This window comes from Paenibacillus sp. MAHUQ-63 (assembly GCF_028765165.1).
Lineage (GTDB): Bacteria > Bacillota > Bacilli > Paenibacillales > NBRC-103111 > Paenibacillus_E.
On record NZ_JARADB010000003.1, the window covers coordinates 825239 to 940581 of the forward strand.

Genomic DNA, 115343 nt, shown 5'->3' on the forward strand with positions numbered 1-115343 from the left:
AAGGCTGCCACTCTATGTTCTAGCGGCAGCCTTGTTAGAAGTCTATGTAACTATCGTGTCCCGTTAGTTCAATAACGCTGAGAAGAATGTTGTTTATTTGAGATATTCGGAAGCTATGGTGGAAAAGGCTACGAAACTCCGTTTCTCCTACTTTTCAATCAAAATGGAAATATCCAGATGAATTTCTTCTATGCATTTATGAGGCAAACTCCTTCTTTGTTTTCGCTTCCCTTGCTAAAATACCGCTGAAAATAAAAGATAACAACGAACCGGCAAAGCAAATAGCCGCAAAAATGCCTACTGCAGAAAAACCGTTAAAAGCCGCGTAAATCAGGCCTGCAATCCAAGAACCGAACGTTGTCGCAGCGTACATGATCGAATTTGCTAAGCTGGAGATCGTGCCGCGGATGGCTGGATTTAATGAATTCAGCAAGCCCAATATTAATGGAAAAGTGATCCCCATGTTCACGAATATGAAAAAGTAAACACTTTCGAAAGCCGTAACCGATGGCAAGTGAGGCAAAACAATAAAACATATGATTGAGACAAAAAAGCCCACAACCAGTGTATTAAAACGGTTTAGCGCTTTGATGACGTAGGCACCGCCTATGCTGCCAACTATATTCCCGAGACCAAGAAAAAACATCACGTACCCCGCTTGATCAATGGAAAGATGAAAGCGATCTGCCACCCATTTTCCAATGAACGAAAAGGCTGCAAAGAATCCGCATTGAAATAAGAAATGTGCGAGGAAAGCCCTTCTAGCAGTTCGACTATTCAATAGTGGGAGGTATCTGCTGAAAATCGAAGTTTTGGCCTTTGGATCTTGATTCGGTTTCATTTCAGGCAAAGCATAGAAGATGAATACCGCCACCAATAACGCACATATCCCGATTGTAAAAAAAGGATAAGACCAATGGGTTGAGGCAAGCAGACTCCCGATAGGGATACCGAACGCTTGGGAGGCAGCCAAGCCTGCCATGACGATTCCTGATACTTTGGCGATTTTTTGTACTGGGAACAGAGCAGGGATCATGGCCCAAACTTGAGGCGCTGTGAATGCAGCGCTAACACCGGCTAAAAAGCGGAATAAGAACATCGACCAAAAACCTGTGGCTAAGCCGCACAACATAGTTGAAACCGAGAAACAAACCATGCCGAAAAGCATGACCTTTTTGCGGTCCCGACCATCGGAAAGCGGTCCGGCAATTAGCGCAAATAGGGCATAACCTAAAGCATAAGATCCTACCATCCAACCCGAATACTCGGTCGGAATATGAAATAAAGATTGTAGCGTGGGGATAAGCGGAGAAATCAAAAACGTATCTGTACCGATTACAAACATGATGAGGAAAAACAAGGTTGTTAATTTAAACATGATTAATCACCTTTCGCCCTTCTCATTTAGTTCTATAGTTCAAATATTATTGAACAAATGAAGAAAAAAGAAATTTCCTTCTACAACGTATCCAGAAATCCAGGTAGGTATGTTTGAAATGTCTCTAATTCGATACTCATATACTTCGCTTGAGCTTCTTTTCGTACTTTTATCAATTTCGCCTCCTTTAAAGTACGTAAGTGGTACGAAGTATTCGATTTCGAAGTATCGCGAATGTCTCCTACTTCTCCACAATTCATCTCCTTCTTACTGGCGTATAAAGCTCGTATGATGTCTAATCTGGTTTCATCAGCTAATGCTTTAAATATTTTGACTCTGAGCTCGTCATGCATAGTATTTTGAGTAGTCATAAAACTATTGTACTAAGATTTCTCTACAAATCAAGTCTTTAAAAATAACTCCACCTTCTCGGAATTATCATGCAATCTTAAAAGTTAAAATCACACACAAGTCAACATCAACAACAAGTATTATTTCCCTCTTATTGAACTCTCTGCCTGCTTTCCGCGGGAATGAGATAAAGTTCTTGTCACCCGACTCCTTCGGTGAGAAGGTTGTCTTTTTTCATTAAAAATAGCAGCTAAATAAGTTATTAATTTAGAATGAACTAACTCTATTTTTATCTTCTGACACGGGAAGATAGCTACCACATCAGGCTCCATTCTGGAATCATTTTCAAATCAAGAGATTGTTCGTTTTGCTTGGGCTCGGGAACCTGTCCATACACTAGATAATATGACAATAACTAGCCCTATCCTGCACGTCTGAATGAACCGCTTCACATCTTCATCTCCCCCGACAAAACTTACAACTTTGAACATTGCCATTAACATTCAGATCACCTTTCCTTCTTTTACCTAGTAAACATTAGTAGAACAAAAAATACCCCCCTGTTCAACGTAACCAGGAGGCGGTTATTAAAGGTCATATACAAGGGTTCGTGCGGGCTCCGTTTCCGCTGCGATGCGGCCGTGACTGACCACATACCGGCTCAGCGGCTGCTCGCGCACCAAATCGAAGGCATCGCGCCCGGGCAGCAGCACGAAGGAGGCCGGCAGGCCGGGCGCCAGCCCGTAATCCCGGAGCTGCAGCACCTTCGCTGCGCCGGACGTGACCATGCGCACGAGCGCGGCCACTTCTTCGCGCCCGGTCATATGCGCGAGATGAGCCGCCATATGGGCGGCAGAGAGCAGGTTGCCCGTGCCCAGCGGATAGAAAGGTGTCTGTATGTCGTCATGCGCCAGACTGACATTCACGCCGGCCGCCCGCAATTCTTTGATCCTGGCGATGCCTCGGCCTCGCGGGTACGCGTCGTACCGCCCCTGCATCGCACTGTTAATGAGCGGGCAGCATACGATATGGATACCGGAGCGAGCCGTCAGAGCCAGCACCTTCTGAAAGTAGGCCTCACCGTAATAGGCCGTAGCGTTCGCATGCGCTGCGGTTACACGCTCGCGCAGGCCGTAACGTATGGCGAGATGGGCCGTGCTTTCCAGGAAGGTGGAGCCGGCATCGTCCGTTTCATCGCAGAAAATATGAACGAAACCGCCATGCTTCTCCGCCAGCTGGAACACGATATCGAGCGAAGCCAGCCCTTCCTCGCGCGTAGGCTCAAGATGGGGCACAGCGCCGACGCCGTCCGCGCCGAGCGCCAGCGCCTGCTCCAGCCTGCGCTCATTATCCGGGCAAGCCCGGATGCCATCTTGCGGGAACGCGATAACCTGCACATGCATGTGCGGCTTCATCCGTTCGCGCAAATCGAGCAGCGCCCGCAGCGCCGTCAGGTGCGGATCGGATATGTCCGTCTGCGTGCGGACATGAAGAACGCCAGCGGCCATGAGCTGCCGAAGCACCTGCTCCGCTCGCCGCAGAACGTCCTCGTGCGTGAGCATCGCTTTGCGCTTCTGCCACAGCCTGATGCCCTCGAACAAAGTGCCGCTTTCGTTCCATGCCGGTTCCCCGGCCGTGAGGACGGTGTCCAAATGGATGTGCGACTCCACGAAAGGCGGAAGCAGTACATGCCCGCTGGCATCGATCTCCCTCTCCGCCTGATCGTCCACCTGTCCGATGACAGCAATCCGGCCGTCTTTCACACCGACATCGACAACGCCCCGGTTCTCCGGATCATCGAGGATCCGAGCCTTACGAACAATCATATCCAGCATCGGCTTCACCTTCTTCCCACGTTGTTTCGATTAGCCTTCCTTTTTCATCTCGGATTCATGCCAGGAGCTTAACACCCATTTGGCGAAGGCATTGACCAAGAGAAAGAAGAAAATGCCGAGAGCGGATGCGGAGAGCCCGCAAGCGAACAAATAAGCGGTCTTCAACCTGGCGGCGGCATACGTAATCGCATAGCCCAGCCCGCCATGGCCCCCGCCGATCCCGGCGATATATTCGCCGACAATGGCTCCGACGACGGACAGCGTGCAGGAAATTTTCAGTCCGGCAATCATGTACGGCAGCGCAGCGGGAATGCGCAGCCGCCACATCGTTTGAAACGCATTGGCATTGTAGAGATAAAACAAATTGCTCATATTTTGATCCGTCGAGTTCAGTCCGATCAAGGTGTTCGACAGCATCGGGAAAAAGCCGATCAGGAATGTGATGATGACGATGGCATTCATACCTGCATCGAACCAGATGACGATCAACGGTGCAACGGCAACGATCGGAATCGTCTGCAAAATAATGGCGTACGGATACACGCTTTTCTCAATCCATTTGGAGCTGGCCAGCAGAATCGCCCCCGCTACGCCCATAATAATGCTGAGAAAGAAGCCAAGCACAGCTTCCATCGTCGTCGTTCGGACGGATACCCATAACGAATGCTCGTTTTCGATGGCTGCCGCCACGATATCGGAAGGTTTCGGCACCAGATAGACCGGCGCCTTGACCAGATAGGCGATAAGCTCCCAGCCGCCGATGAATACGACGAAGGCGACTAGCGGAGGCAGCAGGTGTTTGAACAAAAACAGGAAGCGTTCCCCAGGGGAGACGCCGCCGTCCATCCGGTTCGCCCAAGCCGCCCGCTCACGGGCAGGAAATATTTCGTCGGGCAGCATTTGCACATATTTTGAATCTACAGCCATGATCGTATCTCCCTTCTAGTTAAGGTTCAGGCTCATCCTTAATTTCCCCGGATTCAGCAGCCCCCTGGGATCGTTCTCGCGCTTCCTGCGCTCCATGCCGCCGACTTCACCTCGTCCGCCTTGCTCGAGCACCCAGGTATGAGGATCGAAGATGCGGACGCCGATGGATTCGCAGTATGCAATCATTTCGTACAAACGCTCCTCGCTATGGAATCGCACGACAGGAAGCGCATTAGGCGTAATCTCGCCCCCGCTGCGCACCCACTCGAAATGCAAGTACATCTCATCGCCGAACTTCGCTTTTAAGAGCTCTATTTGTTCGAGATAACGGTCCAATTCGAAGCCGGCTTGCAAATAGGTCATGGACGCATCGGTCTTCATGGCCCACAAGGTCGTGTGATTCCATGTGAAATCCGATACACCGATCGTTTTACGGTACTGCTCCGCTGCGATGTAATGTCCGATGTGTCCGCCATATTGGCCGGCCAAAGCTTCAACTGCCGCCCTGCTGTCCTCCGCAAACTCCAGCATTACTGCGGCCATGCCGGGCCGGATCACTTTGGCGAAGGGAACGAAATAAGAGGGAATCGGCCATTCCATCGGCGCAATCAAACGCTTGGGAACCGACTCCTCTCTCGCCAGAGCCTCTCCGAACCGCATCGACTGCTGCAGCGTAGCGAACTGTACGATCGCTTGCGCCCACTCCGTACGCGGAGAGAGCGGAATCGTCACCTCCGTCAGAATGCCGGTCGTACCATAATTGTGAATGTAATTGAACAATTCCCGGCCTTGAACGACCAGACGCCGAGGCTGCTCCTCCATGGTGTAGATAACGGCTTCCAGCACATTGCCGTCCCACAAATTGCCATGCGTGATCGAGCCGATTCCGCCGGAGCCGCCGCTGACGAAGCCGCCAACGGTCGCTTTCACGTAGGTACTCGGATAAATGCGGATCTCCTGACCGGCTTCTCGCGTTTTTTTGTCGATCACGCCTAACCGGACGCCGCACTGCAGCCTGGCATAGCCGGGGCCGATCTCGATAATTTCGTCCAAGCGGCTTAGATCAAGCACGATGCCTCCCTGCAGCGGAACCGCCTGACCGTAGTTACCCGTACCCGCTCCGCGAACCGTTACCGGAATATTGTGGCGGTAGCCGAAGGCCACAATGTCCGCCACTTCCGCTTCACTGCGAGGTATGGCCACGGCATCGGCCCTAGGTATATGCTGTAATTGCCGGTTAAGCACAGGGGAATACCAGTAATAATCCTTCGAGAGCTTCTCTCGCGTTTCCCCGTCCACATGCACGATGTCTTCTCCCAGAAGCTCCTGCATCGTTCGCTGCCATTCGATTTGCATCGCCATCTCCCTCACCTCCGGTTTTAATGATCCAGCGCCGCCGATACCTCCCGTACCAGATCGCTGAATTGCGACGTCGTGCGGAAGCTTTCATCTCTCGGAAAAGGGACCGGAATATCGATCCGGGCCGATATTTTCCCGGGACGCGGTGTCATAACGACGACACTCGTCGACAGGAACACCGATTCGAATACATTGTGCGTAACGAACAGCACCGTCATCGATTTATCCTGCCGCCAAATGTTAAGCAGCTCCATTTGCAGCGTTTGGCGTGTGATTTCGTCCAATGCGCCGAACGGCTCATCCATGAGCAGCAGCTTCGGCCTGGAGATCAGCGCCCGGGCAATGGAGACGCGCATCTTCATACCGCCGGACAGCTGTCTGGGCAGCACCTTCATATAGTCCTTCAAGCCGACGAGCTCAAGCACGCGCTGCGTCTCTTCCTTCTGCGTCTTCTTGTCGACGCCACGCAACTCCAGAGGCAATCGCACGTTTGCCTCCACCGTCGACCACGGCAGCAGCGTGTGATCCTGGAAAACAAAAGCGATATCGCTTTGCTTGCGCGCTTCCTTCGGCGTCGTTCCGAACACATCCAGCTTCCCGCTGCTCGGTTTGGCCAGCCCAGTAATCATTTTGAATATCGTTGATTTGCCGCAGCCGGATGGACCGACGAAGCAGAGAAATTCCCCTTCCTGGATGCTTAGATTCACATCTTGGAGCGCAATCGTCCCGTTCGGATAGGTTTTGGACAAGCCTTCCATGCTGACAAAAGCCCGTTTGACTCCGAGGCTGCTTGGATTATGAATGAGCGGGGAATTCATGACCATATCAATCATCTCCTACTATTGGTTTTGGACAAGAGCCTGCTTCAACGACTTCATATCAAACGCTTGAAATTCAAGCAAAGCTTCGGCGATCATTTCTCCGTAAGCCGCCGTCATGGCATAACCTTTCTCACAGGAGGCTTGTGTCGCATCTCCGGAAATACCGGAATGGGACAGATCGTCCATCACCCAGGCGAAGGCTTTCTGCCGGAGCATCAGGTACCGGGAGCCGGGATAATTCGGATATTCGGCCGGTGCCGCTTCCATATGCACCCAGTGCGGAATCGCCGACATCACCAGCGACGTCTCCATGTCACCGGCATGAATCCCGGCCTGCTTCTCCAGCGGCGTAATCCACTCGTCGGCTCCTCCAAGACCGCCCGGATCCAGCCTGAATACAGCCAGGCCGGTCTCCATGCGGATCTCCCTGCTCATCATATTGAGCAGATCGGCGTTGCCTCCGTGCGTGTTCACGAGCGCAAGCTTCTGAAAGCCGCTGACGGCAAGGCTCTTGGCGATATCGAGCACGACGGCCATCAACGTCGTTGCGGACAAGGTGATCGTCCCCGGAGCCCCAAGATGCTCCGTGCTCTTCCCGTATGGAATGGCCGGCAGCAGCCAAATGTTCGCGTCCATGGGGAGCTGCTCAAACGCGCTGGTCAGCAACACTTCCGAAATTAACGTGTCGGTAAACACCGGCATGTGCGGACCGTGCTGCTCGACAGCCCCCACCGGCAAGACGAGCAAGGCGTCGTCTTTGGGCAGCCCGGCAACCTCCACTCTGCTTAACCGGGGGAAAAAATGCCGGTCCCACGCTTTGCCTGTATAACGTTGAAATGACAACCCAAGCACCTCCCTTACATGTATGAAAAAGATCCAGTCTCGGGCTGCAAGAACGGATCTTCATGGTCAACCTTCCTCCGTTTTACCGGAAATTCCGCTCTCCCGAAACAGCCGCAAAGCCTCGGCTACGTCCGCAACCCGCTCTCCCAGACGAGCTGCCATGACCAGCTCCCTCGGGTCAGGCGTCAGCGAGCTGTCGGGTCCCGCGAGTGTGGAGGCTCCATAGGGCGAGCAGCCGATAGCGTCCGCCGTCAAATATTCCGGATTCTCGGAATACGGGAGCCCGACGAAAATCATGCCGAAATGAAATAAAGGCACCATGGACGTTAAAATAGCCGCTTCATGCCCCGTATGAATCGAAGCCGTAGAATTGAAAATGCCTGCGGGCTTCCCTTCTAAGGCGCCTTCCACACACAGCTCGCCCGCCAGCTCCAGAAACAGCTTCACTTGCGCCGGCATCGAGCCGTAGTACGTGGGAAAGCCCCAGAGAATCCCGTCCGCCCAGCGCAGATCGTCATTCGTTGCATAAGGGATATGCTGCTGCAGCGATTGTGCAGCTTCATATTTGGTATACCGGTCAGTCAAACGGAATTGGCGGGACAATACCGCCGAATTGGCCGGTTCGTCCTTTTCCCGCCGAATGACCCGGTTCGCCGGGGATGCCATTTCGAGAATGCGGACGATCCGGACGCGATGCGCGCCTGACCGTCCGGCACCGTCGGCTGCAGCATGCGCCATCTGCCAGACATGACCGAAAGCACTGTAATAAATAACGAGCAGGTTAGCCATGGGAGTTTGCTTCACCCTTTCACAAATTCATGTTGGTGGAAGGATACTTTCTCGGCGGCCTCTTGCCAATATCGGGCTAGCTGACTGTCCTGCCACTCCGCTTTGGCTGCGGCTATGCGCACCCAACGCCCCCGGCTGTACACCCACCTGCGCTCCGGCAGCATCGTAAAGATCTCTTCCGGCGTACTTCCGTCCAGAATGACGAAGCTTGCTTCATGGCCTGCCTGTATGCCGGTGCCGGTCAATCCCAGCACCTGGGCGGGAACGTCGGTGATCATCCGCAGCAGCGTTCGCAGGTCGTCCGGCCTCCCCATATGTGCGGCATAGGAGCCGATTAAGGCGATTTGCAGCAGATCCCCTCTTCCGAACGGATGAAACGGATCATGTATATTGTCGGAAGCGACGGCTATCGGAATCCCCGCCTCCCATATTTCCTTCAGCCTCGTTACACCACGCCGCACCGGGAAGCTGTCATGCCGGCCCTGCAAATACAAATTGACGGCCGGCAGGGAAACAGCCTTCAGACGGGCATCGGCCATCCGGTTGATAATGCCGTGAGCGTCGGCATCCGTCATAGAAGCCAGCGCGCATAAATGGTCGACGGTGACCCGTCCTTCGTACCCTTGCGACTTCGTCCTCTCCGCGATATGCAGAACGGTGCGCATCGCCGGATTATCCGTCTCATCGCAGTGAAGATCGACCGGCACGTCATATTTCTCCGCCAATTTGAACACGTAATCGATATCTTCCTTCGGTGTGATCGACAAATGCGGCGCTCCGCCGATGCCGTCCACGCCCATTCTCAAAGCTTCTTCAATCGCCTCCGCATCCAAGCTCATGAAGTTGTAGGGACACATCGGAAACAACTGAATCGTCACATAGGAAGCGAGAGCTTCCTTCGCTTCCAGCGCAGCCTCAATGGTTCGCAAGGCAACTTCCCGGGATACGCGCAGGTTGAAATCGAGATGCGTACGAATATGCGTAGTTCCGAAGGATAAGGCCTGCATCGCCGAACGCATGATTCTGGCTTTGATGTCCTGCTTCGTGAAAGCAGGCGATGCCTGCGAATAATTGAGCACCGCTTCTTCCAGCGTGCCGCTGCGATTCCCCACCGAAGCGAGCGAGAACGCTTTGTCCAGATGCATGTGAGCGTCGACGAAGCCGGGAAGCAGCATTTTGCCTTCAAGGTCGATGACCTCAAACATCCCCGCCTTTCCCTGGAACTGCTTCATATTGTCTAGCGAGACGGCTTCGGGAGGGGATGCGGCTCCATCCTGCCGAATGATCTGCGTCCATACCCCGTCTCGTATCGACAGGCGATACAGCTGCCTCTCATCCTCCATGGGCAATCGAACATTCACGAAATCCACATTCGCTACAGCTGTCAACGGCGTCCCCTCCCTGGCTTTTCTTATTTTTTAGGTAAAAATTGTGTCGTAAACACCTTGTCAATGCTTTCTGCCGATTTCAAAACGCCTACATCGACTAATTGCTTTTGAACCTCTTCCCATCGCTCCTTGGTCATGATGCCCGTACCTTTGGCCACCGCATCGCCTCCGAAGACGAAATCCATTTCTTTGGCAGCGCTGAATTTCATCATATCAAGGCCCATATCCGGGTTCTTCTCCTGGATGCTCGGGTTGATCTCATCGGAGTGATCCTTGTAGTAATCCCAGCCTTTGACTGTCGCCTCGACAAAGGCTTTCACCTGGTCCGGATGCTCGGCGATCATTTTCTCCGTTGTGAAGTAGACGCCCGCATAGATGTTGTACCCGGAATCGGCATTGAGCAGCGTGCCGTATTCAACCTTTTGCTGCTCCAGCGTAAACGGTTCGCTCGTTACGTATCCTTGGGTGAGCGCTGTTTTATCGCTAACGAAATTCACTAATTGACCTGTATATTTCATTTCCTGGGCGGTGTCCAGCTTGTATTTCTTCTTCATGAACTGCCAGAAGCTCGCTGTAGAGGCCACATATACTTTGCGCCCGTTCAGATCGGCGAAATCCTTCACGCCCGAATCTTTGTGGTAGAACAACGCTTGCGGACTCTTCTGCATGGAGGTTGCAATCGCGACGATCGGAATGCCTTCCTGTCTGGCAACCAGAATGTCATCTCCGTTGGCCATCCCGAACTGCGCTTTGCCTGAAGCTACGATTTGTGTCGAAGACACCTGCGGTCCGCCCGGCATCAGCGTCATATCGAAGCCCGCTTCCTTGTAATATCCTTTGGCCAGCGCCGCAAAATTCCCGCCGTGTTCCGGCTCGGCGAACCAATTGAGCACGAGCGTTGCAGGCACAGCCGCCTTAGGCGCCGTGGATGGGGCGGCCGATGCTGCCGATGCCGTGACCGGTGCTGCGGTCGGCGCTGCGGCCGGCGATGAAACTGGGGCGCTTCCGCTTCCGCAGGCTGCGAGCAGACTGGAAATCAGGATGAAGCTGACGGACAGGAATACCGGGCGCTTGGCGGCTGACGGATTCGAAACTTTCAATAATTTCATATGAACATCCCCTCCATATTGGTTATTTCTGCAAAGTCCTTGCGTCTTTAGTCAACTATAGAATCGAACGCCGGCGACCGTCAACGAAGATGCTAACGTTTTGTGTTTAATCACAATAAAAGTACGTCTTCTTATTACTTTTTCAAGATTTATATGTAAATAACGCATTATATATGATATAAACACGAACATTAATCGTTTTCTAAATAATTCCCACTTTAACCCCCAACTCGCGCAGCCAACGGCGGTATGCAATGGAGAAACGGTCTACTCTGTGGTTGAGCTCCACTTGAAGATCCAACGGAAGCAGCTCGGGCTTCTGCGTTTCGATGACCTTGGCATCCTGATCGAACACCGTATCCTGGAATCGAATGAAATTGGCGTCATCCACATCGAACGCATAGTTGCGGGATACGATCATATGAACGATGCATGCTTCCGCCGCAACGGGCAGCACGGTCAGCATGATCCAGAGCGTCTGGCCGTTGCTCGGGTCCGCCTTGGACAAACGCGCCGATAACGGACGGTAAACTTCTTTCATATACACATAAGTCGTTCCTTCGCTTTTATCCGAACCTGAGTGGGCGACAGGCTGGAAGATCGGAATGTTCTCGATATATATCCGTTCCTTCTCCTTCACCACCTGGAAATCAGGCAGCTCCGCATAATCGGGGTGTCCGAGCAAATTTTGATGAACGAACATTAAATGGGCGAAATCCGTGAAATTTTCGATGACCCTCGTTCCCGCTGCCGCCACCTTGTAGGGACCGCATGGCAGAGGACGGTAATCCGGGTTGGCGAACTCCTCAAAATGAGGCAATGGCGCCGCGGGCTCGCCGATACACACCCAGATGAAGCCGTACTTTTCCTGACAGTGGTACAGCTGCGCTTTCGCTCTTGGCGGAATTTTCTCGCCCCTCGGCTGCGCCGGAATGCATACGCATTGACCGGATGAATCGTACTGCCACCCATGGTAAGGGCATACGAGCACATCATTTTGCACCCAACCCTTGGAAAGCATAGCTCCCCGGTGAATGCACAGATCCTGTATGGCGTGGACGCCTTGGCTGGAGCGGTAGATGGCGACTCTTTCGCCTAAAATAATAACCCCCACCGGCTGATCCTTCAGCTCGGAGGCCAGGTGTACCGCGTGCCAATCATTTTCAAGTACCGGATCATGCAGACGTTGTAAGACCATAACAAATCATCCTCCTCTATTAGTAAGAAATTAATCGATCAGCGCGAAAATCGGATACGATCCCGCCAGCTTGGCGCGCAGCGTATCGACTCTTGCCTGCGCTCTCTGCAAAATCTCCCTTTCATCGACCTGCGTGCAGCGCCCATGCTCGACAACCACCTGACCGCCGACGATAACGAGATCGACGTCGTTGCCGTTCGCATTGTACACAAGCGCCGAAGAGGCCCGGTGTACTGGACTAATGTGCGCCTTCATCATATCGACGGTCACGACATCCGCCTTCTTGCCAGGCTCGAGGCTGCCCAGGTCCGCGCTTCGGCCCACCGCTTTGGAGCCGTTAACCGTGGCCATGCGCAGCACGTCCATCGGCGGCAGCAGCGTCGCGTCCAGCTCATTCACTTTGTGCAGGCAAGCGGTAAATTTCAGCACCTCCAGATTGTCCTGACAGTTGTTGCTGCCGGGGCCGTCCGTCCCTAGGGCGACATTAATGCCCATGCGCTGCATGGCGGGAACTCGGGCTACACCGGAAGCTAAATACATGTTGGACACCGGACAATGGATGACGGAAGCGCCCTTGTCCCGGATCAGCTCCAGCTCGCCGTCATCGAGCCATACCCCGTGCACGACCTGGGTTTGGCTGCCGAGAAGTCCGACTTCGTTCAGCAGCTCCAGATTGCGCAATCCGTACCGGGCCATCGTGTTCTCGATCTGCTCGCTCGTTTCCGCTACGTGCACGTGGGTAATGAGCTTGCGGTCCCGGCTGAACACCGCCGCCCGCTCCAAATAGCCACGGGAGCAGCCATAGAGATTGAGCGGGCCTAGCGCAATGCTGATTCTGCCGGAAGCGGCTCCTTCCCATTCGTCCAGCAAGCGGTCCGTGCCGCCGAATATTTGCTCCTCGGTCTCCCGCAGCCGAACCTCACCGGACATATCGGAGCCGCCTCTGGCCAGATGCCCGCGAATGCCGGAGTCCGCCATCGCCCGCAGCACGCCGGCATCATTTTCCGGAAACGTATGAATGTAGTGATGATCCATGATGTAGGTGGCGCCTGACTTCAGATTCTCTATACAGCCGATTAATGCGGCCAAATAAAAATCCTCCGGCTCCATCGCCAGACTCATCGGCCAGATGATCTCTTTCAGCCACTGGGCTAGCGGGGAATGGTCGGACACGCCTCTCATGAACGTTTGGAACAGATGGGTATGACCATTGACGATGCCCGGAATGACAACTTTGCCTGCAGCGTCATATCGGTAGTCGGCTTGCGATTTCAAGCGGTCGAGACGGTCGTCCGGAGACCAGGCTCCCACCTCGACAATCACATCGTGTTCGATATACACATAGCCCTTCTGAAAAATTTGATTAGCCGCATTCATCGTCAAAATCGTGCCATTGTAAATCAGTTTGGCGCTCATCCGTTTACCACCGTCTTTCCATATGTTATTTTTTATTACATTGTTCAAAAATTTATTCTTATGTGTTATGTTAATTAACATGATTATAGAAGCGACAATCCATCGCCGTCAAACCGGTTTGTAAATGAAAACAATACAAGTCGTAACGTTTATGGCACTTTTACAGAATAATTGATTAACAGTTTCGAGAATTCTTACCAACCGCCGCTCAAATTTCATTGTTTTCACGGTTTTGTAACCAAGTGTATATATTTTCTATGTAAGGAGTTGTTACATCGTGGACCTACCTCACCTCGATCAAGTCGATCAGGAAATCATTAAACTGCTGCATGAAAACGGCCGGCTCTCCTATGCCAAAATCGGTAAAATGCTCAATCTCTCACGCGTTGCCATTCAGAAAAGAGTCGAGAATCTCATCGACAACGAGGTCATCGAGAACTTCACGATTCGTCTGAATGCGACGAAGCTGGGCAAAGTGGTCAGCGCCTTTTTCGAAGTCGAGGTGGAGCCGCGCTTTGCCGAAGAGGTAGGGAACGCGCTTGCGGAGGACGCCAACGTCATCTCGATTTATCAGATGACCGGAACCAGCTCCCTGCACATGCATGCTCTGCTGAAGGACGATGCGGCGCTGGAGGATTTTCTGTACCGGCATATTTACAAGCTGAACGGGGTCGTTCGCGTGAATACGCAGGTTGTGATCAAGCGCTTCAAGCAGGGGACGGGGTTGGAGTTGTAGCTTGCACCAGAGCATAAAAAAAGCCGCCAGGCTCTCCTGGCGGCTTCCAACTATAAGTTCAAACGATACATTGCCTTATTTTCCAATCCGCGAATCATCGACGTCCAAGCATCCGTCTCCGGCGTTACCTGCAACACATCCTCAACCATCTGCACTTCGCATCCATCGAGTCGATATAAGCAGGGCGACGGCCTCCGGAATCTGCGGCGGCACCGGGCTCCCCCACTCCGGCAAGTTGTGATGGGACAGCATGATGTGCTGCAGTCCGATCACCACGTCGGACTGCAGATCCAGCCCATGGTGCAGAGCCGCTTCCGTGATCCAGTTCGACGCCATCGAGATATGGCCAAGCAGCTTGCCCTGCACGCTGTATTCCGCGACGATGCCCAACTGGGCGATCATCTCTTCCGGCTTAGCGATATCGTGCAGAATGATGCCCGCTTTAATCAGATTCGGATCAGGAACGAACGCTGCTTGCAAATGAACTCGCCGATTTCCAGCATGCGCACAATGTGATACTCAAGACCTGCGAAATACGCATGATGATGCGTTTTGGCGGCCGGATAATGGCTCAGCTTCTCCCCTGCCTTGTTCATACAGAAAGAGACGATCGATTTCACCGCCTCATTCGTAATGCTTGCCATAACGCCATTTATCGTATGAATGAGATCCATCGGACTAACCGGTGCCGCACGGATGAACTCCGTCATCTGGACGCCGTCCTCCGGCAGCACCTTACGGATTCTCACGACTTTGACCTGCAGTTTAGGCTGCCGTGGTATCTCTATTCAGCTATCGTTCCCCGTCCCTCGGTTTTAAGGGTTTATCTCACATATACTCACTCATTCGCAGGACTTCATCACCTTTGATCTGATCAATCTTAGGGTAGAGCACAGTTGAACCCGGTTGAGGTGGCGGGCTGGGCATGCGGAAATAGAGGACTATCAGGAAATATTCCCCAATTATCTTCTACTGCACGCATACTCCACTAATCCCTTGGCGTTCACCCTCCCATGACTCTACGGGTCACTACCCTTACAATCCTTCGCTATACTTGTCCAAGGTGTGGAGACCGATCGCGTTTAGCGGATGGGTCTTAGCCCTTAAGGGGAACGAATTCGGTCCTCCGTGCTTCCTTTGTGAAATCCCGGGAATGTCGGAATTGTATTGTCCGGTATACGTAATTATGCTCCAAACCTGCACAATGAGTTGAAAGAAAAAGGTGTATTTGTCGGTCATCTCTCCATCGGAACCATGACTCAACCCGGAACTCCTGGAGACCCAGAGCTCATTGCAGATACTTGGTATAACCTATACGAGAAAAAAGATCACTTTGAAGAAATATTCCCTCAAGGTTTTGACCCGTCTAAACTCCCTATTTAATTGCAAAGAAGAGAGATAAAATGGTACCCATACACTGGACACTTAGAAAAAAGTGTTTGGTGTATGGGTATCTTTTTGCAAACCATATAATAGCTCTGAATTAAACATAATTCATTAACGTAATCTGACCGTTAGCGTAGTGACGTCAGTCAACGATAATACACGATTGGATCCATTACCGCACTAAGATCAGTGTGCGAACGTCGTGCAAATAAGTTAGTAATAACTTTTATCCGGTTACTTAAAGGTGAATGAAGTTTAATCAAATCGCCATAAAAAACGGCGCCTGCCTTAGGCAAGCGCCGTTCAACTTACTCATCACCGATAGGCTCACATTGGACCTCTGTAAACAAATTCAGCGGAAACAACGTGGACACACTGCCGCGTGACTGTATTAACTCTACGAAGTTGCGACCGACTTGCACAAGCTGCCCTCCGATTTCGCCCAGATCCTCAGCCCTCGCATTCACATTGAACGGCAGGAGTGGCCTCCCCCGCACCGGCAGCAAGATATAGAATGATGTTGCAAACGGCACCCGCAAGGACCCCACTGTGAAACCACTCGCTGAGTTGTTTGATAACACTCCTGTTGTCCGGATTAAACCGGGAGTAACGACTGTAACGATCTTGCCGACAAACGGGGCAAGTCGAGCCGCCAGAGTTATCGGTTTTGGGAGTGGGCAGCCGGAAATGTTTCTGCGCATAGCCATCTCATCCTTTCGGTTATTTTTCCTATAAAGGATATGCGGCCGCTCCCCCACCCGATTGGACGTTCTGTTGTTGAATCTGCCTATTACTTCAACAGGCTATCCTCAGTGACAGCTGCCAGATGAGATGAAGCTATCGTGTCCCGTTAGATTCCTGTAGATGGATAAATTTCAGCTTTGTAAAAAAACGAGCGCCTCGGTACGATGGGGTTACGCAAAAGGTTATTCAATGATCCCAGTTTGATGTCGCTATACATTACTTTGTTGGTATTAAGACCACCGATCCATTTCATTATTCGATCATACCATCCTCCCCCGTCACAGACTAGCAAAAGAGAAGCCGCCGGGTAGACGAACTTCTCTTTTGTACTGCTATTCTATTCCTACTACGGGTTTACCAAAACGTCCGGGCGGTACCCTTGGGAGGATTAGCATGCATAGCGGCGAAGGCATGAACGGCGGCATTGGCCACTTCCATGTCTTGCGCCATGGTACCCCCGGCGACGCCGATGCCGCCAACGATCATACCTTCACGGACGAGTGGGATGCCGCCTCCTAAGATGGTGACCCTTCCTTGGTTCGTCGTGTTGACCCCATAGTGTTGACCGCCGGGGAGCGCCGACTGAGCTAAGTTAGCCGTGGGCATTTGCATGGCTACACTCGTCCAGGCCTTCCCCTTGGAGATTTCGATCCCGGCGATCCGGGCATGATCCATCCGGTGGAAGGCGACCAAGTTAGCCCCGGCGTCGACGATTGCAATATCGAAGGCGAGTCCCATTTGACGGGCTTTCTGTTCCGCAACCGCGAGCAGTTGTTTGGCAATTTCCAATGTAAGCAAATCATTCACTCCTTGGGTTTCGATGCTACCCTATTTTATGGGTCATCACCCAAATTGGGAACATGTAACAGCGATAATAAATTAATTCAGTATTCTCAACGAAAAGTGGAAATATCAATAATGATCCGCCGCAGTTAAAGGTACTATTTTACTGTCAAAAACGGATAAAGGGAATAGTTTACTGTCACGTTTGAATGACATTAAACTAATCCCATAATGTTCAAAAACCCCCTGATATATCTACGAATGCAATGATCCCAGTATAATGTCAAACAATTCAATTCTCAATTCACCTCTATAATCTAAAACTATGTTGTCCCATTTATGTTCCAGAGTCTAACAAATCCACCCGTTAATGGGCAAAGTGCTGCCACGCGGCAGCACTTCATTGTTTAACTATCGTGTCCCATTAGTTGAATGTCAATTCCTCAATAAGGGCTTCTAACTTAATAATTGTATATTTCTCTATTTGCTTTAATAACATCTTGAATTGAAACCGCACCTTGAGAAGTTGACAGCTTTTCCATCACCTTATCACGCAGAAATGGAGCTTTTTCTTTATTCGCTTTATTTAATGCTATGGCTAATTCCTCTTTTGTAAGTTCTGTGCAGTACGCAGGGGTTCCTGGCTGTTGTCTCCACGAATCGCTTAAAGAACCACTATCTACGGCGTCGAAGCCTAGATCATTTGCGACACCCATGATTATTTGTTTATGGGACAGGTTATCACCAGCAATCGCTATAGCAATGCGTCCATGAGTTCCTTCGGGAGTTCCATGATGTTCTAACGTATAGGCTAGAAAATTGTTGAAAGCTTTAATGATAGGTCTACCTAAATGATTGGATACCCAAACACTTTCTACCATTCCGTTCTCAATTTCCTCAATTTTACCGCTCAATTGAGGATAATAATTTGAAGTGTCGACAACAACAACTTCCTCCCCAACTTTATCTACAACGTTACGAATGCTTGGCAGTGCGTGGAAAGGGATAGATGTTATAAGAACATCAATATTTTTAATTACATCTTCTACGATCACAGGTGTTCCTGTGAGTTTTTTTCCTTCCAAGCGTTCAATTCCACGAGCATCTGCAATCTTGACATCATGTCCATTCTCAACCAATTTGTTCGCAATATTAGATCCAATTGGTCCTGCACCTATAATTCCAAATCTCATTTTCATTCCTCCTATTTCCATTAAAATTGACCCGATTGAGTAATTTGTATACATGCACTACTATATATACGTTACTCAGTTTTTTGAAGAGGGCAATAAATAATGACATAGTACTTATTTTTGTACCTAACAGCAGAATGAGGTGGTAACGAGTGTCTAGAATAAACAAAGATGGATTTAATGAAGAATGTAAGAAGGATCACAGAGAAATATATGGCATTGCCTATACCCAAAACCTGCTTTCAGGACGTTGGAAGTATCTGATTCTTTGGTTTTTAAAGTTTAAACCGCATCGATACAATGAAATCAAGACTCTTTTATGGGGAATTTCGCAAGGGTCTCTAACAAAACAACTTCGAGAATTAGAAGCGGATGGCTTAATTAATCGCAAAGTTTATCCCGAGGTGCCACCGCGTGTTGAGTATTCATTAACATCAAAAGGGGAGCAATTGATTCCAATTATTGATCTAATGGAGGAATTCGGAAAGAAGTTTGGAGATAAATTAGATTAATCATAATGGGTATTTTTAAATTAATCTGCCCTTTAGCTTAATGACAGAAGGAGCAGTTGCCGCGGCGGCAAACTGCTCCTGGATCGCTGAACTATCGTTCCCAGTTAGCTTAACTGGCTACCCGCATGAAAGCAACTGTTCCTAAACAAACGCTCAGGCATCCAAATGCCGGAGGAATTCGAGTACACGCTGCAACAGCAGCGTTGTCGCGTCAATGTCAAATGACGGCAAACTGCTATCTGCGAACAAGTGTTGATTTCCCGGGTACAAAAAGAGTTCGGCGTGATCGACCGTCGTCACGAGCTCGCGTGCCGCCTCAATGTCGCCCTCATCAACGAAATTGGGATCTGCGTCCATGCCGTGAATCTGCACTGGCAGTTCCGCCGGCCAGGGAGATCCGAACATCGAGGTCGGAACGCAAGAGTAAAACAACAATGCACCACGAGCGCCTTCACGAGTCTGAGCGAGCTTCTGGGCCGCAACCACACCGAGCGAAAACCCCGCGTAGACGATCTCACGTGGAAACTCACTAGCCACACGTATACCTCGCTCGGTTATCTCTTCGAAGCCGATCTCCTTGACATAGGCCATGCCATCCTCGATAGTGGTAAACAAATGACCGCTGAAAAGGTCAGGAACATGAACAGTGTGACCCGCCCCTCTGAGCTTGTCGGCGAAAGCTTTAATACCCTTTGTCAGTCCCAATGCGTGGTGCAATAAAAGAATCTCTGCCATTTCTCTTCTCCTTCTAAGACCCAAAAATGATGGAAATTTTACTCATCATAGATATCGCTTTCTTACTGTCGTTATCCTGCCCGCTAGCTTAAAGACAGAAGGAGCAGTTGCGCAGGCAGCATTCTGCTCTAGATCGTTGAACTAACGTGTCCCGTTAGTTTAGTCTTCGAGTTTTTTTATATAATTCTTTTGATCCTTTGTAAACATATAGCCTCGTCTCTCATAGAACCTGTGAGCATGAATTCGACTTGGGTGGGATAACAGTTTTATTCCAGAATATCCACTGTCCTTCCCCCACTGTTCCAGGCGATCAATCAAGATACTGCCTATACCCTGATTCCTGTAACTTTCTTTAACAACAAAACCCAGAACGTTTAATAAAGAGTCGGAAAAAAGTAACTCATACGGGCTTCCATGAATATATCCTATTACCTCAGTGTCTTGTTCGTAAACAAAGATGATATCTTTAGTTTTCTTTGTAATGATTTCAATCTTCGCTCTTACTCTCTCTTCCGTAAATACACGTAGATTCGGGTTAAAGTCTTGATTTAGCAAATAAATATCATGATAATCAGTTTCTCGAATTTCCCTGACATTGTTTTCTTTCACGTTTAAACGCCTCAATTCTTTGAATCATTACAATATCTAAAATAAAATTTACAGGTGATTGTATATCTTGGCCATGGCAAGTCACTTTGTATGAACTTAACTCTAATTACTCCAACGGGTAACAGCAGCCAATCGTTGCCGGTGCCTGTGATTCCCATAATTGAACTATCGTTCTCCGTTAGCGCAATCATTCGTTCAGCTATGTATTTGAACAAAAGAAATTACTCATCATCGCTTTTACTTCATCTGGATTTCTTAGCTCTATGAGATTACCGTCTTCATCAAAAGTATAATGACCCTTAAATGCTTCTGGCATCTCATTATTCTGTTTCTCCTCTTGTTTAAGAGCTTATTCAAAACAAGAATATCCGTAATTTTTTATTAAATACGGGAGTCCACAGGAAGAACGGATAAATTCATATTCTTGATAGTTGTAAGGTGTATTCTCTGGTCGTTTCATTAACAGCTTCAAGAAGTGTTCCATGATTTGCTCAACTTCAGTTTCTGTTGCGTAATTCGCTAAGCCACGAACTGCTTTCAACTTCATATCCAAGTATCGTTCTTTTTTATATGCCTCCAAAAAAATTGCTTTAGTCCAATCTCATTAAGCATTAAAACTCCAAGTATTTTATTTCGTAAGGTAATGTCCATTAATTTAAAATAATTATCTTTTAAAACTTGAACATCATTGGCCTTTATAAAATGATAATCCAAATTATTTATTGCTTCTCTACATTGTGAATTTCTTTCGGAAAAAATAGCTATCTTCAGATGCTCAATGGCTGCCTCATGACGGGTTTGTTTCACAAACAATCCTCCATTTTCACTTAGAACGGTCCAATTCATTTTAACTTAATTTGAGGATTACTGCTCGTTAGGTGAACGAAAGGCTGCCATTTGCGCCGGCATCCTCATAATGTATGGGTTATTGGGTTATCGTTCTCCGTTAGCCAAGTTATCAAAGAAAAGAAGCCACTTTTGACAAGAGTGGCTTCGCCGCGTGTATAATCTTTGACCTGTCTTAGGATTACTTTTTTAAGTAAAAGGACGCCGAATAACTTTAATAATGCGTGCCCCTTTACTTATTAGTTTCTGTGCCTGAGCCACGTTGATTCTTACAAGCACCGCTTCATCGGTAGAATTTTCAATATCAAATACAGAAAATATTTGCCCATTCGCAAATAAAACACCCTTCAGCTCAACTTCTTTACCTCGAGTCGGTCTCGGAGTAGTATTTTGAATTTTACAGCGCATTACACCAGCACGTATGAGACGGCGCGCTTGTTGTGCAGTCGATCTAATAGCAAATAACGGGTCAATCTCAACACCTGGTACTTTAGCTTCAATTTCTGCTATTAAAAAAAATTGATTTCCTATTTTAGCGAGACAATTGGAACCAATGAAAACTGGATTTGCCATCTTTCATCACCCCCTCAACACAAGGTATGGGGGATAAGAACAATTAGAAACGGACAATCGTGTAGAAATGATTGATTGGATTCTGCCATCGTACTTAAGGTAAAGCATCTTCTATATTATTCATTCTCTCTAATTTGAACTATTAGCTGAGAAAACGGCAACCGATTATGAACAGCCCCCCGTCAAGTAGACAGTACAAATAATAAAAACAGTTAGGCGGCCCTGTTCCTGAATTCCATCGAACTAAGGCCGTTTAATTTTGCTTGTAGCGCTCAATTTCGTACTCCATCTGCTTCATCTTGAGTTTCTGTTGCTCAGCCTCCGTTAACTCTTCAGGGGCTTTCTTTCTGCCCCGGCCATCCTTTAACGCATCCTGGCCACCATCGGCAAACTTCTTTACCCATTGATACACTTGTTGGTAGGAGACTTGGAATTGTCCCGCTGTTTTTTGATAGTCATGCTGATTGGTCAGGCAATACTGAACAATCTCTATCCGTTCCGCCACGTTGTAGTACGACCCTTTGTCATAGCTTTTGCTTCCCCTTTATAGGCTTTTAAGCTGCTATGACCATTATACTTCTTAATCTAGTCGGAAAGTTGTCTCGTACTAGCTATCTTGTATTTCTCAATGATCTGGTACTGAGATAATTCTCCTTCAAGATAATCCTTCACCGCTTGGAGTTTTAAGTTCAGCGCTGTAACTTTGGTTATGTGTACGGCTCTTCAGACCTTCAGATCCATACAGCTTGTAGCGGCGCTGCCATTTCATCAAAGTTGTTTTGTTAATCTCATATTTCTTAGCAGCAGCTAGAGAGCCAATCTCTCCCCTTGACACTTCCTCAAGTATATTGAGTTTCTCTAGCGCGTTATATTTTCCTCTAGCCATGAAAAAGCTCCCCTTACAACAAACAGGTTTTATTTTTTCACCTGTCTACCGTAAGGGGAGCATATCATTATCTAGCTGGCTGCCGTCATGTCTTGATTGATATAGTTCTCCGCCTGCATATGCAACAACGCAAATTGCAAATATTTTCGTAAACAATGGTACTCGTGGGTCACGATATGCCAAAAGTCACAAAAATAAAAAAAGCCAAGGTATGCATCCCCTGACCTGATTCCATGCTTTTTTAAAGCCAGGGCGTCTGTTCCACGACTCCCGTTAAGCATAACACTTTATTCAGGATTTACTACTGGGAAATCAAGGAATTCCTGTGACTTAGCGTAATGACGTTCCAGGCATTCTTACTATCTGTCTATGCTTAACTCCCATGTATGAATACGTTATTTTCACACTTTCGGGGTTATTTATCGATTCATTCATAATTTTTGCGAGATATTCAATATTTACACCCTGGCTGTTGGTAGACCAATCACCATTACTCATATAATATCTGTGACTGGGTATTAATTGGGGTATGAATGGTTCTCCGTCAATTGTGAGATTGTTTAACGTGATGCCTACAAAGCCCTGTAATTCGATATTTAAGAGTTTTATTTTTTTATCACTTACGTTGACTAGCCTAAATCCATACTTTTGTTCGGTACTAACTAACTCAGTAGCTGCCGATTCCCTCATTTCATGTGAGGAATCAATGGTAAACGCATCTTTGGCTTGAGTGAAGATGTAATAGAACGATATCCCCATAATGGTCGCTAATAAAAGAATTATTATAATAATTTTTTTCAATTAAGATGTCCTCCAGTGCTTGTTATTCACCATTTATAATACCGCATATTGGAATTATTCTGCCCTTTACTTCAACAAAAGCTGCAGCAGATCCTCAGATCCGGCTGCAGCTTTATTAATTGAACTAAAGTTCCCCGTCGTTTAATGAAAAAAAGAGCATCGCCGCGGCGGCCTAAGCCTACTCCCTGTTCCTAAAGGCGAAGATACACTGGCGACAGTGCTTCCCTTCTGCTTGTTGTTTAATGGCGCATTCCTTCTCTTCGCTAAGCGACGAGACTGATTAAATTGTTATCGGGGTCCTTTATGATCGCATATCGCTCTCCCCACGGTGTATCTCGCGGCTCGAGGAAGCCGTCATACCCAAGCGTCGTCAACTGACGGTACACGTCGTCCAGCGCTTCGTTGCTGGAGAACTGAAAGGCGAGCTCTGTCCGGTAGCCGACAGGATCTTCCCAGCCTTCAAAAACACGCTTTACCGATTCCACCATATCGAATGCAAACACAATTCCTTCTTGCTCCACGTCTACGTGATGCGCTTCGTCGGCGCCGTCTGGAATAGTCAGTCCCAACACGCGATAAAAATCCAACGCCCTCTTCATCTCTTCTACATAAATCGCGACTCGTTTCAACTTTACCTTCATGCTCTGCTGCTCCCCTCGCCTTGCTTGATTTTCACTCCCATTATAGTAATTGTCCCTCATTGCAAAATAGTAAAAAACGGACTTCCTCACTCCTGCTTGGTCAGCCGTTTGAGTGGAAGTCCGTAATATCGCTTAAAAACGCCAGCGAAGTGCGACTGATCGTAGTACCCGTGTTGAAGCGCCAAATCCGTCATGTTGAAATAGTCTCCGTTGTACAATTCCTCCAGCACGCTTTGAAAGCGGACGATGCCGAGCATCTCCTTCGGGCTGAGGCCAAGCTCCAGTTCAAAGACCCTTCGCAGATGCCTCTCACTGAAGTTCACTTTATCCGCCAAATCCGTTACGGAAAGATTACCTTTGACCTCGTATATATACTGCATGCTCTGGTAGATCAAAGTGGGAGCAGGTGCCTCGTTCGCAGCCAGTATTCGGCCCAATTGCTGCTCTACGACCTCGATCCTGTCTGGTAACGATTGGGCAGTCAGTAGCTTTTCGACCCAATCCAGAGCCTCTTGTCCCCAGAGATCCTCCAAAAACACACGATTTGCCGTTAATGTCGATATAGGAGACTTCAGGATCGTGCGGGCCGACTCCGAATACAGCCGGATGCCCCATACCGAGCGTGCTTTAGCAAATTGCAAAACTTCGACTTGTGTCGTTAGCCCTACGACATAAGCAGCCTGCCTGCTTGATGAAGCCAACAGGTCCACTATAATATCGACGCAGCCATCGGGAATGACTCGATGTCCCGGATTTCCCGGTACCGGCAGGAAATCCACTGTCCAATAGGCTGCTACATGCGACGCCAGGCGACGGCTCGGCGCAAACTCCCGGAAGTTGTGCGAGAGGATATGCAACTGCGGCTGCAATTGGGGAGCATGCAAGGGTCGGTAAGGATGGGTCATCTGCGCTTCTTCCCCCTATTACGTAAAAATTTTGACACCTTGGCGGCTTTCAAGGCTAACTTGGCTCGCCGAGGACTGTATTCCACCTCATGAATGTATTGTAACAAATAACTGATAAGCAGACATATGTCCTTTTCAATTCAATAATGCAGTGTCGAAGTTTATCTTTTCCGGAAAAGGAGAATGAGATTATGAATGTTTATATAGGAAAGACAGCTTTGATCAACAGTGCTTCTACTAGTAACGGTTTGGTTAACTTTAAGTATCGAATGTTCCATCCTAAATCGATTAAGCGCCACAATTCATCATTTTCATTATTGTAACTAGCCTGCCCTTTAGCTCAAAAAAGGAACAGCTGCCGGCCGCGACAATCTGCTCCCTTATTTTGAACTAACGTTTCCGTTAGCCGAGTTAGCCATTTGATCCGATTTGGAATATGGAAGCCAGACTTCGCTATGCCTACTCACTTTGGCAGACTCATTCAATTAATACCGGTGCTTGGCCAGCAATGTGTCGACGTTACGCAACAAGTGATTGTATTAAAATTACGCTTGCCTTAAAGTGTACTTTAAGTCTTCTTAAGCTTATTGCTTGATGGTTAAGCCATAATCTGGTTGGCCACGGTCAGGTCCATATTTAGCTGTAAAATCCCTCTGACCTCGTCGCTTCGGCAATCGTATAGCTATGCCGAAGCGCTACAGACGATTGACAAACAGCCAAATCAAATTTTTACTTTACACCGCAGTCAATAGGTGGTAATATCATTTCTATAATTCCATAAATATAGAAATGATTGCGGAAAGGAGAATTTAATGGCTGATGTCGATCACGATCTGGTGCAAGCTGTCAAAGTATACAAGGCTCTAGGTGAGCCTACACGACTAAAAATTGCCTTAATGCTAATAAAGCAAAAGAATCAATGCGTTACCGCGATCGGTGAACAGCTTGGACACGTAGCCGGTTCAACGTTATCCCATCATCTCAAGCAGCTGACGGAATCGGGTTTAATCCAGTCGCAAAAGAACGGTTCGTTTATTCACTACAGCGTTGATCAAGAAGTGGCAATGAAGTTTGCGCCATATTTACTGGCGTAAATTTTTTGAGCATCGATTCTATATATTTAGAATTATAGAAAAGATAAGGGGGAAACCATTTTGGAAAATCGCGTGCCATTGGAACTTGGAATCTCTACATTTCTTCACACGAACCCCAAAGGAGGGGGCGTTCTGCCAGGCGAACGACTGCGACAAGCGATGGAAGAAATTCAGCTGGCTGATCAGGCCGGTCTTGATGTCTATGCGATCGGTGAACATCATCGCATGGACTACACAAGCTCATCGCCGGCAATCATTTTGGCCTCGGCTGCAGCTACTACAAACCATATTCGGTTGTCCAGTGCCGTTACGGTATTGTCTTCGTCGGATCCAGTCCGTGTTTATCAGGATTTCGCCACCCTGGATAACTTAACAAATGGGCGGGCCGAGATCATGGCCGGACGCGGTTCTTTTGTCGAATCTTTTCCGCTCTTCGGATATAACCTGCAAAATTATGAGGAATTATTCGATGAGAAATTGGAGCTTTTACTCAAAATACGATCTTCAGAGAACGTAACATGGAGTGGCAAGCACCGTGCACCGCTGCACAATATGGGCGTATACCCGCGAGCGCAACAATTCCCGCTTCCTGTATGGATTGCTACTGGCGGCAGTCCGGGGTCGGCCATTCGTGCCGGTCAGCTTGGTCTTCCTGTCATTTTCTCCATTATAGGCGGCTTGCCGGAGCGTTTCGCTCCCTTAGTGCAGTTATATCTTAAAGCAGCCCAACAAGCAGGGCACGATCCTAATCAATTGCAAATCGCCTGTCATTCGCATGGTTTTATTGCCAACTCGTTTGCAGCAGCCAGAGAAAAGTATTATCCCATTATGGCCGAACAAATGAATCAAATTGGAAGGGAACGCGGTTGGGCGACTTATACACGAAGTGTATATGAGGAAGCACTGAGCCCTCGCGGCGCTCTTTATGTTGGAGATTCAGAATATGTAGCAGAAAAGATCGTGCGTGTAACCAAACAACTGGGCTTGACTCGTTTTCTTTTGTACGTTGACTTTAGTACGCTTCCGCATCGTGATTTGTTAAGAACGATCGAACGATTTGGAACGGATGTCGCCCCCCTTGTTCGCAAGGAGCTAGCTAGGCATTAAAGAAAGTAAGATGTTAAGAAATTGCAATCCTTCATCGTTATCATTTCTGTATATTTAGATATATAGAATTATAAAGGAGAATAATCAAATGATTAAATCGTGGAAAGTTTATATTTTAGCGATTATAAGTTTTTTAGTGGGAACTTCGGAATTTGTAATTGCCGGGATATTGGATCTGGTTTCCAAAGATGTAGGAGTAACCATTGCTGCTGCCGGCCAACTCATTTCGGTTTATTCCATATCTTACGCGGTGGGTACTCCGATTCTTATTGCGGCTACCTCTAAACTAAGCCGGAGAACACTTATGCTGGCTGCTCTGGCGCTCTTTTTTATAGGGAATTTAATTACGGTGGTCTCGACGGGCTATCCGATGCTTGTTGGTGCGAGAGTGATCTTAGCTCTTAGTACAGGTGTCTTTACCGTGGTTGCCTTAACTGTTTCTGCTCAAATTGCCGGACCTGGAAAACAAGGCACCGCCATAGCAACTATCATGATGGGATTTAATCTATCGCTTATTTTAGGCGTTCCTGTGGGAAGAGTCATTGCCAGCACCTACGACTGGAAAATGATTTTTTATGGAATCGGCCTTCTTAGTTTTATCGCGATGCTGGTCATTTTAATGGCGTTGCCAAAGTCGCAAGGAGAGGCAAATGTGCCTCTTAAAGAACAACTCGCCCTGTTGAAAAGGCCGCAGCTATTATTAACCTTGTCGATTAGCTTCTTTTGGATGGTCGGTTATACGATCATTTACACGTTTATTACACCATTTCTGATGAACATTACGGGTATGAGCAATGGGATGGTGAGCATCGCGCTATTTTCATTCGGTATAGCAAGTTTGCTGGGCGCCCAGGCTGGAGGTTATGGTGCGGATAAATTAGGTATTCCGCGTACGCTGAATGGAAGCTTAATGATCCACGCTGCTATTTTGATCCTTATGTCCCTCTTTGCCCATACATCAATAGCTGTCTTTCCGTTGCTGCTGTTATGGTCGTTTTTTGCTTGGTCTACGGGTCCCATTCAACAAGTTTATATGATTAGCTTGGCACCAAGCGCAGCGGGAATCCTTCTTAGCTTGAATACATCCTTCATCCAGTTGGGAATTGCTGTCGGAGCTGCCATTGGCGGTATTGTGGTGGAAAGCTTCTCCTTACAGTCAATCGGCGTGGCTGGCGCAATTGGTGTTGCAATCGCACTCCTTCCGGCTATATTATCGTTCTCGATTCGAAGTCAGTCTGCGAATGGCATACAATCCGTCACAAGCAAAGAATGAAACTATGGCGTACAATTACACGAACAAGCAACGGTATGCTACTGCTTGTTCATGTTTTCTATTTCCATTTCCACTTCCTCCATCCAATGGACGCTTTGTTGAGGAAACGACTTCCCGTCTGTTGCGAAAACCAAATTGCATAGCTTTATAGCGGTTCGCTTGAGCGTATTGAATTGAGAGCCGAATGTCACTTATAACCGCAACCAGACAGACCGGTTATACAAGAGTACGAATAACATCGACCCTAGCCCTATGTTCTGCTCCGATCTCAAAATGAACCTGAACTTCGCCCTACTTATGATACGGTTCAGCGCGATTAATCTTAAACAATCCTGCCCTTTAGCTTAATACCATCAACACTTATTGTTAATCAAATACCTTATTATGGAATTTCTATGGTAATCTTAAATTTGGTATTGGAAAAATTCCATGAATCAGGTGATCTGCTATGATTTATTTTATTTTGGGGCTCATTTTTATTATCTTGGTAATAGTAAATTTAAAATACGAGATGCAAAAATCAACACACGTTACAATTACAATGATTACATTATTAATAATTGTTATCTTATCTAGTTCTTATGTATTTTACAAAAAACATAATTTATCTTTTTGGGACTACTGGGACTACAAGAAACAAGCAATGAATTATTCAAAGCATTATGACCCTGATCATACATATGTATTTAGTAATCTCGAAAATCAAGGGTGTGAGTGGATGGTAGGTTGCTCTGTTATAGTTAAGTTAGATTCTACCTCTAGTTCGGATCAGCTAAAAATATTATTTAATAAAGGTAGACTTGTTCCAATAGCACGTCCAAGAGAAGAACTCAATTAATCTGCCCGTTAACGGGGCGAAGGGCTGCCACGCGGCTGCCCTTTAGTGTTTAACTATCGTCTCCCGTTAGCTTAATCAACCAATCACTATAGATGTCTTAACTTTTCCGGATTTGCGACAGTATAAATCGCTTCGATCTTATGATCTCGATAAGCAAAAGAATAAACATATTGAATCCCTTCATCCAAACGAATACGGATTCCGGGGAGCCCATTCACCATGAGGAACGAGTACGCAAATTTACCCGCATGCATGTTGATCACATGTTGATGAAGCTTCATCACTTGCTCAAACCCGACAACAGGCACTTGTGCCGCGCTTACTTTGCCTCCGCCGTCCGAGTAGAGAACAACATTCTCACTAACCAGTTCAAGAAGCTTCGTCGTATTTCCTTGCAACAGCGAATTCACAAACTCTTTTATCCTATCCTCCGCAATGGAAACCGACGGTTGTTGGTCCGGGTCGAAATGGATGCTTTTTTTGGCGCGGTGGAAAATTTGCCGGCAATTCGCACTGCTTTTCCCGACGATATCGGCAATCTCTTCAAACGAATAATGAAAAATCTCCCGAAGAAGAAAAACCGCCCTTTCCGTTGCACTCAATTGCTGCAGAAGCAGAAGATAAGCCGTGGAAATCGATTCCGACCGCAAATATCTATAAGATGGATCGTTGTCCGAAGCCCCTTTTTCGATCAGGGGCTCCGGAAGCCATGGACCGACGTACATTTCCCGTTTTTTGGCTGACGAGCGTAGAAGATCAAGACAACGATTCGTTACGATTTTGTATAGAAATGCCCTTTCGTTACGGATTGTCCCGGCGTCGTATATCCCGTCATAACTCAAAAAAGCATCTTGTACGATATCTTCCGCATCCATGACGCTGCCGAGCATTCGATAGGCTAACGAAAATAGCTCCGTTTTATGACGTTTATATAATTCCTCTGTGCTCATTAAAGGAATTCCTCTCCTTACTCTCAAGTGAGAGCATCTGTTGTATGGCTCTTTTGGCGCTTGCCGTTGCAGCATCAACCAATACTTCACCGTGCGATGCCCATTCTCCTGCAACATATAATCCTTGTACTTCCGGGACAGCGGGTCCGGGATTCTCACGTCGTTTCATATGCATAAAATCGTGACAAACCGTCATTTTAGGAAGGTATTGCTTGACAATCAATTCTTCCCGCCATCCCGGCTGCATCAAATCCAGCACACCCTCCAGTTCTTGCAAATCTTTATCCGGGTCCGGTTCTTTCCCTTGATACTTAATGAGCGATATGACTTGCGCACTATCGTCGCTTAGGTAAGCCGCACGCGAATAATTGCTAAGAAGTATGGTTTGATCTATCCCGTAAGCAAATTGTTGCTTAGGCTTGGGAAGTCGTTTCAAGGCCACATCCAGGCAAGCCGCTGTGACCTCAATCGCTTGTTCTTTCCATGTATGAATGGCGGTTTTTTCTGCAAAGGGCACCAACTCATTGGCAATAGTAGGCGATGTGGCAAGGATAACATGGTGCGTATCGATTTTCGTCCCGTCTTCAAAGAGAACCTGCCGCACGATCCCACCGCGGGTATCGATGGACGAGACTTTGGTGTTTATTAATAACTGAACTCCAAGGTCGGATGCCTTTTTCCGCATTTCCTCGATCAATTCGCCCCAGCCACGATCCAGGTACAACGCGCCTTTAAGGGCATTCTGCAGCTGTTTCAATACAGGACCCGCGGCTGGCAAATCCGGCCCGACCACATAACTGGCGGCACGAAGTAACGAATAAAAGATATTGCGTACCATGGGATCTCGCAAATTCCCTTCTACCCATTCACGGATACTGATCCGGTCAAATTGACGAGTATCCGCTTTTTTAACTTTCATAAGACAGGAAGCAAACTCCATCTTTCCTTTCCAGGACAACAACGGGGTCGTAAACAAGGATTTCAAATCCGAAGGCAAGGTGTTCAATTTCCCTTTCCAAACGCCATAAGCGAACGATGAAGGCCGCTTTCCTTGCAACGCCAGTCCCAATTCCTGGAAAGTGTCGTACGCATCTCCCTTATACAAGGAATGCGCACCTAAATTGAAGTAAGCTCCTTTTTTCTTATTGGAGATGGCTCGGCCGCCTAAGCGATTCTGTTTTTCAATGAGCACCGTTTGTTTCCCGGCTATGGCTGCGTAAATTGCTGCGGTTAAACCCGCAATCCCTCCACCAACCACGACCACATCAACCTTTTGCATCGCTCATCATCCCTTTCAAATTTTACCTGTATGACGGGCAAGGGATGTAAAGTGTGACAGAAAAGCAAAAAGAAAATGAATGCCACGGTCTTTGATTAAGTACTATTTGCGGCGCGCAGAATAGACTAAGCTTTGCATCATCTCCACACATATTCTGTGAATACAATTGTATTGAAGTTATTCATTAATGATAGTAAGGTTTGCATATCCCCGCTAAGGATGTTATTATTTTTATATCGACAAATTTGCAGGTCTATACAAGGAGGTTCTCGCACTTATGTGTCCCCGTACCAAAGAACAAAATGAGCTTATTCGCATGCAGCGCAGTGAACAGATCCTAGACGCCGCCGCGCGCACCTACTTCCGTACAGGCGGGAGCTTTGATATTCGCGATGTCGCCCGCGAGGCTGAGCTCGGTTACGGGACTGTATACCATTACTACCCCAACCGACATTTATTAATAGATGATTTGCTGGGCAGCGGCTTCGAACGATGCGAGCAAGCCTTGGCAGAATGGGCAAACATCTGCGGCGGCAAATCGGATGACAGGCAGCTGTTGACATACTGCAAGACACTGCTCGGACTGTGGCGGTTGGACGCCCGCACATATCTCGTCTACAAGATGGCGTCGGAGCATTTTGCAGGCTTGCCTGAGAAGGATCGGTCCGCCACCAAGAGACGATTCATGGAAAAGCTGTATGTACCGCTCCAATCGATCGCCCAACGCGAAGACGACAGTGTCGACCATATGCTTGCCGTGCTGGTTGGCTGTTGTGGGCTGCACTACTATGCAGGCACTTCCGAGCTGGACGTTGATCGAATTGCCCTGCTCGCAATGCAAGCCATTACAAAGGAGCCCTGATACGAACATGGTCATCTTAAAAAGCAAGCATGAAATCGAAGCCATCCGGAAGGCATGTCAAGTGGTAGCCGAATGCCATCGCACAATTGCCCCGCTCATCCAACCGGGCATCACGACGAACGAGATTGAGCGCATCTTCGAGGATATTATCTTGAAGCACGGCGCCAAGCCTTACACGAAGGGCTATAAGGGATATCCTTATGCGACCTGTGCCTCCGTCAACGATGTGATCGCACATGGCTTTCCTAGCGATAAGCCACTTGAGGAAGGTGATATCGTGACGATCGACACGGTCGCAGAACTCGACGGCTGGCTCGGCGATTCGGCCTGGAGCTATGCGGTCGGGAAGATCTCACCGACGGCCGAGAAGCTAATGCGCGTCACGAAGGAGTGCCTTGACCTCGGCATCGTGCAGGCGCAGCCCGGCAATCGGCTAGGCGACGTAACGAGCGTGATCCAGCGGCATGCCGAATCGAACGGCTTCGGCGTCGTGCGCGACCTTCTCGCGCATGGTATCGGACGGGACCTGCACGAGGATCCGAACTATATGCATGTCGGCAAGCCCGGCAAGGGCCTTCGCATGAAGGAAGGTATGGTTTTCACGATCGAGCCTATGATCACCGAAGGAACCTACTATATGACAATCGATGCAGATGGCTGGACTGCGCGGACGCTGGACCGCAAGCTCGCCGCCCAATACGAGCATACGATCGCTATCACCGCTGAAGGTCCCCAGATCCTGACCGCACAATAATACAAGTAGTAGTCGACCAACGAGATGGTCGACTTGTTTTTATGTATGCGGCATAGCATATTTCTTCATCCTATAAATGCGTTTTACCAATCTCTCATAGAGCACAGAGCTCTTCGGCAAATTGAAAGGACTGACGTCCGGTTAACTATCGTTCTGCGTTAATCATCCTCGATGAAAACATGGACCAGCTGCGCGGCAGACTGCTACCTGTTCTGGTTCAACTATAGTCTCCCGTTTCGGGAATGTCATAATGTTCTTGTCTAAATCGGGAATGACCTCAAGTTCTTGTCATCTAATTTTGACAAAAACTTGAGGTCATTCAATGAAAAAGCCACAGTACATGCAACTTAGGCGCCCCAATTAATGCAATTATGAGAGAGCATCACAATCCTCATTCAAATCCGATTCCACTTCGACTTAACAACCTATACCTATATCCCATATTTTATGCATTGGCTTCTAACATTCTTATAATTTCGTTATTCAATTGTAAAATGATTTACCGCTTGCTCTCTGCCTCCAGCCTTGTAAGTTTCCAAGGCATCCTTCCCGTCAGCCGTAAACGTAATATTAAGGGGCGACTTGAGTTGCACAAAATAGTCCCCCGGGGCAACTTGTTTACCGTCCGCATCCTTCTGGTTCCATGGCTGGAACGTAATTTCCTCAGCCCCCCATTTCCCAGGAATAACACCGGATAATGGTGGAATCTGACCACTCCAAACCAGTTGCTTCCCATCAACGGTTAGACGGTATATCTCTATTTCAGATGTCAATGGGCTTTTTAGGGTGAGTGAAGAATCGCTAAGATTGATTAACATTAGCCGGAGCTTTATTGGTGTACCTAGTTTAAACCCGTTGTCAATCGTATTCTGTCCATCAATATAGATATAAGGGTCAATTGGATAATTATTTACCCGTGTCCCTGGATCAAGCTGATGAAATTCCCATTCACCCTCCAATTGAACAGAGGGAAAGAAGGTCGGTGGCATATATGTTTGAGGATCTACATCTGGATAAATCCAGCCATCCCCAACCCAAGTCGTGTGGATATGATACCATCCGTCCACCTGTTCGAAGGCCGTAATATCTTGCGGAGCAAGCATTCCCAGCATTTTGGTCTCATGGCTAGGATACTTATAGATTCGGGCAGCAGCGGTTAAGGAAATGCTTTTATTGCTTTCTACTTTGTTGATGGGCAATGAGATTCTCGGGTTTACCCATTGGGTGCCCAACCAGGTATTGACGTGATACCAGTTATCGGCTCTCTCAAAATAAACCAGCTGCTGTGGAGACAACTCGCCGACGACATTACTGTCGGATTTCGGAAGCGCAAAAATTGGGGTGATCCCGTTCATATCAAGAATCCCTGTATTCGGATGTACATCGTATTTAACCATATGCTTAGGATTAATCCACTTATCGCCTAACCACGATTTAATTTTCAACCAAGGACCCAAGATAGATATGGCATCAACCGTCTGGGGGGAGATCGTCCCCCCATTTCTGTACCCGGACAGCGGATAATCGTATAAGTCTTCATCCCCCGTGAGCGCTATTTCCTTGTTTAACGGTAATTCTTCTCCGGGATAGCCGAGATTAGGCTGGATCCACTCAACCCCCAGCCAGGTATTGATCATAAACCAAGGATTATCTTTCATTATCCACCCGGGTTCTGTTCCGATTACCTGTACCGTTTGTGGAGAAAGCGTTGCGATAGGATCTGAATGAGCATCCGGAGAACGATAGAGCTTTGTATTTTCAAATAGTGTTATTTTTTGGGGTGACGAATCGTGTGAATTAGCATTTGCAGTTCCCCAGCACAACATGGAAGACATAAGAATTGTAGCGGTTAACAAGACAGATACCTTTCTCAGGTCTACACCTCCAATTCGCTTTCCTATTATAGTCGCGGAAGAAAAACACTTTCCACACAACATCTTATACGGATAAAACTGGAAAAAATTCTTTGGGAAATAGTGCATTCGTATGAAATTCGAGACCTTTTTTGATTCCATATAGTCTCCTCAGCATAAAGTTCCCCGTTAGTTTGTAGTAATAAGTTTTCTTTTTTTAATTTCGTTATTATTCATTTCTCCTTGGATAAAACTGGGTTACATTCAAAAACGAACATTCGTTCGTTTTTCTGCAAAAAAAACGTATGCATGACAGACACAGCCTTGTTCGTCCTCTGCCCTTTAGAATAAATTTGGAACTTTTAAATAAATTCCCGAGTGTTTTTATAGAAAGTGTATATCTTTTCAACAATCGAATACGTGCTAGCAAGTCAATACATAAAAATCTTCACTTTTCTAAAAAAAAATTACATTCTGAAATGATTGCGTTTAAGTTAAACTGAACACAGTAATTATCACAACACAGTAATTTTGGTAATTACAAATGACTGAAAGGGGTGTAAACAAAACATGATACGGCGGTAAGAGCGAATCAGCCGTTATCATACATAGGATTTTGAACAATAGTTTAAAGACGGCGGCATCCGGAGACTGATTAGTGCTGCCTTGTCCTGAAGAAAGGTTTTTGCTGTGGAGGATCATTCAATGTATGAACCGCCAAATCTTCACTGAAATTTCATTTCATTATTTGATAAAAATCTATAAATGACTTTAGCATCTCGTGCTCTCGTCGCATTTCCCTTTGGTTCGAAGTACCCCTGTTACTCCCTCCATTAGCTTTGACTGTTTTGCAGCCCGTACGGCATCCTTGGCGTATGCCGAGATTAGATCCTGATCAAGGATTGCACCATTTGCCTGTACAGTTGTAGAACTAATAATCTTTAAAGCCCGTTAAATAATCATCACCATATCTTCGCGACTGATTTGCTCGTTTACACCGATGCTGCCGTCTTGCCTTGCACGTTGCCGAGCTTCTGTGCAGCAATGGAACTTTACGAACTCTGCTCTTGTTACCTCCCAGCCGGAATAAAATGGTCCTCACTTCTACCGTTCACTACTTTCTCCAATTTTCCACCTTCTGCCGTATAGCAAATGACTACCTGATAAGGATTTTCATTAGACGTTTTATAAGGTATTTCTACTATGACACTGATCAAGAACAATTCGATTAAGGGAAACCGTAGAAGTTCCTTCTCAACCCTTACCGTCTTTGATCTATGTTTTGAAAGCGCAAACAGTTTTGTAGTATTCAGCCTAAACTTATTTTATCTAAATACCATGGAGGTTGAAAAAACATGAGAAGAGCTTGGCTGATTGTTACACTTTTAATTATGGTCAGCATGTATTTCTTTACTCCAAGTATTCCAGCAGAAGCTTCAGAGAATGGTCTTGCTAAGACACCACCAATGGGATGGAACACCTGGAACAAATTTGGTTGCAATGTTAGTGAAAGCTTGGTTAAAGAAATGGCTGACGCTATGGTTTCAAGTGGTATGAAGGATGCCGGATATCAATATGTGAATATCGACGATTGTTGGCAAACTTCTAGAGATGCAACAACGGGTAAAATTGTGGTTGACCCCGTACGGTTCCCAAATGGAATGAAAGCTCTTGCTGATTATATCCACTCGAAAGGTTTAAAACTTGGACTGTATACGGATGTTGGTTATAAGACTTGTGCAGGGCGTCCGGGCAGTCGAGGTTACTACGATATAGATGCGCAAACGTATGCTGAATGGGGGGTTGACTATGTCAAAGTGGATTGGTGTTATGTTGATCCAGATGCGAAATTATTAAACTCCGGTCCGAAACCTAATGCGGCAACTTGGTACGGTGAATTCGGGAAAGCACTAAACAATTCCGGAAGAGGAATTGTTTATAGTATTTGCAACTGGGGGGAGCAATCACCATGGGAGTGGGGACCGCAAATCGGTAATTTGTGGCGCACTGGCCAGGATATTGGGGATGCATGGGAAAAAGGGACTAATTGGTATAACGGGATCATTAATGCTTATGATACAGCTGTCACTCATAATACCAGCGCAGGACCTGGCGGCTGGAATGACCCGGATATGCTTGAAATAGGTAATGGTGGTGCGACTACAGAAGAATACCGTTCACAGTTCAGCTTGTGGAGCATGCTAGCGTCGCCACTTATTGCCGGGAATGATCTCAGAAGTATGTCACAAGCCACTAAAGATATTTTAATGAATAAAGAAGTAATTGCTGTAAATCAGGACCCGCTTGGAGTTCAAGCTGCTAAAATTATTGACAATGGAGATACCGAAGTGCTTGTGAAACCACTTGCGAATGGTGACAAAGCAGTCGCATTGTTAAATAGAGGGGCACAAGCAACGAAAATTCGTTTAACAGCTGCCGATATAGGACTTCCCTCTTCAGAAGGATACCTAGTTAGAGACTTATGGTCGCATCAGAGCAAGGGATCTTTTGGAACAATCAGCGCTGATGTACCTTCTCACGGTACTGCAATGTTCAGAATAACGCCGGCAGCATTAGCTGATGTGCCTGCTTCACTGGATATTACACCTGCGGCTTCAAATGCTAATTTAGAGGCGGGTAAAACTGTTAGTTACTCAATTACTATTTACAATAGTGGTGTCAAGAATATTCAAGACGCATCTGTAAGTTTACAAGTTCCTAATGGTTGGACAGTAGCGCCAACATCCGCCAACAGATTTAATAACATTGCAATTGGAGAATCGGTAACGGCTAGCTGGAATATTGCTGCTCCTTCTACTTCAGTAGGGTCACAAGATATTGGTATCACATTGAACTACTTAGACGGGAGTATTACAAGGCAGCAGCAAGAAAGTTTAAAAGTTGTAGTAAATTTTTCTGACGGCAGTGCGTATTTAAGTGACTTAGCATGGGTCTCATCAACAAATGGATGGGGACCGGTAGAGAAGGATATGTCGGTTGGAAACAATGGTACAAATGACGGAAAAAAAATAACCCTTAATGGTGTCCAGTATAACAAAGGCTTGGGTACAAATTCACGAAGTGAAATCACTTACAATTTAAACGGTAAATATGAATCTTTTATTTCTGATGTAGGAATTGATGATGAGGTCAACCAGGGCAGTGTTACGTTTCAGGTTTTTGGAGATGGGGTAAAGCTGTGGGAAAGCGGACTCATGACAGCAACTAGCCCTACTGTAACTGCGAATATAAATATAAAAGGAGCACAGATTCTCAAACTGGTCGTAACCGATGGTGGGGATGGGAACGCATATGATCATGGTGATTGGGCAGGTGCCAGAGTGATTGCAGCGAAAGTACCCACTACTGCACTCTCAGGAGACAGCAGTGTGAACCCTGGAAGCAGCTTTACAGTAGGAGTTAGCCTGAACAACGTAACACAAAGTGTTTATGCCCAGGACATTACCATGTCTTATGATTCCAACGTATTTGATTATGTGAGTGCGGCAAGCGCAAACAACAACATTCAGATCGTGATAGAGGATAAAGCCACTGCCGGGAAAGTTAGACTCATTACCGCCAATACCGGAGGGGGAATATCCGGAGACACTACGCCGGTTCTAAATCTAACCTTCAAAGTAAAAGCTGGTGTTCAGAATACAAACGGAACGATTGCAGCTACTCTGACAAAGCTTGGTGTGGCTCCAGAGGGAACCGTAATTCAGGCGGCACTTGGCAGTAAGAGCATTTCAGTAAGCAGTATTGAAGTGGTTGTAGATAAGACAGCTTTGACATCAGCCATTACGAATGCACAGAGCTTGTATGACGCAGCAGTCGTTGGTACAGCCGCTGGTCAATACTCACAGGCAGCCAAGGATGCATTCGGTGCAGCCCTCACTGCAGCAAAAGCTGTAAAAGACAATCAGAGTGCAACACAGTCCCAGGTTGACAATGCCGTAACAGCACTGAACAGTGCAGTTGATGCCTTCAAAGCAGCAGTTATGAAGTCTGCAGACCTCAACAAGGATGGAAGCATCAATGTAGGCGATCTTGCGATGGTTGCTTACTATTACGGTAAGGATTCCACTAGCACAGACTGGGCGGCAGCCAGGATTGCTGATATGAACAACGATAATAAGATCGATATTAGTGATCTTGCGTATGTTGCATCCAAAATCCAATAAGTTATTGCAGCATTATGTCTCCTAGATGATGTTTGCCAGCTGCCGGAACCAAAACGGACCAAGGATACACTCTATTTAGCTTCAGTGGCGGCCGATATGAAAAGCTAATCTGATATCGGCCGCCTAATAAAGACATAACTGCATTCTGATACGCAACTAAAACGTTTTCTGATATTCCAGATTTGTATATCAGCGTAATAACTCTAATTCTTGAAGAACTTCCTTTACATCACAGTCGGGATTCAAGATATTGATCATCTCTTCCGTAATCGGGAAATCATCGTAAATTTTTGCAACAACATCTAATGATGGTGATAATTCAAAATAACCCATAGCAAACTCTACAAAATCCTCTGGTGTATGGCATATACAGCCCAATAAAAAATCAGAACCATCGCTCTCACCTTGTGAAATCTCAACTTTTCCCTTGTGCCAGTTAGTGTCGTTGTTTTTACGCCAAATACAAAAAGTCACATCGTCTTTTTCAATTGCATCGTCTTCAAGTAAAGATAATAATTCCTTTGGAACGTCATCATAAATCCCTTGCATTACTTTATGTTCATCTTGTGCATATGGACTTAATTCAGATTCATGGTCGAAACCTTTCATTATGGAGCCTTCAGGGGAAAACAACATAATTAGATGATCACCTGCTCCATTATTTATTTTCGCCATACAAACACCCTCATCCCAATCTTGAACAAAGCTATGGTAACGAAGCCATTCATCTTGACAAAGAATAATATTTAATGTTGCTTAGCTTTTTTAAGTTTACCGGATTTGGTAAACGCTCTAACACATTTACTTCCATGAATCCTCATCCTTTCATAATCCTTTATTGAATTATTCTTGAAACTATTCGGCTATCCTCCCGTTAGCCGAAAAAAACGGCAGCCGTTCGTTGGCCGGCAAGCCGCAGTATCGTCATTGAGCTAGAGTATCCAGTTAACTTAGAACGTGCGGATTACCCAACTGTGATCCTCAGCCAATGAGATTTTCCTTCCTTAATCTCGCAAACTCCGTCGTATAATACGCCATGGCGATGGCCGGTAAGGCGATTCCGATCAGCAGTGCCGCCTCCCAGCCCCCCGCTGCGTAAGCCCATCCCCCTGCCGCTGAGCCGATAGCGCCCCCTAAAAAGAAAATAGCCATATATAAACCGTTAAGCCTGCTGCGGAATTCCGCTCCTAAAGAGAAAATCACCCGCTGCCCGAGAACCATGTTGGCGGAAACCCCCATGTCTAGCAAAATCGCCGCAACTACGAGAATGGGAACTGCAAATGCAGAACTTGATGGAACCAGCAAGGGAAGCAGCCCGGAAATGATGACGATCGCTAATGCCCATCCCGTAGCCGGGCGAACCCATCCGCGGTCTGCCATTCGGCCCGCCGCAGGCGCCACAATTGCCCCCGTTACCCCGACTAATGCGAACAGAGCGACCTCCTTCTGGGTGAAATGGAACGGCGGACTTGTCAATACCAATGGAACTGTAGTCCAAAACAAACTGAACGTTCCGAATACACAAGCATGATAAATTGCCCTCCGGCGTAATGCCGGTGTCGCCTTCAGCAGATACAGCATGGAGTGCAGCAGCGCCGGGTAAGTTGTAGCAGTCGAAGGCCTCCTTGCGGGTAGTGACTTTGCCAATACAAGTGCCAGCGCGAAGATCAATGCTGCAGAGATGAAATAGATGGCGCGCCAGCCCATATACTCCGCCACCAAGCTTGAAACGGGACGCGCGAGCATAATCCACAGAAGCAACCCGCTCATGACGTTGCCCACATTGCGACCGCGCACGGCTTCAGGCGAAAGATGAGCCGCATACGGCACAAGAATTTGGGCCGCTACGGAACCTACTCCGATCACGAGTGAAGCGGTGAGGAACAGGATGGCGCTTTTGATTACAGCGGCAATTATCAAAACGGCGGCTGTAAGGAGCAATGATGAAAGGATCAACTTACGATTTTCCAGGATGTCTCCCAACGGTACGATAAATAACAAGCCGATCCCGTAGCCGAATTGAGTCAACGTAACGATGAGTGCGGCATTCCCGGAGGAGAGCCCGATGGTCGAACCGATCGAGCCTATCAATGGTTGAGCATAATAAAGATTTGCCGCTATAATGCCGCAAGCGGCTGCCAGGATAAAAATCAGCGATGGCGAAACCAATTTTTCCGTTGGAATGGAAGCTGAATGCATAGAAAGTCCCCTTTGCTCACCAGAAATTTTTCCGGAACATTCGTTCCGAAATGGGCAAAAAAAAAATGTTTTATAGCATTTCCATCACCATGTCTACCATCTGCTGCATCTTGCTGCGGTCCCCCTGCACCTTCGCAACGATATTTATACTGTGATTCAGGTTTGAGAGCAGATAAGATAAAGTATTGATATCTTTCTCAGGCATAATTTCCCCCGTCTCCTGACCTTTGCGCAGCAGCTCGTAGAAGGATTGCTCCAACTCGTCAAACCGCTCCCTGATCAACGCATTCAGGGGCTCATCTGGCGAATCCATGCCGACTGCTGCATTAGTAATGAGACAGCCCTTCGGCGACTCGCCGTCCAAGGCGGAATCGATATGTATCTCGAAGTACTGCCGGATTCCCGATTTTGCGGATGTCGCATTGACGAGGATGTCCCGCTTGGCTTGCTTCCACTTCTTGTACCAGTTGATCGCCTCGATATAAAGCGATTGTTTGTCCCCGAACGTTTCGTACAGACTTGATCTGCTAAGATCCATAGCTTCCAGCAAATCGGGAATGCTTGCCGCTTCGTAGCCCTTCTTCCAAAAAACGAGCATCGCTTTATGAAGCACCGCTTCTTTATCAAACTCTTTGTGGCGTCCCATGGTACTCCCTCCGTTTCCGTAGGTACAGTATATACTTTTCCGGAACGGTAAGTCCAGTATTTCCTGCGGATATGAAGTTAGCTCAGGCTGGGATAAGAGTTACCGTTCATTGGCATCGATATGATGGAGGATTTCGTCAACGACGTGCGCGATCGGTGGGGTGGCGTCGATTAGAATCCCGTTCTGGGGAACGCCTTCTCTCGTTTGATGCAAGCGCCGACTGATTTCCCGTTCCTCTGGTCTGCCACCCCAGTCGGTTGGGTCCAGTGCCACTCGCTCATCAATCCGCCGGAGACAGGTCTCCAGGTCGACCTCAAGGATAAACACGCTGTCGAAGAGATCAATGAATTTGGGAAAATTCCGCGAGCCGCCACAGAAAAATGTTGCCGCCTCATCTTGATTGGCGACCAAAGCTTCTACTTTATCTACACGCCAAATGTGGTGTTCGGGTTTAAAGCCATCCGTCGGGGTGCCAGTTTCCGGGTCGCCTTGATAGGCCAATTCACGGTCACCATGAATAGCATGGTAGCCGCGCCGCTGCAATTCGTTGCAGACCGTAGTTTTGCCGGCGCCGGAAACGCCTTCAATCAGATAATTCCTAATGCCCATGTTAGACCCTCCACGAAGAATAAAATGACAAATAAAGTTTTGAAATGGATTTTAAGGTGAATTGTTTGAATAACAAATTAGTTTTGAAGTACTTCTGACAAATTAAATAGAATTACAAATCATAAGACTTGTTGAACTAACGTCACCCGTTAGCTTAGCCCATTTCTGGTTGACGACGGATTAGTGTTGCCTGCTCAAAACTATAGGCGATGCTGATTAGCGTGGGCTCACTTAAAGCCCTCCCGGAAAAGACAACACCAAATGGCCCCTGCGTCGAATCGCCATCAGCATCAATTGTTCCTTTTGCTGAATAACCGGCGGGCACCGTAATAAGGGGATACCCTAACCGGGCAGCAATGTACATGCCATCAACGTCACCGGGTAACATTAAAGCATCTAAGCCGTGTTGATCGAGTACATAGTCAATCCCTTGCGTTACAGCCGGATGGTTATATTCTTGTCGTTTAAGTTGATATGTTGTTTCGTTTAGCGTATTTTGTTCCGAACGAATCAGATTATCTTGGCCAAACTTCAATGCGGATGCAGCGTGTTTCTGATTATAAGCTATCAGATCTTGAAGAGAATGTACGGGCAGATCCGAGTTCAACTTTGATAAATAGCGATTCAGGCCTGTTTTGAATTCGTAGCAGATAACATCATTGTTCCATGGATGCTGTTCCAAATGGAGGTCCACAGGATCGATAACTGTAGCACCTTGCTCACGCAGAACATTAATGGCGGATTCCATGATGGAAAGTCTTTCTTCATCCAACGACCGATAGTAATGTCTAGGAATCCCAATTCGAGTTTTACACAGAAAGTCTCGGTCTAGATAAGTTGTGTAGTCATGAAAAGTACGATGTGTGCTAGTCCAAGTTGCCTTATCGTTTTCGTCAATCCCGACGATTGCCCCAAGTAGAATCGCTGCATCAGTGACTGTCTTTGAAATCGGTCCTGGCGTATCCTGACTTATAGAGATTGGGATAATTCCGCTGCGGCTCGCAAGCCCTACAGTAGGTTTTATTCCGACGAGAAATTGTTGGCTGGCCGGCCCAATAATCGAACCTGCGGTTTCTGTTCCGATCGCTGCTGCTGTCAGGTTCGCCGCTACGGCTGCAGCCGATCCTGAACTTGATCCGCTGACGAAGAGCTTGCCAGGTCCATATGGATTCAACACATATCCTCCTCTGGAACTGTATCCAGCTGGCATACGATAGGACATAAAGTTCGACCACTCGGTCATATTGGCCTTACCTAGAAGAACAGCGCCAGCAGCCCGGAGCTTTGCGGCTACGAACGCATCTTCAGGAGCAAACGACTCAGCCAATGCGATTGAACCAGCGCTCGTATGCATCCGGTCGTACGTATCGATGTTATCCTTTAGCAGGATTGGAATTCCGTGCAGCGGCCCCCTACTACCTGTTGTATTTCGCTCAAGGTCAAGATTCCTTGCTATTACAAGAGCATCTGGATTGATCTCTAATACGGCATTGATCAGAGGATTATACCTATGAATGCGTTCGATATATGCAAGGACGAGGGCTTCGGATGTACATTCACCCGAAGACATTGCCTTTTGCATGCTCACCAAATCGGCTTCCTGAATCCAATCTTGTAAGTTAATGCTCATATATTAAAATACCCCCGGTACTGGTGAATTTTCGGACAACAGTAATATGGTAACATGCTGCCTTGCCAAGGGTATAGGTAAAGTTTTGATTAGATAAGAATGTATCGGTTGGGCATCGCAGTAGAGCTTGTGTTTTCCCGAAGGTTAATGTTGTAACTAAAGTAATCTGCCCGTTACTTCAATGAAGTTAAATTTCGAGACTTTTACGTTAGAAATACGATTAAGTTACAAATTGCTTAGCATGTTATTGTTAAAATGTGCTAATATTGTTAATAAGGCGGTGGTAAATAAAAATGCAACAAATCTCTGATTATCTTTTTATGGGTTCTATAATTCTGCTTATATTAACCTTGCTTTTTAAAGGAGTAGGCTCTAAAGGTTCTTCTAATCCTATGGGAAACATCGATTTAGCCATGCATGAGAACCATGGTAATGATTTGAAAAGTCAGGACTCGATTATCAAAAGTATATATAAATCAGTTTTCATATGGATATCAATTTTAGGAATACTTGTATCAATACTCTTGTCGAAATTATAAATTCCTACCAGAAATATTGAAAAAAAAAAGGCGCTGAAATAAGCGTCTTCTTTGTTAGCCTCTAAGCAGCCAGGGGGAGATGATCAGCTGGGAATAATACGCCGCTCCGCTTTTCACTAACGTTCTCCGTTAGCGCAATGATCAATTTTTGAAAAAATGATCAATTAAAGCATATTACAATATTTAGCCGGTTGCGCCTTTTGTTTCAACCGGATACGGTATCTTTGCGACCGGCCCATCTCGTTCGCTTCATCAGCTCGGGAAACGCCACCGCAAGCAGTACCAACAAGACCCCAGCCCATTGGAGCAAGCTTACGTGCTCGTGTAGAACGATGGATGACAGCATAACCGCGACAGGCAACTCGGCGGCACCGAGGATGCCTGTCAAACCTTCTCCAATTTTCGGAACCCCTACCGCGAACAATACTGGAGGCAAGAACGCGCCAAACAAGCCGAGCAGTACCCCGAACGGAAGCAATCCCTCCAATAGCGCGTGGTTGAACAGGAAGCTGGGTGGGAACAAGAGAAATACAAATAACATCCCGCCTGTAACCATCCAGGCGCTTCGGTATATCGGATGCATGGAAGGCACAGCTTTGCCACTGAACAGAATAAACAACGAGTAGCTTATCGCGGACATAAAGCCAAATATGACTCCCTTCCAGTTAAACTCAGACAAGCCTTGATCAAGTATGCCGGCCGCTAGCCATGTGCCTCCAAACAGGACGATCAGCGTGATCAACACGATGCCGTTCGGACGCCTCCTCTGTTCGACTGAATTGATTAAAACCCCCATCCATGTGAATTGGAATAGCAACAGAATGGCTAGCGAATTGGGAATATATCGCAGGGATTGGTAATACAACAAACCTGTTACTGCTGTTGGCACACCAGCGACCATCAGGATGACTCGATGCCTCCACGAAAACTTCGTGGCAGTCGTCGTGGATGAAGACGTCGTCTTAACGTTTCCGCTCCATCTTCCCTTCCATTTTATGAATAGAACAAGAGTCCAAGCCAATACGAACCCCGTCAACAATTGACTTCCCACGATTTCTCCGAGCGTATAACCTTTTGCGTATGCCTTTGTAACGATTGTCGATAGAATGCCGTAACAGACCGCGCCTAACAAAACCAATAATCTGTATTTCATCGTTATGATTCCTTCCTTGGGTTCCTCTACTAATATATTGGAAACAAAAAAACTTCCTTACTATCGAATATAGAATCGTTGAAACTCGATTCGATATTCGTAGCAAGGAAGTTAAGGCTTCCTGTAGAGACCCCCACCCTGTATTTCATGGGGTTATACGAATGTATTGTTGATTCCTCAAACTAAAGCAAAACAACATAACAAATAATAAGGCGCTCGCTCGCATTTGTCAACTGATGCCGGCTGCCATGGTGTCTTTATTAAGCTATAGTTCCCCGTTAGCTTAATCCATCTAAATAACTTTTAGGACGAAATAATAAAAAGCATCACCACGAGATTGGTTCTCTACATGTTCATCCATCCACCATACTCCGTATGAATAAAAATAAGTTCCTTTTTGTGTAGGTGCATGAAAACTACTTTCTTTCACCACAACTTCTGTAAGTTTACCTTCATTGATTTGCTCGACATGGTATTTGTTCGGTTGCGGCTCATAATTCATAACGAACTTAATAACTTCACCAGGCTGTACTGAAACTGGATTCTCGCCTTTTAAGAGTTCAACTGGACCAATTGTATCCACACATCTTCCTTGATTTTTTGATTGCCAGCAATATGTGCCGAGTTTTGTCTCATACATTCGGTTACCAATCTGAATCTCAGCCTTAGGCGGTTGCTCTCCCTCAAGTTCCTTGCCTATTGGCTGTTTTGAACCATTTGACTGAGCACCAGAACAACCAACTGAGCCCATGAGCACTAGAGCCATCAAGAAAAACAATAGAAATCTCTTCAAATCCAACCCTCCAGTCTTTATAACGACGTTTATTGTTTAAACGAAAGAACAAGTAGTTAGGTTGCAATCAAAAATACAGGGAATTAGTGAGCAACATTTATGGTTCACTTTTTTCATAATTCCCATAACTTCATTGAACATAACTGCCCGTTAGCGGGGAAAAGGCCGCCGATCGTCATGACCGGCCGCCGCGATGTCTTTACTAAGCTATAGTTCCTCGTTACTTCAATGAAACAAGGGTTTGTTACCTATCGCGGCAATCTGTCCCTTGTAAATGCACTATCGTTCCTGCATTAGTTGAATAATCAGCCGCGTTGTCTAAAGTCATCCCAATAATTTTTGCAAATTGTTTTTAAATCTTCAAGTGAAATCGAATTACGCTCAGGGTCATAAATATTAATTTCACTTGCCTTAACGTTAAGATACCCGAAGGACTGCCCTCCGCTTAGACTGCAAAATACCTTTACCTTATCCTCACTAATATCTGTCTTCAAGATTTCAATATCGATTTTGTTTAGTTCATTAAAGTCTTTAATTATAACATTAGTGTCAACGTCTTCTAAGTACAACTCAGCAGGATTAATAAGTTTTACGATAAAGCCTCTAAACTGAGGCTTTATTCGTTCGGCGAGATACATTATATCAACGGTAAATTCAATCCCATCGAAGGTATCCCTAATCTCTTCTATACCACCATCGTGGAAAATACTGAAAAGCATTTCCTGATTCTCTAAGTTCAAATGCATTTCCTCCACTAATTCGACTAATTACAAAACCACGCTATCGTTCCCCGTTAGCTCAATGAGCTAACTCTTCTTTATGATTGGTTACCTTGACGGTCATGAAAATTGAGAAAGGGATTGTTCGTGGCTGCATTGGGACAGTAACCCCGGCCCCTTCCGCTGATAGTCAAGCGTAAGGGGCTTTCCCTTTTGGCGGGAATGCGAGGTCAATCGTCCGAGGAATGAGGATGCCGGCTTGCTCCTTCATTGTAAAGCTCTCCCCATTCTTTCATCAGCAAAATAATTGGGTTCAAGGTTTTACCAAATTCGGTTAGCGAGTATTCTACCTTTGGCGGCACCTGATTGTACGTTTTGCGCTCTATGATTCCTTCACGTTCGAGTTCCCGCAGTTGTAAGGTAAGAATATGATGCGTGACCTGAGGGTAAATTCTGCGAAGCTCACCGAACCGCTTCGTTCCGCTCATTAAGTGATAAAGAATCACCCCTTTCCACTTCCCACCAATAACATCAATCGTCGTTTCGACTGGACACTTTTTTTCTGGAGCATTTGCCATCCCGTTATCCCTCTGCATAGTATTATTTTTGTTACTTGGTATTATTAATTTGCGTACTTTAAGTATATTACTAACTTAAATATAATGAAATAGCCGACGGCATCCAATATGTGAAGGGAATGATTGCAATGGGGAAAGCGGAAGACATAAAGAGATTTGAGGGCCAGACAGCGATTGTCACTGGAGGCGGCACCGGGATGGGCCGTGCTGCAGCGCTAAGGCTCGGCAGGGAAGGCGCCAATGTCGTCATAGCGGGTCGACGAACGAAAGAGCTTCAAGAAGTTTATGAAGAAATTGTCTCTCAGGGAGGTAGGGCCCTCGCTGTTCAGACTGATGTTGCCGATCCTCGTCAGGTCGAAGCGCTTGTAAACAAGACGCTGGATGTGTTTGGAAGTCTGGATATGGCTTGGAACAACGCCGGCATTCTTGGTGCTTTCTCACCTGTACACAAACTATCCTTTGAAGATTTCGATACTCTGATGTCGGTCAATCTGCGTGGTGTGTTCGCCTGTCTAAAATACGAGATCGAAGCAATGCTCGACCGTGGATTCCGGGGCTCGATCGTTAACACTTCTTCGTGGACGGCGCATGGGGCAATGCCGGGTACTTCAGGCTACGCAGCCTCCAAGGGAGCACTCGATGCAATGATGAGAACCGTGGCGTTGGAGGTTGGTCCTAGCAACATTCGGGTTAACAATGTCAGTCCTGGAATGATTGCAACCCCGATGTCGCAGGAGGTTCTAAGCGACGAGACTACGGCGCGTCCCTTCGTCAAGCAAACTCCCTTACAGCGGGTGGGCCAATCCGAAGACGTGGCGGATGTCGTGGTCTGGCTTCTCTCCGACGACGCTCGTTTTGTTACTGGTCAGAGCATACTCGTAGATGGCGGTTACACTATCGGCGGATTACGCCCGTGACTGAACGAAGCGATATATTGAAGCCAAACGGCAGCCGAATGATTAATTCCCGGCTGCCGTTTGGTCGTTTATATATCAATATACATCGTGGCTGTTGTACAAGTAGTCGACGGACTGTGTAGTTTTCTTACAAACAGTACTAACTGAATTGTGATGCCCGATGAATCAACTTCTAGTCTCTAACATCTAAACCTTCTTGTTCTCTAAAACCTAAACTACAATTAAGAACAACTGAAGAAAACTGCCCTTTAGCACAACGTGGTCACCGTTCAATCCGGCAGTAGCGTCATATTAAGCTATATTGTCCGTTAGTTAAAAATCTTGCCCCCTCATAGATGATGCAAGAAACACTCAGAGCTTATTTTTTATTATCAATGGCTTTTTTGCGTCTATAATAATGGAAACCATTCCAAGTCCTTCGATAGAATTCCTTGTATCAAACCGAAAGGATCTTCCTATCTTTCCATCCACTTCATTCCAGTAAGTTTAATGAAAATCTCCCTCTTCATCACAATATTCCAGTAATGATACTTCAAACCCCGCTTTTTCAAATACTTCTACGAATGTTTTCGCGTCATAAACTATTTTGTGAGTTGCCGCTGGATGGTCCACCGGACCAGGACCACCGACTTGAACAGCGGCGGACCAAGACTTGAAAATAAAGTCTTTTAGACTGCCGCTGTATTTGTTCAACTAAGTCTCAAACTGTCGCTGTCCCACTTAACTATCGTTCTTCGTTAGCTTAAAGAATGATTGATTACTAACACCGTGCTTGAGCACTCCTATTTTACGTATTCATAATCCCATTCTACCTTACAAACTCTTGTATTATATCCCCGATACCATTCTGCTGCACCTTTCCTTTTGGCGACTAAATGCCGTTCGTTCTATTTCCAGTTTAGGATGGCCTCAACGGATTTTTGTAAAGGTGGCGATTTGTAGCATAAACTACCTATCGGTTGTCAAATAGGTTATCCGCTGTTAGTTGGATGTGTGCTCTAAAGAGCTCGACGGCACGATCGCTGTCGCGGCTAAGAACGGCATCCGCTAAAGCCTTATGCTCGTCGCGGCCATCGCGAGTCGGCTGCTGTTGGAACGACCAATGTCGATAAAATTCGCTCAAATCCCAAAGGCGTTTGCAGATATCCAATAGAACCGGATTTGGACATGCGGCGATAAGTTCGTAATGAAATTGACGGTGGATGTCAGACCACTCTTCGCGAACGGCAAGCTTTTGATTCACTTCCTTGTACTCGGCCGTTTGCGATAATTTGTGGTGAACGGCGATGACATTGGATTCCCATGTGAGATCGCCATGGGCGATGGACAGGCGTAATGCTGCGGATTCATTGATCGACCGCGCTTCTATGATGCTATTCAGTTCTTCTTCCGACACCGTCTTCACTGAAAATCCGTGATTCGGGTTTTGCAAGACAAGGCCTTGGCTTGCCAACCGGGTCAATGCTTCCCGAACGACAGCAACCGAGACATCGAAACCTTTGGCTAATTCCGAAACGGTTAATGGAGAGCCCGGTTCATATTGTCCGGACAGAATATCAGACTGCAGTTTTTTCGTGACATTTTCGCTTAATGTGGACGAACCATTTCTTTTGGCCATGAAGCCGGCACCATCCTTCATGCACATCGGGATTAAACACGTTTAAATAGTTTACACCTAAATCAATAAAAAGCAAAGATTAAATTCGACAATGGGAACATTAAACGATTATCATTTACAAAATCGATTCTTTTGAATATAATCGATTTTGTATTAAAAAAAGGAGGTAGTTTACTGTGAGCAACAACCCATTTGCCAAATTACCGGAAGTCGCAGTCTTTCAGGTGACGAGTAACGACATTGCGGAGGGCCTTCCTCTACCGCCACAGCAATTCTCGGGGATGTCAGGGGTGGAAGGCGGCCAAGATCTTTCTCCCCATTTGAAATGGTCGGGTGCGCCCGAAGGGACGAAGAGTTTCGCCGTAACCGCGTATGACCCGGATGCCCCGACCGGATCGGGCTTATGGCACTGGGCCGTCATCAACATCCCTGCCAGCGTCACCGAACTGCCGGCCGGCGCAGGCGACGAGCATGGTAGCGGTTTGCCGCAAGGCGCCTTGCAACTGCCTAACGATGTGCGACTCGAACGGTTTATCGGTGCGGCGCCTCCAGCGGGACACGGTCCGCATCGGTATTATTTTGTCGTTCATGCACTGGATGTCGAGAACATCGGCGTCGACCCTAAAGCCACGCCGGCTCTCTTAGGATTCACTATGCTGAGCCATACGCTGGGGAGAGCCATCCTCGTGGCAACAGGGGAAATCAAGTAACCTGTGCCACCAGCCGATAGAATTTTGAGGCGTTAGATCATTTGCGGCTGTGGGCGCAAAATCAATTTACCCTAATTATGAGAACTTCTCTGTGTTGTGGTGTAGAGCAACAACCCCGGCAGAGTTATTGAAGTATTTCTTTGCTGCCAGTACTTAGAGGCATTTCTTTGCTGTTGCGGCAAAGAAATACTTCCAGTTTCACGGAGTGATAAATTTATCATCACAGGCATTCAGGAGCGTTGCTTAGCAATGCTGTTTTGTCCTATAGAAATGAGGCGTCCCAATGCAAATAAATCATCGCATTCAAAAAACTGCCGGAGAGCTATTGCTGGGCATTCTTGTCTTTACACTCATTATCTCCGTTATGAATGCAACCATGTTTAATGTTGTACTTCCGGCTATCAGCAAACAGTTCCAACTTTCGCCATCGCAAGCGAGCTGGATCATCACGGGCTATATGATTGTATATGCAATTGGCTCGGTAACTTACGGGAAATTGACAGACAGATACAGCTTGAAGAATTTGTTGACGTTTGGTCTGCTACTTTTTGCAATTGGGTCTGTTGTAGGCTTAGTGGCTATTCAATATTGGATGGTAATAGTGGGACGAATTGTACAGGCGGCCGGTGCATCGGTCATTCCGGCGGTTGCAATGATCGTGCCGGTTCGTTACTTTTCACCCGAAAGGCGCGGTCGTGCGCTGGGTACCGTCGCAATCGGGTATGCACTCGGTTTGGCACTCGGTCCGATCATTGCCGGGGTGGTGAGCAGTACGTGGAACTGGCGGGCTTTATTTGTGATTTCGCTTTTATCGCTGCTTACGTTGCCAATGTATCGGAAATATTTAGATGATGAAAAGGGAGTCGCCAGAAAAATGGATTTTATTGGCGGATCGCTTTTGGCGGGCACTGTAGCCGTTCTGTTATTGGCTTTAACAAAAGGGAATATATGGCTAGCTGTCGCGGGTGCTATTTTTTTCATTTTCTTCTTAGTACGTATTCGCTATGCTTCAGCGCCGTTCATAAACCCGGCTATATTTCGAAACAAACCGTTTTCATTCGGTCTAATTATTACTTTCGTAATGATCGGGATTAGCTTTGCTATTCCATTCATTACACCTCAGCTGCTTTCTTCTGTAAACCATTTGTCACCGGTTTTCATCGGAATGGTTATGTTGCCGTCATCCCTAGTGGCAGCGCTTTTGGGGCGACGGGGCGGCAAGTTAGCTGATGAAAAGGGAAATCCGTTTCTTATGTATATAGCAGCAGCACTTCTTATGATCGGTTTCATTTGTTTGTCTTCAGTCGTTGGCATGTCGCCAGTCTTTATTGCGATCTTTCTTATTTTCGGTGTCCTTGGTCAATCGTTCATGCAAATTGCAATGTCGAACACCGTTTCACGAACGCTATCAAAAGAGCATATAGGAATAGGAATGGGACTGTTCTCCATGATCACTTTTATTTCTACGGCTGCATCTACAGCTGCACTCGGCAAGGTACTGGATTTCGGCACATCGACCGTTCGCTTAAATCCGATACCTCAAAATAGCACTACTTTCGTATATAGCAACATTTTCCTGGTATTAGCCATTCTGGTCGTTGTGATCGTCGCATTTTATTATGTACAATTTGGGCGTGTAGCTAAAATGGTTAAGAACGAAAAGATGGATAGCGAATAAGTAAGGTACACATCCTTTCCTACGGAATAGTTGAACTAACAGATGAAAGAGCCACTCCAGAATTCGGAGTGGCCTATTCGCTATCTTATAAACATCTTGTTGTGTTTAGATGATGTTTGGTGTTTTGATAATGTCCGGTGAACCATATCATAAGTTTAATCTGAAGCTACGTTAATCTGGAAGTTACTTCAATAAAACAGGGAGCAGTTGCCGGCCGCGGCAATCTACTCCCTACTTTTGAACTAACGTTCTATTAGTTCAATGCTTTTCCTTGAATCAAGCTTCTTATCTATATGAATGAATTAGAGTAAGCCCTTGCGATTGAAATCAATCAAATCAGGGTTTGCCTCCTCAAGCATATCTTCAAACTTATCCCACCCATTTAATTTCGCAAAATTTGCTTCCTCTAATGTGATTGGAACTAACCATGACATAACAATTGGAAAGTTGTCATTCCCGAAAAATGTATGAAACGAATTTGGAAAATAAATAGGAAGTGTAACATACAATGCTTCTAATCTTGAATTATCAAATAAAGAACCATATGGGCCAATTACGTCCCCTCTTAAGTACGCCATTTTATTGTTTAACGCCTTTAAACCAACTTGTTGGATGATTCCGGGAATATTTTTATCTCCAAACGTTGAATCCGAAACAAAAACTAATTCTTGTCGAATTTGTTTTCCTGAAACAGATGATTTTAACGTGTCATTACTCAAACCTAAAGTTGAATATGTCGTAGTTCCAGAAAACGGATGGCCATTACTGTATTTCACTATTTGAAATGGAAGTTTATTACCATCTGCGTCCTTACTCCAACAATATTGGATTGTACTCGGATGCCTTTCCAAAAATTATAATAAATCATTCATATCTCCTCCTATTTCCTTTCATCGGTGAGACCGTCAAGCCCTTCAGGAACTAAAGGCTTCTTCTGTCAATTCCAGATTAATGCTGGCGGCAGCAATACTGCCAGCCGCAGCAGCCACGATGAGTTGTGAGGGGAATCCAGTGGTCACTTCCCCAGCTGCAAATAAACCAGGTACCGTGCTTTTTCCCATTCCATCGGTTAGGATTCCACCTAGATCGTTTACCGCATAACCAAGTTCTTGTTGAAAACCAGCCCGTGGGACCCACTTAGGTGCAATGAATCCGCCTGTTCTCTCTATTCTAGATCCGTCCGTGAACTCCACTAGCCGCAACTTGCCATCACTACCATGAAAAGCAGATACAGATTGTTCAGAGACAACGATGTCACGGGAAGCTAATATTTGCTTTTGTTCATTAGTCAGAATGCCAGGGCCATTGGTACAGACGATAAGATCGCGACTCCAATTATAGAGCAACTTTGCATGTTGGAACACGCGGGGATGATCCCACAACACAAATAACGATTTGTCCCTGAGTTCCCAGCCGTCACAATATGGACAGTAAAAGAGGCTTTTTCCATATAAATTCCTGACACCTGGGATATCTGGCAATGTTTCTTGCAGGCCTGAAGCGAACAATAGCTTGCGAGCTTGAATTTGTTCCCCCTCGTGTGTAGATATTAAAAATCCTGCATTAAGCTTGCGAATATCCGTAACTTCAACGGGATGATGCTCTACTGACGGATACTTCAGCACCTCCTCGTATGCGACACGCCGAAATTCTGCTGGTGTAACACCATCGCGTGTAAGAAAACCATGTGAAGCATGCGTAACGGCATTTCGTGGCTTGTTATGATCGAACAAAGCTACGTTTCTCCTTGCCCTGCCTAGAACTAATGCTGCATTGAGTCCAGCCGGGCCCCCGCCAATGATTGCACAATCGTAAATCATGTTAATCCTCCTTCTCAGTATGGTTGCAGGAACAAAACTATATTCAATTATTTTACGGGCCGCTTAACGTACGAAATCCGCGTTTTGTTGGCTGAACCTCATGTAGTCCGTTTCCGGAATCCTGTAATTCTTACAATATAAAATATCCTTGATCTGATCCGTTGTTAAACCTAAATCAAGATACAGTTGAATCGTATTTATCAGATCAACAATAGAATCATCAAACTCACGTTAATTATTGGCATGACAAGAAACCGTGAGTAATCCTTTCTGCTAATAATACCGTACGGATCTGGCACTGATCCCGGTTAGTTTAGCGATTTTACTTATTTTCAAATCATGAACTCCCTTCTTTGTAATGATTAGTTTCATCATAAAGTATGACACTAGCGTTAAAGTCAAGTCCTTTTTCTGCAGATATGGATAAGGTTTTGTTGCGTATAACTGCCCGTTAGCTTAATGCCCCATTGCAACTAAATTGTTGTTAATCATACGCTTTAACTCAGCAAAAAAACGTTCACCCAGAGTTAATGAGTGAACGCTTTTTTATTTCAAAACTTTGTTTGTCTTTTCAAAACTTCATTTGTAATTTCAAAACTTTATTTGTCATTTCAAAACCAATTTGTCATCCAACATTTTTATTTCAAAACCCGCGTTGACAATCCCCGCTCCACGAAATAAAATATTTTTACGTAAAAATATTTCCACACAAAGGAGACTCATCCAAATATGAAAACAATCATTTTCGGAGTAAGCGGAACCGTCGGAAAAGCATTAACGAAGGATCTTGCCGTTAAGCACCATGATGTCTATGGAAGCTATCATTCGAATATACCATCATTTTTACCTTCCGATCGTTCGATTCAGCTTGCAATCGCTGATCTGGATTTACTGGACACCTTTCTACATGAAGTGAAGCCCGATTTCGTCGTAATGGCATTGCGCGGTGATTATGCGAAGCAGCTTCAGTTCCATGTGAGAACTGCTGACTACTTGAGACATGCAGGCGGTCGAATGGTGTTGTGTTCAACCTCGAATGTCTTTGATGCCAGTATCGATTCCCCGCATTATGAAGAGGATCTTCCCTCGGCTGCAAGCGATTATGGACGATTTAAAGCGGAATGTGAAAAAGTATTGGCCGAGCTGCTGGCAGACAAGTTAATCATCGCGCGGATTCCGGCACTTTATGGCCGGGATACGCCTCGAACGAACGAGTTGCGACAACAGCTCCAGACCGGTGAGCCTATCAAGCTCTATAGCAATTTATATTCCACCAGAAACACGGACCATCATTTGGCCTTGCAACTTATCTATTTGATGGAGCATGAGCTGACGGGCATCTACCACCTCGGCACTGCTGATTCTATGAATCATGCCGAATTCACGAGGAAACTGTTGACACGATGGGGTTATCACGATGCGGTATGCGAGGTATTGAAGCAGGATACTTTTCACTCCGTCATTCCCGATAGATATGATAACTCCCTGCTAACCCGTAAACCTTGGCCGAAGAAGCTGCAGCTCACGCACGAGCAGTTGATTGCATTTTTATCATAACAAAAAAGGCCCGGCTGCGACCTGCTTCTGATTTTAAATCCGGTACTGACTTGTGAATTGGAAAATCTCATCGACCGCTTGCCGGTACCCGCCTGACTTCTGAAAGGTTTCCTTCATCATGAAAACCGCTTCTTTGAAAAAGGCGTCATTCAACACACGCTCTGCAGCTTCCCGCAGCTGATTCGCCGTCAAGCTCTGCATGTGCAAGCGAATGCCTGCACCGATGCCGGCAACCCGCCCCGCTATGATCGGCTGGTCCGCGCTTTGCGGGATGACGATGAGAGGAACCCCATAATAGAGACCTTCATGGGTACTGTTCATTCCGCCATGCGTAATAAATAAAGCAGCGTTCTGCAGGACATCTGTCTGCGGAACATAATTTCGGACGATGAAATTGGGTGGAATTTCTCCAAGATCGGTAATGGGAGTTCTATTCCCAACCGACATGACAATGGAATGTTCCGTATTTCCGAAAGCCTCCATACAAAGCTTATAGAACTCAACAGCTTGGTTAAAGACGGTCCCCAGCGAAATGTAAATGCATTTCTTGCCTTGGATTGCAGGTAAGTCGATGCTTTCATGCACTCGTGGAGCGATAGAGGGGCCGACAAATGTGTAAGATTGGTCGAACGCTTGCCCATCAGGCTGGAACTCCCTTGTTGTATAGACGATTGTAAGCGGCGCCGGGTTACAGAACACCTCGTAAGGCGTTTGAATCTCCACAGCGTATCGATCGCTAATCCTTCCCGCAAGGCTCTGAAATTGATCATAGATAGGTGTAACGATTTCCGCTGGGACTTCCGCTTTAAATCGCTCTAACATGGAATCGAATGCTTCTTGCGTCTGTGCAAAGGATGTACAAGAGTTGATAGCAGGAAGCTTAAGGATTTGAGCAAGGATGCGTCCGCAACCGAACATGGAATCATGGATCATGTAATCGAAATGTTCATCTTGGATCTGGTCAAGAACGCTAGGTATGACGATGTCTGCCGTATGTAATAGACCGTTGATTCTTTCAAGTGCATAGTTTCTTCCGCCTGACAGAAAAGCTTTAATAAATTTAGTTTCGTCAAATGTACGTACGGAAGCTCCCGCCTTCTCCAAACGCTCGCGATATGCTTCTATAGCGAAATATACGACTTCTTCTCCACGCGAAACAAGCTCCTGCACAACGCCAATCGTAGGATTGATATGCCCCTCTGATCCGGCGTTAATAAATAATACACGCGCCATCGCTAGCCCTCCTTAGTTATTGTTCTCTAAGTTTATCATATACCGCAAAGCATAAAAAAGCGGACCTTCTTGTACAAGAAAGTCCGCATAAATACGTACCGAGCCGGCAGCAGGCAAGTGCACAGCACTTGATCTGCCGTAAGAGCAAGCAGTCCACTCGAATGAGGCCTCACTTCCTCAATCGATCCGTCATGATTCCATTTCACCGCCTTAGTCCTAAGCAGGATTAACCTCATTCCTGGCATTCCCCTGTAAATAAGCGGCCACATTCCCTACAGCGATGTCCATCAACCGGCTCCTGGCCTCGAAGGTGGCCCATGCCATATGCGGCGTTACGATGCAGTTCCTGGCATGCACGAGCGGATTGTCCTTGCCTGGCGGTTCTATGGTGAGTACATCCAAGGCGGCTCCAGCAATCGCCCCCGCGTTCAGCGCTTCAGCCACATGGCGCTCGGCCAACAAGCCCCCTCGCGATGTATTGATGAGGAAAGCGGAAGGCTTCATCAGGGCGATCCTCACCGAATTCAGCAGCCCTTCCGTCTCGGGGGTGAGCGGGCAGTGCAGGCTTACGAAGTCCGAAGCGGCGAGCAGCTGCTCCAGCGGTACCCGTTCCACGCCTTCTTCCCCTGCTTCCGGCAATCGGCCTTCTCTGCCGGCAACCAGGACGCGCATCCCGAACGCCTGAGCCAAACGGGAGACCTGTTTGCCAATTCGCCCATAGCCGACAATGCCGATTGTTTTCCCCGCCAAAGCGATCTGCCTGCCAAGCGTATAGCTGAAGTCCGGCGATTCCGCCCATCCGCCTGAACGCACGCTTTCCCCATGTTGGCCTACCCTGTGACATAGCTCCAGAATCAGAGCAAATACGAATTGAGCCACGGAATCCGTCCCATATTTCGGCACGTTGGTCACGCAAATGCCTTGGGCGGCAGCCGCTTCGACATCAACAACATTGTAACCAGTCGCCAAAACCCCGATATATTTCAGTCGGTTTAGACCGGTAAATGCCTCTTTGGTAAGCGGCGTTTTGTTCGTTAACACGATGTCCGCTCCTTGAATGCGTTCCTTAACGAGCTCCGGCGGCGTGCGATCGTACACCGTCATCGTTCCCAGCCTCTCCAGCTCTGCCCAGCTCAAATCCCCGGGATTGAGCGTATACCCGTCAAGCACTACGATGTGCATGCTTTCACCTCTTGATCAGTACTGCGTATAAATGACTTTATTTTCCGTGTAGAACTGCTGATTGGTACTGCCGATGGAGAAAGCCCCAAAGCCGGACAGCTTCACGCCGCCGAACGGCATATGCGCTTCGCTTGCCGTACCATGATTAATGTGTACCATCCCGGCTTCGAGACGTGCGGCGAACGCATTCGCATCGTTCAATTCATCCGTGAATACCGATGCGGCCAGGCCATACTCGGTCCCATTGGCGATCCGCAATGCGTCTTCCTTCGTATCGGCTTCAATGACCGAAAGCACCGGACCGAAAATTTCCTCGCGGGCAATCGTCATGTCTTCGGTTACCTTCACGAACAATGCCGGCTCCATGTAAGCGCCCGTTTGGTACGTTCCGCCGCTGAGCACAGCGCCGCCATACAGCAGCTCCGCTCCCTCTTCCTTGCCCAGTCGGACGTAACGCTGCACGGATTCCAGCTGATCTTGGTTCACGAGCGGGCCCATATGAATGCCTGGTTCCCAGGCCGGGCCTACGCGCAGCCCCTTCACTTCCTCCAGCAATGCCGCTGTGAGTTGCTGTGCCTGCGATTTAAGTACCACTACCCGGCTGATGGATGTGCACCGCTGACCGGAGCAAGCAAATGCTGCAGATACGATCTGCTTCGCTGCGCCCGCAAGGTCCGCATAGTTCAATACCGCGGCGGCATTCTTACCGCCGAGCTCCAGCTGCGTGCGCACCAAACGCTCGGCAGCTATCTGTTGAATGCGCAAGCCGAGCTCCGTAGATCCCGTGAAGCTGATCCCTTTGACACGGCGATGCTTCGTAAGCGGATCTCCCACGCGGGAGCCTCCGCCTGTCACCATGTTCACGACTCCGCTCGGAACTCCGGCTTCTGTGAACAGCTCCATGAGCCTTGCCGACGCCCAAGGCGTTGCAGAAGCAGGCTTGAACACGACGGTACAGCCGTAGGCCAGTGCGGGAGCGATCTTGCGAACCGGGGTAACTACCGGGAAATTCCATGGGGCAATGGCCGCAACGACGCCAATCGGATAACGGACAACCGTATTGCTGACATTCCGGCGTTCGCTTGGAGCTGTTTCGCCCAAGATCCGCGAGGCTTCGCCGGCGGCAAACCGCGCTTCCTTCGCCGCCCGGGCCACTTCGCCACGGGATTCGGCGATCGTCTTGCCCTGCTCGGCAGACAAGCGATAAGCCAGCTCGTCGCGGTCAAGCTCCAGCAGGTCTGCGAACCGCAGCAGCATCTGCCCCCGCTCCGGGCCCGGCACCGCGGACCAGCTTGAGGAGGCGGCATCCGCCGCCTCAACGGCTCTGTTCACGTCTGCGGCGTCGGAATCGGCGAAGCGCCCGAGTACCCTTTCGCGCTCTGCAGCGTGAAAGATAGGGAATGAACGTCCTCCCTCTGCAGGCGTCCACTCGCCGTTTATGTAGTTGCCATAGTTTTTACCGGCCGCTTCCTGCAGCCAACTAAGCATTTCATGCTCTGACATCACGCATTCGCTCCTTTCGTTACCTGACCGTAACGGTAGTGGACTTGGACATTGCGGCGCGGCATAGCTGTTTGAGATCTTCATGGGTCGGTTTCACAGGATTAACCGGCACGTTGCCCGATTGCATCGCTTCTTCGGCAATCATATCCAGTGCCTCCTCCGTTACGCCATAATCCGAAAGCGTCTGTGTAATGCCGATATCCGCTTTCAACCGGCGAATCGCAGCAACTGACAGCTCTGCACCCTCCCGCAAGGAAAGATCGTCGGTCTTCTCACCGAAAATGACGGCAATTTCCTTGAATTTCTCCAAATTTCCAATCAGATTGAAGGCCATAACTTCAGGCAGCAGGATCGCGTTAACGACACCGTGTGGAATTTTGAAATGTGCGCCCAGCGGAATAGCAAGCGCATGCGAAAGCCCGAGACGCGTCGGATTGAACGCCATGGCCGCGATCAGACTGGCAAGCAGCATATCGTGCCGCGCTTGCAAATTCTCTCCTTGGACGACGGCGGTCCGCAGACTGCGGGCAATCATCTTCATCGCCTGGATCGACATGCCCTCGGATATCGGCTGTGTTGCTTTATTAACGTAGGATTCCAATGCGTGCGTCAAAGCGTCCATTCCCGTGGAAGCCGTGAGCGCAGCCGGTAAAGAGACCGTCAGTTCCGGATCGCATAATGCCAATGACGGACAATTATACGGGCTGCCCACGCTCAGCTTGACCTTCGCTTTCTTGTCGGAAAGCACCGACCAAATCGTAAGCTCACTACCGGTCCCTGCAGTCGTTGGAACCGCAATGACTGGAGCTCCTTTGCGCGGCACTTTGTTGATGCCTACATAGTCGCGAATGTTGCCTTCGTTGCCTAGCATCAAGCCGACAGCCTTCGCCGTATCGAGCGAGCTTCCGCCGCCAATGCCGACAACCAGGTCGCAGCCTTCGGATTGGGCCAGCTCCGTTGCCGCTGCAACCGATTCAATATTCGGATCGGGTTCAATGTCCGAGTAGATGACATATGGAATTTCTTCTTCACTTAACGGTGCTGTTAGCCGGTCGACGCCGCCTGCTTTAAGGACGCCGGGATCACTGACGATAAGCACCTTGCTTCCGCCAAGCTCACGAACATGGCGTGGCAATGTCTTCGCAGCTCCATGGCCGAACTCTATGGCCGTCGGCAGCTCATATCGGAATATCCGGTTGATCATCTTATTTCCTCCTTTATGTTCAATCCATATTTTTGGGCAGCGAGGCTACCACGCTAAATCCCCGGTCCGGCCTCCGGTCTACATGGAGACCGTATTCAGTTCCGTACAGCATTTGCAAACGATCGTGAATGTTCTTCAAGCCAAGACTCTTCTTCGGCTCGGCATATTGTCCGGCATGCTTGTGCAAAGTGCTGCGAATAGCCGCCAATTTCTCATCGCTGATCTCCGCTCCGTCATCCTCCACACCGATATGAAGCGCTTGCTCATCGACAGCCGCCCAGATCGTAATCGTTCCTTGCTCTTCCTTCATCTCAATCCCGTGAAAGATGGCGTTCTCCACCAGCGGCTGAATGATAAGCTTCGGAATCTGGTAATTTAACGTCTCCTCAGGAATACGGGTTTCGAGCTCGAAGCGGTCTCCATACCGGAACTTCTGGATGCTGATGTAATCTTTGACATGCTGTAGCTCCTCATAGAGGCTGACAATAGGCGCGCCCTTGATACTAAAACGGAAAATTTTCGCCAGACTGACCGCCATCTCCCCAATATCAGGAGCTTGATGAATGTCCGACAGCCATTTGATGGACTGCAGCGTGTTATACAGAAAGTGCGGGTTAATTTGCGCTTCCAGCGACGCCAGTTCAGCTTCTTTTTGCTTCAAATTAGAGACGAATACCGTTGAGATCAAGTTCTGAATGTCGCCGATCATAATATTGAAATGCTTGTTGAGCTTTCCAATTTCATCCGAATTGTCCACTCTGGCGCGGACTGACATGTTGCCTTCCGCCACCTTCTCCATGAGCCGGATCAAGTTGGAAATGGGCCGTGTGATGCGCTGGCTTAGCAAGTAAGCGATAATGGTGCTCATCACCGTCATGATACAGACGGAGATCAATATAATATTTTTGACTCTGGATGCATCGACGAACAATTCGTTGGCAGGAACAACTGTAATTATTTTCCATCCCGTTGTATGGATCGTAGCGAACGCGACCAGCTTTCGAACATCGGGTTCATCGGTGAAATAGTAGCCGTTATCCTCCGCGAACACAGGCTTGAACAGCGCGCTCTTCGCCGCTTCCAGCTGCTGGGTAACAAGCAATTTGTCGCTGATGGAGATTACGTTGTTCACATCATCCAGAATCATCGTGTATCCGTTCGGAGCCACACGGCCGGTTGTATAGATGTTCTCTAAGGTTCTCTCATTGACGTCCATCCACAGGATACCGATTTGCCGGCCGTATGAGTTGCGAACTTTCTTCAGGAAAGTGACTACATTGGCATTCGAGCTAATCGTATACCCGCTTACTTTGTGGGAAGGCGACCACTTGGCATCCGCCGAATCGGATTGGCTAAATGCCTGAAACCATGGAAAATCAGTGAAATTCGGCTTCTCTCTTAGTTGATTGGCCGAGGAGAAATAGGTTCCGTTCGTATCGATGAAATACATGCCGTTAATATCGTTACGGTAAATCGTATATTTATTCATCTCATCTTCAACGCTTCGGCTGATTTGGCTTTTTTCATAATCGGAGGCATACGGATACGCTTCAATTTGCTTTTTGATCGGGTTAGGCAGGTTGAAAGAGTCGTAGAAAGCCGTATTGGCCGCCTTCTCGGCATCCTCCAAAATGACTTCCGAGTTGATGGAAAGCTGATGAACGGTTTGCTGGATCGAACGGCTCAAGTTATTGTTGATAATATGCGTCGCTACACTGTAGGCAAAATAACTGACGACCGTCAAAGGCAGTACGACCAGACTTAGAAAAGATAGCATCAGCTTGGTGAATAAATTCAAACGCACCTTTTTCATGGCGCAAGCTTCCTGAATTCACCAGGCGTCATCCCCGTATGCTTCTTAAACATCTGCCCGAAGTGGCGAAAATCCTTGTAGCCTACCGCTTCCGCAACCTCATAGTTCTTCATGCCGCCTCCGGCAAGTAACTCCTTCGCCTTCTCAAGCCGCAGTACAGCCAGAAAATCGGAGAAGTTGCTTCCCGTTTCTTGAACGAATAAATAGCTGAGATAGCTGCGGTTTAAGAACACTCGGTTCGCTGCGTCAGCAAGCGATATATCATCCTTGTAATGCAGATGAAGAAACTCGATCACATCGCGAATGACTTTACTGTACGGTTTGGGCAAATGCTGATGTAGGGTGTGCACGGATTCCTGAAATAAAGCTTCCAAGCTTATCACGGCTTCATTCAGCGTATCGGACAAGTACAAGACTTCACGCACCCGCTCATGCAAATCCGTCTGGATTTCACGGCTCCGTTCCTTCAGCAGCATTTCCAGTGATTCCGCCAGCTTCAAATAAAAAGCTTCGATGCTCTCCGGATCGTACATGCAGTCTTTGGCAAAACGAACCTTCAATTTCTCCATTTCGTCAAGCATCGCCTTCGTACTGCCCAACTGCAGCGACTGCATGATCGTCTGAATGATATCGTTACCTGAGAAGGCTTTGCCCGCTTCCTCACCCGTGAAAGCGAAGATCCGTTTGGCCGGGTACAGCCAGCGTAATTTCAACGCGCGGTCGGCATCGCGATAAGACCGGCGCAGCCCCTGAAGGCCGGAAGCGATACTGCCGAAGCCCCAGGTGGTCGGCACGCGCAAATATTCCAGCACTGCCGCTTGCGCCTTGACTACAAATTCCTCCATCTTTTTGTAATCGCTCTCATCTTGATTTATAACTAACACGAGACTTCCGGGACGAAGATCGACAAGCTCGCCGGTCCCCTCTGTCCGAAGCAGTTCTTCGAGAATATTTTGTACGGCATAATGAAGCAATCCGCCATCCCGGAACAGGGTGCTTTTCTCTTTGAACGAATTGATTTTCACCAGGGCAACGGCATTTCTGCCGCAAATGGAATCATTTAAGCCGACCACATGCTCATAACGCTTAAGCTCTTTCTCACCGGATTCACCGAACAACAGCTCCTTCAGCACTTTCTGTCTGGCTATGCCGACCGATTGCTGCAGAAGGTGTGACAGTTGCTCCTGCTCACGAAGCTTACCCCGTTCGTCAACAATTTCTTGCGTCACTTTGTCGATCGTTTGTCCCAGCGATTTGCTGTCAATCGGCTTGAGCAGATAGTCCGTCACTCCGATCGCAATGGACTTCTTGGCATAGCTGAATTCATCATAGCCTGAAATAATGACGATTTTGATAGCTGGCCATCGTTCTTTAACGGCTCGCGACAGCTCCAAACCGTCTAATCCCGGCATCCGGACGTCTGTCAGCAGCAAGTCCGGCTGCCGCTCCTCGACCATCTGCAGGGCAATTCTTCCGTTCGGGGCCGTTTGAATTTCGCCGATTCCATAGCTGCTCCAATTTATCGCCTTCTGAATACCCATCCGCATCAACGGTTCATCATCTACGATTAATGCTGTCAACATACTCTTGTTCCCTCCTGCAATGGATACTTGATTTCGGACGATCGCGTTGCTAACTATAGAATTCAACGAAGCTGCTCCTTTCCCTTTAGAATTGCCTGCGTCCCGCTATTTCCTGAACAAGGCGTGGGCAGGGATGACCCTTGGGATCACCTTCTGACCGTCACCCTCTGACTATACGGCTCACCGCCGCAAAATCCAGCTCACCGCTTTCCTTGGCAGCCATTTCATACAGCTGAAATGCATGTGAAGTCACCGGCATCGGCTGACCGGCCGCTTCCTGAAGGGCAATACCGATGTCCTTCTTCATGAGATGAAGCTTAAAGCCCGGCTGGAAATTATGCTCAGCAATTGCCTGGGCTTTGTTCGCGAACATCCAGGACCCGCCGGAGCTGCTGCCAATCACTTTCTGCAAGGCGGCCAAGTCCACATCCAGCTTCTCCGCTAATGCGATTGCCTCGGAGGCAGCCAGCATATGCACGGCGGCGAGCATCTGGTTGATTGCCTTCACCGCCTTGCCTGCGCCGATCGCACCGACGGAGTGCACCGTTTGGGCGATCGCGCCAAGGATGGGCTGTGCCAGCTCCAACGCCTCCTCGCTGCCTCCAACCATCACCGTGAGCGTTCCCTTCTCCGCCCCGATCGTGCCTCCGCTGACGGGAGCGTCCAAAACCAACGCCCCTCTGGCAGCATAAGCCTCCGCAACCTCCTTCATCGCGCCTGGAGATCCGGATGTCATCTCCATCAGCAATTGGTCTTCGCGCACCTCGGCCAGCACCTCGCTAGCGAGCAGCACCTGCCGCATTTGCCGGTCCTCCGGCAATATGCTAATGACCGCGCCGGCAGCGGCAATCGCCTCCGCCGGGGAAGCGTGCACCTCGGCCCCGAGCCTGCGGAGCTCATCTGCGGGAGCCGGGTCTCGGTGAACGGCTACATGCAGCTTAAAGCCTGCTCTCGCCAAGTTTTTGGCCATCGGCAAACCCATCGCGCCCAGCCCGAGAAAGGCAATTTGACGCATATCTAGCGGATTCATCGTGATTTCCCCCTTGGATGTGAATGTAATGATGGAATAAGGAAAAACCCCGGCGTAACCGGGATTTTCGTACTTAGTAGCCGGCAACGGACGCATCGACGGATATGCCCATTTTATCGTACAGCTTGCGGCGGCTCTTCTTATCCGCTTCCATTTCCTGAGTGGCATATTTGGCAACTTCCCACGCTTTTTCAATAGGCACAACTACGATGCCGTCGCCGTCCGCTACGATGATATCGTTCGGCCGCACGAGCTGGCCGTTAATGTTAACCGGGATATCTTTGGCCTGGAACTCAACGCGCCCTTGCACCATCGTTTGTGACACATAACGGGAGAATACCGGCACTTGATTCAGGATCAGCTCATCCGTATCGCGCGCTCCGCCATTCGTGATGATGCCACGACAGCCTTGGCTTTTGTATTCCAAGCCGTTATTGGAGCCGATAATGCCGACGTTCGTATCGCTGGCGTCAAGCACAAGCACATCGTCTTCGCCGATTTCCTTACCCCAATGATAGGTGGCAACGTTGCCGTACCAGTGATTGGAGAATTTCGTATAAGCTTCCGGATCCATCGTAGGGATCGTGCGGTTTGTCGGCACGAATTGAACCGTTTTGGCAAAGCCGCAGAAGTTTGTGCGGAAGAGAGGCTTGATCGTATCTGTGTAGATACTGCCCACGAAATGCATCATGTTCCAATCCATGCCGTCACGCACGTCTGCAACGCGCAGCTTACGGTATACTTCCATCAATTTTTGCTTTTCTTCTTTGGTCAATTCGATCATTTTCATTCACCTCAACAATGGATTTGGTTGTTACATTGGCAAGCTATATCCAAGAGCGATTCGGATCAAAGCTTCAAACCGCTCGATGCCACACTTTCAATGACATAACGCTGCAGGATAAGGAACAAGACAACCATCGGGATAATGGTTAAAGTTGCAAGGGCAAGGCTGCTCCCGATATAGGTTCCGTTCGGCCCTAGCGTAAAATTCGCCACGCCGATGGAGACGGTGAACATGCTGCTCTTCGATAACATGAGAAGCGGCCAAAGCAGCTCGTTCCACTTATGCATCACCGTAATGATCGACAAAGTCGCGATGATCGGTGCCGTTAGCGGCAAATAAATGCGCATGAAGATCTTAAAATGATGAGCTCCATCCATTTTGGCGGCTTCCCCCAACTCATTCGGCAGCGAATCCATAAACTGCTTCACGAGGAAGACGCCGAACGGATACGCGAGTGTCGGAAGAATAACCCCAACGAAGGAATTGATCAGATGCAGCTGATTGAACACTAGAAATCGTGTAAATACGATAACTTGATCAGGCACCATCATAGCGGTGAGAATAAGGAGGAGCCATATTTTCTTCCCCCTGAACTCCCCTTTGGCCAGGGCATACCCTGCTAGCGTGGCGCCCGCGATATGACCTGCCACGGAACCGGCAACTATAATAAGCGAATTGAGATAGTACGTGCCAATCGGCAAGGATTTGAAAATCAATGAGAAGTTCTTCCACCCGAACTCTTCCGGAACGATGCGGGGCGGGAAGCTGAGCCCGAAATTCGCATTCACGTCCAGCGAGATGCCTATCATAAGCACGAACGGATAGAGAAAGACCACGGCCAGCGCCGAAAGTACGAGCAGCCGGACCATTTCCAACGCTTGATTGCGTCTTGTCATTCGAACCTGCCTCCTTTCATCGTTCCGATCTCCGGGAGATCTTCAGATTGATGATGGTGATGATCAGAATCATGAGGAACAGTGCGACCGAAGCCGCTGAACCGTACCCGTACTGGGACTTCTCCATCGTTTCTTCATAGAAGAAGAGAACGATGGTTTGCAGTGAGCGGAGCGGACTGCCGGAAGCCCCGCCGAACGTATACACATCATCGAATCGCTGGAAGGCGCCGATCACGCCTGTGATTAATAAGAACCACAGAATGGGTTTGACGCCAGGTATCGTGATATACTTCATTTCCTCCCAGCGCGAGGCGCCGTCCACCCTTGCCGCTTCGTAATAATCTTTGGAAATCGACTGCAAGCCCGCCATCCAGATCAAGATATTAAAGCCGACCGACTGCCACAGCGCTAATGCAATGACAACCCATTTGATCAGCGTCGGATCATTCACCCATGGCTTCGCCTCGATGCCGAACCAGGAGAGTACATAATTGACCGTACCTGACTGGTCGGGGAAGAACAGGACCTTGAACACCAGCACGACGGCTACCGCTGAAGTCACATTCGGCAAGAAGTAAATGACCTTAAGCAGTCCTTTCCCGTACACAGCCCGGTTGATCAGAGCAGCCAGCAGGAACGACAACGGCAGCCCAAGCAGTAGTCCGAACAATCCCATGTACAAGGTGTTATAGATAGCCAGGAAGAAGTTCGGATCTGTCAGAAGGTGCCTGTAGTTAAACAACCCGGCGAAATTATCCAGACTTCCGTCATTCGAAACGTAGAAGCTGAGAAGTAATGTTTTGACCATCGGGTAGTAGCTGATCAATGCAAGTACGCCTACGGTCGGAAGCAGATAAAGGTACCAGGTACATTCCTTCACGAATTGACCCATGGCTGGAGAGCTCCGCTTGGAAGCCTGAAGAGCCTGCCTCGCATCTGTGACCGCACTCCCGTATCTCGTCGGTTTCATGGATGAACCCTCCTTATAACGGCTTTACGGTAAGTGAACGGGTTACTTCTGATCAGCAGCTTTGTTCTTGGCGAATTCATCCAGGACCTCTTTTTGTGCGGTATCCAGTGCTTCTTTAGCCGGTGTACTTTTCAGCAGCACCTTCTCCATGCCGCGTGTCAGTGCAAATTTCGCTGTCGTGAACCAGATTGGCGACATGTACTGCGCTTGGCTTACCATCTTGAACATCTTCTCGTCGTTGCCATCCGGCTTATAGTCCGGTCCAAGCGATTTCGTCGAAACCGGCATCGTGTTCTTCGTTTCCCAGAGGAAGCGCTGGCCGTTACCGACAGACATCCACTTGACGATTTCCCAAGCAAGGTCTTTGTCTTGCGTGTTCTTGACCATCTGTACGCGAATGCCGCCGAGGAAACCGCCGGTTCCTTGAGGCCCTTTGGGAATCATGGCCACATCGTACTTGTCGAGCATTTTGAGCGATTTGAATTTCTGCAGCTGGATCGCCGGCAGATTAATGTACATGGCAATATTATTCTTCGGTGTGGACCACTTCTCGGCACCTTGCCCCTGCATCATGCCCGGAGGGGTATAAGGCATCAGTGATTTGTAATACTCAACCGCTTTGATCATGCCCTCGCTGTTCAGCGTGACTTGGTTGAGATATTCCTTGTTGCCCATTTTGCCCATGTCCGCTCCGAATGTATTGGCGATAATAGAGACTGCGTAGCCGGCCTGGTCGCCGGGAATCCGGGTGTATATGCCGAAGGTTTGCTCGCCTGTTTTGGGATTTTTGCCCGTCAGCTTCTTCGCCTTCTCGAGCACTTCATCCCAGGTCGGATTCTCAGATAGAGGCGGAACTCCGTAATCAGCGAATATCGTCTTGTCAAAGTAAATCCCCGAGCCGTCTACGGCGATCGGCAGTGCATTATTAACCGTCTTCCCATTCTGATCCACTTCTAATGGTCCGGTCAGGAGCGTCGGCGATAAATACAAGTCTTTGCTCCATTCCTTATCTTTTTCCAGGAACGGCGTCAGGTCCTCGCTCAATCCCTGGTTCCACATGAATTTACTGTCCGACTCTATGGAAACATCGATTTGGCGCGATTCGACCAGCGCTTTCGCTTTGGCCTGATGATCCTTGTACGGGTAAGTCACAACCTCGAAGTCGATGTTGGGATAATCCTGCTTGAGCCGTTTCTTCAGCTCGTCTGCCCCGTAGACCATTTCCCCCGTGAGGGGATCCGGCGCGGTTTGATCGTTCAGGCCGACATACCCGATTCGAATTTTCCCCTTCAGCTCCGGCTTCGGTTTAATCGGAGATGTCGACTTCCCCGCCGCCTCTCCTGCTGCACTTCCGCCTTGTGCAGCATCCTTGCTCTCTCCAGTGCCACAGCCTGCGGAAGTTACTAGCAGCAATGCTGCCATCGATAACGTTAGCCATTTGCGTTTCATGATTCGGCCTCCCTCGTTCTTCTGTATACGGTACCGCTTACATCCTTATTGTAGCGGAGACCGGACAAGATTGTTAGGCGGCCTTGTTTGGATTATGTGGGTTATGTTTGGCTAGTTGCTAATCGGCGGCGCCTTCGCCGACCGGAAGGTTAAGCAGAGCGGCTTCGTCGAGCCGCAAGCCGTATTTCATGCCGATTTCATTGAGCTCGGCGGCTACTTTGGGCGGAAGGAGGATGCCTTCCCGCTTGCGGGCTTCCGTCTGTCTCCGCTCCATATCCCCGGGAACCATAATCTCCGTCACGCCGGGCGCTTTCGGTTCACTTTTTATTTGGCGGATATACAGGTCCACCCTTTGTTTGAACAGCTCAAGCGGAAGGAAACGGCTGATATCTACAGCTATGAAAAAGTGGCCTACATTCTGCGGTTCATCCCAATTCTCATACATGTTGTTCACGTACTGCCCATAGCCGGCTCCCGTTAGAACCCCTGATAAAATATCGATGAACATCGAAATCGCGTAGCCCTTCGGACCTCCGACCGGCAGCACGGAGCCTTCCAAGGCAGCCTCCGCATCCGTCGTCGGGCGGCCCTCTTTATCGATGGCCCAGCCCAGGGGAATCGCTTCCCCCTTCTGTGCCGCCATGATAATTTTGCCTCGGGCTACAACGCTCGTGGCCATGTCCAGAATGAAGGGATTCTCTTCACCCGCCGGAACCCCGATACATAGCGGATTGGTGCCGATGAACGGGCGAACTCCCCCTGTCGGCGGCATCGTCTGGGAGGCGTTCGACATCACGAGCAGAATCAAATCTTGTTCAATCGCCTTCTGCGCATAATAAGCTCCCGTACCGAAGTGATTGGAGCCCTTCACCCCCACGATAGCAGCACCGTACTGCTTAGCTCGCGCCATTGCGATATCCAGAGCGTAGCTGCCCACGACAGAGCCGAAGTTGTTACGCCCGTCGATCAGGGCGGTGCTGCCATGCTCGGATACAATCTCCGGTTCAGCCTGAGGATCCATCATCCCTTTTTCCACACGCTTCAGATAGATGCCCGTTCGCACGACGCCATGCGATTCGACTCCGCGAAGATCCGCTTGAATCAAGGACTCCGAGACGATAGAGGCACGGCCTTCAGGCACGCCGGCGCGAATGAATACGTCCCTGCAGAAGGACTGCAATTTCTCCCAATCATACGTAAGCGGCAAGCTCATAGCCCTTCACAACCCTTCTGTTGTAACGTTTGATCCACCCAATCGCGGTTCACCGTACCCTCCTCGATGGACTGTAAAATAAGCTGCTCGCGTACCTGCTGTTCGCGAATGAGCTTCAGCAAGCCTTCCGCTTCTCTCAGCGGAACGACGGCCAAACCGTCCTCGTCGCCAACGATAATGTCGCCCGGCTCAATAACCATCCCGCCGACAGAAACAGGGACGTTAATTTCTCCAGGACCGTCTTTATAGGGTCCACGGTGAGTGATCCCTCTTGCGTAAACGGGGAACGTGTCGTTACCAAAGGCCGCCGTATCACGAATCGCGCCGTCTATGACGAAGCCGGCGATCTGCTTCTTCTGCGCTAGACGAAGCATAATTTCACCAACGATCGCATTCGTCGTATCACCGCCGGCATCAACGACGATAACGTCTCCAGGCTCCGCCAAGTCGATCGCCTTGTGTACCATGAGATTGTCACCGGGTCTAGTCTTCACGGTCAAAGCGGCGCCCACGAGCCTGCTGCCTGCCTGGTGATAAGGACGCAGCCCTGAGCATATAGCATGTAAGCGATTTAAATTATCACTGATATGCGGGGTAACGACATCTTGGAACTGATGAAGCAAAGATGAGCTCGGGCGCTCGGACCGCTGCAGAATACGAAAACCTAAATTGGGCATCATAGCACACTCCTTGAGAATTTGTTTGAGTTCGTTCGTTTGGATAAATAGGAAGTACAATTCCGTTGCTTCTTAGGTTTATCGTTTTAGGAAATCGATTTACAAGTAAAATTTAACATGTTTATTTCAATTCGGCAAGCGATTTCGGCAAAAAAAAGACCCGGCGGAAACTATCCGTCGGGTCTTTATGGGCTGCTTCTATGTGGTGAATATGCTTGAATATGCGTAACAGGCAATAGCGGTCTTGCGGGAATGCAAGCTGCCGGTTCTATCCGCTAATCATGGTTCTAGGAACTGGAATGATTACCGCTCGAGCTTCTAGCGATCAAATTCGGCTTCAACACGACATGCTTCGGTTTGCGCACGGTCTTGGAGCCGATTCTCTGGATCAGGTTCTTGGCTGCAATCCTGCCCATCTCATAAGCCGGCTGCTCGATCGTCGTTAACGGCGGATTGAGATGCTTGGCCCAAACCGTCTCATCGTATCCGATTAAGGCGATCCGCCCCGGAACTTCGATGCCAAGCTCCTTCAAGCCCTCCAGAATTTCGAGCGTCATCATATTATTCGTGGAAAAAATGGCATCTGCATCCGGCTCTTGCCTAAAGAAATCCAACGCGCTCTTCTTGGCCCTACCGGCTGCATTCTCGACGCGAATGACCGATTGCTCCGTGACTTCAAGCCCATTGTCCCTCATCGCTTCTTGGAAGCCGAGGATGCGCTCCTGCCATGTGCTGATGCCTTCCGGCTCGTAGACGAAGCAGACCGGCCTCCGTCTGCCCATCTGGATGAAATGTTCGACAGCCAGCCGGGCGCCCTGCATATTATCTACAACAACGTCGTCAACATCCAAGTCCGATATGCGGCGGTTAATGACGAGAAGAGGATACTTCTTCTGTACGATTTCGGTATATAACTCTTTATTGTTGACAGTCGGATTGACAATGATGCCATCCACCTGGCGCATCTGCAAGCCTTCGATCAAACCTGCTTCACGTTCGGAATCTTCATTGGAGTTGCAGACCATGAGACTATACCCTGACAGCCGGCACGTATCCTCAACACCTTCCAACACCCGGGACCAGAACGGGTTGCTTAAATTGGATAGAACAATGCCGATAATGTTCGTCCTCATCTGCTTTAATCCCCGTGCCATCGGGTTCGGACGATAGTTCAGATCGCGAATGATCTTAAGAACCCGCTCTTTGGTTTCTTCCGTCGCTTGCGAATAGTTCCCGTTGAGGATTCGTGAGACCGTTGTTTTGGATACTCCGGCCATTTTAGCCACATCATCGATGGTTACTTTCAATGAAATTCCTCATTTCATTCCGTGTATACGCTGCATATAGCAACGTTTTCATCTAATAAATATACCAGATTGCTCTGTACAATAAAAGGCGGATATTTCCTTGCCCGATGGTCAGATCGGCAGGTGAATATCCGCTTGGTACAAAGAACCTTCGGTTCAGCTCTTTGTTCTTAAATAACCGTATGATCCAACGCCTTGCCCATTGCCTCATAGATTCTTTTGCGTCCCGCCTTGTCGTTCTTCAATTCTTGATGCGCATATTTGGCCACTTCATAGGCAAGCTTGCGAGGAACAACGATAACGCCGTCGCCGTCCGCTACGACAACGTCGCCGGTTCGTACGACAACACCGCCGATATTGACCGGCACATCGAGCGCGTCGAAGCGGATGCGCCCTTGATCCATTTTCTGCGATATGAATTTGGACCACACGGGCACTCCCTGCAGGATGCACTCATCCGTATCCCTCACACCGCCGTTGGTCAAATAACCGACGATCCCGTCTTTCATCCCGCCTAATGTATTATTGGAGCCCAGGATGCCCACGTCGACGCCATTTTGGTCAATAACCATGAAATCGCCCTTCGTGATGCTCTTATGCCATGGGTCGTAGCATACTTCCTTATAGTACCAACTCGCCCACTTCGTATATTCTTCAGGTGTCATGCTAGGCACGGCTTCTTCATAAGGGACATATCGGGCTGTCCGGGCAATCCCGACCACACGGGTTCTGAACAGCGGACGAATCTCATAATGGACGGACCCATAATGATGCATCATGTTCCAATCCATGCCATCGCGGACATCGGCAACCCTTAGATCTTGATATAGCTCCAAAATCTTCTCTCTGTCATCCATGTTCATTCATCCCTTCGCTCGTTTTTTATGTTCAAATGACGGTATGATCCAGTTCCCTATTCATCGCTTCGTAGATGCGGCGTCTGCCTGCCTTATCGTTCTTCAATTCCTGGTGCGCGTACTTCGCTACCTCTACAGCTATTTTCCTCGGTACGACGATGACGCCGTCGCCGTCGGCCACGATCACATCCCCCGGATGCACAACGACGCCGCCGATCTGAACCGGCACATCGTTCGCATCGAATTGGACACGTCCCTGATTCATTTTCTGAGAGACGAACTTGGACCAAACCGGAACCTCCTGAAGAATCAATTCGTCCGTATCGCGAACACCGCCGTTCGTGATGAAGCCAACCGCTCCTTGGGAGAAATATTGCAGGGCATTATTGGAGCCCAGAATGCCTACATCCACACCGCTCTGGTCAATCACGACGAAGTCGCCCGGCTCGGAAGCTTTCATCCCTTTATTATTCGTAATGTTGGCATAGTACCATTTGGCCCACTCCGTATATTCGTCCGGCGTCATCTTCGGGATTTCCCCCTGATAAGGAATGTATCTGGAGGTTTGCGCAATTCCAACCGCTCTTGTACGGTAAAGCGGACGGATTTCGTGGTGTACGGTACCATAATGATGCATCATGTTCCAATCCATGCCATCGCGGACGTCGGCCACACGTAAATCTTGGTAAAGCGCCAACAATTCCTGCTTTTCCTCTTTGGACATTTGATCCTTGCTCATTTGCTCACTCTCCATTGCCTGGATTTATATTTTCATCCTCGAAAATGGTGTACAGCAGCATCTTCAAGGAATAAAAATCTGTCGCCATGCTTGTTTAAACACAAGCTTCTAGCCTTTCAATCCGCCTGTCGAAATGCCTTCTATCAGATATCTTTGGAAGAAGATGAACATCGCAAATACAGGGACAAGGGACAGGATGGACATCGCAAACAGTGCCCCCCATGAGTTATCCCCCATGGAATCGGTAAACATTCGAAGCGCCAAAGCAATCGGAAATAAGCGGATATCGCTGATATACAGCAGCTGGCTGAAGAAATCGTTCCAGGTCCAGATGAACGTAAAGATCGAAGTTGTCATTAAGGCTGGAACCGTGAGCGGGATGATTAGATACCAATACATCTTGATCGGGCCGCACCCGTCGATCTCAGCCGCCTGATCCAATTCCCGGGGCAGAGAACGGATGAATTGTACGATTAAGAAGATGAAGAAAGCTTCAACGCCGAGGAATTTCGGCAAAATTAACGGCAGATACGTATTGATCCAGCCGAATTTATTAAACATGATATACTGCGGGATGACAGTGACGTGAAAAGGCAGCATCAACGTCATCAGCATGATGGCGAACAGCGCTTTTTTGAGAAAGAAATGCAGCCGGCCGAAAGCGTAAGCCGCCATCGAGCTGGAGATCAGATTTCCGATGATGCACATGGCTACCAGGAAGAAGGTATTGAGAAAAAAATGGCCGAACGTCACTCCGGATAATCCGGTCCAGCCTTGTTTATAGTTATCCAATGTGATTTTATCCGGAATCAGCGACGTATTCGTAAAAATCTCCGTATTCTCTTTGAAGGAGCTTACGAGCATCCATAACAGCGGATAAATCATAATGACGCAACCCGCTATAATACAGGCATGGAGGACATATCGGGAGGTTCTGCGCTTAACCAAAGGGATCACCTCTATTCTTGATAATAGACCCATTTTTTCGATGTAACGAAAAGCAGCGATGTGACAAACGCAATGGTAGCGAGGAGCATCCATGCCATAGCCGCAGCATAGCCCATATCGAATTGGGCAAACCCTTTCTGGTACAGATACAAGGTATAGAATAAGGTGGAATTCAACGGACCGCCGGTGCCGCCGCTTACGATAAAAGCAGGCGTGAAAGCCTGAAACGCGTGAATGATCTGCATGACAAGGTTGAAAAATAGAATTGGAGTCAGCATGGGGAACGTAATACTCCGGAATTGCCTGAACCCGCCTGCCCCATCGATTGTCGCCGATTCATATAAATCGACCGGAATTTGCTTTAAGCCGGCTAAGAAAATGACCATGGCGGAGCCGAATTGCCAGGTTGACAATACGATCAACGTGTAGAGCGCCGTGCTCGGGGTAGCGATCCAGTTCATGCCTTCCATCCCGAAAACATGCAGAATCTTGTTAATCAATCCTTCCCCGCCAAAAATTTGCCGCCATAGCAAAGCAATGGCTACACTGCCCCCAAATAATGACGGGACATAATAGATGGCCCGGTATATGCGTAAACCGCGTATCCCTTTGTTCAATAGCAGCGCAACGGAAAGGGCAAATGACAGAGCAAGCGGCACGGCCAAGAGGACGTAACCGGTTGTCACTCGAATGCTTTCCATGTATTTCTTGTCGTGAAACATATCGCTGAAATTGCCGAAGCCTATCCATTGCGGCTGTGAGAACAAATCATACTTGGTAAATGCCAAGTACAGCGAGAACCCCATAGGGAATGCACTTAAACCAATCAATCCGATCAGCCAAGGCGTCAAAAATAAATAACCGATCCAGTTGTTTCTCAAGAACGTCTTAATAGCCGTCATGACTTCACTCCCAAGGTTGCGGCCGGATGCGCCTGTATGCCGTTAACATCCGGCCGCAAGAATGAATGCGATCATTTATTTATTCAATATAGCGGTTGCTTTGGCGATAAAATCCTTGGCTCCCTGATCAACGGTGCTTTTGCCGAACGCAACCGACTGTGCAGTCTCGAGCAGCAGGGAACGAACGGCGCCTTGGCCTGCAGGCGGAAGCGGAAGCTGACCTGCCGTCTTAAGGCTCGTCTGAATCGCATCCGTTGTTCTTTGCTCGGCTGGAGTCAGCAGCGGCTTGATTGTTTCATTCCCCTTGGTCGAACCGAGAGCGCCCTGCTCCAATTTAAACACCTTCTCGGCTTCCTCGTTGTTAACGAAGAAATCGATGAAGCTTGCGGCTGTTTTGGCCTGCTTGGAGTTGGCCGAGACGGCTAAGTAAGCGCCTTCGACGAATTCGCCTTCCTTGCCCTTCGGATCAGACGGCCTCCGAAGCGCGCGAACCTCACCATCTTTGATATAGTTCTGGTACAGCGGGATCTGATTGAACGGGAATACCGTCAGGGCAAGCTTCCCTTTAACGAATAAGCCTTGGTCAAGCGATACCGTTGAATACTGCTCGGTTGTAGCCGCATCCGGTATCGCTTTGATTCGGCGAAGCTTATCCCAGATCGTGAACCATGCGACCATATCGTCTTGGCTGATCCCCAATTTGCCTTCCCCTGTAAACAGCTCCTTCCCTCTCTGGCGGGCAAAAACCTGAAGGCCTGTGATATCGCTGCTGTTGTCGCCTGCCGCCCAGACACCGGGCTCTTTGATCGCTTGTTGAAGCTCCGTCACCTTCGCGGTGAAGTCGTCCCACGTCCAGTTGTAATCAGGATATTTGACGCCTAATTTATCAAACATCGCCGTATTGTATTCCCAACCGGTCATCGTCACGCCCTGCGCAACCATTAGCGTTTTCCCGTTCACTTTGCCGGCCGCCTGCACCGCTTCCGGAAAGTCCTTCAGATTGATGGTGCCGTCCTGAACGAATGAGCCCAAATCAAGCAGCGTATTGCGGCGTGCGTAATCCGCCACATAAGTCGCATGCATGCCCACGACATCCGGCATGTTCCCGCCCGCCGTTTGGGTAGCCATTTTATCCCAATAATCATTAAAGGAACCGAACTCCCTCACGATTTTGACGTTCGGATGCTGCTTCTCATACATGTCCGCGATGGCGTTATACTTCTCGTGCCGCTTCCCATCCCCCCACCACGCGAAGCGGATGGATACCTTCTCTTCGCTCTTGTTGGCTGCCGCTGCCGTCTGGGCCGGAGCCGCCGTCTGGGCTGGCGCCGCAGACGAGGTCGTACCGGCTGGAGCGGAGCCGCTGCTGCATGCTGTCAGCCCGAAAGAAGCAAGTAGAGGAATAAATAAAAGCGCTTTCATTTTCTTCATGTAAAGCCCTCCTTTTTGGATAACCCTTGTATCCGCACTATTCCTTTAACCGTTGCCCTGCTTGGTTCCTGAAATAGCTTAGATCAATCTTCATAGCTTGCTGCGTTGTGAGAATTCTGAGGATGGAGGATGAGACGGGTTGCTTCAAACAGTTGATTTGCGGTGAGTTTCATGAGGTTAATCGATTTAGTAAATCGATTTCTTCCCTCATTCTAAAACACAAACTTCACGATTGTCAACAGGAAATCGATACACTAAATCGTTTTCCTAACTTTGCCGAACGTGAGCATTTCTCGATATTTCGTTCATTCCCTAAGCTACGCATGAACGAATGCCAAAAACCATCGCCCGGTTCCTGCAACGATGGTTTCACTATATGTCCACTATAAGGTTGTCAAAATCAATGCCCCAACGCTTTCACACCTTGGTTATCATAGAAGAAAGGCCCGCGTGTCCAAGCGCACATCAGATGCATAAGGAGTTCTGCGGTCATTCGTTCCCGAATTGCGTGCCAGCGTTCATCCTGGAATCCGTTATGCCATTCGTGGGGATCCTCCTTCAGGTGGTATAATTCCCCTTTAAGCTCATCGATCCTGGTCACGGCATCCTGCAGAGTTCCCGGCAAATACAGAATCAGCTTCCAGTCCTGCTTGCGCCACATGAAAGCCGGAGCGGCGAACAACCCGCTCTCCGTCTTGCGATGGAACTCGCAGAAGGCTCCCACCCGTTGTTGATCGCCGAGCAGGTCCAGCCCGGGAAGCAGTGGATTGCTCTCCGCACCCGCCGCCCTCGCCAGTGTCGGCACAAGATCGATGAGCTCTGCCGGACGTTCATCGACCGTCCCCCGCTTCGCTTCGGGTACCCAACTGCCGGCAAGCATCATCGGGACCCTGACGCTGCTCTCATACAAGCAGTATTTGCTGAAGCGGAATTGCCGTTCACCCAGCATCTCCCCGTGATCGGAAACGAAAACAATCAAGGCATTATCCAGAATGCCCTTGGCTTCAAGCCCCTCCAGGACCTGCCCGAAGTAGTGGTCCAGCCAAGAGCAATTCGCCCAGTAACGCAGTGTGGTTCTTCTCCGCTCCATACGGCTCATGCCTTCCCATACTTTCCTCCTCTCCCAGTATGTGCTGCCAGGAACATCCGGCTCCGATACATGGGTATCCGGTTCCGTCTCCCAAGGGGGTTGTTCTATGTCAGGGATATCCTCCAGCCGGTACCAATCCTCGAATTCCTTGGGCACATTGAATCCTGCATGCGGTTTAAGGAAAGACAGATACAGGAATAGCGGTCTCGAGGAATCGATCCCGTTCGCGATGAAGCTTTTGCACTGCTCCGCAACCCAACCGTCCCGATGCCGGTGCATCGGCACTTGGCTGGTACAGCCGATATAGCCCAGCGCATTCTCTTCCCCGCTCCCATAGTGACGCGTTTCCTCGGAATAAGCCTGAAGCCCTTCGGGATCGTCGTCTCCCATCATGACGGCCCCCTCTTCATAATGGCCGCTATCCCGTGACAAGCCCACCGCCCGTACTTCGAAGCCGCGAGTCGGCGGATTGGCGTTTCGCAGCCCATGGTTCCAATGGGTTTTGCCGAAGCCGGCCGTCTGATAGCCCTCCCGACGAAGCAGCTCCGCCAGGGGCAGCGCCGGCAATTGATCTTCGTCATAAAGCCCGCCGTGATTCGTCCGCACGCCGAGCTGCGAAGGATACAAGCCGAACATCATGGAGCTGCGGCTGGGGACGCACATCGGCGCTTGGCAAACCGCCTGGCTGAATACAATGCCGTTCTCCGCTAATTTATCCAGTGTAGGTGTGTAAATATGCTCGTTGAATTTTCCGATGCAGTCCCAACGCTGCTGGTCCGTCATCAGAAAGATAATATTGGGTCTATGATGAGACATTGTATTTCCTCTTTCCTCCAGGTCATCAACCTTTGATAGAACCGATCATCGCTCCCTTGGCAAAATGCTTTTGCAAGAAAGGGTATACGATCAGAATCGGTACCGTCGCCACCATAACCGCCGCCATTTTTAACATTTCCGAAGGCGGCGGCTGCGTGGAAACATCGAAAGCTTCGAGATCGGTATTGCTTGCACTGATCAACATATTTTGCAGCAGCACTTGAATCGGCCACTTGCTGGGGTCATTCAAATAGATGAGTGCCGAAAAGAACTGATTCCAATAGCCGACTGCATAAAACAAGCCAAAAGCGGCCAGTGCCGGCATCGAGAGCGGCAGGATGATCGTAAACCATGTTCTGAGCTCGTTGCTGCCGTCTATCGATGCGGACTCATCCAGCTCTGCCGGTATCTGTTCAAAGAATGCCTTCATAAGCAGTACGCTCCAGCCATTAGCCAGCGCCGGTATGATCAGCGACCATATGCTGTTAATTAGCCCTATTTGACGGACGAGCATATAGGCTGGAATTATGCCTGGACTGAACAGTATGGTAATCAGAACGAGCACCAGCACCTTCCTTCTTCCACGCATTCTTCGGCGAGAGAGAGCGTATGCGAGCATGGAGGTTACGACTAGCGACAGCGCCGTACCGACGACAGCTAAGAAAGCACTATTGCTGACCGAGCGAACGAAAGCCTTGGCCGACAGCAAATAGTAATAGGAGTCCAAACTCCAATGGTTCGGAAAAAGCATCCAGCGCCGCTGAAGAAATTCAGAGGGCTCCGACAACGATACGATCAGTACGTAATAGAAGGGAAAGCATGTGACCAGCGCCATGGCTCCAAGTGCCATGGCATTGAGAATTTGTAACGTTCTGTCTCCCCATCCAGCTTTAATCCTTCTCACGGAACAGATATCCCCCTTTCCTAATAAATTCCACCCTGTCCCAGCCTCTTGGCTATATGGTTGGAGATCAGGACAAGGATAAGTCCTATCAATGATTTGAATAACCCGACAGCCGTACTGTAACTGAACTGCCCGCGCTGAATACCGGTTCGGTATACGTACGTATCGAATACTTCCGCAACCTGCGAAACCGCACCGTTATACATCAGGAAGATTTGTTCAAACCCTACATCCATGATATCGCCCAGCCGGAGAATCAAGAGAATGACGACGACACCTCGCAGAGCAGGCAGCGTTACGTGCCAGATCTGTCTGAGCCTTCCGGCTCCGTCCATGCGTGCCGCTTCGTAGATTTGAGGATCGATCCCGGCTATCGCAGCCAGGAAAACGATCGTCCCCCATCCCGCTTCTTTCCACATCGACTGCAAGGTCACTATCACCCAGAAGAAATCCGGATTGGTTAAGAAGCCGATTCGCTCTCTCCCCATCGCTTCGAGGAGATGATTGACAAGGCCTTCTCCCTTGGCGAACAGCGTGAAAGTCAAGCTGGCGATGATGACCCAGGACAAGAAGTGCGGTAAATACAGCACCGTTTGAACAAGCCGTTTATAAATCATGCTTTGCAGCTCGTTCAACATGATTGCCAGGAGGAGCGGGAGCGGGAAAAAGAACAATAAATTGAGCAAATTAATAGCCAGCGTATTCCGGAGCAATGTCCCGAAGTCCGGTGTGGCAAAAAATGTGCGGAAATGCTCCAGACCTACCCATGAACTTCCCGAAATTCCCGCAAATGGTGAATAGTCCTGAAAGGCAATGATGACCCCCCACATCGGAACGTATTTGAAAAAGAGGAAGAACACCATGCCCGGCAAGGCCAGCAAATAAAGATACGGATTGTGGCGAACATCGCGGATTAATTTCCGGATATAGGATTGCTTGTTAGCTTTGCCGGGACGGGCCCGATGTGCGTATTGGGTTTCGTATCGCAGTCCCGTTTGCTCCATGATCGACTAGCCTCCCTCTATTTTCCGCTTCGCTTCTGGTACGCGCTTGATATTTCTTCGGTCGCTTTAATAAACTGCGGATCGCTTTCCGTCTTTTTAACCAAAGCGTCCCATGAGGATAAAGGCTCCTGACCAATAATAATTTTGGCTTTGAGGTCGGCGATCCGCTTCTCCAAATCAGGGAGCAGCTTCTCAGCTGCCGGCGAATACAGTCCTACGCCAATATCCGGTACGCTTACTTTGACGCGTTCGGCATCCACCTTGGCCCTCAAATCTTCCAAATCCTTCAACTGCTGATTCGCTGGAGGAGGGTTTAATGCAGGATCGATCGAATTCACGATCTGATTGAAGTCCGAAGCATTGTCCGCTTGCAGCTTCTCCGGAATCGTAACCTTCACGCCGTCTTTCACTTGGTAATGAACGCCCTCTATGCCAAAGCGCTGGACGGATGATACCTCTGTCGTTAACCAGGTGTCGACAAGCTTGAGAATGCTCTTCAGCTTCTCTTCCGGCACCGACTTCGGTATGGCAAGAATTCCATTGAAGCCAGTCCCCTTAGGCACATAACCGTTAATAGATGCCAGCGGGTAAAAGTCTGCTTCCTTATACGCAGGAACTATTTTTTTGAGATCCGGCGCAAAAATTTTGGGTCCCGTACCCGTCTTGTCAATAACGGCCCCGGCTCTGTTCCCCTTGTAGAGGTCCCGTATTTGCGTGATTTTCAAAGATAATTGATCCTCCGGCAAAATCTTTTCTTTATACAGCTTTGCCAAGTATTCAATTGAATTTCTCGTTTCCGGCAGAAACGGCGCATAGGTCAGCTTGCCTGCGGCTTCCTTCCACGATCCGGTTACTCCGGTGAAGATGCCCTGAAACGTCCCCGTCAAAGTATCCATATCCGTGGAAAGCCCGAACGTGTCCTTTTTGCCGTTCCCATCAGGGTCTTGTTCAGCGAATGCTTTCAGCACCCCATAGAGCTCATCCGTCGTTGCCGGCGGCTTCAGCCCTAGCTTATCGAGCCAATCCTTGCGCAGAATGAGGAAAGAGACATCGTTAGCGTCACGTCCTCTGGGAATGCCGTAATTTTTCCCATCCTCTAGCTTGGTCAGCTCCCACGCTACATCGGGAACCCCGTTCTTCAAGTTCGGGTAATCCTTCAGATAGGGTGTAAGATCCCAGATAGCCCCTTGTCTGACCAAGCTTCGAAAGGATGGATTAAACGGATCGCTAATATAGGTCAGATCGGCTATTTGCCCTGAAGCCAGCGTAATGTTCAACTTGTCATTATAAACATTGTTAGATATCCATTGGATGTTCAACTTGGAATGGGTTAATTTTTCAATCTCACGCTTCAGTACGTTATCGTCTGCGGCCGGAGGGGTGCTTGGCGTAATGGTCATGATGCTGACCTCGACGGGACCCGACTGTGCCGATCCGCCGGCTGCGCTCTTCGCCTGATCTTTGCCGGCCGTTGAAGACGCGGGGCCTCCGCAAGCCGTTAACGCTAATGCCATTAGCGCAAGGACCGGAACAATCCTCATTTTCAGTGGCTTCTGTCCGTTAAATTGCATGTTATCCATCTCCTATCAACAAAACATAGTATTCTGCTAGGTTTTGTATTATTTATACGTTTATATTATCCTAAAAGCCGGCATCCATTTTGTTCAATAAGGACAGATATCTTGCTAATCATGCCAAAAAAATAAAAAAAACAGGAAGGACTATATCCTTCCCGATTTCGGATAATATGCGTCTTTCCGCGCTTGCTTGCGGTATCCGCTCGGCGTACTGCCTGCTATTCTAACGAACAGCCGGTTAAAATGAGAGGGATCGCTGAAGCCGACAAACGAAGCGATGGAGTCGATGCTCCTGCTAGTTTCGGTTAGCATTTGCTTGGCTCGTTCGATGCGGATCAATTGGAGAGTTTCCGTAATGCTTTTGCCGGTTTGTTGACGGAAGATACGGTGCAAATGCCTTGGGCTTATCGTAAACCTGCCGGCCAGCATATCTGTTGTGATTTTCTGTTCGAAATTGTTTTCGAGGTAGGTGTTGACATTGCGGGCCAATATTTCGTGTCCGATCATGAAAGGCTTGTTCATATCGATCGGGTTCGGACGATTGGCTATTCTCGACAGACGAATCATGAGGTGGATTAACAAATGCGAGACGATCAGGTTGGCCCCGGCCTCATTCCTCTTTTGCTCCCGAATAATGGTTTCCAGTTGATCCAGCACATCTGTAGAGTCAATGGACGATAAGGATAGCTTCTTCGGGAAGCGCTCGTTAGCCTTATAGAAGGGAAGAATATATGGCAGCTCGAGCAAGGCCTCCTCATTCGTTGGCAGCATGGAAGCGATGGCTTCACGGCGAAACAGACAATTGACGATTTCCAGACTGAAATCCTTGACATCCGGGAAGTCGTGACTTTCCCCCGGCATAATGATAAAGACATCCCCTGTCCGCAATTCATAGTCGATCCCTTGGATCCTATGCCTGCCCCCGCCCTGTACGACATAAACCAATTCAATAAAGTCGTGCCCATGCTCCTCAAACAGATTATGTTGTCCATGCGAGGATCGCTGCGCCCAAACCTGATTCTCATATCTCTCGTATTCTTGAAAAAGCTTGATCTGCATCCAGCCTGTACCTGCCTTCCTTGTTTAAAGAGCTCAGCTCCGTTGAGAGGCCCCTATTAGAAAATAGGGATCCGGCATTTATTTCCTTCGCTTGAATATACAATCGCCTCCGAGTTAAAAAGATCAATGTACAGAGGCGGCTGCTGAATAGAGGCCAATGTAATTTTGTTGAGCTTCAAAGCTGATAAGAGGGCTGGAATTAGCTTGGCCGTCGTTCCGATCAAATGAACGGGCACAGCAGCCTCATTGTAAGTAATGTTAATTTGCAGCATGTCTCATTCACTCCTTCATTAATGAATAGATGAAAAAAAGCATGGATGCAGCATCCACGCTTCCGGTTTTCCGGTCAGATAAGTAATTGTATATATTCCAATAAGTTTACTAGGTATTTAGTATAGTAACACTCTGCTTCGAAACTTGTCAATGTAAAACTTGCATATTCACCATTCGCTACCGATGTTTCTTCGAAAATTGGAGTCAATATAAGCAATCATTTGCCCAAGTTTCGCATAGAAAACGATTTCACAATGCCCCAAGATAAGAGGAGATCAGTATGTAATCTACGCAGCGGGTAATGCAGAAGGAGTTCTTCCCCCATGACCATGACGAATCCGAAAAAGCTGAGTCTGTTTGCCATTACATGGCCTTTATTCATCGAATCTTCCCTGCAAGTGTTCATGCGAACATCGGATACTTTCATCGTGAGCCATGTATCGGATGAAGCCGTTGCAGCGGTAGGCGTCAGCAATCAACTCATTATTTTTTTATTCCTGCTGCTGCAAGTGATTTCAACCGGTTCGGCCATTGTCATCTCGCAATACTTGGGTGCGAATAAAATCCGCGATGTCAAGCAGTTCGCCGCCGGTGCCATCTCGCTGAATTGCCTGTTCGGTTTCATCATCAGCCTGTGTATCGTGTGCTTCAGTAAGCAATTGCTCCAGCCCTTCGGCTTGGAAGCAGGCACACTCGAGCAGGCGCGCATCTTCCTATCTATCGTTGGCGGCGCCTTATTCATTCAAGCGGTGAATTTGACTATTGCAGCCATAACGCAAGTGCATGGTTACACCCGATATACGATGGCGGTCAGCCTCGGCGTTAACCTTCTGAATTTAACCGGCAGCATTTTGTTTATTTACGGTCCCTTCGGCTTTCCTAAGCTGGGGATTCCGGGTGTCGCCATATCGGCCGTGTGCAGCCAGTCGCTCGGATTGATTATCTATGTTCTTTTATTAAAAAAGATCGTTCGTTTGAACTTATCCTTCAGCGACTTCTATAATGCAAGATTCGCCGATATGAAAAAAATATTGACGATCGGTATTCCTACAGCCGGGAGCCAGCTCGTTTATTCCATCAGCCAACTGCTGACGACCTATTTCATCACTCAGCTGGGCGCTGAAATGTTATCGACCCGCATCTATACGCAGAATATCATGACGTTCATTATCGTACTGGCCGTTTCCTTAGGCCGGGGAACCCAAATTATCATAGGCCGGCTGGTAGGCGCAGGCGAAAAGGAGGAAGCCTACAGGCAGTTGTTCCGCAGCCTGCTCCTGAGCCTACTGCTCTCCCTTACCGCGGTTACATTGACCGTCATATTCGGCAAGCAGTTGATCGGTTTGTTCACCGATAACGCCGGTATCATTGCATTAGGCACTTTTCTGCTGACATTCGGTTTCTTGCTGGAGCCGGTACGCTGCTTGAACATTGTGATCGGCGAAGCGCTCCGGGCAGCCGGCGATGCGCGGTTCATTCTCGTTATTGGGGCTGCTTCCATATTGGGACTCAGCGTCCCGCTGACCTATTGGATTGGCGTTCATCTGGGGTACGGGTTGGTCGGGATGTGGGGCGTGTTCATCATGGACGAAGGATTGAGGGGGCTGCTTCTGTTATTGCGTTGGAGAAGCAAAGCTTGGGAGAAGAAAGCATTGGTCTATCGGGAGGAGGCGACCTAGCCGAGAGTTCTTTCTCATACTAGCAAACAAACGGATATAAACAATAGGCTGCCCGCGGCAGCCTATTGTTCTATCCGTTTGTTTACCGTTGACTTTGCTCTACAGCCAGCGGATCTACCGGCAGCGTCATACCTTGCAGAACGCTGCCGATTCGCTCAATAACAACTACCGCTTGCGCTCTCGTCGTTGCCTCGTCCGGCGCCAGCTTTCCATCGCTTAAACCTTGCAAAATACCTTTGCCGACCGCCTCGCTCATCACAAAGCCCGGATCAAGTACCGTGTTCGCTTTATGCAAGTCCGGGCTCACCGCACGAAGGGCAACAGCGGCAATCTCCTGGCGTGTAATGGGAAGATCCCAGCCCTGCTGCAGGTCCCCCGCTTGGAGAATGCCCGCTTTTTGCAATGCATCGATATACGGTTGATACCAGACCGCATTGTCTGAAGCAGCAGGCAGATGCAGAGCCGCAGCGGCAAGCTTCACAAATTCCCCTCTGGTAATCTGGCGGTCTGGCAGGAAGCTGCCATCGCTATAGCCATTCACGATCCCTTTTTCCGCTGCTTGCAAAATCTGTTCCTTCGCCCAATGCCCTTCCAAATCATTGTACGAAGCGCCCAGTCCGGTCACGACAGCCGGCAAGTTGCGATTGGCTAAGGAATTGTTCCCCAGCTGGCCCGTGTAGTTGCCGCCCCACGTCCAGATCGCGCCGTCCATGCCTTTCACCACGCTATGCGTACCGCCTGCGGCAGCGGCATCGGCTTGGGCAATCCCTTTGACTTGTACCGGTTTATTGGAATTGCTCTTAGTACCATCCCCTAATTGACCGAAAAGGTTCTGGCCCCAAGCCCATACACTCCCGTTCCTGGCGATCGCCAAACTATGGTAAGAGCCTGCGGATATCGATTTCATGGCAGGCAGGGAAGCGACTTGAACCGGCTTCAATTGGTTGGCCGTCGTTCCGTTGCCTAATTGTCCGAAGGCGTTATACCCCCATGCCCATACGGTGCCATCATCCTTCAGGGCAAGGGCGAAGTTCTTCCCTGCACGGATTGCGATAACGCCGGCGATATCGGAAATTTGCACAGGCTGCTGCTTACTGGCAAGCGTCCCGTCTCCGAGCTGTCCGCTCGTATTATCTCCCCAGGCCCATATTTTCCCGGTATTCTCTAAAGCCAAGTTGAAATTGGCTCCAGCCGCGATGGCGATAATATTAGAAAGCTGAATGACCTGGTTGGAAGAAGCTGCGGCGTCATGCCCCAATTGCCCAAATGTATTGTCTCCGAAACTCCACACGGAACCATTATTCAGCAGAGCAAGCGTATGGTTACTGCCTGCTGCTGCGGCTACAACACCATTCAATGCCTTCACTTGAACGGGGGAAGCGCCCGGTGTCGTCGTTCCGTCGCCTAACTGACCGAAGAAATTCTGTCCCCACGTCCAGAGGGTTTCATCCTGTTTGACGGCAACTATGTGCGTATCCCCGCTTTCAATCGCCGCAATGCCGTCCATACTTAAGGCTTTCGGAGAGATGGCGGAGGTATGAGTTCCGTCTCCCAATTGGCCGAACGTATTACTGCCCCAACCGTACAGCCTGTTATTTTGGATAAGAAATGTATCACTTTCACTCGCCGTAAGGTTCTGTACTTTGGGAGCTTTCATTAGAACCGTTCCTTCACCAGGCTTTACCACTGGCGGATTCAGCCATTCGTTCACCTGGGTTTGCACCGGTGCGGCTTGGTTGTTCAGCGTCTTGTCACCGAGTTGGCTGTAACTGTTGTTCCCCCATGCCCAGAGCATGCCCTCTTGGTCGATCGCGAAGGTGAAATTAGAGCCTGCCCCGATTCCGGCAATTTCGGGCAGATCACTGACATGGCTAGGGAATACGCGGTTCCACGTTTTCCCGTCATATCCGGTTCCTACGCCCAGCTGCCCGGAGGTATTGTTCCCCCACGTATAGACACTGCCATCATCCTTTAAAGCAATGGCGTGCGAGCTTCCAGCCGTTATTTGAGCGACGTGATCCAACCCGGTGATCAGAACGGGAAACTTATGAATATCCTGCGTATTGGTCGTAATCGCGCTATACATAGTGGCTGGATCCGAATCGATCAGTCCCCAAGTTAATAAGGTGCCGTCGTCCTTAAGCGCTAAGGAGAAGTCGAATCCGGCGGCGATCTGGGTAATATGCCAGTTGGAGTTCGTAGCCATTATGGGCGTATTCAAACGGTTCTGGTCATAGCCATAGCCAAGCTCGCCGAAGAAATTATCGCCCCAAGCCCATACAATGCCGTCCTGGTCAAGCGCCAAGGTGTGGTAAGCACCGCTCGCCACCGCTTTAACCGATACGATGTTTCCCGTTACTTGGACAGGCTTATTCGTGCTATTATTCGTACCGTCGCCTAATTGGCCGTACGTATTGTCTCCCCAACTCCAAGCGGTGCCATCGTCTTTAATTGCAACAGAGTGGAAATTGCCTGCAGAAATCGCAGTGACATGGGTCAGACCAGACACCTGAACAGGCGTTGACCGGTCGATCGTCGAGCCATCGCCCAACTGGCCGAATGTGTTCTCCCCCCAGGACCAGACGGTGCCGTCCGATTTGAGCGCTAAGGAGTGAGACGAACCAACCGCAATGGCGGTAATACCGGACAACCCGCTTACGGGTGTCGCTTGATTGCGGTTACTCAGGCCGGATCCCAGTTTACCGCGCAGATTATTTCCCCATGTCCAGACCGTACCGTCTTTCTTCAAAATAACCGTGAAACCTTTGCCGCCCCGTATTTCCTGTATCGAAGCAGGCTTCAACCCGGACGTTCCGGCCATCGGCGTGTTCGTTTCCCCGAAAGCTTTCCCGGGAAATACCGAGAAAGCTGTAAAGGAACTAAAAAGCAAAAAACCTAGGAGCCAGAAAATAACGTTACGTTGCACTGTTTTCATGTTCCTTCTCCTTAAAGCTTTTCCATGAGGAAAGCTATCTTCGTTAACACGTACTGAGGGTTCTAATCGCTATGAAGAAGATGGACTGCCTAGCTCCTGGATAACGGCAGATTTGCGTTTAAATCTGCGCGTGATGCCATTTTTCCAGCTATCCAACAAAGTGTATACAACAGGAACCAAGACTAAGGTGATTAGTGTGGATAAGGTCAAACCAAAGGCTACAACGGTTGCCATCGAAGCCTGTGTCTCCGCTCCTTCCCCAAACCCGATAACGAGCGGCAGCATCGCAAGGACGGTAGTCGCTGTAGTCATCAGAATAGGCCGCAAGCGCACTTTCCCCGCTTCTATTAAAGCATCGAACAGCGGCATTCCTTTGGCACGCAATTGATTCGTATAATCAATTAACACGATGGCATTATTCACGACAATGCCCACGAGCATAATCATCCCGATGATGGAATTCATGTTAATCGTTCGATGTGTGACCAGAAGCCCCAATATAGCGCCGATAAAAGTCGGCGGCAGAGCGAACATGATGATGAACGGGCCATATAAGGATTCAAATTGACTCGCCATAACCATATAAACCAAGGCAACGGATAGAATAAGAACCAAGTACAGGCTCTTAAAGGAATCATTCTGGCTAGCCTGCTGGCCGCCCATCGTCACCTGATAGCCGTCAGGCGGTTGAATCGCATCAATCTTCTCCTTGACCAAGGCCGATACCTCACCGGCAGAAGCGCCGAATATGGACGCCTGCACCGTTGCCACACGGTTCTGATCTTGGCGGCGAATTTGCGCCGGACCTGTACCCGGTTCCACTTTGGCTATAAGGCTGACAGGCACAATCGTGCCGCTTGCCGTATTAATCGTCACATTGTTGAAGTTCTCGAGCTTGTTCGTAAAATCATTCGGATATTTCACCAGAACAGCAATTTGCGAACTGGCGGTTTTGAACTGTGTAGCCACGCTTCCCTGATAAGCCGTTCGCAAAGCCGTCATCACGTCTCTTAAGGAAACGCCGTAATGGGCTGCAGCATCACGATCAATCGTTAAGTTAAATTGGGGGATCGAACGGTCCAGCGTATTTTGCACATTGCGTGTGCCTTCTACGGAAGTGATTTCCTGTGCGACGAGATCGCCAAGCTTCTGTAAGACCGCCAAATCCGGTCCGGATAAATTAACGGAAATATCACCGCCGCCAAAGTTGCCGCCACCGCCGAGACCCGGTAACCGGACACCCGACGGCACACTCACACCAATTTGCGCTCCCGCAAAGCCCGTTGTAAGCGTCCGAATTTGTTCCGCAACTTGATCGGTGCTCTTCGTCCTTTCACTGAGCGGTTTTAACCTGATTTGAATACTGCCCGTATTCGTTGCCGCTGACTGAAAGGCTCCGCCGCCTGCCGACCCGACTGAAGTAAAGACGGTGTCAATTTCCGACACATCCTTCAATCTCGTCTCGAGCGTAGCAGCCACTTGATTCGTCACGGCAAAGTCCGTCCCCTGCGGGAGATTAATATTCAAATTGACTTGTCCTTGATCGGTCTTAGGCGTTAATTCACTGCCTACGAATCGAACCGAGTACACGCTGGCAGCGAAGAGAAGCACAGTCAGGGAAATAATGACCCATCGATGAAGCAAGGACCACCGGAGCAGCCTGCTGTACACTTGGGTGATAAACTGCATCCCTCTGCCGAACAAAATGAAAGGATTGAAGGTTCTGCCGGCCGGCAGCTCTTCATCGACCTTGCGGCGCAAAATTTTGGCCGCTAGCATCGGCACCAAAGTGACGGCTGCAAACCATGCCGCGATATGAGAAAAACAAACCACAAGCGCCATCGGCCAGAAGAATTGTTTCACTAAGCCGCTGATGAACGCCGTCGGCGCAAAAACCGCTATCTGTGCCAACGCCGAAGCCATCACCGCCGTGCCCACCTCGGCCGTGCCCACTTTGGCCGCTTCCTCAGGAGACAAGCCTTCATGCCGTTTACGGAAAATACTTTCCAAGACAACGACCGCGAAGTCTACGAGTGAACCGAGACCAAGCGCCAGCCCGCCAAGTGTGATGGTATTAATCGTTTGATGACCGAAGTACATCATACTGAATGTGCTTATGATTGAAATCGGGATCACGACGCCGATAATAATCGTCGCCCTTACGCTTCGCAGAAAGAAGAGCAAGATGATGACCGAGAAAACGCCACCGAGCAAAGTATGCTCTACAACGGTACGTAAGGAATCTCGAATGAACTTGGCGGAGTCATTCAATACGGCGATATGTACGCCTTCAGGAAGCTTGGCTTGAATATCCTGAAGCGACTTCTGGATGTTGCTGGACACGGACACCGTGTTACCGTCCGATTGCTTGAGTACAGAGAGGGATACGCTGGCTTCTCCGTCTTTACGCGCTTCTAGCGTAACATCTTGATAGGTATCTATAATTGTGCCGAGCTCGCTTAGCGCAATCGTTTGTCCGCGCCCCAGCTGCACTTGTACTTTGCCGATATCAGCCGTTGACTTAAATTCCCCGTCAATATGTAAGGGCACCAATTGGCTTCCTTTATTGACAAGTCCGGCATCGGTTGAAGAGTTATCATTCCCGAGCGCTGACACCAAGGTGCTGAAAGAGATATTGTATTGCTGCAGTCGGCTCGGCTCTACAAGGATTTGAATTTGTCTGACGCGCCCGCCGGTGACGCCAACCGATGCGACACCATCCGAACGCTGAACATCCGGACTCACAATATTGTCGGCTATATCACGCAGGGTGACCAGATCCGTCTTGCCATACAGGGCTAATGTCATGATCGGTGTGCTGTTCGGATCTACGCGTGAAACGACGGGGGCATCTGCATCCGATGGAAGCTGCCTTCGCACACGATCTAACTTGTCCCTCATGGTTAGGGTTGCCTGATCAATGTTCGTGCCGTAATTAAATTGCAAGGTCACGTTACCCGAGCCTGTTCGAGAGTTAGAGGATATGCTCGTTACGCCTGTAACGGTAGCCATCGCATTCTCAATCGGTTTGGTAATTTGCTGTTCGATCTGGCCTGGCGATGCACCGCTCCAAGAGACCGATACGGTTGCCGACGGCACTTCCAGATTCGGATATAGATCCACGGGTAAAAGCGGAATCGCAATCGAGCCCACGATCACGAGCGAGATCATGATCATCAAAATGGTGACCGGGCGATGAACGGAGAAATTAGCTAATTTCACTGTCCAGCCCCCGCTTTCGGAGCAGCTGCATCAGCGCCAGCGCCATTGCCGCTTGGCTTGGCCCCTGACGGGTCCGCTCCCTTACCTTGGGTGCCTTGCCCATTTGGTCCTTGGCCGCCGCTTCTGCTTGGTCCTTGGGCTCCATTCTGGCCCTGACCTTGGCCCTGGCCATTCGGTCCGCCCTGCCCTTGGCCGCCGCTCCTGCCTTGACCTTGGCCTTGGCCTTGGCCTTGACTTTGACCTTGACCTTGGCCTTGACCGGCTTGGCCCTGTCCTTTGACTGCACCATTCCCTTGCCCGGGTTGCGTAATCTGCACCGGAACATTATCGGAGAGCAGCTCTTGCCCTTTCACCACAAGCTCGTCTCCGACCTTCAGACCGCTCGTAATTTCAAAGGACGAACTGGTCATCACACCGATTTTCACAAGCACCTTCGACGCTTTCCCGTCTTTCACGATGTATACCGCGTTACCGCTTGGTTGACTGAGAACGGCATCTGCCGGCACAACAATGGATTGTTTTCCTTCGCTCTTGAGAGAAGATTCTGCAAACATGCCGGGTAATATTTCATGTTTATCATCTTTAATTTTAATGTCTACCAGAAAAGATTTGGAGGTTGCATCCATGGTGGGATGAACGGCATACACCGTTCCGTCAAACGATTTGTTCAAAGTAGGAATTTTCACCGACATGGGCAGGCCGGTTTTAATTTTACCGATGGAGGCTTCAGATACGTTGACGGTTGCCAATAACGGATCTACCGTAGCAATCGACATGACGGCAGCTTGTCCCGTATTCTGTCCGACAGGCACCATAATGGCACTGACGATCCCTGAAACCGGGCTCGTTAACACACCGTCTTGCAGCTGTTCGCTTAATATAGCCAACTTGGTTTGAGCTTGCTGAAGCTGGGCTGCGCTGACTTGCAAGGCATCCGTTGACTGGGCGGCTTTCAGCGACTGCTTGGATTGCTCAAGCGCAGCCTCCGCACTGTTCTTGGAAAGATCCTGCGCGGATTGTGTTTGCGCTAGTTGGGTACGGCTGAGATCCAGCTGAGCTGCAGCTGTCGCCTGCGTGTTAGCAAGTGTTAGAAGCGCTGAGTTTAGAGTCTCCTGAGCCACTTGCACGGATTGCGAGCTTTGTGCAGTCAACAACGCATTCTGCAGGTTCGTCAACGACTGCTGCGCCGACTGCGTATCTTTGTATTGCGCCTGCTGCGCCTGCTGCAGCGCAAGCTGGGCCGTTTGCAGCTTGGCGAATGCACTGTCCACGTCCTTACCGGATTGAAGTGCTGTATTATAGGCTGCAACCGCTTGCTGAACGCTCAGTTGTGAAGAATCTATATTATTATTCTGTGTTGTTAATAAGCTGTCCAATTGGGAGTTCAAGTTCGCCTGGGCGACAGTCACGGCCGTAGCCGCATCGGCTTGTGCCTTGCTGAAGCCTGCCTGCGCAGAAGAGACCCCTTGTTTGGCCGTTTCAATGGAGTTTTGCTGTGCTGTAATCGCATTGTTTAATTGCGTTTGCGCCAGAGCTACCGCATTCTTCTGGTCATTAATCGTTTTCTCATAAGCGGCTTGCTGAACGGCTAGCGTTTTCTGTGCCATAGCTAAGCTATTCGCTTGATCATTCACAACTTTGTTGTACTGCACTTGACTCAAAGCAAGTTCGCTCTTGGTCTGCTCGACGGATTGCTGCAGCGAAGTTGTATCAATGTGCGCTAAAGCTTGTCCAACCTCCACTTTATCCCCGATGTTAACATCAAGAGAAGTAATGCGGCCATTCACTTTGGAAGAAAGATTCGTCGTGAATGTTGGCGTGATCGAGCCCGTAAATATTTGCCCGCCACCGATGTCCGACAATTTAACAACTTGTGTTTCTACTGTCATCTGGCGTGTTCCCGATCTGCCGTTAGCCCCTGGTTTAGCGGTGCTTGCCGGCGTGCTGCAGCCCGCTATGGTGACGGTTATCGCGGTAACGACTGCGATGATTGTGGTACTCTTGAGTGAACTGTACTTCCTCATGGGATGGAAACCTCCGTCTGCTTCATTTCATTTGGGCAAATACTCTCTCTCACCATATTTGACATTGATGATAGAAGTGTGATCGAAATGTGAAAAATATGTAAAAACCAGGACAATCACCTGGTTTTTTAGGCCAATGGGCCTGGTAAAAACAAATAATAATCCAGTATATGTAATATTCGTCGAACAATATAGGTTATTTTATCGACAATTTATTCGGTTATCTCCCCTTGAGGACATGCGAAAAGCCCATGAGCTTATAAAGGCTCATGGGCTTTTTTTATTCATTAATGATTAGGTACCACATACACGCTGCCATCCGACAACACTTGCACGGTGCCCGAGGCCGATTCAATTTCACGCAGAGCCCAATGCTCCAGCGGTACATCCGGCCAGCTTGGAACTTTTACGTCCGCTGTCGGTCGTTTGAACATCCGGTTCAACACCGTCACCGCTTCCGCACGATTCAGCTTATGATCCGGCAGGAAGGTGCCGTCGGCATAGCCTTGCAAAATGCCTGCTTGCGAGGCTTGCCTGATCGCTTCGAAAGCCCAATGCTTCTGCGTGTCGCTGTACTCGACAGCTACAGAGCCGCCAGCCGCGTCCGCCGGAAGCAGCCTTGCAGCAATGCTGGCTATCTCGGCGCGGGTAATCGCGTCATCCGGACGGAATCCGGCGTCATCGCCAAGCATCAAGCCTGAGCGCTGCATGTTCGCAATGGCTTCTTCCGCCCAATGCCCTTTGGCAACATCCGGATAGCCGGCAGGCTGTGCCGATACGGATGCGCTATTGGCTTTGACCGCGCCGATACGATTCAGAATCGTTGCCAGCTCCGCACGTGTAATTGCTTGTGCTGGCTTGAACGTCCCGTCCGGGTACCCGGATAAGTAAGGTGCAAGCGAGCCTGCTCCATGGGTCTGGATAATGGTAAAGGTACTGAACTTATTGATTTCAATAGCGATACCGACTGGTTTGCCTTCCGCATCATAACGGATCTCTCCGTGCGTTAGCACCTTTTCGCCGTCGCTATGTTCGATGTATACAGCCAGCTCGTCTAGAATTTGTTTGGCCGCTGCTGCATTCTCCGGCAGGCTTAAGTTATTCAACGGGAACACGATTTCCGTTTGGTAACCCGTGTAGTTGGTTTCAATCTTAAGCGGCTGGCCGATCACGGAGACCGTATGGCCGCCAGCAGCTTTGAGCACAAGCTCGGCCGATTGAACACGCGTTGTCACTTCGCTGCGTTCGGCATCCGCACGAACGGGAACAATTCGGAAGTAAGCGTCTTTCCCGTCTTGGCCCATCTGCCGGAGGGAAGCTGCCGGTATCGCGATCTGCGCATCGGGCAGCATCACCTGCAGCGACATGCCCCCATCGGAAAGCATGCTTATCGATTTAGCATCCAAGCTCACAATCCGCTCGTCTGCAGGATCGTCAGCCAAGTCGGTTACATAGATGCGAGCCACATGATCTTTGTTCTGCGCAGCTTTCTCCAGGATCGTCTGTGCAGACGCAGAATCAACTTTCACCGTATCCAGGGATTTGCCGTCCGCCGATACGGTCCGTACGATGGACGTTTCGAAAGTCCAGCCGCCTGTGCCTCCTGCAATCGTCGTTTGGCGAATAGCAGGACCTGTACTGGATTCTTCGATACGGGTTACATCGATGGAATACGTCTGTGAGGACATAAGGTCAGCGGATTCCACGCTCACGATAATCGTATTTTTTCCGATCCCGACCGCTGGTGAGAAGGTGCCGCCGCCTTTTTGCGTTACATTCTGTACCGTTACAGTTGCTTGCGGATCATTGGTCATTACCGTTATTTGGACATTCGCATTCTCCGTTGTTGAAATCGTTCCATATTTAAGCTTGTAAGGCGTAAAGGCACTATCCAAGAGCGTGTTTACCTGTAAGCTTGCCAATAAAGGCGGATTCTTCGGCAATGATTGCTTGCGCAGCACAGTAACCGTGTACGAGCGTGCAGTACCGTCTTGAGCTGTTACTTCAATAGCAAAGGTTTGTTCATCCTTCGTGAACGGCAGCGATGCGATCGAGCCGCCTGTTACGGGTTGGCCATTGATACTTACTGCAGCGCCTGAACCATCCGGAATCGGAAGAAGCTTGAACGTTCCCGTAGCATGAGGTACTAACACCTCGTAATGGCTCACTGCCGCGTTAAAATCAGCTAACAGCTCTGCCCCTTCTGTGGCAAGCCCCAAACTTTGCAGCAGCGCATTGCCGTTAAGCTCCCGGAATACGGATACTTGATATTGTCTGGTTGCCGATCCGTCCGGAGACGTAACCGCAACTGGGATAAGATTCTCGCCAACTTGCAGTTGGATCGATTGAGACGCTTGTCCGCTCTGAACGGCTTGACCCTTCACTTGAATGCCGGATCCTGCCGTCCAAGCACCGGGCGTCAGGGTTACGCTGTCCACGCTGTTGTCAACATAGACGGCATAGCTTTCTTCCGTTCCTGTGAAGGCTTGGGCCGGAAGCTCATCTCCCGCTTGCGAAGCCGTCGCGTTATGAAGCTTCAATGTACGCAATAAGGCATCGTTGGAGCCTGTGCCATCGAGTTTCAGCGAGTAGAATTTATCTCCTGCGCTCTCGGAATGAACTTTGATGGACACTGTCTTCCCTGCAGCAGGTACGGCGATATCGACATAACCGCTATCAGGAACCGATTTCCCATCGATCGTTACTTCAGAAGCAACGGCCATCGGTACTGCATATACGCGGACATGATCCGAATAAGCCAAAGCTTCATAAGACATTGTGCCGAATTGATAAGGAGCATACATCTCAGCGTTTCCTGTCGTCAATGCGGCAAGGTCGCTAGGGGTTGCCGGAATCGCACCTGGCACACCTCGCAAGACTTCAAAGCCATACTCCGTTCGGTTGCCAGTCCGGTCCGTTGCCGTCATCGAGAACGGTACCCGGTCCGTCGTTGCTTCCCAATTCAATGGCGCGTAGTAATGGAAATTTCCTCTGTCATCCAATGGGACCGTAATCCCGTTAACGACAAGCTGAGCTCCCGCGTCTGTTTGACCGGTTATATACAACCTGCTGTCCTCAATAACCAAGCCATTGAGCGAAATCGGTTTGCCTTGCGCATCGTTCCCTCCGGAGGCGATCAACATCGGTCCGGTGCGGTCGATAAACAACTTGCGGTAGGCCGTACTGCGGTCCCCGCGCTCATTGACTGCTTCAATCAGCAGGTTATATTCCCGCTCTTTCAAGGCAGCAACTTGAAGAAGATCTTGCAAAACAAACGTTGAAGTTCCCCCTGCCGACACTTGTTGGCTGTCAAGCTGCTGGCCGTTCACAACCAGCGTAACAGCTGCCTTCTGATCAGCCGTTACCTTCAAGGAAGCTTGCTCTGCTGCTGTAAGCAGCAATGTCTCTGCATTCCCGTCATAGGCGGTATAGGCTTCTTCAGCAACGGCATGCGAGCCGCCGTCCAGCGTCACTGCCAGTGCTGCCGGCTGCGGAATTGGCAGTTCTGTCGTCACACTTGCTGACTGTGGACTCAGCACGATACGTCCTTGCTCGTGACCGATCGCGGAGACCGAAATATCGTAAGCAGCACCTGCACGTAAACCGGAAATCACAGCACTCTGCTCATTCCCCGCTTGAGGCTCTAGATCCATCATCGGAACGGCATTGCCCTTCGCACTTTCACCAACCCAGATGCGATATGCTTCCACATTCCCTGCGATTGAAGCAAAGCGCAGCGAGATGTCACCATTCCCCGTTGCAAGCACCTCCGGCTGCTCGGGTTTGTTCAGCGTAGCAGGCGCCGTCACTTCTACGCTTCCATCCGCAATCGCGTACAATGGTGCTTGGTCCGCACTCACGCCGGCTGCGGTTAGATGATAGGTTCCCGGCATCATGGAACCCGGAATGTCAATGGCTTGGCTGCCGGAAGCCGGCAAGCCGCTCTGGATCACTTCGCCAATCAACTGATCCGTGCTGTCCGTCAGCATCAAGGTTACTTGCGTATCCGGCGACATATTCTTCATCGCCCATGTGACTTGAATGCGATTCTCCACACCGGCTACAGCCGATACGGAAGCCTTCATCTCAGGTTGAGGCATTAATTTCTGAATTTGCAAATCAACTTGATTCGCGTTCTTAACCAGCCATTTGCCCGCCGGTGCGTTCAAGAGGGAAACGTAAAGCGTATCCCTGCCGTCGGTTACCGGATTCGGCGTGGCAATCTTCGTTTGGTCAACGGGATCTCCGCCAGGGCTTGCACTGGAAACCCGGTCTGATGCGGGCTGCAAGTAGGCGTTGCCGTCAGGAGCATCAAAATTCAGGGCATACGTCGAACCGTCTGGCGCTGTAAGCAAGGTATCGGTATTGCCACCGCTGACCGCCAGCATATAATCGCCCTTCTCCGGCAATTCGAAGTACTTGCCGTAACGGCCTCCCATTGTCAATGGCTTAATGGATTTAAACTTCCTTGTTGACTTGTAGGCAACAACGTCAGTAAAGCTGCTGCTGACGACTTTCCACTGTCCGGTCAAGTTGATTCCGGTTAAGAAAATCATTTTCTTATGCTGAGACTCATCATACAGGACATTCATACCAGGCAAATTCGGATCAGCCTGCAGGGGATAAAGCTCGCCGCTTGGCCCATACAGCTTGGTCTGCTCATTCGCTCCATAAATTTCAACAATCGCCTGACCATTATCTGTCGGGGTCATATCGAAAACGGTAGGATAAGCTTGCTCCTGTACCCATTGCATGACATCGTTCATCTTCGTTAATGCCGGTACGCCGCTTAATTGTGCCGTTGGGCTCGTACCTGCACTAATCATCCAGGTTCCAGCCTCGACCGCATCCAACAATGTATACACATTGCCGTTCGCATCGCGGAGAGCGTTCCAATCCGGTTCTTTCTGCTCCGTGTGCAGACTGTAAGGCCGTCCGTCCGGCTTATACACAATGACGTCGCCCTGCGCTTCGCCAACTTTCAGTACGTAGCTGCCGCGCTCCTTCATCGTCAGTGATGTTACCGAGCGCTCCGGCGTCTTCGACCATAGCTGTGCCAATTCGATCAATTTCAGCGATTCGTTGGCAAACAACAGTTCATTCACTTGGATGAGACTGCTGCCGCTTGTTGTCAGGTTCCAGTTCCCCGCGAACAACGATAGGCGCATATAGGTTGTATTGGTCGCAGCGTCATAACTTGCTTCCGGGCGTACGATTTGTTCAAAGCTTGTACCGGAAGGCGCAGCTTTCAGAACGGCAGCCCGTTGATCACCTGTTAGAACCATTAGTGCGTCGATAGTACGCTCCACCGCAAAAGAGGCTGTCATTTTGCCGTTCGCAGCATTGGTTCCGGTTGTGATTAACGGCGTTCGATCCAGCGATGTAAGCTGTCCGTCTACAATGCGCGCTTTGGCATCGGTATGCACCGGCTCCTCCGGTTGGATCGACAAGCTAACCGGCTTCAGTTCAAAGACCCGCTTCAGCGGATTCGCCGAAGCGATGCTGACCTCACGGCCGGAATCCGACTTCCTTAACAACAACTCTTCGGCAATGTCCAGCCAAGGCTCTGCTGCATCCATGAAATCGGAAACATTATTCATGAAGTCCAGACCTTTTTCCCACCAAGATTTCTTAGGCGGTTCCGCTTCCACTTCAAACAGAATCGTATTGTTATCGAACGTATACTTGAGATTAGCGCCTACACCGTTATGTCTGAAAGTACCGTAAATACCGGTCTCATTCACACTAAGCACAACGTTGTTCACCGTCGCTCCGCCAATGCGCGGAATCCCTTTAGGCACATAAACCGTTCCTTTGATAACGCCGTTATAGCCTTTTTTATTGAAGGAGTACGTACCGATAGCGCCTTTTACTACCTCAAAAAGGTTAATGTCACCTTTCGTGGAATAGCCCGGTGCCGAAAACCCTTTGATTCCGGCAGTTGCTGGATTCACAACCGTCTGCATGTTCATGTTCTTCACTGGCAGCCAGTAGTAGTATTCCGTTCCGGTGGCGTTAAAACCATAGGTAGTCAGATCCATATCAATGGAATCGGTACCGGTCAAATTGAACTTGTAATCCACTTGCGGATGTTTCAATTCAGGCACAATTACATCGTTCACCGAGCCGGTGACACTGAACTTCTGCGGAAGCTGGGATTTCTCCGCAAGATTGGTTACATTGCCAAACAGATAATTGACTTGCAGCCCAGTAGACGCAAGCTTCACTTTCTTGTACATGCCGAAGCTGACGCCATCCAAACGGCCCTGTTTGGTCTTCATATTCAAATCAAAGCTTAAATCTGTATCCGGCAAGGTGCCGGTTCCCTGAACGCCGACATAAGGAATGCGGCTGTCGACAACGAATTTCGTATTGCTGGCATTGATCGGACCAATCTTAAAGCCATTCTTCATGACATAGCTTCCTGACAAATCAAACCGGTTATTGCGGTATTTCAGGGCATCGACAGGTACCGTTTCCTTGACCTTCTGATTCCCTACCTGCAAGCCGAGCTCCAGATCGCCGGTCAGTCGCAGGCCGTCCTTCGTGAAAATAAGCGAGCTTGCTTTGACGGGCATATCAATATTCAAATAGTCCGCCGCTTCCGAGCTGCTCAAAGGGAAAGAGAAATTGTCGGACGTGATGGTGAACGGCCCGTCTTGAATCGTATAGGACAAGTTCGCCCCTAACTCTCCGCCGCCATTGACGTATAGCCGGCCATTGCCGGTTATCGTGGCTGGGGAAGCCGCTTTATTCACGACAAGGCTGGTGCCCTTGAACATAACCGATTCATTGATAACTACCGGTTCGGAAGAGTCGTTCAGCACATAGACGTTAGGCGCTGACGGATCTTCCGTGAACGGGCCTTGCAGACCAAGACTGTTCACCTCGTTGCTGGCAGACGTACTTGGTATATCGACTCTGGCGAAGTTTCTTGGTTTGTAGAAGTCTAATGCCGTAATCATTAGGCCGTCTGTGAATACGTAATTACCATAGAAAGTATGGTCCAGGTGTACATCATATTTTCCCGGAGGCAGATCAGCCTTCCACGTCAGTTCCAATTGACGTTCATTAATAACATTGGTTTTAAGAGAATATTGGGTACCATCCTTGCTCTGCAAATAATAATGAATGTCTTCTAAAGGCTTACGATATAAATTAGGAATACCTGTCCCTACCGCAACCAATCGCTTCTTGTCCTTCACATGGAGAACCGAAGCCCCTACACGATCATAAACAACATCCGGCTTTTCCAGGTTTGGATCATCTTTCAGAATGAAACGTTTTATTTCCGTATAACCTTTACCAACATCATTCACCGCATAGCCGCGGGTTTCGTATTCTTGATGCCACGTCAGACCCTTCAAAATAACCGTGAAGGAGCTTGTCCCTACTTCCTCATCCGGAGCCGCAGTCGCAGCTGTTGCTGTAGCTGTATAAGGTACTTGAACCCATTCACCGACACCATCCTCGGAGTACGTACGGTACTCTACTCCTTGCGCTTTAATTGTCCGTGTCCCGTCATCATAGACATTGCCAACTACGCTAACGGTATCATCCGTATGCTGCGGATCAAACTTCAGGATCGGATCCACCGTCAACTTGACACCCGGCACTGTCGGCGGCGTATAGCCATACAGCCAAGTTTCGTTCATCAAACCGGCTGCAACATGATCGACGACGGAGCCGAACACTTTGTCCATAATACTAATTTGATCGCGGCTCCCGCCGAACATGACGAAATTTTTGCCGTCAAAAGCCATGTTGGCATAGCTTAACGGAAATGGCAGCTGATTGGGAACCCCTTGGACCTCATATACCTTGCCATCCTTATCCACATTGCTCTTGTACATCGTTCCAGTGGATACTTTCAATGGCGCGTATTCCCATTTGCCTTTTGACCAACCATAAGCCATACTCCCCCTTGTCGGAGGGTACGTGCTCGATGGCAGCTTCAAATTTTCAACCAATTCGTTATTGTAATTATGGACATAGTCGCGTTCTCCGCCAAAAAAGAGAACACGGCGCCCGTCATAAGCCATTGCTTGCCCCCAACGCCCGTAAGCCTCTGGACCATTCGTCGAAGTCCACGACTTGGCTTCACGGTCCCACTTCCACAATAATGGAGAGCTGTCATCGTGCGTGATCGACTTCGTTACTTTCGTACCTTCGCTCGTGTAATCTTTCGTCACCGTGCCGGCGTTTCCGCCGTACAGCACAGCCGTCGTGCCGTCATAAGCCATCTGCCCGCTATAGGCAGGTGGCGGCGACGCGGCAGGACTAGCCTGTGTCCAATCGGTACCATTCCACAGCCAAGTCTCGCCTATCGGCGTCTTCGAGCTGCCGCTGCCCGTATATCCGCCGAACAGCACCAGCTGTTCGCCGTCAAAGGCAAGCTGCGCGCCGCCTCGAGCTGACGGGGAAGCCGCAAGCCCCGTTACCTGCTGCCATTTGGCAGCCAAACCGTCCCACAGCCATGTATCCCCCAGCACACCGGACTGGCCTTCGCCTCCGAACAGAAGCACTTTGCCTGTGGCTGGATCAAAAGCCATGGCAGCCCCTTTGCGGCTGGGTGGAGAAGTAGGAAGATTCCTCATTTCCTGCCAATTTTTCTCATAGCTGTCCCAAATCCATGTCTCATCGAGCGGCCCATTGTTGCCTTGGCCCCCGAACATGACCACATTCTCGGCATTCTCGTCAAAGACCATGGATGCCGCTTGTCTGGCAGCGGGAGCCAGATTCGTTGTTACCCTCTTCCATGTGTAGTCCGTAATTTGGGTTGAGGGCCCATATGTATTTTGCAGCACGGTGCTAGTCCCAGCGTATGTATTCAGCATCACGGAGTCGCTGCCGTTCGCTTGAGCCACACTCGACCCACCGTGCAAGAAAGGTATATACTGCAACAATAACGCAGCAATCAATAACTTCGCCCATCCGGCATTCCGACGTTGATTCAACGTTTATTCCCCTTTTCCTAAATATCCACCAAACAGCCCTACAAGGTAGTTCCTATGCCACCCTCCTTAATACCTACCTTTTGTTGAATTTTGTCGATGGTTGTACAAGCTATATCGGTATTCTCTCATTCTTTTATTAGAAAAGTATTAGATATATGATGGTTTTTATAGAAATAGCCACATATAAGTCATTAATTTAATAAAAATACATATATTACCTAAACTCTCCGTATAGGACTTAGGTCCAAGGTTCAAACCCAAAATAAAAAGCCCTGGAAGTTTCCCAAGGCTTCAAAAATGGATGAATGACTTGACACGATCGCGGCATCATTGTAAATTAATAACGCGGCGAATGTTTGAATCGCGCCGTTCATATCATGAATCAATTGCATAAATACTGTAAGTTGGAGGAGCCTGTCACCAAGGGCTCCTTTTGGTCTTTTTTGGCCATGCCGAGCCCTTGATTGGGCTCTTTTTTTGTGCAGAGAAAGGAGATCGCCCGTTGTAAGCCAACCCAAAACCAACATATAGGAGGAATTATGGAACAGCAAGCAATTCTAGCTATTGGTATCTTTCTAGTCACTTACGGCATGATCATTGCCGAGAAAATCCATCGTACGATCATCGCTATGCTCGGCGGCGTCCTTATGGTCGTCCTCGGCATTGTCAATCAGGAAGAGGCTTTGCATCATATTGATTTTAATACCTTAGGACTTCTGATCGGGATGATGATCATCGTAAGCATTACCGCTGAAACCGGACTTTTCAAATATATCGCTCTTCTCTCGGCCAAAAAGGCGAAAGGCGATCCCGTGCGCATTATGGTGGCACTCGTGCTCATTACTGCGGTTGGATCCGCCTTTCTAGACAACGTGACGACCGTGCTTTTGATGGTGCCCGTTACATTCAGCATTACCCGGCAACTGCGTGTAAATCCGGTACCTTACTTAATCACACAAATCTTAGCATCCAACATTGGGGGGACCGCGACATTAATCGGGGATCCGCCGAACATCATGATCGGGAGCGCGGTGAAAGAGTTAACCTTCATGGCCTTCATCTATAACCTTACACCTATCGTTGTGGTTATTATGGCCTGTATGCTTCCCCTATTCGTGCTCCTGTTTCGCAAGCAAATTCAGACTACGCCGGAGCTGCGAAGGGGTATTCTGGAATTAGACGAAAAAGAAGTCATCACGAATAAGCCCTTGCTATTGAAAAGTGTTTCCGTCTTAGCGCTTACAATTGTCGGCTTCTTCCTGCATCAAATGTTACATTTGGAGTCCGCCACTGTTGCCTTGACAGGCGCGTTCATCCTGCTTCTGCTAACCGGTGAACATGCCATGGAAAATGCGTTTACCAAAGTAGAGTGGACCACGATTTTCTTCTTCGTCGGGTTGTTCGTCCTGGTCTCCGGCCTTGTGGAAACCGGCGTCATCACCCGATTAGCCGCTCACGCCATTGAACTGACCGGAGGGGACCCCGTCGCGACCTCCATGCTCATCCTATGGCTCAGCGCGATTGCATCGGCCTTTCTGGACAACATTCCCTTCGTCGCTACGATGATTCCAATGATCCAGGAGATGGGCAATATGGGCGTAGATAACCTTGAACCACTATGGTGGAGTCTCGCACTTGGCGCATGTCTGGGCGGCAACGGTACCCTGATCGGGGCGAGCGCCAACCTGATCGTAGCAGGCTTGTCGGGCAAGGAAGGCCACCCGATTAAGTTCGTTACATTTATGAAATACGGCTTCCCGCTCATGATCTTGTCTGTTGGTTTAGCCAGTATTTATATTTACATTCGTTACTTCCTATAAGCGGGAGTTCCTTATGAACTTTCCATTTGCGCTCAGTCAGCGCATGCGTGAATTTAACTCGACTGGGCGTTTTTTTTAACCACAGGCGTTAAATTTCATTTTGCTTGCTTAGAAGCTCATCTAATTTCTTCATACGCCTTTGGTCTCTGCTTCTTAATGTTTTTTCATCTTGCCTGAGCGCGATCATTAAGGATATGCACATCCCGATAATAATGATGGCGAAGGGAACTGCTGCAACAATCGATGCGGTTTGCAGTCCGCTTAAGCCACCGCTAATCAACAGCACAATAGCGATAGACGATTGTAGGAGTCCCCAGACAATTTTAACTTTGTTCGAAGGATTGGGATTCCCTTTCGTAGATAGCATACCGAGAACGAAAGTAGCCGAGTCCGCTGATGTAACAAAGAAAGTGATAATCAATAAAGTAGCCATAAAGGCTATGATATGACCTAAGGGCAATTGCTCCAGCGTTAAGAACAAGGCGGATGTGACATCCTTCTCAGCCGCGGCAGCGATTGGATAATGATCAAACAACTCGATATGCAGCCCCGTCCCCCCAAAAACCGAAAACCAGATGAAGCTAAAGAGGCTTGGTACCAAAAGAACGCCTAGAACGAACTCCTTAATCGTTCTGCCTTTGGATACTCGGGCAATAAAGGTTCCAACGAAAGGCCCCCAAGCAATCCACCATGCCCAATAGAATAAGGTCCAAACGCCTACCCAGGAGCCTTGTGTAAAAGGTGTCATTCTCAAACTCATATACACAAGATTTTGCAGATACCCTCCTAGTGTCGAAGTAAACAGATCCAAGATAAAGGAAGTGGGGCCGACAACAAAGACGAATGCCATGAGTAATACGGCAATGAGCAGATTGATGTTGCTTATCAGTCGGATTCCTTTATCCAGCCCCGTCGTGGCAGAAATTAAAAATAAGACAGTTACCACGGCTATTATAATCACTTGAACCATGGGATTTATTGATATTCCCAACATATGATTCAACCCGCCGTTTATTTGAAGGGCTCCAAGCCCAAGTGACGTAGCTACGCCGAATGCTGTAGCAATAATCGCAAGTGTATCGATTAAAGCTCCGACACCTCCCTCTGCTAATTTCCCAAGTAAAGGTGAAAATGCAGAGCTGATGAGACCCTGTTTATCTTTCCTGAACTGAAAATAGGCAATAGCTAGCGAGATGAGGGTATAGATCGCCCAAGGATGAACCCCCCAATGAAAGAACGAATAACGCATGGCCAATCGGGCTGCTTCCGTAGTAGCTCCGGTTGCTCCTTCAGGTGGAGATAAATAATGCGATAACGGCTCCGCAACTCCCCAAAATACAAGACCTATCCCCATTCCTGCACTGAATAACATAGCAAACCAAGAGACGGTTGAATATTCTGGCTCGTCATCGTCCTTCCCCAGCCGGATCCGGCCATATTTGCTAAAGGCCAAATAAAAAGCGAAAACTAAAAAAGCAAACGTTGAAATTAAAAAAAACCAACCGCAATTTTTTATGGACAGGTCAAACATCGAAGTTGCTGTTGCAGCAAGCTGTACAGGAGCAAAAGCCCCCCAAAGTACGAATATCAGAATAATACCTATCGAAATATAAAGCACCATCTTCTCAAATCTTCCTTTCATCCGGACTTACTTGTAATATTTACCTTGGAAATACAAATAATGCGCATAGAAGAACCACTCTAAGATCATCCGATCTTAAAGTGGTCTATGTACATTCGTATTAGGTCACGTTGAGTTTCTTAACAAGTCGGCCGATCGTTGTCCCTTGAACCAGCAGCGAGAACACGACATTACTGAACGTCATAGCTAACAGCAAATCGCGCCCTTCAAAGTTGGGGGAAATGCCCAATATCAACGCAATGGACAATGAGCCTTTTAACCCTCCCCAGGCAATGACCGGTTTCCAGATCCGCGGGACTTCTTGGTCAAAAATAAGACTTACATATACAGCTATGAACCTCGCTGCAAGGACAATCAGAATACTGCCGCTAATTTCAACCCATTTCTCGGCGAAATGAATATTTGAAATCTCAAGCCCCACCATCAGGAAAATCAATGCATTGGCGATAAACGCAATTGTTTCCCAGAAAGAATCCATCTTGTCATGCGTTAAGTCCGACATTCCCGTGTTCCTGCCATAGGTGCCAAGCAAAAGCCCTGCAAATACAACCGCTATAACCCCGGAGAAATGAAACATTTCCGCCAACTCGAAGGCGCCATAGAAGAGGATGATGGAGAGGCCGATCTCCACAAGGTAATTATCAATACTGGAGGTGATTTTCGAGACGATATAACCTGTTGCAACGCCGATTGTTACACCCCCTAGAATAATCTTAACAAACTCCAATGAGCCGTGCAGTACGCCTGACATGGTCAGTACGGTTGTCCCTAGGGCTATTTTAAAAAGAACAACCGCTACACCGTCATTCGCCAAGCTCTCTCCCTCCACAATGATCGATAACTTCTGGTTTAAGCCCATTGATTTGAAAATCGTTAAAACGGAAACAGGGTCTGTCGCCGCCATCAACACACCAAAGACGAGCGCTTTTTGCAAATCAAGACCTAATAACCAAGATGACAGCGCTGTTATCAGAACAAAGGTCAGAAAGGTTCCTAACAAAGCAAGCAGCAGTATCGAACGCTTATGGTCTACGATTTCACCAAAAGGCAGTTTGAGCGCAGCATCTCCGATCAGAGCCGATAAGAAAATCAGAATCACGGCCGTCTGAAAGACATGATCGGAAACCACGAACGTTTTGATTTCGTGAAGAGCCTCGATAGGGAATAGGCCTAACAGAAGTCCTGCAACGACAAGTAAAGTTGGATACGGTTGTTTTATTTTATCCGCCACATACGCGATTGCAACTGCGATTCCCAGCAGAACCAGCCAATAGTGAAACATGAAGGCCCCCTAAATAACCCTTTTCCGCTATTATGCGTAGGTTGGTCCTTCCTTATTATTACTGCGCCCTCCTCCCCTCTGTAAGGGACTTGTACGCTAGAAATTCGACCGGACCCGGTATCCGCAAGCAAGCTTGCCGAAGCGGTTGGGATCCGTCCGCTGAAGTGAGGTCTGACGATAGATGCGATTAATCGCGGTTAAGCAGCGAAAGCGGAAATACAGTGCGTTATTTTGCCCCCAAACCGCCTGTCGGGGACGGATAGGGAAATACGATCCGTTATTTCGCAGATTTCCTACCCGAAGAGAGGAGAATTGGTGAAATAAAGGCTTGTATTTCCTTCTGACTCCTCAAATCCACCTGATTGTTGGAAATAGCGTATCCTATTTCCGCTCAAGCCGAATTGAAGTGTCGAAGGTGGAGGCTAGCTCTCATACAAAATAGAGGAGTCCCTCCAGGGAAGGACTCCTCTCAACATTTATCGGCAAGGCAAATCCGGAAGATCATTAACGGAAATAATGTCTTCCGCCAGCTTCCTCGGCTTCTTCCACAGGTTCTCACTGCCTGGCAAATCATCGAACCAGGCGGCATCGGGGGGACAATCGAGTATCATGAACTTCCCATACTGCTCATCGCGCGATTGATGGTATTTCAAGTAGGCCTTGCCGCCTTCGATCGCAAGAATCTCAATCTTGCCCGAGGTATGGCTCATAGACAACCTCACTCTTTTGCCAAGACCCGATGTTAATGATTTGGCTGCTTCGACCAACCGATAAACCTTCTCTAAAGGCAATACGAACTCCCGGTTACCGGCAACCGGACGATTAACAAAGAAGTAATAAGGCGTAACGCCAGCCCACGATAACTTATCAAGTAACTCCGCGAGCACGGATGGATCATCATTAATTCCTTTAAGGATCGGCGTCTGATTCACTACGATTGCACCGGCATTATGTAAGGCATCGAAGGCTTTCTTGGCTTCATTCGTAATTTCTCTGGGATGATTGATATGAGCCATCACATAGATTCGTTTATCAACAGTAGAATAGGATTTAATAAGTTCAAGCAAGGCATCATCTTCGTATATTCGCATTGGGTTAAAAACAGGAATTTTGGAGCCTAGCCGCACTATCTTCACATGATCGATTTCACGCAATCGCTCTACGATGTTCTTTAGTTTGGATGTCGCGAGTATTAAGCTGTCTCCACCGGTCAACAATACATTGTTAATCTCGGGGCGGCCTTGAATATAGGCAATACCCGGATCGACATTCGCCATCGCTTCATTCACATCATGCCGAAACAGTCTTTTGCGGAAGCAATATCGGCAGTAAGCTCCACACACCTCAGAAACCAGCAATAATGCCGTCGTCCTATATTTATGCTGACAGCCGGGAACCACATAGTTGGTATCTTCATCGGATGCATCCCAGCGTCCGTACTCCTGAAGCTCTCCCTCATTCGGAATGATCAGCTTCTTAATCGGATCATTCGGGTCCGACCAATTAATCAAATTCAAGTAATAATCATTCACACGAAATACGAACTTTTCCGTTATTGCTTTCAGCTTCCTTCGTTCCTGTTCAGGAATTTCCGTGATTTTCTCAATATCGGTAATATATTTCGGCTGTGCCATAGATGATCCTCCTCGAAATTCAGATTCTGACTAACGATCTGTCGGGATTACGGATTCCCCATTACCTCCTTTGCGGCATGATGGCTATGGATGGGCGTATGTAGACAAATAAAATAGACCCGCATGAAGGCGCAAACCGTAAACGTACGGTCTAGTCCTTCAACGACAGGTCTAGTCAAATAAAAAGACCCGTCATGCGGGTCAACATGCAATTATTTGCATAGTAAATCATTGACCCATCCACTGCTGACGAGGTTAGCTGCCGGGCTCGGGAAAGATGGTTCCCTACATAAAGATTCGCCCCAAAAAATTGGTTCCCCCGCTTCCCGAAATTGTTAGATTCCGGAAATTAAGCGTAGTTTTATCTTACACAACTATGTTGTATTCGTCAACGGAAGTCCGGTTGGTCCGACACATTTTAAAGCTTGCGGTTCTCCGGACGTAAAGCCCACGAGACCATATTCAGGGCCGCATAGCAAAGCGGAAGGATAAGTGGAAACCCGTAGTCGGCAGCAAACACATGAGAGAAAGCCGCACCGGTCATGACGAAGAAGATTCCGGCATAAGCCCATTCTTTGAGCCGCGGGAAACCCGGCACGACGAGAGCGATGGAGCCCAGCACTTTCCAAATCCCAAGGATCGTCAAGACATACACGGGGTATTCAAGTTTGGCCACTAGCTCCAGGTTCCCCTCTAACTGCATCAGCTGCCCGATACCGCTTATCGTCATAGATGCTGCCAGCAGTGAAGTGACGATCCAATAACCGATGCTTCTTCCTCCGGGTCTTGCTTCTACTCTCGCGATTGTTTCCGTACCGATCATCTTACTCATTCATGATCTCCTCCTATTTTAACGTGCCAAATGACGATTTATAATTGGACACCATCCAGTGTCATATTGATTATACGACACCATTCGGTGTCACGTCAACCTCTTTTAATCGCAACTTTCGAAAACCACTGTACGTACGGCAAAAAAAAGAAAACGACAGCCCAGGACGAAAACCTAGTCCCGGACTGCCGCTTATGATCTTGTGTTGCCCTGCTCAGACGCTCTCGGACGGTGCGTGCCGTTCCTTGGCGAACGTCCGCAGCAGCGGGGTTCGCAAGCTCACCCACCAGAAGGCTGCAGTCGCCGCCAAACTAAGCGCCGTGCATAATATGAACGCCGAGGCGAAGCCAAATCTGGACGAATACCATCCGCCCAGCACGGCGCCGACAATTTTGCCCGCACCTAACAAGATAATCGAATTGAACATCAGGCCCGTTGCCTTCAGTTCTTTCATCACATGCTCGTTCACATAATGCGAGAGGCACAAGTAAAACAGAATATACGTCCCGCCGTGGAGCGCCCACATGATCACAACCGTCTGCGGCGTCAGTGCCGTTGCATATAGCAGCCAGCGGATCACATGAATCAAGCCCGAAAACAGCAGGATGTTGACCATACCGAAGCGCCGGAAAATCCAATCGAACCAAATCATGAACGGAAACTGACTGATCGAACCGATCGCAATTCCCAGACCAATGATCTCCATACTGACGCCTTGCTCCTGACTATAGATCGCATGAAACGAGAAGAAGAACCCTAACGTCGAAGACAGGATGAAAGCATACGCATACAGCACCATAAGGGGCCGATGTTTGAACAGTTCTGTCACCTTGACCTTCTTCTTGCCGTTCTGATGGCCTTCGACCTTGGGCAATAGCAGCGATATGACGAACGAAACGAACATCACGACGGAAGTTACGATAAAGATGCTGTGAATATTCCGGGCGAACATCCAACCCGCCAATACGGACATGACCGCATACCCAACGGAGCCGAATGTACGCACTCCGGAAAACTTGACGATTCCTTTCGAGGAAAGCTCCAGCGTAATGGCATCGCTTAGCGGGTTAATCGCCACTTGGAAGAAGCTGAACACGACCATGGCGAGCAGCAGCAGCCCGAACGAGATGCCGGACCACTGTACGAGCCAGACCGATAGCGCGGCCAGCAGAATGCAGCATACAAGCACGTTGTTTTTGTACCTTGAACGGTCACTTATAATTCCCCATAGCGGTTGTGCAATCAAGCCGATAACGGCGCCGACTGAGGTCAGGATCCCCACCTCGAAATTCCCAAGCCCGATCTCCGTATAATACACACTGATGTAGGAGAAGAAAGCACCGGTACTCATATAGATCAGCGCATAAAACAAAGACGTCTGCATCATGATTTTATTCATCGTCGTCCACACCTGCAGCATGCCGCATTCCCTTATGTATCATGCATCCCACCGCTTTCAACTTGAATTGCGTGCTTCTTGCCTCATCGCTTTGATTACCTATTTCGATGGCATCCGCATGTTCTCCTTTCTGACTTGTCTGCGGCTCGAAAATAAAAAGAGGCTGCTCGCGGCAGCCTCTTCATGGCGGAACTTAAGTTGTGCGTTCAATTCCTACTGGCAGATCGGTTGACTTCTTGCAGAAGCTGGATCATAGCGGACGCGACACCAATATGCGTGGCCAAATGCTCGGAGGTTGCAAGCAGGAGCTCTCCCCGGTTGTCCGCTTTCAGAAAGTTCTCTTTCACAGGCACTTCCAATTTCCCTCTCAACGTCTCATTGATCAAATAACGCTGTTCTTTTAATTGCGCGATAAGTATATCCCAGGTTGGCGGCTCTTCGGTCCAATCCGAAGCTTTGGTCCGGTAAGCGAACATATTTTGATAAGTAGCCGGGATAACTTGCGGCAGGTCCGCAAGAGCGAACACGTGGAACTCCGTCACGACAAGCACATGCCCGACATGCCATAGAAGATTTGTTTCAAAGCCTGCAGGCACAACTTGGCGTAACTCGGCGGGACATTTGCTTACCAGGTCAATAAAAGCGTCATGTTGTTTGTTAAACGAATGGAATACGAATGGTTCTCTCATAGTTAGCCCTCCAGAATGATATTAGTAGGATGATGTTCTTGCCCGCGTATATATGGAAACCGAATGAATCGGGTGATTAGTCAAACAGCTTGGCATATGCACCGTAGCCTTGGTCTTCGAGCGCTTGCTTGGGGATAAACTGTAACGATGCAGAATTTATACAGTATCGAACGCCCGCCGGTTGGGGTCCGTTATTGAACTTGTGACCCAAGAAGGAATCAGCCTTCTTGCTTCTAACCTCAGGAGCGACAGACAAGAAGCCGCCGCTATGCGTCACAACCAGATTGTTGGGCTCCAGCGGTTTGGTGAAATTCGGCCAACCCACACCTGCATCGAATTTGTCCTTGGAACTGAACAGCGGCTCGCCGGACACGATATCCACATAAATGCCCTCTTCGTGGTTGTCCCAGTACTCGTTGTGAAACGGCTCTTCGTCCCTTCCATGTTGAGTGACTTCATATTGGAGCTTGGTCAGTGTTTGGAGCTTAGCTTCCTTGTCCCCATCTTGCTGCATGTTCACGATCCTGTCACTCCCCCAGATTGGATCTAAGCTTGCCTCGCGGCCGGAACCGAGCAGATTAATTTTGAAAGCGATCGGGTTCTTCTTATAAAAGTTTTGATGCTCTTCTTCCGCCTTGTAAAACGTCGTGGCAGGCTCAATTTTCGTTACAATCGGTTTACCGAACCTTGCTGAAGCCGCTAACGCATCTCTGGATGCCTCCGCCAACGCTTGCTGTTCATTGTTCATATAGAACAAGACGGATTGATATTCGCTGCCGCGGTTGGCGAACTGACCGTTAGCATCCGTAGGATCAACGTTTCGCCAGAAAACTTGCAGCAGGTTGTCATACGAAATTTGATCCGGATTATAACGAACTTCCACCGCTTCGAGATGTCCTGTCCTGCCGGAGCCTACTTCTTCATACGTGGGATTCTCCGTATGACCTCCCGTATAGCCATTTTCAACACTTAACACACCGTCAAGCTTCTCGAACACCTCTTCCATCAACCAGAAGCAGCCGCCTGCGAAAGTCGCCGTTTCATAAGGCGTGTTCGAAACTTCATTCGTCATCACCGCAGCTTGCGCTTTGACGATATCCTTTTTGTGACTGGCACTGAATAAGGAATAGCCAAGTAAGCCAAGCAGCGTGACGGATAACACCATAAAATTGCGGTTTGTTAGCTTCATGATCCTTTCACCTCCACGGTACATAAGGGAGTCGTATACACCCGGGTATCCCTTAATAGTTCAGAAAACAATTGACTTCATAGAAAGTTCCAACCACTAACGTAAGAAGAACAGCCACAAGGACGAAACGCACCGTCGATTTTTTCACGTCTATCCTCCTTTTGTTTTTCGTTACTTGGATTGTAACAAGAATGAATCGCAAGCAAACCTGTGGAAAGTCATGAATTCACAGCAAAAAGGGCACGACCTTTGATCGCTAAAGCATGATATCATTCATGCTCTATGCCAAAAGTCATGCCCTCTTCATCAGCTCAGATGATGAACGGAGAATAACGCCGCTTGCGTTCTATCGCGCAGCCCAAGCTTCGCAATCAGGTTCGAAACGTGATTCTTCACTGTGCCTTCCGTAACAAAAAGCAAGTCCGCCATTTCTTTATTATTGAGTCCTTGACCGAGCAGAGCCAATACCTCTCTCTCCCGGTCCGTTAAATGCCTAAGCTCGTCAGGCTCGGTGCGCTGAGCCGAATGGACCTTGCCCGGATTCACTTCCGTCATTTTCTTGATCTCTTGCAGCAGCACTGCCGTAATCTCGTGTTGAAAAACGGTCCCGCCATTATATACCGTTTGGATGGCGCTTACGATCGCCTCTGATGGCATATCCTTTAATAAGTAGCCATGAACGCCTTTCTCCAGCGCCTTCATAATGAGCTCGGCATCGTCGAAGGTGGTCAGAATCAATACTTTGGTCTCCGGAAAATACTTGAGAATTAACTCCGCCCCTTCGACCCCGTCCATGCCGGGCATTCGAATGTCCATCAGCACCACATCCGGCAGCCACTCGGCTGTCTTGGCATAGGCGTCTCTCCCGTCCACGGCCGTTCCCACCACTTCCATATCCGGTTCCAACCCGATGATGGTCGCAAGTCCTTCTCTCATCAGACGTTGATCGTCAACGATTAATATCTTCTTCAATCCATACTCGCTCCATTTCTGTTACAGAATAAGGGAATTGCACTTCAACCGTGAATCCCGTTCTCTGATCCGTCCGAAAATGCACATCGCCGTGCCACTCCCGCACCCTCTCCTGCAGATTCATTAACCCGAATCCCGGTTTGAGCTCGTGAGGCAGCTCCCCGTCGTTCCGAATGCATAAGGTAAATGCCGCTTCGGAGTAAGTTAACATGATGTAGGCATGTTTGGCCTGTCCATGTTTTTGGGCGTTCGTGAGAGATTCTTGTACAATTCGATAAGCAGTTAGCTGCAGATCGGCAGGGAGAGTGACAGGCTCTCCCTCCACTTCAAGCACGGTATGTACGTTGGCGAATTGGGTGAACTCTTCGGCAAGCACCCGAAGACGCTCCTCGAACGAAGTGGACTGTACAGGTTCATCACGGATCGCCCTTACGGAAAGACGTAATTCTTGCAAAGAGGACCTGACTAGCTCCTCGCACATCAGGTAGGCTTGCTC

93 protein-coding genes, 1 pseudogene and 2 riboswitches (1 of these 96 cut by a window edge) are annotated in these 115343 nt (G+C 48.7%); of the genes and pseudogenes, 15 read left to right on the top strand and 79 right to left on the bottom strand.

The window, feature by feature from the left end:
• Positions 1–196 precede the first annotated feature (196 nt).
• The 12 genes from PUT07_RS19725 to PUT07_RS19780 all read right to left on the bottom strand — a co-directional run bounded on the left by PUT07_RS19725 (position 197) and on the right by PUT07_RS19780 (position 13414).
• Complete coding sequence (locus tag PUT07_RS19725; RefSeq protein WP_274470091.1) at positions 197–1378, bottom strand: MFS transporter; 1182 nt, start codon at positions 1376–1378, stop codon at positions 197–199.
• A gap of 80 nt (positions 1379–1458) precedes the next feature.
• Entirely contained in the window at positions 1459–1749 is a 291-nt protein-coding gene (locus PUT07_RS19730) for an ArsR/SmtB family transcription factor (protein ID WP_274470092.1), read from the bottom strand.
• A 567-nt stretch (positions 1750–2316) separates the two neighbouring features.
• Positions 2317–3564, bottom strand: coding sequence for an amidohydrolase family protein (locus PUT07_RS19735; protein WP_274470094.1), 1248 nt, complete (start codon positions 3562–3564; stop codon positions 2317–2319).
• Positions 3565–3594: 30 nt separating this feature from the next.
• On the bottom strand, positions 3595–4410 hold the full coding sequence (locus PUT07_RS19740) for an ABC transporter permease (protein ID WP_274470894.1): 816 nt from the start codon (positions 4408–4410) through the stop codon (positions 3595–3597).
• Between the two features lie 96 nt (positions 4411–4506).
• The gene (locus PUT07_RS19745) at positions 4507–5853 is read right to left on the bottom strand and encodes an FAD-binding oxidoreductase (protein WP_274470095.1); all 1347 of its coding nucleotides are present in this window, start codon (positions 5851–5853) and stop codon (positions 4507–4509) included.
• 17 nt (positions 5854–5870) lie between these two features.
• Positions 5871–6668 carry an ABC transporter ATP-binding protein gene (locus PUT07_RS19750; RefSeq protein ID WP_379240369.1) on the bottom strand — a complete coding sequence of 266 codons (798 nt, stop codon included), beginning with the start codon at positions 6666–6668 and terminating at the stop codon, positions 5871–5873.
• Between the two features lie 21 nt (positions 6669–6689).
• A complete protein-coding gene (locus PUT07_RS19755; protein WP_379240083.1) occupies positions 6690–7523 on the bottom strand; it encodes a creatininase family protein in 834 nt (277 codons plus the stop codon).
• A 57-nt stretch (positions 7524–7580) separates the two neighbouring features.
• The gene (gene wrbA, locus PUT07_RS19760; RefSeq protein ID WP_274470099.1) at positions 7581–8303 is read right to left on the bottom strand and encodes an NAD(P)H:quinone oxidoreductase; all 723 of its coding nucleotides are present in this window, start codon (positions 8301–8303) and stop codon (positions 7581–7583) included.
• 11 nt (positions 8304–8314) lie between these two features.
• Positions 8315–9691, bottom strand: a complete 1377-nt coding sequence (locus PUT07_RS19765; RefSeq protein ID WP_274470100.1) for an amidohydrolase family protein — start codon at positions 9689–9691, stop codon at positions 8315–8317.
• 23 nt (positions 9692–9714) lie between these two features.
• Positions 9715–10800, bottom strand: a complete 1086-nt coding sequence (locus PUT07_RS19770) for an ABC transporter substrate-binding protein (RefSeq protein ID WP_274470101.1) — start codon at positions 10798–10800, stop codon at positions 9715–9717.
• A gap of 202 nt (positions 10801–11002) precedes the next feature.
• Positions 11003–11998: an aromatic ring-hydroxylating dioxygenase subunit alpha gene (locus PUT07_RS19775; protein WP_274470102.1), complete on the bottom strand. Its 996-nt coding sequence runs from the start codon at positions 11996–11998 to the stop codon at positions 11003–11005.
• A 30-nt stretch (positions 11999–12028) separates the two neighbouring features.
• The gene (locus PUT07_RS19780; RefSeq protein WP_274470103.1) at positions 12029–13414 is read right to left on the bottom strand and encodes an amidohydrolase family protein; all 1386 of its coding nucleotides are present in this window, start codon (positions 13412–13414) and stop codon (positions 12029–12031) included.
• Between the two features lie 277 nt (positions 13415–13691).
• On the opposite strand from PUT07_RS19780, the gene PUT07_RS19785 reads away from it, so the two are divergent.
• The gene (locus tag PUT07_RS19785) at positions 13692–14150 is read left to right on the top strand and encodes an Lrp/AsnC family transcriptional regulator (protein ID WP_274470104.1); all 459 of its coding nucleotides are present in this window, start codon (positions 13692–13694) and stop codon (positions 14148–14150) included.
• Positions 14151–14200: 50 nt separating this feature from the next.
• Here the strand turns inward: PUT07_RS19785 and PUT07_RS35630 are convergent.
• From PUT07_RS35630 to PUT07_RS19805, 4 genes and pseudogenes are all read right to left on the bottom strand, one after another.
• A pseudogene (locus tag PUT07_RS35630) lies at positions 14201–14917 on the bottom strand (HD domain-containing protein); the annotation flags it as partial.
• 268 nt (positions 14918–15185) lie between these two features.
• A complete protein-coding gene (locus PUT07_RS19795) occupies positions 15186–15413 on the bottom strand; it encodes a hypothetical protein (protein WP_274470105.1) in 228 nt (75 codons plus the stop codon).
• Between the two features lie 1221 nt (positions 15414–16634).
• A complete protein-coding gene (locus PUT07_RS19800; protein ID WP_274470107.1) occupies positions 16635–17078 on the bottom strand; it encodes a GlcG/HbpS family heme-binding protein in 444 nt (147 codons plus the stop codon).
• Positions 17079–17524: 446 nt separating this feature from the next.
• On the bottom strand, positions 17525–18256 hold the full coding sequence (locus PUT07_RS19805) for an NADPH-dependent F420 reductase (RefSeq protein WP_274470108.1): 732 nt from the start codon (positions 18254–18256) through the stop codon (positions 17525–17527).
• A 152-nt stretch (positions 18257–18408) separates the two neighbouring features.
• On the opposite strand from PUT07_RS19805, the gene PUT07_RS19810 reads away from it, so the two are divergent.
• Positions 18409–18768 carry a winged helix-turn-helix transcriptional regulator gene (locus tag PUT07_RS19810; RefSeq protein WP_274470109.1) on the top strand — a complete coding sequence of 120 codons (360 nt, stop codon included), beginning with the start codon at positions 18409–18411 and terminating at the stop codon, positions 18766–18768.
• 153 nt (positions 18769–18921) lie between these two features.
• On the opposite strand, the gene PUT07_RS19815 is transcribed toward PUT07_RS19810, so the two are convergent.
• From PUT07_RS19815 to PUT07_RS19855, 9 genes are all read right to left on the bottom strand, one after another.
• A complete protein-coding gene (locus PUT07_RS19815) occupies positions 18922–19503 on the bottom strand; it encodes a dienelactone hydrolase family protein (RefSeq protein WP_274470110.1) in 582 nt (193 codons plus the stop codon).
• A gap of 159 nt (positions 19504–19662) precedes the next feature.
• The gene (locus PUT07_RS19820; protein WP_274470112.1) at positions 19663–20112 is read right to left on the bottom strand and encodes a GNAT family N-acetyltransferase; all 450 of its coding nucleotides are present in this window, start codon (positions 20110–20112) and stop codon (positions 19663–19665) included.
• A gap of 543 nt (positions 20113–20655) precedes the next feature.
• On the bottom strand, positions 20656–20919 hold the full coding sequence (locus PUT07_RS19825; protein WP_274470115.1) for a hypothetical protein: 264 nt from the start codon (positions 20917–20919) through the stop codon (positions 20656–20658).
• Between the two features lie 228 nt (positions 20920–21147).
• Positions 21148–21531, bottom strand: a complete 384-nt coding sequence (locus PUT07_RS19830) for a hypothetical protein (protein ID WP_274470116.1) — start codon at positions 21529–21531, stop codon at positions 21148–21150.
• 253 nt (positions 21532–21784) lie between these two features.
• Positions 21785–22036, bottom strand: coding sequence for a helix-turn-helix domain-containing protein (locus PUT07_RS19835; protein WP_274470117.1), 252 nt, complete (start codon positions 22034–22036; stop codon positions 21785–21787).
• Between the two features lie 150 nt (positions 22037–22186).
• The gene (locus PUT07_RS19840) at positions 22187–22417 is read right to left on the bottom strand and encodes a helix-turn-helix domain-containing protein (protein WP_274470118.1); all 231 of its coding nucleotides are present in this window, start codon (positions 22415–22417) and stop codon (positions 22187–22189) included.
• Between the two features lie 330 nt (positions 22418–22747).
• A complete protein-coding gene (locus tag PUT07_RS19845) occupies positions 22748–23218 on the bottom strand; it encodes a hypothetical protein (protein ID WP_274470119.1) in 471 nt (156 codons plus the stop codon).
• A gap of 263 nt (positions 23219–23481) precedes the next feature.
• Positions 23482–23859 (bottom strand): VOC family protein, encoded by a 378-nt coding sequence (locus tag PUT07_RS19850; protein ID WP_274470120.1) that lies wholly within the window; start codon positions 23857–23859, stop codon positions 23482–23484.
• A gap of 86 nt (positions 23860–23945) precedes the next feature.
• Entirely contained in the window at positions 23946–24764 is an 819-nt protein-coding gene (locus tag PUT07_RS19855) for a helix-turn-helix transcriptional regulator (protein ID WP_274470121.1), read from the bottom strand.
• A gap of 812 nt (positions 24765–25576) precedes the next feature.
• Between PUT07_RS19855 and PUT07_RS19860 the strand changes: the two genes are divergently transcribed.
• The 4 genes from PUT07_RS19860 (at position 25577) to PUT07_RS19875 (ending at position 29076) form a co-directional block, all read left to right on the top strand.
• Positions 25577–25858 (top strand): ArsR/SmtB family transcription factor, encoded by a 282-nt coding sequence (locus PUT07_RS19860; RefSeq protein WP_108532518.1) that lies wholly within the window; start codon positions 25577–25579, stop codon positions 25856–25858.
• A gap of 57 nt (positions 25859–25915) precedes the next feature.
• A complete protein-coding gene (locus PUT07_RS19865) occupies positions 25916–26965 on the top strand; it encodes an LLM class flavin-dependent oxidoreductase (protein ID WP_379240371.1) in 1050 nt (349 codons plus the stop codon).
• Between the two features lie 88 nt (positions 26966–27053).
• Positions 27054–28238, top strand: a complete 1185-nt coding sequence (locus tag PUT07_RS19870; protein ID WP_274470124.1) for an MFS transporter — start codon at positions 27054–27056, stop codon at positions 28236–28238.
• Between the two features lie 448 nt (positions 28239–28686).
• Positions 28687–29076, top strand: a complete 390-nt coding sequence (locus PUT07_RS19875; protein ID WP_274470125.1) for a hypothetical protein — start codon at positions 28687–28689, stop codon at positions 29074–29076.
• A gap of 86 nt (positions 29077–29162) precedes the next feature.
• Here the strand turns inward: PUT07_RS19875 and PUT07_RS19880 are convergent, their stop codons facing one another.
• A complete protein-coding gene (locus tag PUT07_RS19880; protein ID WP_274470127.1) occupies positions 29163–30026 on the bottom strand; it encodes an RNA polymerase sigma-70 factor in 864 nt (287 codons plus the stop codon).
• Positions 30004–31305: an NAD(P)/FAD-dependent oxidoreductase gene (locus tag PUT07_RS19885; RefSeq protein WP_274470128.1), complete on the bottom strand. Its 1302-nt coding sequence runs from the start codon at positions 31303–31305 to the stop codon at positions 30004–30006. Before PUT07_RS19885 ends, PUT07_RS19880 begins: the two co-directional genes overlap by 23 nt.
• A gap of 277 nt (positions 31306–31582) precedes the next feature.
• Between PUT07_RS19885 and PUT07_RS19890 the strand changes: the two genes are divergently transcribed.
• Both PUT07_RS19890 and map read left to right on the top strand, forming a co-directional pair.
• Positions 31583–32167 carry a TetR/AcrR family transcriptional regulator gene (locus PUT07_RS19890; RefSeq protein WP_274470129.1) on the top strand — a complete coding sequence of 195 codons (585 nt, stop codon included), beginning with the start codon at positions 31583–31585 and terminating at the stop codon, positions 32165–32167.
• A gap of 7 nt (positions 32168–32174) precedes the next feature.
• Positions 32175–32921, top strand: a complete 747-nt coding sequence (map, locus tag PUT07_RS19895; RefSeq protein WP_274470130.1) for a type I methionyl aminopeptidase — start codon at positions 32175–32177, stop codon at positions 32919–32921.
• Positions 32922–33400: 479 nt separating this feature from the next.
• Here map and PUT07_RS19900 read toward each other — a convergent pair whose 3' ends face one another.
• Entirely contained in the window at positions 33401–34936 is a 1536-nt protein-coding gene (locus tag PUT07_RS19900) for a hypothetical protein (RefSeq protein ID WP_274470131.1), read from the bottom strand.
• A gap of 1193 nt (positions 34937–36129) precedes the next feature.
• Between PUT07_RS19900 and PUT07_RS19905 the strand changes: the two genes are divergently transcribed.
• The gene (locus tag PUT07_RS19905) at positions 36130–38958 is read left to right on the top strand and encodes an NPCBM/NEW2 domain-containing protein (RefSeq protein ID WP_274470132.1); all 2829 of its coding nucleotides are present in this window, start codon (positions 36130–36132) and stop codon (positions 38956–38958) included.
• A 189-nt stretch (positions 38959–39147) separates the two neighbouring features.
• On the opposite strand, the gene PUT07_RS19910 is transcribed toward PUT07_RS19905, so the two are convergent.
• The 9 genes from PUT07_RS19910 to PUT07_RS19950 all read right to left on the bottom strand — a co-directional run bounded on the left by PUT07_RS19910 (position 39148) and on the right by PUT07_RS19950 (position 47824).
• The gene (locus tag PUT07_RS19910; RefSeq protein ID WP_274470133.1) at positions 39148–39633 is read right to left on the bottom strand and encodes a hypothetical protein; all 486 of its coding nucleotides are present in this window, start codon (positions 39631–39633) and stop codon (positions 39148–39150) included.
• 306 nt (positions 39634–39939) lie between these two features.
• Positions 39940–41157: an MFS transporter gene (locus PUT07_RS19915; RefSeq protein ID WP_274470134.1), complete on the bottom strand. Its 1218-nt coding sequence runs from the start codon at positions 41155–41157 to the stop codon at positions 39940–39942.
• A gap of 70 nt (positions 41158–41227) precedes the next feature.
• A complete protein-coding gene (locus PUT07_RS19920; RefSeq protein WP_274470135.1) occupies positions 41228–41803 on the bottom strand; it encodes a TetR/AcrR family transcriptional regulator in 576 nt (191 codons plus the stop codon).
• Between the two features lie 99 nt (positions 41804–41902).
• Complete coding sequence (locus tag PUT07_RS19925) at positions 41903–42412, bottom strand: AAA family ATPase (RefSeq protein WP_274470136.1); 510 nt, start codon at positions 42410–42412, stop codon at positions 41903–41905.
• A gap of 154 nt (positions 42413–42566) precedes the next feature.
• The gene (locus tag PUT07_RS19930; RefSeq protein WP_274470137.1) at positions 42567–44042 is read right to left on the bottom strand and encodes an amidase family protein; all 1476 of its coding nucleotides are present in this window, start codon (positions 44040–44042) and stop codon (positions 42567–42569) included.
• A gap of 744 nt (positions 44043–44786) precedes the next feature.
• Positions 44787–45734 (bottom strand): EamA family transporter, encoded by a 948-nt coding sequence (locus PUT07_RS19935; protein WP_274470138.1) that lies wholly within the window; start codon positions 45732–45734, stop codon positions 44787–44789.
• 80 nt (positions 45735–45814) lie between these two features.
• Positions 45815–45915, bottom strand: a riboswitch (purine riboswitch).
• Positions 45916–46026: 111 nt separating this feature from the next.
• On the bottom strand, positions 46027–46527 hold the full coding sequence (locus PUT07_RS19940; RefSeq protein WP_274470139.1) for a hypothetical protein: 501 nt from the start codon (positions 46525–46527) through the stop codon (positions 46027–46029).
• Positions 46528–46832: 305 nt separating this feature from the next.
• Positions 46833–47267: a hypothetical protein gene (locus PUT07_RS19945; RefSeq protein ID WP_274470140.1), complete on the bottom strand. Its 435-nt coding sequence runs from the start codon at positions 47265–47267 to the stop codon at positions 46833–46835.
• 209 nt (positions 47268–47476) lie between these two features.
• Positions 47477–47824, bottom strand: coding sequence for a winged helix-turn-helix transcriptional regulator (locus tag PUT07_RS19950; RefSeq protein ID WP_274470141.1), 348 nt, complete (start codon positions 47822–47824; stop codon positions 47477–47479).
• A gap of 128 nt (positions 47825–47952) precedes the next feature.
• On the opposite strand from PUT07_RS19950, the gene PUT07_RS19955 reads away from it, so the two are divergent.
• Positions 47953–48741 (top strand): SDR family NAD(P)-dependent oxidoreductase, encoded by a 789-nt coding sequence (locus PUT07_RS19955; protein WP_274470142.1) that lies wholly within the window; start codon positions 47953–47955, stop codon positions 48739–48741.
• 486 nt (positions 48742–49227) lie between these two features.
• On the opposite strand, the gene PUT07_RS35635 is transcribed toward PUT07_RS19955, so the two are convergent.
• Positions 49228–49434 carry a hypothetical protein gene (locus tag PUT07_RS35635; protein ID WP_379240100.1) on the bottom strand — a complete coding sequence of 69 codons (207 nt, stop codon included), beginning with the start codon at positions 49432–49434 and terminating at the stop codon, positions 49228–49230.
• Positions 49435–49693: 259 nt separating this feature from the next.
• On the bottom strand, positions 49694–50359 hold the full coding sequence (locus PUT07_RS19965) for a GntR family transcriptional regulator (protein ID WP_274470143.1): 666 nt from the start codon (positions 50357–50359) through the stop codon (positions 49694–49696).
• A 176-nt stretch (positions 50360–50535) separates the two neighbouring features.
• Between PUT07_RS19965 and PUT07_RS19970 the strand changes: the two genes are divergently transcribed.
• Positions 50536–51069 (top strand): YbhB/YbcL family Raf kinase inhibitor-like protein, encoded by a 534-nt coding sequence (locus tag PUT07_RS19970; RefSeq protein WP_274470144.1) that lies wholly within the window; start codon positions 50536–50538, stop codon positions 51067–51069.
• A gap of 283 nt (positions 51070–51352) precedes the next feature.
• A complete protein-coding gene (locus PUT07_RS19975; RefSeq protein ID WP_274470145.1) occupies positions 51353–52747 on the top strand; it encodes an MFS transporter in 1395 nt (464 codons plus the stop codon).
• A gap of 302 nt (positions 52748–53049) precedes the next feature.
• Here the strand turns inward: PUT07_RS19975 and PUT07_RS19980 are convergent, their stop codons facing one another.
• Positions 53050–53598, bottom strand: a complete 549-nt coding sequence (locus PUT07_RS19980; protein ID WP_274470146.1) for a suppressor of fused domain protein — start codon at positions 53596–53598, stop codon at positions 53050–53052.
• A gap of 63 nt (positions 53599–53661) precedes the next feature.
• Complete coding sequence (locus PUT07_RS19985) at positions 53662–54567, bottom strand: NAD(P)/FAD-dependent oxidoreductase (protein WP_269868936.1); 906 nt, start codon at positions 54565–54567, stop codon at positions 53662–53664.
• 729 nt (positions 54568–55296) lie between these two features.
• Between PUT07_RS19985 and PUT07_RS19990 the strand changes: the two genes are divergently transcribed.
• The gene (locus PUT07_RS19990; protein WP_274470148.1) at positions 55297–56124 is read left to right on the top strand and encodes a sugar nucleotide-binding protein; all 828 of its coding nucleotides are present in this window, start codon (positions 55297–55299) and stop codon (positions 56122–56124) included.
• Between the two features lie 33 nt (positions 56125–56157).
• Here the strand turns inward: PUT07_RS19990 and PUT07_RS19995 are convergent, their stop codons facing one another.
• The 25 genes from PUT07_RS19995 to PUT07_RS20115 all read right to left on the bottom strand — a co-directional run bounded on the left by PUT07_RS19995 (position 56158) and on the right by PUT07_RS20115 (position 84570).
• Entirely contained in the window at positions 56158–57357 is a 1200-nt protein-coding gene (locus PUT07_RS19995) for a macrolide family glycosyltransferase (RefSeq protein WP_274470149.1), read from the bottom strand.
• Positions 57358–57573: 216 nt separating this feature from the next.
• Positions 57574–58539 (bottom strand): D-2-hydroxyacid dehydrogenase, encoded by a 966-nt coding sequence (locus PUT07_RS20000; protein WP_274470150.1) that lies wholly within the window; start codon positions 58537–58539, stop codon positions 57574–57576.
• Positions 58540–58554: 15 nt separating this feature from the next.
• Positions 58555–60042, bottom strand: coding sequence for an aldehyde dehydrogenase family protein (locus PUT07_RS20005; protein ID WP_274470152.1), 1488 nt, complete (start codon positions 60040–60042; stop codon positions 58555–58557).
• A 19-nt stretch (positions 60043–60061) separates the two neighbouring features.
• A complete protein-coding gene (locus PUT07_RS20010) occupies positions 60062–61246 on the bottom strand; it encodes an iron-containing alcohol dehydrogenase (RefSeq protein ID WP_274470153.1) in 1185 nt (394 codons plus the stop codon).
• A 19-nt stretch (positions 61247–61265) separates the two neighbouring features.
• Entirely contained in the window at positions 61266–63059 is a 1794-nt protein-coding gene (locus PUT07_RS20015; RefSeq protein WP_274470154.1) for a cache domain-containing sensor histidine kinase, read from the bottom strand.
• Entirely contained in the window at positions 63056–64642 is a 1587-nt protein-coding gene (locus PUT07_RS20020) for a response regulator (RefSeq protein ID WP_274470155.1), read from the bottom strand. Before PUT07_RS20020 ends, PUT07_RS20015 begins: the two co-directional genes overlap by 4 nt.
• 160 nt (positions 64643–64802) lie before the next feature.
• The gene (locus PUT07_RS20025) at positions 64803–65672 is read right to left on the bottom strand and encodes an NAD(P)-dependent oxidoreductase (protein WP_274470156.1); all 870 of its coding nucleotides are present in this window, start codon (positions 65670–65672) and stop codon (positions 64803–64805) included.
• 73 nt (positions 65673–65745) lie between these two features.
• Complete coding sequence (locus PUT07_RS20030; protein WP_274470157.1) at positions 65746–66456, bottom strand: RraA family protein; 711 nt, start codon at positions 66454–66456, stop codon at positions 65746–65748.
• 65 nt (positions 66457–66521) lie between these two features.
• Entirely contained in the window at positions 66522–67355 is an 834-nt protein-coding gene (locus tag PUT07_RS20035) for a carbohydrate ABC transporter permease (protein ID WP_274470158.1), read from the bottom strand.
• Positions 67356–67371: 16 nt separating this feature from the next.
• Positions 67372–68325, bottom strand: a complete 954-nt coding sequence (locus tag PUT07_RS20040) for a carbohydrate ABC transporter permease (protein WP_274470159.1) — start codon at positions 68323–68325, stop codon at positions 67372–67374.
• A gap of 42 nt (positions 68326–68367) precedes the next feature.
• Positions 68368–69774: an ABC transporter substrate-binding protein gene (locus PUT07_RS20045; RefSeq protein ID WP_274470160.1), complete on the bottom strand. Its 1407-nt coding sequence runs from the start codon at positions 69772–69774 to the stop codon at positions 68368–68370.
• 118 nt (positions 69775–69892) lie between these two features.
• Positions 69893–70987 (bottom strand): Ldh family oxidoreductase, encoded by a 1095-nt coding sequence (locus PUT07_RS20050; protein WP_274470161.1) that lies wholly within the window; start codon positions 70985–70987, stop codon positions 69893–69895.
• Positions 70984–71667, bottom strand: a complete 684-nt coding sequence (locus PUT07_RS20055) for an RraA family protein (protein ID WP_274470162.1) — start codon at positions 71665–71667, stop codon at positions 70984–70986. Before PUT07_RS20055 ends, PUT07_RS20050 begins: the two co-directional genes overlap by 4 nt.
• A 284-nt stretch (positions 71668–71951) precedes the next feature.
• Positions 71952–72971 (bottom strand): LacI family DNA-binding transcriptional regulator, encoded by a 1020-nt coding sequence (locus tag PUT07_RS20060; RefSeq protein WP_274470163.1) that lies wholly within the window; start codon positions 72969–72971, stop codon positions 71952–71954.
• A gap of 170 nt (positions 72972–73141) precedes the next feature.
• Entirely contained in the window at positions 73142–73828 is a 687-nt protein-coding gene (locus PUT07_RS20065; protein ID WP_274470164.1) for an RraA family protein, read from the bottom strand.
• 31 nt (positions 73829–73859) lie between these two features.
• Positions 73860–74567: an RraA family protein gene (locus tag PUT07_RS20070; RefSeq protein ID WP_274470165.1), complete on the bottom strand. Its 708-nt coding sequence runs from the start codon at positions 74565–74567 to the stop codon at positions 73860–73862.
• 108 nt (positions 74568–74675) lie between these two features.
• Positions 74676–75452 carry a carbohydrate ABC transporter permease gene (locus PUT07_RS20075; RefSeq protein WP_310188310.1) on the bottom strand — a complete coding sequence of 259 codons (777 nt, stop codon included), beginning with the start codon at positions 75450–75452 and terminating at the stop codon, positions 74676–74678.
• A 74-nt stretch (positions 75453–75526) separates the two neighbouring features.
• Entirely contained in the window at positions 75527–76417 is an 891-nt protein-coding gene (locus tag PUT07_RS20080) for a carbohydrate ABC transporter permease (protein ID WP_274470167.1), read from the bottom strand.
• Between the two features lie 75 nt (positions 76418–76492).
• Positions 76493–77848 carry an ABC transporter substrate-binding protein gene (locus tag PUT07_RS20085; RefSeq protein ID WP_274470168.1) on the bottom strand — a complete coding sequence of 452 codons (1356 nt, stop codon included), beginning with the start codon at positions 77846–77848 and terminating at the stop codon, positions 76493–76495.
• Positions 77849–78248: 400 nt separating this feature from the next.
• Complete coding sequence (locus PUT07_RS20090) at positions 78249–79754, bottom strand: sulfatase family protein (protein ID WP_274470169.1); 1506 nt, start codon at positions 79752–79754, stop codon at positions 78249–78251.
• 25 nt (positions 79755–79779) lie between these two features.
• On the bottom strand, positions 79780–80649 hold the full coding sequence (locus PUT07_RS20095) for a carbohydrate ABC transporter permease (protein ID WP_379240373.1): 870 nt from the start codon (positions 80647–80649) through the stop codon (positions 79780–79782).
• Between the two features lie 29 nt (positions 80650–80678).
• A complete protein-coding gene (locus PUT07_RS20100; RefSeq protein ID WP_274470170.1) occupies positions 80679–81662 on the bottom strand; it encodes an ABC transporter permease in 984 nt (327 codons plus the stop codon).
• A gap of 17 nt (positions 81663–81679) precedes the next feature.
• The gene (locus PUT07_RS20105) at positions 81680–83233 is read right to left on the bottom strand and encodes an extracellular solute-binding protein (RefSeq protein ID WP_274470171.1); all 1554 of its coding nucleotides are present in this window, start codon (positions 83231–83233) and stop codon (positions 81680–81682) included.
• Between the two features lie 150 nt (positions 83234–83383).
• A complete protein-coding gene (locus PUT07_RS20110; RefSeq protein WP_274470172.1) occupies positions 83384–84298 on the bottom strand; it encodes an AraC family transcriptional regulator in 915 nt (304 codons plus the stop codon).
• Between the two features lie 56 nt (positions 84299–84354).
• Positions 84355–84570 (bottom strand): hypothetical protein, encoded by a 216-nt coding sequence (locus PUT07_RS20115; protein WP_274470174.1) that lies wholly within the window; start codon positions 84568–84570, stop codon positions 84355–84357.
• A 324-nt stretch (positions 84571–84894) separates the two neighbouring features.
• Here PUT07_RS20115 and PUT07_RS20120 point away from each other — a divergent pair, with 324 nt between their 5' ends.
• Positions 84895–86250: an MATE family efflux transporter gene (locus tag PUT07_RS20120; protein ID WP_274470175.1), complete on the top strand. Its 1356-nt coding sequence runs from the start codon at positions 84895–84897 to the stop codon at positions 86248–86250.
• Positions 86251–86332: 82 nt separating this feature from the next.
• On the opposite strand, the gene PUT07_RS20125 is transcribed toward PUT07_RS20120, so the two are convergent.
• From PUT07_RS20125 to PUT07_RS20140, 4 genes are all read right to left on the bottom strand, one after another.
• Positions 86333–89185, bottom strand: a complete 2853-nt coding sequence (locus tag PUT07_RS20125; RefSeq protein ID WP_274470176.1) for an RCC1 domain-containing protein — start codon at positions 89183–89185, stop codon at positions 86333–86335.
• A gap of 69 nt (positions 89186–89254) precedes the next feature.
• Positions 89255–92407 (bottom strand): efflux RND transporter permease subunit, encoded by a 3153-nt coding sequence (locus tag PUT07_RS20130; RefSeq protein ID WP_274470177.1) that lies wholly within the window; start codon positions 92405–92407, stop codon positions 89255–89257.
• Entirely contained in the window at positions 92404–94431 is a 2028-nt protein-coding gene (locus PUT07_RS20135; RefSeq protein ID WP_274470178.1) for an efflux RND transporter periplasmic adaptor subunit, read from the bottom strand. Before PUT07_RS20135 ends, PUT07_RS20130 begins: the two co-directional genes overlap by 4 nt.
• 287 nt (positions 94432–94718) lie before the next feature.
• Complete coding sequence (locus PUT07_RS20140; RefSeq protein WP_274470179.1) at positions 94719–103388, bottom strand: cadherin-like beta sandwich domain-containing protein; 8670 nt, start codon at positions 103386–103388, stop codon at positions 94719–94721.
• 539 nt (positions 103389–103927) lie between these two features.
• Here PUT07_RS20140 and PUT07_RS20145 point away from each other — a divergent pair.
• Positions 103928–105208: an SLC13 family permease gene (locus tag PUT07_RS20145; protein WP_379240117.1), complete on the top strand. Its 1281-nt coding sequence runs from the start codon at positions 103928–103930 to the stop codon at positions 105206–105208.
• A gap of 88 nt (positions 105209–105296) precedes the next feature.
• Here the strand turns inward: PUT07_RS20145 and PUT07_RS20150 are convergent, their stop codons facing one another.
• From PUT07_RS20150 to PUT07_RS20190, 9 genes are all read right to left on the bottom strand, one after another.
• Complete coding sequence (locus tag PUT07_RS20150; RefSeq protein ID WP_274470180.1) at positions 105297–106829, bottom strand: glycine betaine uptake BCCT transporter; 1533 nt, start codon at positions 106827–106829, stop codon at positions 105297–105299.
• Between the two features lie 121 nt (positions 106830–106950).
• Positions 106951–108132: a cation:proton antiporter gene (locus tag PUT07_RS20155; RefSeq protein WP_274470181.1), complete on the bottom strand. Its 1182-nt coding sequence runs from the start codon at positions 108130–108132 to the stop codon at positions 106951–106953.
• A 476-nt stretch (positions 108133–108608) separates the two neighbouring features.
• On the bottom strand, positions 108609–109766 hold the full coding sequence (locus tag PUT07_RS20160; protein WP_274470182.1) for a KamA family radical SAM protein: 1158 nt from the start codon (positions 109764–109766) through the stop codon (positions 108609–108611).
• Between the two features lie 228 nt (positions 109767–109994).
• Positions 109995–110132: riboswitch (cyclic di-AMP (ydaO/yuaA leader) on the bottom strand.
• A 52-nt stretch (positions 110133–110184) separates the two neighbouring features.
• Positions 110185–110598 carry a DoxX family protein gene (locus tag PUT07_RS20165; protein ID WP_274470184.1) on the bottom strand — a complete coding sequence of 138 codons (414 nt, stop codon included), beginning with the start codon at positions 110596–110598 and terminating at the stop codon, positions 110185–110187.
• Positions 110599–110812: 214 nt separating this feature from the next.
• Positions 110813–112018 carry an MFS transporter gene (locus PUT07_RS20170; protein ID WP_274470185.1) on the bottom strand — a complete coding sequence of 402 codons (1206 nt, stop codon included), beginning with the start codon at positions 112016–112018 and terminating at the stop codon, positions 110813–110815.
• A gap of 185 nt (positions 112019–112203) precedes the next feature.
• On the bottom strand, positions 112204–112686 hold the full coding sequence (locus tag PUT07_RS20175; RefSeq protein ID WP_274470186.1) for a DinB family protein: 483 nt from the start codon (positions 112684–112686) through the stop codon (positions 112204–112206).
• 76 nt (positions 112687–112762) lie between these two features.
• The gene (gene msrA / locus PUT07_RS20180; protein ID WP_274470900.1) at positions 112763–113758 is read right to left on the bottom strand and encodes a peptide-methionine (S)-S-oxide reductase MsrA; all 996 of its coding nucleotides are present in this window, start codon (positions 113756–113758) and stop codon (positions 112763–112765) included.
• A gap of 423 nt (positions 113759–114181) precedes the next feature.
• On the bottom strand, positions 114182–114847 hold the full coding sequence (locus tag PUT07_RS20185) for a response regulator (RefSeq protein ID WP_274470187.1): 666 nt from the start codon (positions 114845–114847) through the stop codon (positions 114182–114184).
• A protein-coding gene (locus PUT07_RS20190) for a sensor histidine kinase (RefSeq protein ID WP_274470189.1) crosses the window boundary here: on the bottom strand, positions 114825–115343 show its 3' end. 561 nt of this gene lie beyond the right edge of the window; the window shows 519 of its 1080 coding nt (coding positions 562–1080); its start codon lies beyond the right edge, outside the window; its stop codon occupies positions 114825–114827. The genes PUT07_RS20185 and PUT07_RS20190 overlap by 23 nt, the downstream gene beginning before the upstream one ends.

Bases quoted from the DNA above. Each gene is read 5' to 3' on its own strand.
- PUT07_RS19725 (WP_274470091.1), bottom strand. From the start codon at position 1,378: ATGTTTAAATTAACAACCTTGTTTTTCCTCATCATGTTTGTAATCGGT.
- PUT07_RS19730 (WP_274470092.1), bottom strand. From the start codon at position 1,749: ATGACTACTCAAAATACTATGCATGACGAGCTCAGAGTCAAAATATTT.
- PUT07_RS19735 (WP_274470094.1), bottom strand. From the start codon at position 3,564: ATGCTGGATATGATTGTTCGTAAGGCTCGGATCCTCGATGATCCGGAG.
- PUT07_RS19740 (WP_274470894.1), bottom strand. From the start codon at position 4,410: ATGGACGGCGGCGTCTCCCCTGGGGAACGCTTCCTGTTTTTGTTCAAA.
- PUT07_RS19745 (WP_274470095.1), bottom strand. From the start codon at position 5,853: ATGGCGATGCAAATCGAATGGCAGCGAACGATGCAGGAGCTTCTGGGA.
- PUT07_RS19750 (WP_379240369.1), bottom strand. From the start codon at position 6,668: ATGAATTCCCCGCTCATTCATAATCCAAGCAGCCTCGGAGTCAAACGG.
- wrbA (WP_274470099.1), bottom strand. From the start codon at position 8,303: ATGGCTAACCTGCTCGTTATTTATTACAGTGCTTTCGGTCATGTCTGG.
- PUT07_RS19770 (WP_274470101.1), bottom strand. From the start codon at position 10,800: ATGAAATTATTGAAAGTTTCGAATCCGTCAGCCGCCAAGCGCCCGGTA.
- PUT07_RS19775 (WP_274470102.1), bottom strand. From the start codon at position 11,998: ATGGTCTTACAACGTCTGCATGATCCGGTACTTGAAAATGATTGGCAC.
- PUT07_RS19780 (WP_274470103.1), bottom strand. From the start codon at position 13,414: ATGAGCGCCAAACTGATTTACAATGGCACGATTTTGACGATGAATGCG.
- PUT07_RS19805 (WP_274470108.1), bottom strand. From the start codon at position 18,256: ATGAGATTTGGAATTATAGGTGCAGGACCAATTGGATCTAATATTGCG.
- PUT07_RS19815 (WP_274470110.1), bottom strand. From the start codon at position 19,503: ATGGCAGAGATTCTTTTATTGCACCACGCATTGGGACTGACAAAGGGT.
- PUT07_RS19830 (WP_274470116.1), bottom strand. From the start codon at position 21,531: ATGGCAAATCCAGTTTTCATTGGTTCCAATTGTCTCGCTAAAATAGGA.
- PUT07_RS19840 (WP_274470118.1), bottom strand. From the start codon at position 22,417: ATGGCTAGAGGAAAATATAACGCGCTAGAGAAACTCAATATACTTGAG.
- PUT07_RS19850 (WP_274470120.1), bottom strand. From the start codon at position 23,859: ATGAAGGTAAAGTTGAAACGAGTCGCGATTTATGTAGAAGAGATGAAG.
- PUT07_RS19855 (WP_274470121.1), bottom strand. From the start codon at position 24,764: ATGACCCATCCTTACCGACCCTTGCATGCTCCCCAATTGCAGCCGCAG.
- PUT07_RS19860 (WP_108532518.1), top strand. From the start codon at position 25,577: ATGGCTGATGTCGATCACGATCTGGTGCAAGCTGTCAAAGTATACAAG.
- PUT07_RS19870 (WP_274470124.1), top strand. From the start codon at position 27,054: ATGATTAAATCGTGGAAAGTTTATATTTTAGCGATTATAAGTTTTTTA.
- PUT07_RS19875 (WP_274470125.1), top strand. From the start codon at position 28,687: ATGATTTATTTTATTTTGGGGCTCATTTTTATTATCTTGGTAATAGTA.
- PUT07_RS19880 (WP_274470127.1), bottom strand. From the start codon at position 30,026: ATGAGCACAGAGGAATTATATAAACGTCATAAAACGGAGCTATTTTCG.
- PUT07_RS19885 (WP_274470128.1), bottom strand. From the start codon at position 31,305: ATGCAAAAGGTTGATGTGGTCGTGGTTGGTGGAGGGATTGCGGGTTTA.
- PUT07_RS19890 (WP_274470129.1), top strand. From the start codon at position 31,583: ATGTGTCCCCGTACCAAAGAACAAAATGAGCTTATTCGCATGCAGCGC.
- map (WP_274470130.1), top strand. From the start codon at position 32,175: ATGGTCATCTTAAAAAGCAAGCATGAAATCGAAGCCATCCGGAAGGCA.
- PUT07_RS19900 (WP_274470131.1), bottom strand. From the start codon at position 34,936: ATGGAATCAAAAAAGGTCTCGAATTTCATACGAATGCACTATTTCCCA.
- PUT07_RS19905 (WP_274470132.1), top strand. From the start codon at position 36,130: ATGAGAAGAGCTTGGCTGATTGTTACACTTTTAATTATGGTCAGCATG.
- PUT07_RS19910 (WP_274470133.1), bottom strand. From the start codon at position 39,633: ATGGCGAAAATAAATAATGGAGCAGGTGATCATCTAATTATGTTGTTT.
- PUT07_RS19915 (WP_274470134.1), bottom strand. From the start codon at position 41,157: ATGCATTCAGCTTCCATTCCAACGGAAAAATTGGTTTCGCCATCGCTG.
- PUT07_RS19920 (WP_274470135.1), bottom strand. From the start codon at position 41,803: ATGGGACGCCACAAAGAGTTTGATAAAGAAGCGGTGCTTCATAAAGCG.
- PUT07_RS19925 (WP_274470136.1), bottom strand. From the start codon at position 42,412: ATGGGCATTAGGAATTATCTGATTGAAGGCGTTTCCGGCGCCGGCAAA.
- PUT07_RS19930 (WP_274470137.1), bottom strand. From the start codon at position 44,042: ATGAGCATTAACTTACAAGATTGGATTCAGGAAGCCGATTTGGTGAGC.
- PUT07_RS19935 (WP_274470138.1), bottom strand. From the start codon at position 45,734: ATGAAATACAGATTATTGGTTTTGTTAGGCGCGGTCTGTTACGGCATT.
- PUT07_RS19950 (WP_274470141.1), bottom strand. From the start codon at position 47,824: ATGGCAAATGCTCCAGAAAAAAAGTGTCCAGTCGAAACGACGATTGAT.
- PUT07_RS19955 (WP_274470142.1), top strand. From the start codon at position 47,953: ATGGGGAAAGCGGAAGACATAAAGAGATTTGAGGGCCAGACAGCGATT.
- PUT07_RS19965 (WP_274470143.1), bottom strand. From the start codon at position 50,359: ATGGCCAAAAGAAATGGTTCGTCCACATTAAGCGAAAATGTCACGAAA.
- PUT07_RS19975 (WP_274470145.1), top strand. From the start codon at position 51,353: ATGCAAATAAATCATCGCATTCAAAAAACTGCCGGAGAGCTATTGCTG.
- PUT07_RS19985 (WP_269868936.1), bottom strand. From the start codon at position 54,567: ATGATTTACGATTGTGCAATCATTGGCGGGGGCCCGGCTGGACTCAAT.
- PUT07_RS19990 (WP_274470148.1), top strand. From the start codon at position 55,297: ATGAAAACAATCATTTTCGGAGTAAGCGGAACCGTCGGAAAAGCATTA.
- PUT07_RS19995 (WP_274470149.1), bottom strand. From the start codon at position 57,357: ATGGCGCGTGTATTATTTATTAACGCCGGATCAGAGGGGCATATCAAT.
- PUT07_RS20000 (WP_274470150.1), bottom strand. From the start codon at position 58,539: ATGCACATCGTAGTGCTTGACGGGTATACGCTCAATCCCGGGGATTTG.
- PUT07_RS20005 (WP_274470152.1), bottom strand. From the start codon at position 60,042: ATGTCAGAGCATGAAATGCTTAGTTGGCTGCAGGAAGCGGCCGGTAAA.
- PUT07_RS20010 (WP_274470153.1), bottom strand. From the start codon at position 61,246: ATGATCAACCGGATATTCCGATATGAGCTGCCGACGGCCATAGAGTTC.
- PUT07_RS20015 (WP_274470154.1), bottom strand. From the start codon at position 63,059: ATGAAAAAGGTGCGTTTGAATTTATTCACCAAGCTGATGCTATCTTTT.
- PUT07_RS20020 (WP_274470155.1), bottom strand. From the start codon at position 64,642: ATGTTGACAGCATTAATCGTAGATGATGAACCGTTGATGCGGATGGGT.
- PUT07_RS20025 (WP_274470156.1), bottom strand. From the start codon at position 65,672: ATGAATCCGCTAGATATGCGTCAAATTGCCTTTCTCGGGCTGGGCGCG.
- PUT07_RS20030 (WP_274470157.1), bottom strand. From the start codon at position 66,456: ATGATCGAATTGACCAAAGAAGAAAAGCAAAAATTGATGGAAGTATAC.
- PUT07_RS20035 (WP_274470158.1), bottom strand. From the start codon at position 67,355: ATGACAAGACGCAATCAAGCGTTGGAAATGGTCCGGCTGCTCGTACTT.
- PUT07_RS20040 (WP_274470159.1), bottom strand. From the start codon at position 68,325: ATGAAACCGACGAGATACGGGAGTGCGGTCACAGATGCGAGGCAGGCT.
- PUT07_RS20045 (WP_274470160.1), bottom strand. From the start codon at position 69,774: ATGAAACGCAAATGGCTAACGTTATCGATGGCAGCATTGCTGCTAGTA.
- PUT07_RS20050 (WP_274470161.1), bottom strand. From the start codon at position 70,987: ATGAGCTTGCCGCTTACGTATGATTGGGAGAAATTGCAGTCCTTCTGC.
- PUT07_RS20055 (WP_274470162.1), bottom strand. From the start codon at position 71,667: ATGATGCCCAATTTAGGTTTTCGTATTCTGCAGCGGTCCGAGCGCCCG.
- PUT07_RS20065 (WP_274470164.1), bottom strand. From the start codon at position 73,828: ATGGATGACAGAGAGAAGATTTTGGAGCTATATCAAGATCTAAGGGTT.
- PUT07_RS20070 (WP_274470165.1), bottom strand. From the start codon at position 74,567: ATGAGCAAGGATCAAATGTCCAAAGAGGAAAAGCAGGAATTGTTGGCG.
- PUT07_RS20075 (WP_310188310.1), bottom strand. From the start codon at position 75,452: ATGATTTATCCGCTGTTATGGATGCTCGTAAGCTCCTTCAAAGAGAAT.
- PUT07_RS20080 (WP_274470167.1), bottom strand. From the start codon at position 76,417: ATGACGGCTATTAAGACGTTCTTGAGAAACAACTGGATCGGTTATTTA.
- PUT07_RS20085 (WP_274470168.1), bottom strand. From the start codon at position 77,848: ATGAAGAAAATGAAAGCGCTTTTATTTATTCCTCTACTTGCTTCTTTC.
- PUT07_RS20090 (WP_274470169.1), bottom strand. From the start codon at position 79,754: ATGTCTCATCATAGACCCAATATTATCTTTCTGATGACGGACCAGCAG.
- PUT07_RS20100 (WP_274470170.1), bottom strand. From the start codon at position 81,662: ATGGAGCAAACGGGACTGCGATACGAAACCCAATACGCACATCGGGCC.
- PUT07_RS20105 (WP_274470171.1), bottom strand. From the start codon at position 83,233: ATGCAATTTAACGGACAGAAGCCACTGAAAATGAGGATTGTTCCGGTC.
- PUT07_RS20110 (WP_274470172.1), bottom strand. From the start codon at position 84,298: ATGCAGATCAAGCTTTTTCAAGAATACGAGAGATATGAGAATCAGGTT.
- PUT07_RS20115 (WP_274470174.1), bottom strand. From the start codon at position 84,570: ATGCTGCAAATTAACATTACTTACAATGAGGCTGCTGTGCCCGTTCAT.
- PUT07_RS20120 (WP_274470175.1), top strand. From the start codon at position 84,895: ATGACCATGACGAATCCGAAAAAGCTGAGTCTGTTTGCCATTACATGG.
- PUT07_RS20125 (WP_274470176.1), bottom strand. From the start codon at position 89,185: ATGAAAACAGTGCAACGTAACGTTATTTTCTGGCTCCTAGGTTTTTTG.
- PUT07_RS20135 (WP_274470178.1), bottom strand. From the start codon at position 94,431: ATGAGGAAGTACAGTTCACTCAAGAGTACCACAATCATCGCAGTCGTT.
- PUT07_RS20145 (WP_379240117.1), top strand. From the start codon at position 103,928: ATGGAACAGCAAGCAATTCTAGCTATTGGTATCTTTCTAGTCACTTAC.
- PUT07_RS20150 (WP_274470180.1), bottom strand. From the start codon at position 106,829: ATGGTGCTTTATATTTCGATAGGTATTATTCTGATATTCGTACTTTGG.
- PUT07_RS20155 (WP_274470181.1), bottom strand. From the start codon at position 108,132: ATGTTTCACTATTGGCTGGTTCTGCTGGGAATCGCAGTTGCAATCGCG.
- PUT07_RS20160 (WP_274470182.1), bottom strand. From the start codon at position 109,766: ATGGCACAGCCGAAATATATTACCGATATTGAGAAAATCACGGAAATT.
- PUT07_RS20165 (WP_274470184.1), bottom strand. From the start codon at position 110,598: ATGAGTAAGATGATCGGTACGGAAACAATCGCGAGAGTAGAAGCAAGA.
- PUT07_RS20170 (WP_274470185.1), bottom strand. From the start codon at position 112,018: ATGCTGCAGGTGTGGACGACGATGAATAAAATCATGATGCAGACGTCT.
- PUT07_RS20175 (WP_274470186.1), bottom strand. From the start codon at position 112,686: ATGAGAGAACCATTCGTATTCCATTCGTTTAACAAACAACATGACGCT.
- msrA (WP_274470900.1), bottom strand. From the start codon at position 113,758: ATGACGAATGAAGTTTCGAACACGCCTTATGAAACGGCGACTTTCGCA.